111 protein-coding genes, 2 tRNA genes and 2 pseudogenes (2 of these 115 only partly in view) are annotated in these 111,319 nt (G+C 61.9%); 79 read left to right on the top strand and 36 right to left on the bottom strand.

Going from position 1 to position 111,319, the window contains the following annotated elements; all coding sequences use genetic code 11:
- The 3 genes from ACP7B7_RS04070 to ACP7B7_RS04060 form a co-directional block, all read right to left on the bottom strand.
- On the bottom strand, positions 1-144 hold the start of the coding sequence (locus ACP7B7_RS04070; RefSeq protein ID WP_426075811.1) for a VirK/YbjX family protein. It extends 840 nt beyond the left edge of the window; 144 of the gene's 984 nt are visible here — the first part of the coding sequence; it begins with the start codon at positions 142-144; its stop codon lies beyond the left edge, outside the window.
- 41 nt (positions 145-185) lie between these two features.
- Entirely contained in the window at positions 186-713 is a 528-nt protein-coding gene (locus ACP7B7_RS04065) for a hypothetical protein (RefSeq protein WP_426075810.1), read from the bottom strand.
- 102 nt (positions 714-815) lie between these two features.
- Positions 816-1,634: a MipA/OmpV family protein gene (locus ACP7B7_RS04060; protein WP_426075809.1), complete on the bottom strand. Its 819-nt coding sequence runs from the start codon at positions 1,632-1,634 to the stop codon at positions 816-818.
- A gap of 168 nt (positions 1,635-1,802) precedes the next feature.
- On the opposite strand from ACP7B7_RS04060, the gene ACP7B7_RS04055 reads away from it, so the two are divergent.
- The 4 genes from ACP7B7_RS04055 (at position 1,803) to ACP7B7_RS04040 (ending at position 6,162) form a co-directional block, all read left to right on the top strand.
- A complete protein-coding gene (locus ACP7B7_RS04055) occupies positions 1,803-2,468 on the top strand; it encodes a response regulator (RefSeq protein WP_426075808.1) in 666 nt (221 codons plus the stop codon).
- Entirely contained in the window at positions 2,465-3,880 is a 1,416-nt protein-coding gene (locus ACP7B7_RS04050) for an ATP-binding protein (protein ID WP_308924647.1), read from the top strand. The genes ACP7B7_RS04055 and ACP7B7_RS04050 overlap by 4 nt, the downstream gene beginning before the upstream one ends.
- Before the next feature lie 87 nt (positions 3,881-3,967).
- Entirely contained in the window at positions 3,968-5,557 is a 1,590-nt protein-coding gene (locus ACP7B7_RS04045) for an ATP-binding protein (protein WP_308924648.1), read from the top strand.
- Complete coding sequence (locus ACP7B7_RS04040) at positions 5,554-6,162, top strand: response regulator transcription factor (RefSeq protein WP_308924649.1); 609 nt, start codon at positions 5,554-5,556, stop codon at positions 6,160-6,162. The genes ACP7B7_RS04045 and ACP7B7_RS04040 overlap by 4 nt, the downstream gene beginning before the upstream one ends.
- Positions 6,163-6,172: 10 nt before the next feature.
- Here the strand turns inward: ACP7B7_RS04040 and ACP7B7_RS04035 are convergent, their stop codons facing one another.
- From ACP7B7_RS04035 to ACP7B7_RS04025, 3 genes and pseudogenes are all read right to left on the bottom strand, one after another.
- Positions 6,173-7,273, bottom strand: a complete 1,101-nt coding sequence (locus tag ACP7B7_RS04035) for a glycosyltransferase family 9 protein (RefSeq protein ID WP_308924650.1) — start codon at positions 7,271-7,273, stop codon at positions 6,173-6,175.
- 150 nt (positions 7,274-7,423) lie between these two features.
- Entirely contained in the window at positions 7,424-8,635 is a 1,212-nt protein-coding gene (locus ACP7B7_RS04030; protein ID WP_308924651.1) for an O-antigen ligase family protein, read from the bottom strand.
- A gap of 257 nt (positions 8,636-8,892) precedes the next feature.
- Positions 8,893-10,131, bottom strand: a pseudogene (locus ACP7B7_RS04025) (malic enzyme-like NAD(P)-binding protein); the annotation flags it as partial.
- Between the two features lie 205 nt (positions 10,132-10,336).
- Between ACP7B7_RS04025 and ACP7B7_RS04020 the strand changes: the two are divergent.
- A complete protein-coding gene (locus tag ACP7B7_RS04020; RefSeq protein ID WP_426075807.1) occupies positions 10,337-11,362 on the top strand; it encodes a LacI family DNA-binding transcriptional regulator in 1,026 nt (341 codons plus the stop codon).
- Between the two features lie 65 nt (positions 11,363-11,427).
- Positions 11,428-11,967 carry a hypothetical protein gene (locus ACP7B7_RS04015; protein ID WP_426075806.1) on the top strand — a complete coding sequence of 180 codons (540 nt, stop codon included), beginning with the start codon at positions 11,428-11,430 and terminating at the stop codon, positions 11,965-11,967.
- On the opposite strand, the gene ACP7B7_RS04010 is transcribed toward ACP7B7_RS04015, so the two are convergent.
- From ACP7B7_RS04010 to ACP7B7_RS03935, 16 genes are all read right to left on the bottom strand, one after another.
- Positions 11,943-12,566 (bottom strand): LysE family translocator, encoded by a 624-nt coding sequence (locus ACP7B7_RS04010; protein WP_426075805.1) that lies wholly within the window; start codon positions 12,564-12,566, stop codon positions 11,943-11,945. The genes ACP7B7_RS04015 and ACP7B7_RS04010 overlap by 25 nt on opposite strands.
- An 82-nt stretch (positions 12,567-12,648) precedes the next feature.
- Positions 12,649-13,392, bottom strand: coding sequence for an AraC family transcriptional regulator (locus ACP7B7_RS04005; RefSeq protein WP_426075804.1), 744 nt, complete (start codon positions 13,390-13,392; stop codon positions 12,649-12,651).
- Positions 13,393-13,442: 50 nt separating this feature from the next.
- Positions 13,443-14,099: a hypothetical protein gene (locus ACP7B7_RS04000; protein ID WP_426075803.1), complete on the bottom strand. Its 657-nt coding sequence runs from the start codon at positions 14,097-14,099 to the stop codon at positions 13,443-13,445.
- On the bottom strand, positions 14,035-14,292 hold the full coding sequence (locus tag ACP7B7_RS03995) for a hypothetical protein (RefSeq protein WP_426075802.1): 258 nt from the start codon (positions 14,290-14,292) through the stop codon (positions 14,035-14,037). The genes ACP7B7_RS04000 and ACP7B7_RS03995 overlap by 65 nt, the downstream gene beginning before the upstream one ends.
- Positions 14,293-14,302: 10 nt before the next feature.
- Positions 14,303-15,766, bottom strand: a complete 1,464-nt coding sequence (gene rng / locus ACP7B7_RS03990) for a ribonuclease G (protein WP_308924657.1) — start codon at positions 15,764-15,766, stop codon at positions 14,303-14,305.
- A gap of 43 nt (positions 15,767-15,809) precedes the next feature.
- Positions 15,810-16,430 (bottom strand): Maf family protein, encoded by a 621-nt coding sequence (locus ACP7B7_RS03985; protein WP_426075801.1) that lies wholly within the window; start codon positions 16,428-16,430, stop codon positions 15,810-15,812.
- Between the two features lie 13 nt (positions 16,431-16,443).
- Positions 16,444-16,914 (bottom strand): 23S rRNA (pseudouridine(1915)-N(3))-methyltransferase RlmH, encoded by a 471-nt coding sequence (rlmH, locus tag ACP7B7_RS03980; protein ID WP_426075800.1) that lies wholly within the window; start codon positions 16,912-16,914, stop codon positions 16,444-16,446.
- A gap of 6 nt (positions 16,915-16,920) precedes the next feature.
- Complete coding sequence (rsfS, locus tag ACP7B7_RS03975; protein ID WP_426075799.1) at positions 16,921-17,607, bottom strand: ribosome silencing factor; 687 nt, start codon at positions 17,605-17,607, stop codon at positions 16,921-16,923.
- On the bottom strand, positions 17,608-18,279 hold the full coding sequence (locus ACP7B7_RS03970) for a nicotinate-nucleotide adenylyltransferase (protein ID WP_308924661.1): 672 nt from the start codon (positions 18,277-18,279) through the stop codon (positions 17,608-17,610).
- A complete protein-coding gene (hemF, locus tag ACP7B7_RS03965) occupies positions 18,276-19,190 on the bottom strand; it encodes an oxygen-dependent coproporphyrinogen oxidase (RefSeq protein ID WP_426075798.1) in 915 nt (304 codons plus the stop codon). The genes ACP7B7_RS03970 and hemF overlap by 4 nt, the downstream gene beginning before the upstream one ends.
- A 101-nt stretch (positions 19,191-19,291) precedes the next feature.
- A complete protein-coding gene (locus tag ACP7B7_RS03960; RefSeq protein WP_426075797.1) occupies positions 19,292-20,092 on the bottom strand; it encodes a hypothetical protein in 801 nt (266 codons plus the stop codon).
- Positions 20,089-20,724, bottom strand: coding sequence for a hypothetical protein (locus ACP7B7_RS03955; protein WP_426075796.1), 636 nt, complete (start codon positions 20,722-20,724; stop codon positions 20,089-20,091). The genes ACP7B7_RS03960 and ACP7B7_RS03955 overlap by 4 nt, the downstream gene beginning before the upstream one ends.
- Before the next feature lie 16 nt (positions 20,725-20,740).
- Entirely contained in the window at positions 20,741-22,042 is a 1,302-nt protein-coding gene (locus tag ACP7B7_RS03950; RefSeq protein WP_426075795.1) for a hypothetical protein, read from the bottom strand.
- 65 nt (positions 22,043-22,107) lie between these two features.
- The gene (locus ACP7B7_RS03945) at positions 22,108-22,854 is read right to left on the bottom strand and encodes a hypothetical protein (protein WP_308924666.1); all 747 of its coding nucleotides are present in this window, start codon (positions 22,852-22,854) and stop codon (positions 22,108-22,110) included.
- Between the two features lie 87 nt (positions 22,855-22,941).
- A complete protein-coding gene (purD, locus tag ACP7B7_RS03940) occupies positions 22,942-24,210 on the bottom strand; it encodes a phosphoribosylamine--glycine ligase (RefSeq protein ID WP_426075794.1) in 1,269 nt (422 codons plus the stop codon).
- A gap of 71 nt (positions 24,211-24,281) precedes the next feature.
- Positions 24,282-25,007, bottom strand: coding sequence for a YebC/PmpR family DNA-binding transcriptional regulator (locus tag ACP7B7_RS03935; RefSeq protein WP_426075793.1), 726 nt, complete (start codon positions 25,005-25,007; stop codon positions 24,282-24,284).
- Between the two features lie 145 nt (positions 25,008-25,152).
- Between ACP7B7_RS03935 and ACP7B7_RS03930 the strand changes: the two genes are divergently transcribed.
- From ACP7B7_RS03930 to ACP7B7_RS03915, 4 genes are all read left to right on the top strand, one after another.
- Positions 25,153-27,636, top strand: a complete 2,484-nt coding sequence (locus ACP7B7_RS03930; protein ID WP_426075792.1) for an alkaline phosphatase D family protein — start codon at positions 25,153-25,155, stop codon at positions 27,634-27,636.
- Between the two features lie 117 nt (positions 27,637-27,753).
- A complete protein-coding gene (locus ACP7B7_RS03925) occupies positions 27,754-28,671 on the top strand; it encodes a DMT family transporter (protein ID WP_308924670.1) in 918 nt (305 codons plus the stop codon).
- A gap of 28 nt (positions 28,672-28,699) precedes the next feature.
- On the top strand, positions 28,700-29,098 hold the full coding sequence (locus tag ACP7B7_RS03920) for a methylglyoxal synthase (RefSeq protein ID WP_426075791.1): 399 nt from the start codon (positions 28,700-28,702) through the stop codon (positions 29,096-29,098).
- 22 nt (positions 29,099-29,120) lie between these two features.
- The gene (locus tag ACP7B7_RS03915) at positions 29,121-30,110 is read left to right on the top strand and encodes a quinone oxidoreductase family protein (RefSeq protein WP_426075790.1); all 990 of its coding nucleotides are present in this window, start codon (positions 29,121-29,123) and stop codon (positions 30,108-30,110) included.
- A 180-nt stretch (positions 30,111-30,290) separates the two neighbouring features.
- Here ACP7B7_RS03915 and ACP7B7_RS03910 read toward each other — a convergent pair whose 3' ends face one another.
- Positions 30,291-30,896 (bottom strand): DUF4136 domain-containing protein, encoded by a 606-nt coding sequence (locus ACP7B7_RS03910; protein WP_308924673.1) that lies wholly within the window; start codon positions 30,894-30,896, stop codon positions 30,291-30,293.
- A gap of 255 nt (positions 30,897-31,151) precedes the next feature.
- On the opposite strand from ACP7B7_RS03910, the gene pepN reads away from it, so the two are divergent.
- The 3 genes from pepN to ACP7B7_RS03895 all read left to right on the top strand — a co-directional run bounded on the left by pepN (position 31,152) and on the right by ACP7B7_RS03895 (position 35,001).
- Positions 31,152-33,806, top strand: a complete 2,655-nt coding sequence (gene pepN / locus ACP7B7_RS03905; protein ID WP_426075789.1) for an aminopeptidase N — start codon at positions 31,152-31,154, stop codon at positions 33,804-33,806.
- A 33-nt stretch (positions 33,807-33,839) separates the two neighbouring features.
- The gene (locus tag ACP7B7_RS03900; protein WP_308924675.1) at positions 33,840-34,841 is read left to right on the top strand and encodes a class 1 fructose-bisphosphatase; all 1,002 of its coding nucleotides are present in this window, start codon (positions 33,840-33,842) and stop codon (positions 34,839-34,841) included.
- Between the two features lie 84 nt (positions 34,842-34,925).
- Positions 34,926-35,001: transfer RNA gene (locus ACP7B7_RS03895), tRNA-Thr, on the top strand.
- A 423-nt stretch (positions 35,002-35,424) separates the two neighbouring features.
- Here the strand turns inward: ACP7B7_RS03895 and ACP7B7_RS03890 are convergent.
- Together ACP7B7_RS03890 and ACP7B7_RS03885 are read right to left on the bottom strand one after the other, a co-directional pair.
- On the bottom strand, positions 35,425-35,607 hold the full coding sequence (locus ACP7B7_RS03890) for a hypothetical protein (RefSeq protein ID WP_426075788.1): 183 nt from the start codon (positions 35,605-35,607) through the stop codon (positions 35,425-35,427).
- Positions 35,608-35,615: 8 nt separating this feature from the next.
- Complete coding sequence (locus ACP7B7_RS03885; RefSeq protein WP_426075787.1) at positions 35,616-36,275, bottom strand: hypothetical protein; 660 nt, start codon at positions 36,273-36,275, stop codon at positions 35,616-35,618.
- Between the two features lie 809 nt (positions 36,276-37,084).
- Here ACP7B7_RS03885 and ACP7B7_RS03880 point away from each other — a divergent pair.
- Positions 37,085-38,101: a diacylglycerol/lipid kinase family protein gene (locus ACP7B7_RS03880; protein ID WP_426075786.1), complete on the top strand. Its 1,017-nt coding sequence runs from the start codon at positions 37,085-37,087 to the stop codon at positions 38,099-38,101.
- An 18-nt stretch (positions 38,102-38,119) separates the two neighbouring features.
- On the opposite strand, the gene ACP7B7_RS03875 is transcribed toward ACP7B7_RS03880, so the two are convergent.
- The gene (locus ACP7B7_RS03875; protein WP_426075785.1) at positions 38,120-39,382 is read right to left on the bottom strand and encodes a hypothetical protein; all 1,263 of its coding nucleotides are present in this window, start codon (positions 39,380-39,382) and stop codon (positions 38,120-38,122) included.
- A 76-nt stretch (positions 39,383-39,458) separates the two neighbouring features.
- Entirely contained in the window at positions 39,459-39,869 is a 411-nt protein-coding gene (locus ACP7B7_RS03870; protein WP_308924679.1) for a cupin domain-containing protein, read from the bottom strand.
- A 164-nt stretch (positions 39,870-40,033) separates the two neighbouring features.
- On the opposite strand from ACP7B7_RS03870, the gene ACP7B7_RS03865 reads away from it, so the two are divergent.
- Entirely contained in the window at positions 40,034-41,002 is a 969-nt protein-coding gene (locus tag ACP7B7_RS03865; protein WP_426075784.1) for an IS1595 family transposase, read from the top strand.
- A 71-nt stretch (positions 41,003-41,073) separates the two neighbouring features.
- Positions 41,074-41,919, top strand: coding sequence for a DUF817 domain-containing protein (locus ACP7B7_RS03860; RefSeq protein ID WP_426075783.1), 846 nt, complete (start codon positions 41,074-41,076; stop codon positions 41,917-41,919).
- A gap of 11 nt (positions 41,920-41,930) precedes the next feature.
- Here the strand turns inward: ACP7B7_RS03860 and ACP7B7_RS03855 are convergent, their stop codons facing one another.
- On the bottom strand, positions 41,931-42,491 hold the full coding sequence (locus ACP7B7_RS03855) for a tetratricopeptide repeat protein (RefSeq protein WP_426075782.1): 561 nt from the start codon (positions 42,489-42,491) through the stop codon (positions 41,931-41,933).
- Between the two features lie 195 nt (positions 42,492-42,686).
- Between ACP7B7_RS03855 and creB the strand changes: the two genes are divergently transcribed.
- From creB to dsbD, 32 genes are all read left to right on the top strand, one after another.
- A complete protein-coding gene (creB, locus tag ACP7B7_RS03850; protein WP_426075781.1) occupies positions 42,687-43,388 on the top strand; it encodes a two-component system response regulator CreB in 702 nt (233 codons plus the stop codon).
- A 1-nt stretch (position 43,389) separates the two neighbouring features.
- Positions 43,390-44,811: a two-component system sensor histidine kinase CreC gene (gene creC, locus ACP7B7_RS03845; RefSeq protein WP_308923552.1), complete on the top strand. Its 1,422-nt coding sequence runs from the start codon at positions 43,390-43,392 to the stop codon at positions 44,809-44,811.
- An 82-nt stretch (positions 44,812-44,893) separates the two neighbouring features.
- The gene (creD, locus tag ACP7B7_RS03840) at positions 44,894-46,303 is read left to right on the top strand and encodes a cell envelope integrity protein CreD (RefSeq protein WP_308923553.1); all 1,410 of its coding nucleotides are present in this window, start codon (positions 44,894-44,896) and stop codon (positions 46,301-46,303) included.
- Between the two features lie 226 nt (positions 46,304-46,529).
- A complete protein-coding gene (rplC, locus tag ACP7B7_RS03835) occupies positions 46,530-47,186 on the top strand; it encodes a 50S ribosomal protein L3 (protein ID WP_010394393.1) in 657 nt (218 codons plus the stop codon).
- Between the two features lie 3 nt (positions 47,187-47,189).
- Positions 47,190-47,810, top strand: a complete 621-nt coding sequence (gene rplD, locus ACP7B7_RS03830; protein WP_065310151.1) for a 50S ribosomal protein L4 — start codon at positions 47,190-47,192, stop codon at positions 47,808-47,810.
- Positions 47,807-48,124, top strand: a complete 318-nt coding sequence (rplW, locus tag ACP7B7_RS03825; protein ID WP_010394398.1) for a 50S ribosomal protein L23 — start codon at positions 47,807-47,809, stop codon at positions 48,122-48,124. Before rplD ends, rplW begins: the two co-directional genes overlap by 4 nt.
- Positions 48,124-48,951, top strand: coding sequence for a 50S ribosomal protein L2 (gene rplB, locus ACP7B7_RS03820; RefSeq protein WP_065310150.1), 828 nt, complete (start codon positions 48,124-48,126; stop codon positions 48,949-48,951). The genes rplW and rplB overlap by 1 nt, the downstream gene beginning before the upstream one ends.
- 10 nt (positions 48,952-48,961) lie before the next feature.
- Positions 48,962-49,237: a 30S ribosomal protein S19 gene (rpsS, locus tag ACP7B7_RS03815; RefSeq protein ID WP_008444295.1), complete on the top strand. Its 276-nt coding sequence runs from the start codon at positions 48,962-48,964 to the stop codon at positions 49,235-49,237.
- Positions 49,234-49,566 (top strand): 50S ribosomal protein L22, encoded by a 333-nt coding sequence (gene rplV, locus ACP7B7_RS03810; protein WP_170840583.1) that lies wholly within the window; start codon positions 49,234-49,236, stop codon positions 49,564-49,566. Before rpsS ends, rplV begins: the two co-directional genes overlap by 4 nt.
- 9 nt (positions 49,567-49,575) lie before the next feature.
- Complete coding sequence (rpsC, locus tag ACP7B7_RS03805; protein ID WP_092718261.1) at positions 49,576-50,400, top strand: 30S ribosomal protein S3; 825 nt, start codon at positions 49,576-49,578, stop codon at positions 50,398-50,400.
- A 2-nt stretch (positions 50,401-50,402) separates the two neighbouring features.
- Entirely contained in the window at positions 50,403-50,822 is a 420-nt protein-coding gene (rplP, locus tag ACP7B7_RS03800) for a 50S ribosomal protein L16 (RefSeq protein WP_034753201.1), read from the top strand.
- Positions 50,823-50,834: 12 nt separating this feature from the next.
- On the top strand, positions 50,835-51,026 hold the full coding sequence (gene rpmC, locus ACP7B7_RS03795; RefSeq protein WP_071079768.1) for a 50S ribosomal protein L29: 192 nt from the start codon (positions 50,835-50,837) through the stop codon (positions 51,024-51,026).
- Positions 51,023-51,295 (top strand): 30S ribosomal protein S17, encoded by a 273-nt coding sequence (rpsQ, locus tag ACP7B7_RS03790; protein ID WP_065310148.1) that lies wholly within the window; start codon positions 51,023-51,025, stop codon positions 51,293-51,295. The genes rpmC and rpsQ overlap by 4 nt, the downstream gene beginning before the upstream one ends.
- 251 nt (positions 51,296-51,546) lie before the next feature.
- On the top strand, positions 51,547-51,915 hold the full coding sequence (gene rplN, locus ACP7B7_RS03785) for a 50S ribosomal protein L14 (RefSeq protein ID WP_008444317.1): 369 nt from the start codon (positions 51,547-51,549) through the stop codon (positions 51,913-51,915).
- A 9-nt stretch (positions 51,916-51,924) separates the two neighbouring features.
- Complete coding sequence (gene rplX / locus ACP7B7_RS03780; protein WP_065310147.1) at positions 51,925-52,239, top strand: 50S ribosomal protein L24; 315 nt, start codon at positions 51,925-51,927, stop codon at positions 52,237-52,239.
- A gap of 6 nt (positions 52,240-52,245) precedes the next feature.
- Positions 52,246-52,785 carry a 50S ribosomal protein L5 gene (gene rplE, locus ACP7B7_RS03775; protein WP_010394421.1) on the top strand — a complete coding sequence of 180 codons (540 nt, stop codon included), beginning with the start codon at positions 52,246-52,248 and terminating at the stop codon, positions 52,783-52,785.
- A 2-nt stretch (positions 52,786-52,787) separates the two neighbouring features.
- A complete protein-coding gene (gene rpsN / locus ACP7B7_RS03770) occupies positions 52,788-53,093 on the top strand; it encodes a 30S ribosomal protein S14 (RefSeq protein ID WP_010394423.1) in 306 nt (101 codons plus the stop codon).
- Positions 53,094-53,107: 14 nt separating this feature from the next.
- Positions 53,108-53,503, top strand: coding sequence for a 30S ribosomal protein S8 (rpsH, locus tag ACP7B7_RS03765; protein WP_071325662.1), 396 nt, complete (start codon positions 53,108-53,110; stop codon positions 53,501-53,503).
- A 10-nt stretch (positions 53,504-53,513) separates the two neighbouring features.
- Positions 53,514-54,047: a 50S ribosomal protein L6 gene (rplF, locus tag ACP7B7_RS03760; RefSeq protein ID WP_065310145.1), complete on the top strand. Its 534-nt coding sequence runs from the start codon at positions 53,514-53,516 to the stop codon at positions 54,045-54,047.
- A gap of 13 nt (positions 54,048-54,060) precedes the next feature.
- A complete protein-coding gene (gene rplR, locus ACP7B7_RS03755; RefSeq protein WP_010394431.1) occupies positions 54,061-54,423 on the top strand; it encodes a 50S ribosomal protein L18 in 363 nt (120 codons plus the stop codon).
- A gap of 9 nt (positions 54,424-54,432) precedes the next feature.
- Positions 54,433-54,951 carry a 30S ribosomal protein S5 gene (rpsE, locus tag ACP7B7_RS03750; protein WP_010394433.1) on the top strand — a complete coding sequence of 173 codons (519 nt, stop codon included), beginning with the start codon at positions 54,433-54,435 and terminating at the stop codon, positions 54,949-54,951.
- 10 nt (positions 54,952-54,961) lie between these two features.
- Complete coding sequence (gene rpmD, locus ACP7B7_RS03745) at positions 54,962-55,141, top strand: 50S ribosomal protein L30 (protein ID WP_010394435.1); 180 nt, start codon at positions 54,962-54,964, stop codon at positions 55,139-55,141.
- Between the two features lie 30 nt (positions 55,142-55,171).
- Positions 55,172-55,603 (top strand): 50S ribosomal protein L15, encoded by a 432-nt coding sequence (rplO, locus tag ACP7B7_RS03740; RefSeq protein ID WP_034753211.1) that lies wholly within the window; start codon positions 55,172-55,174, stop codon positions 55,601-55,603.
- A 32-nt stretch (positions 55,604-55,635) separates the two neighbouring features.
- Positions 55,636-56,970 carry a preprotein translocase subunit SecY gene (secY, locus tag ACP7B7_RS03735; RefSeq protein ID WP_094442958.1) on the top strand — a complete coding sequence of 445 codons (1,335 nt, stop codon included), beginning with the start codon at positions 55,636-55,638 and terminating at the stop codon, positions 56,968-56,970.
- 18 nt (positions 56,971-56,988) lie between these two features.
- Positions 56,989-57,207: a translation initiation factor IF-1 gene (gene infA / locus ACP7B7_RS03730; protein ID WP_005663428.1), complete on the top strand. Its 219-nt coding sequence runs from the start codon at positions 56,989-56,991 to the stop codon at positions 57,205-57,207.
- A 42-nt stretch (positions 57,208-57,249) separates the two neighbouring features.
- Entirely contained in the window at positions 57,250-57,363 is a 114-nt protein-coding gene (rpmJ, locus tag ACP7B7_RS03725; protein WP_010394471.1) for a 50S ribosomal protein L36, read from the top strand.
- A gap of 14 nt (positions 57,364-57,377) precedes the next feature.
- Positions 57,378-57,743 (top strand): 30S ribosomal protein S13, encoded by a 366-nt coding sequence (gene rpsM / locus ACP7B7_RS03720; RefSeq protein WP_046681666.1) that lies wholly within the window; start codon positions 57,378-57,380, stop codon positions 57,741-57,743.
- Positions 57,744-57,760: 17 nt separating this feature from the next.
- Entirely contained in the window at positions 57,761-58,165 is a 405-nt protein-coding gene (gene rpsK / locus ACP7B7_RS03715) for a 30S ribosomal protein S11 (RefSeq protein WP_010394475.1), read from the top strand.
- Between the two features lie 257 nt (positions 58,166-58,422).
- Positions 58,423-59,046: a 30S ribosomal protein S4 gene (gene rpsD, locus ACP7B7_RS03710; RefSeq protein WP_308923554.1), complete on the top strand. Its 624-nt coding sequence runs from the start codon at positions 58,423-58,425 to the stop codon at positions 59,044-59,046.
- 115 nt (positions 59,047-59,161) lie between these two features.
- Positions 59,162-60,139 carry a DNA-directed RNA polymerase subunit alpha gene (locus ACP7B7_RS03705; protein WP_008444343.1) on the top strand — a complete coding sequence of 326 codons (978 nt, stop codon included), beginning with the start codon at positions 59,162-59,164 and terminating at the stop codon, positions 60,137-60,139.
- Positions 60,140-60,274: 135 nt separating this feature from the next.
- Positions 60,275-60,667 (top strand): 50S ribosomal protein L17, encoded by a 393-nt coding sequence (gene rplQ / locus ACP7B7_RS03700; protein WP_065310142.1) that lies wholly within the window; start codon positions 60,275-60,277, stop codon positions 60,665-60,667.
- A 149-nt stretch (positions 60,668-60,816) separates the two neighbouring features.
- Positions 60,817-62,787: a protein-disulfide reductase DsbD gene (gene dsbD, locus ACP7B7_RS03695; RefSeq protein WP_308923555.1), complete on the top strand. Its 1,971-nt coding sequence runs from the start codon at positions 60,817-60,819 to the stop codon at positions 62,785-62,787.
- Positions 62,788-62,855: 68 nt separating this feature from the next.
- On the opposite strand, the gene ACP7B7_RS03690 is transcribed toward dsbD, so the two are convergent.
- Complete coding sequence (locus ACP7B7_RS03690) at positions 62,856-63,425, bottom strand: Spy/CpxP family protein refolding chaperone (RefSeq protein WP_308923556.1); 570 nt, start codon at positions 63,423-63,425, stop codon at positions 62,856-62,858.
- Positions 63,426-63,612: 187 nt separating this feature from the next.
- Here ACP7B7_RS03690 and ACP7B7_RS03685 point away from each other — a divergent pair, with 187 nt between their 5' ends.
- From ACP7B7_RS03685 to ACP7B7_RS03665, 5 genes are all read left to right on the top strand, one after another.
- Positions 63,613-64,341, top strand: a complete 729-nt coding sequence (locus ACP7B7_RS03685; RefSeq protein WP_065310140.1) for a response regulator — start codon at positions 63,613-63,615, stop codon at positions 64,339-64,341.
- Complete coding sequence (locus ACP7B7_RS03680; RefSeq protein ID WP_308923557.1) at positions 64,338-65,693, top strand: ATP-binding protein; 1,356 nt, start codon at positions 64,338-64,340, stop codon at positions 65,691-65,693. The genes ACP7B7_RS03685 and ACP7B7_RS03680 overlap by 4 nt, the downstream gene beginning before the upstream one ends.
- A 98-nt stretch (positions 65,694-65,791) precedes the next feature.
- Positions 65,792-66,964 (top strand): efflux RND transporter periplasmic adaptor subunit, encoded by a 1,173-nt coding sequence (locus ACP7B7_RS03675; protein ID WP_308923558.1) that lies wholly within the window; start codon positions 65,792-65,794, stop codon positions 66,962-66,964.
- Complete coding sequence (locus ACP7B7_RS03670; RefSeq protein ID WP_426075780.1) at positions 66,961-70,059, top strand: efflux RND transporter permease subunit; 3,099 nt, start codon at positions 66,961-66,963, stop codon at positions 70,057-70,059. The genes ACP7B7_RS03675 and ACP7B7_RS03670 overlap by 4 nt, the downstream gene beginning before the upstream one ends.
- 285 nt (positions 70,060-70,344) lie before the next feature.
- Positions 70,345-71,238: a hypothetical protein gene (locus ACP7B7_RS03665; protein WP_308923560.1), complete on the top strand. Its 894-nt coding sequence runs from the start codon at positions 70,345-70,347 to the stop codon at positions 71,236-71,238.
- A 71-nt stretch (positions 71,239-71,309) separates the two neighbouring features.
- Here ACP7B7_RS03665 and yihA read toward each other — a convergent pair whose 3' ends face one another.
- Positions 71,310-72,047 carry a ribosome biogenesis GTP-binding protein YihA/YsxC gene (gene yihA / locus ACP7B7_RS03660; RefSeq protein ID WP_426075779.1) on the bottom strand — a complete coding sequence of 246 codons (738 nt, stop codon included), beginning with the start codon at positions 72,045-72,047 and terminating at the stop codon, positions 71,310-71,312.
- A gap of 185 nt (positions 72,048-72,232) precedes the next feature.
- Here yihA and ACP7B7_RS03655 point away from each other — a divergent pair, with 185 nt between their 5' ends.
- From ACP7B7_RS03655 to ACP7B7_RS03635, 5 genes are all read left to right on the top strand, one after another.
- Positions 72,233-72,904 (top strand): c-type cytochrome, encoded by a 672-nt coding sequence (locus tag ACP7B7_RS03655; RefSeq protein WP_426075778.1) that lies wholly within the window; start codon positions 72,233-72,235, stop codon positions 72,902-72,904.
- Positions 72,905-73,076: 172 nt separating this feature from the next.
- A complete protein-coding gene (locus ACP7B7_RS03650; RefSeq protein WP_426075777.1) occupies positions 73,077-75,182 on the top strand; it encodes a cytochrome c biogenesis protein ResB in 2,106 nt (701 codons plus the stop codon).
- A gap of 46 nt (positions 75,183-75,228) precedes the next feature.
- On the top strand, positions 75,229-76,380 hold the full coding sequence (gene ccsB, locus ACP7B7_RS03645; protein ID WP_308923564.1) for a c-type cytochrome biogenesis protein CcsB: 1,152 nt from the start codon (positions 75,229-75,231) through the stop codon (positions 76,378-76,380).
- Between the two features lie 85 nt (positions 76,381-76,465).
- Complete coding sequence (gene msrP / locus ACP7B7_RS03640; RefSeq protein ID WP_426075776.1) at positions 76,466-77,443, top strand: protein-methionine-sulfoxide reductase catalytic subunit MsrP; 978 nt, start codon at positions 76,466-76,468, stop codon at positions 77,441-77,443.
- A gap of 12 nt (positions 77,444-77,455) precedes the next feature.
- Entirely contained in the window at positions 77,456-78,085 is a 630-nt protein-coding gene (locus tag ACP7B7_RS03635; protein ID WP_426075775.1) for a sulfite oxidase heme-binding subunit YedZ, read from the top strand.
- Between the two features lie 167 nt (positions 78,086-78,252).
- Here the strand turns inward: ACP7B7_RS03635 and lptM are convergent, their stop codons facing one another.
- A complete protein-coding gene (gene lptM / locus ACP7B7_RS03630; RefSeq protein ID WP_308923567.1) occupies positions 78,253-78,435 on the bottom strand; it encodes an LPS translocon maturation chaperone LptM in 183 nt (60 codons plus the stop codon).
- A 40-nt stretch (positions 78,436-78,475) separates the two neighbouring features.
- On the opposite strand from lptM, the gene cyaY reads away from it, so the two are divergent.
- Positions 78,476-78,805, top strand: coding sequence for an iron donor protein CyaY (gene cyaY / locus ACP7B7_RS03625; RefSeq protein WP_426075774.1), 330 nt, complete (start codon positions 78,476-78,478; stop codon positions 78,803-78,805).
- Between the two features lie 169 nt (positions 78,806-78,974).
- Here the strand turns inward: cyaY and ACP7B7_RS03620 are convergent, their stop codons facing one another.
- Positions 78,975-81,320 (bottom strand): penicillin-binding protein 1A, encoded by a 2,346-nt coding sequence (locus tag ACP7B7_RS03620; protein ID WP_308923569.1) that lies wholly within the window; start codon positions 81,318-81,320, stop codon positions 78,975-78,977.
- 270 nt (positions 81,321-81,590) lie between these two features.
- Here ACP7B7_RS03620 and pilM point away from each other — a divergent pair, with 270 nt between their 5' ends.
- The 7 genes and pseudogenes from pilM (at position 81,591) to ACP7B7_RS03585 (ending at position 90,338) form a co-directional block, all read left to right on the top strand.
- On the top strand, positions 81,591-82,217 hold the full coding sequence (gene pilM / locus ACP7B7_RS03615; protein ID WP_426075773.1) for a pilus assembly protein PilM: 627 nt from the start codon (positions 81,591-81,593) through the stop codon (positions 82,215-82,217).
- Positions 82,214-82,801: a PilN domain-containing protein gene (locus ACP7B7_RS03610; protein ID WP_426075772.1), complete on the top strand. Its 588-nt coding sequence runs from the start codon at positions 82,214-82,216 to the stop codon at positions 82,799-82,801. The genes pilM and ACP7B7_RS03610 overlap by 4 nt, the downstream gene beginning before the upstream one ends.
- A gap of 2 nt (positions 82,802-82,803) precedes the next feature.
- Positions 82,804-83,835 (top strand): pilus assembly protein PilP, encoded by a 1,032-nt coding sequence (locus tag ACP7B7_RS03605; RefSeq protein ID WP_426075771.1) that lies wholly within the window; start codon positions 82,804-82,806, stop codon positions 83,833-83,835.
- Between the two features lie 92 nt (positions 83,836-83,927).
- Positions 83,928-85,250, top strand: a pseudogene (locus ACP7B7_RS03600) (type IV pilus secretin PilQ); the annotation flags it as partial.
- 115 nt (positions 85,251-85,365) lie between these two features.
- The gene (locus ACP7B7_RS03595) at positions 85,366-87,540 is read left to right on the top strand and encodes a beta strand repeat-containing protein (protein WP_426075770.1); all 2,175 of its coding nucleotides are present in this window, start codon (positions 85,366-85,368) and stop codon (positions 87,538-87,540) included.
- A gap of 39 nt (positions 87,541-87,579) precedes the next feature.
- Positions 87,580-89,199 carry a bifunctional shikimate kinase/3-dehydroquinate synthase AroKB gene (gene aroKB / locus ACP7B7_RS03590; protein ID WP_426075769.1) on the top strand — a complete coding sequence of 540 codons (1,620 nt, stop codon included), beginning with the start codon at positions 87,580-87,582 and terminating at the stop codon, positions 89,197-89,199.
- A gap of 2 nt (positions 89,200-89,201) precedes the next feature.
- The gene (locus ACP7B7_RS03585; RefSeq protein WP_426075768.1) at positions 89,202-90,338 is read left to right on the top strand and encodes a deoxyguanosinetriphosphate triphosphohydrolase; all 1,137 of its coding nucleotides are present in this window, start codon (positions 89,202-89,204) and stop codon (positions 90,336-90,338) included.
- A gap of 1 nt (position 90,339) precedes the next feature.
- Here the strand turns inward: ACP7B7_RS03585 and mutY are convergent, their stop codons facing one another.
- From mutY to mutM, 3 genes are read right to left on the bottom strand one after another with little or no spacing between them, the layout of a single operon-like run.
- Positions 90,340-91,503, bottom strand: a complete 1,164-nt coding sequence (mutY, locus tag ACP7B7_RS03580; protein ID WP_308923576.1) for an A/G-specific adenine glycosylase — start codon at positions 91,501-91,503, stop codon at positions 90,340-90,342.
- A gap of 29 nt (positions 91,504-91,532) precedes the next feature.
- Positions 91,533-93,440 carry a dynamin family protein gene (locus tag ACP7B7_RS03575; protein WP_426075767.1) on the bottom strand — a complete coding sequence of 636 codons (1,908 nt, stop codon included), beginning with the start codon at positions 93,438-93,440 and terminating at the stop codon, positions 91,533-91,535.
- Between the two features lie 11 nt (positions 93,441-93,451).
- The gene (gene mutM, locus ACP7B7_RS03570) at positions 93,452-94,285 is read right to left on the bottom strand and encodes a bifunctional DNA-formamidopyrimidine glycosylase/DNA-(apurinic or apyrimidinic site) lyase (protein ID WP_426075766.1); all 834 of its coding nucleotides are present in this window, start codon (positions 94,283-94,285) and stop codon (positions 93,452-93,454) included.
- A gap of 143 nt (positions 94,286-94,428) precedes the next feature.
- On the opposite strand from mutM, the gene ACP7B7_RS03565 reads away from it, so the two are divergent.
- From ACP7B7_RS03565 to ACP7B7_RS03515, 11 genes are all read left to right on the top strand, one after another.
- Positions 94,429-96,177 carry a tetratricopeptide repeat protein gene (locus ACP7B7_RS03565; protein WP_308923579.1) on the top strand — a complete coding sequence of 583 codons (1,749 nt, stop codon included), beginning with the start codon at positions 94,429-94,431 and terminating at the stop codon, positions 96,175-96,177.
- 94 nt (positions 96,178-96,271) lie between these two features.
- A complete protein-coding gene (locus tag ACP7B7_RS03560; protein WP_308923580.1) occupies positions 96,272-96,898 on the top strand; it encodes an outer membrane lipoprotein LolB in 627 nt (208 codons plus the stop codon).
- Positions 96,895-97,779 (top strand): 4-(cytidine 5'-diphospho)-2-C-methyl-D-erythritol kinase, encoded by an 885-nt coding sequence (gene ispE / locus ACP7B7_RS03555; protein WP_308923581.1) that lies wholly within the window; start codon positions 96,895-96,897, stop codon positions 97,777-97,779. Before ACP7B7_RS03560 ends, ispE begins: the two co-directional genes overlap by 4 nt.
- 78 nt (positions 97,780-97,857) lie before the next feature.
- Positions 97,858-97,934, top strand: a tRNA-Gln gene (locus tag ACP7B7_RS03550).
- A gap of 144 nt (positions 97,935-98,078) precedes the next feature.
- Positions 98,079-99,029 (top strand): ribose-phosphate pyrophosphokinase, encoded by a 951-nt coding sequence (locus tag ACP7B7_RS03545; protein WP_065310113.1) that lies wholly within the window; start codon positions 98,079-98,081, stop codon positions 99,027-99,029.
- Between the two features lie 181 nt (positions 99,030-99,210).
- Positions 99,211-99,819 (top strand): 50S ribosomal protein L25/general stress protein Ctc, encoded by a 609-nt coding sequence (locus tag ACP7B7_RS03540; protein WP_426075765.1) that lies wholly within the window; start codon positions 99,211-99,213, stop codon positions 99,817-99,819.
- A 114-nt stretch (positions 99,820-99,933) separates the two neighbouring features.
- Positions 99,934-100,518, top strand: a complete 585-nt coding sequence (gene pth / locus ACP7B7_RS03535) for an aminoacyl-tRNA hydrolase (RefSeq protein ID WP_426075764.1) — start codon at positions 99,934-99,936, stop codon at positions 100,516-100,518.
- 202 nt (positions 100,519-100,720) lie between these two features.
- A complete protein-coding gene (gene ychF, locus ACP7B7_RS03530) occupies positions 100,721-101,812 on the top strand; it encodes a redox-regulated ATPase YchF (protein WP_308923584.1) in 1,092 nt (363 codons plus the stop codon).
- A 225-nt stretch (positions 101,813-102,037) separates the two neighbouring features.
- The gene (locus tag ACP7B7_RS03525) at positions 102,038-102,586 is read left to right on the top strand and encodes a DsbA family protein (protein ID WP_426075763.1); all 549 of its coding nucleotides are present in this window, start codon (positions 102,038-102,040) and stop codon (positions 102,584-102,586) included.
- A gap of 65 nt (positions 102,587-102,651) precedes the next feature.
- Positions 102,652-102,897: a type II toxin-antitoxin system Phd/YefM family antitoxin gene (locus tag ACP7B7_RS03520; RefSeq protein ID WP_426075762.1), complete on the top strand. Its 246-nt coding sequence runs from the start codon at positions 102,652-102,654 to the stop codon at positions 102,895-102,897.
- Positions 102,894-103,280 carry a type II toxin-antitoxin system VapC family toxin gene (locus tag ACP7B7_RS03515; RefSeq protein ID WP_094442989.1) on the top strand — a complete coding sequence of 129 codons (387 nt, stop codon included), beginning with the start codon at positions 102,894-102,896 and terminating at the stop codon, positions 103,278-103,280. Before ACP7B7_RS03520 ends, ACP7B7_RS03515 begins: the two co-directional genes overlap by 4 nt.
- 124 nt (positions 103,281-103,404) lie before the next feature.
- Here ACP7B7_RS03515 and ACP7B7_RS03510 read toward each other — a convergent pair whose 3' ends face one another.
- Positions 103,405-105,096, bottom strand: coding sequence for a PAS domain-containing hybrid sensor histidine kinase/response regulator (locus ACP7B7_RS03510; RefSeq protein WP_426075761.1), 1,692 nt, complete (start codon positions 105,094-105,096; stop codon positions 103,405-103,407).
- Positions 105,097-105,424: 328 nt separating this feature from the next.
- On the opposite strand from ACP7B7_RS03510, the gene ACP7B7_RS03505 reads away from it, so the two are divergent.
- Positions 105,425-107,098 carry a ShlB/FhaC/HecB family hemolysin secretion/activation protein gene (locus ACP7B7_RS03505; RefSeq protein ID WP_426075760.1) on the top strand — a complete coding sequence of 558 codons (1,674 nt, stop codon included), beginning with the start codon at positions 105,425-105,427 and terminating at the stop codon, positions 107,096-107,098.
- A 60-nt stretch (positions 107,099-107,158) separates the two neighbouring features.
- Positions 107,159-111,319, top strand: the 5' portion of a protein-coding gene (locus tag ACP7B7_RS03500) for an MBG domain-containing protein (protein WP_426075759.1). 291 nt of this gene lie beyond the right edge of the window; only the first 4,161 of its 4,452 coding nucleotides appear in the window; its start codon is at positions 107,159-107,161; the stop codon falls past the right edge of the window.

Genomic DNA, 111,319 nt, shown 5'->3' with positions numbered 1-111,319 from the left:
ATGGGAGTTGAGCAGCTGCAGCCAGATGCGTGTCTCGCGCTGTTGCAAACGGGCCCGCAATTGCAGCTTGAGCAGTTCGCGCAGGCGCGCGAAGCCGGGCGGCATATTGGTCAGGCCGGCATGCAGGGTAATGGCTTGTGTCATGGACAGTCCTTGGGTAAGAAAACGAGGGGAAGGCGGGAACGTCAAGTCGAGGGCGGGCCGCCGAAGCCGTCGGCGTCGGCCAGCAGTACCGTGGCGCTGCGCGTGGCGCGCGCCAGCCTGTGCGCCAGGGTGTCGGCAAAGTGGCGCTGCCAGGAGCTGTTTTTCAGAACCGGCAAAACGATTTCATGGCAGCCGAGCAGCTCGGCGGTATCGAGGATGGTGAACAGGCGTTCGCCCGAGAAAATATGGGTGCTGAAGGAAAGATGCGAGCGGCTCAGGTACAGGCCGGCTTCACGCATCAGTTGCGCGGCGGCGTCATTGTCGTCCTGGCCATGGATGGCGGTGCCGTCGGCATGTTGCGCCAGCGGTGGCGTCACATGCAGCAGGCTGACATGGACATGGATGCCCCACTCGCGCAAGCGCCTGGCGTAGCGCGCGCCGTAGACGATGTCGCCGACGCGCTTGACCGGCAGCAGCAATTGCAGCGTTGCCTGGCCGCTGCCGGCCGCACTTGCCGCATGCTCGGTGGCATGCGCATGGCGTGGCGGAACAGGGTGTGCAGCTTGCATGGATGGGTGCCGTTGTCAGGAAAACGGCCCCATCTTAGCCAGCGTCTTTGCCCCTGTAAATTGGCGAAATGGCGTACGGGCTTCCCTTATGACAGGGGATTTTTAATACCGGTAAGTGACATACACGGCGCCCATCGGCGCAGTCTTGCGCTGCACGATGGGACTCTTCGCTGCGTCGCCGAGACGCCGTTCCACGCCCAGCACGGTGTTGACGCCCCAGCTTGCATCGATGCGGTGTTCCCAGCTGACGCTGGCCTGCGCTTCATGAAAACCGCCCTTCGGCGTGTACTGGCGAAATGCCGTCCTGGCCGCCTGCGCCGCCGTCACGCCATACATGGTTTGCAGATATTTCTTTTCGCCCCAGCTCGTTTGCAGGCCCAGGCTGACCGTGTCTTGCGGCACGCCACGGCCGTCCTTGCGGCTGTACACCTGGCCGCTGGCGCCCAGCTGCACCGTGGCGCCGTTCTCGCGGTGGTTGAGCGGAATATCGCCAGCCACGCTCAGCTGCAGGCCGGGCAGGGGCGAGTAGCCCAGGCTCAGCAAGGCGCTGGCATTGCCTTCGACCTTGCCCATGCCTTTCAGGTAGTCGCTGCCGGCCAGGCCGCGCAAGCCCTTGCGCTGGTGGTCGGCCCGTTCGCCGCGGTAACCGAGCGCGGCGCTGTAGCTGAAGGCGCCGGCCTGGCCGCCATAGCCGAGGCCGCGCATGGTGCTGGCAAAAAAGCCGTTGGCCATGCTGTAGTCGAGCACGATGAGGGGCATGACCTTGGTCCGGTCGTCGCCCGCATAGGGGCTGCCGGCGGCCACGCCGGCGCCGACGGTCAGGACGTTGCCGCTGGTGTCGCCGGCACTGTCGCCGGCCGCCAGCGCGGACAGGGGCAGGCACAGCAGGCCGGCCAGGGTCAGCAGGGTGGATGATTGCATGGTGGTTTCCTTCAGATGGAGAACCGAGTCCCGTATGGCTCGATTGACAGTGCGCATTATGAAACGTTGCCTTGAAGTAAAGCTGAACCTTGCCTGAGGAATGCATGAAGATTGCATGAAGAACCGTTCTTTACCTGTTCTTCAGCTTGCAATGGTTTAATACCGTTCATGAAAATATTGTTGATCGAAGACGACATGGACCTGGGCAACGGCGTGCGGATTGCCTTGCGCGACCAGGGCATGCAGGTGGTGTGGGTGCGCACCCTGGACGACGCGGCTCGCAGCATCGAACACGACAGATGCGAGCTGGTGCTGCTCGACCTGGGCCTGCCCGATGGCGACGGCCTGGACTTGCTGGCGCGGCTGCGTGCGGCGCGCTTGCCGGTGCTGATCCTCAGCGCCCGCGATACCCTGGAGCAGCGCCTGCGCGGCCTCGATGGCGGCGCCGACGATTACCTGGTGAAACCGTTCGTGCTGGCCGAACTGCTGTCGCGCGTGCGCGCGCTGGCGCGCCGCAGCTACGGTTTTGACGGCGATACCATCGAGCTGCGCGGCCTGCTGCTGCAGGTGCCGACGCGCCGGGTCAGCGTGCACGGGCGTGCGGTGGAACTGACGGCCAGCGAATATGCCTTGCTGAAAACCCTGCTGATGCGCGCCAACCGCGTCATCACACGCCGCGTGCTGGAAGAACATATCTTGCCGGGCGGCCTGGCCAATGCCAGCAATACGCTCGACGTGCATATGGGGAACTTGCGCCGCAAGATAGGCGAGGGCTATATCCGCACCGTGCGCGGGGTCGGCTATGTGATCGACCAGCAGGGCGACACGGCATGAGGGGCCTGCTGCTGCGCGGCTGGGCCATGTTGCGCCGGCCGACGCTGGTGCGCCGCCTGCTGATGGCGCAGATGCTGATGCTGACCGTGCTGTGGAGCATGGCGGTGGCTTTTGTGCTGGTCGAAGGCTCCGATGAAGACAGCAGCATCAGCCGTGGCGCGCTGCGCGCCGTGATCAGCGTGGCCGACAACCTGGCCGACCAGCCGCAGCGCCAGCACGACAGCCTGCTCGCGATCGATGAGGCGCTGCGCGAAGAATTCGTCGATGGCGAACTGCCGGAACTGGCGCCGCTGACGCTGGTGTGGCGCGATGGCCAGCTGATCTACCGCTCGCCCGGCGCGCCGGACGGCATCCGCAGCGCCGGCCCGGTCGAGACCGAAGTGGTGCGGATCAAGGGCCAGCCCTGGCACACGCGCACGCTGGCCGAGGGCGCCACGCGGGTGACCATACTGGAAGCGGGCGGACCGTGGCAGTTTTTCATCACCATCAATTCACGCGGCTATTATCTGCTGCCCTTGCTGATCAGCCTGCCATTCCTGCTGCTGCCGGCCTGGCTGTCGATCCGCCTGGCCCTGCGGCCTTGGCGCAAGGTGGCGCAGGAAGTGTCGGCCCGCGGCCCGCGCGACCTGCGTCCGCTGGCCTTCAAGCCGCCGCATGGCGAGCTGGCGGCGCTGGTCGACAGCATCAATGCCTTGCTGCAGCGGGTCGACGCCAGCGCCGCGCGCGAACGCAGTTTCATCGCCGACGCCACGCACGAGCTGCGCACGCCGCTGGCGGCGATGCGCATCAATGTGGAGGCCTTGCAGGGCCAGGCACGCGATCCGCGCCAGCAGGAATTGCTCGACGGTATCTTGAACAGCAATAACCGCGCGGCGCGGCTGGTGGGGCAGTTGCTGCAGCTCACGCGCAGCGAGGTGCAGGCCGAAGCCGGTGAGCAGGCCGCGCCGCAGGCGCTCGACGTGTTGCTGCAGGACCGGCTGGCGGCCCTGTCCTGCCTGGCGCAGGCAGGCGGCATCGAGCTGGAATTGCAGGCCGCCGTGCCCCTCTGCGTACCGGGCCAGCGGGAGAGCCTGGTGTCGCTGATCGACAACCTGGTGGAAAACGCCGTCAAGTACAGTCCGCGCGGCGGCAGCGTGACGGTGGCGCTGCATGCGCAGGGCGATCACGCCGTACTGCACGTGGCCGACCAGGGGCCCGGCATTCCGGCCGCCCTGCATGCGCGCGTGTTCGACCGTTTTTTCCGCGCGCCCCAACAAGACCAGCCCGGTAGCGGCCTGGGCCTGTCCATCGTCGCCGCGGTGGTGGCGCAGCATGGCGGCGGCATTGCGCTGCACCAGGCCGATGGTGGCCAAGGGCTGCTGGTGGAAGTGCGCTTGCCGCTGGCGCGCATGCCTGCGCCACGGATTGCATAAGTATTATTATCTGTGCTTGAAATGCAACATGTGATGGCGCTGCGCGCAGCCGCGATGCATAATGCGGAACGTTAAAAAAACACCGTTATGCGCCCATCCCTGTCCCGCCATCTGCAGTACCCCGCCTTTGTCGGCCTGTACCTGCTGTTTGACTGGGCCACTTACATCGATCCGATGTATGGCCTGAACATCACGCCCTGGAATCCCGATCCCGCGCTGGGCCTGGTATTCTGGCTGATCCATGGCCGCAAGGCCGCATTGCCCTGGTTCGTCGCCCTGCTCAGCGCCGAAGTGCTGGTGCGCGGCCTGCCGGCCGGCCTGCCATTGACCTTGCTCTGTTCGGCCTGGCTGGTACTGGGCTACGGCATGATCGGCGAAGCCCTGCGCCGCCGTTTCAGCAGCAGCAATATGTTCGACAACCGGCGCCGTTTGCTGGCCTGGGCCGGCATCGTGATGGCCGGCACCTTGTTCAATGCCGTCGGTTACATGTCGCTGCTGTCGCTGACGGGGCGTATCCCGTCCGGCGAGTGGGCCACCGCGCTGCTGCGCTTCGGCGTCGGCGACACGGTGGGCATGCTGGTGTCGATGCCGCTGATCTGGGTGCTGGTCAGCGAGCGCGGCCGTGAACGCCTGCGCAATGCCATCTGGCGCTGGGAAACCCTGGCCTACCTGGCGCTGGGCGGCTTCGTGCTGTGGAGCGTGTTCGGCTCCATTTTGCGCTGCGAATACAAGCATTTCTATTTCCTGTTTCTGCCGGTGATCTGGGCCGCTTCGCGCCAGGGCCTGTATGGCGCCGTGCTGGCCGTATTCGCCCTGCAGCTGTGCATCATTACCCTGGTGAAATGGTCGCATGCGGTGCATATCCAGTTTTACGAGTTGCAGCTGCTCGACGCCATGCTGGCGCTGGTGGGCTTTTTCATCGGCATCGTGGTCGACGAGGTGCGCCAGGTTTCGCATGAACTCAAGCACACCATGCGCCTGGCCGCCGCCGGCGAAATGGCGGCCGCCCTCGCGCATGAGCTGAACCAGCCGCTGACGGCCCTGTCGACCTACGGCAAGGCCTGCGAATACCTGCTGGAGCGGGGCGAGAGCGGACCGTTGTTGCAAAACGCCATCGGCCACATGATCGTCGAATCGGGGCGGGCGGCCGAGGTGGTGCGCCGCCTGCGCGATTTCTTCCGCACCGGCGCGATGCAGCTCGAAGTGGTCGAGGCGAGCGCCCTGATCGCCGGCATCGCGCGCCAGTTCACGCCGCAGTTCCATGAGCACGGCATCGAGCTGGTGCTGGCGCCACCGCAGCCGCTGGCCATCAACGCCGACCGGCTGCAGCTGGAGCTGGTGCTGCGCAACCTGCTGGCCAACGCCCAGGACGCAGTGCTGGGCCAGCCGCGCAGCCGGCGCCGCATCACCCTCAGTGCCGAGCGGCTCGACGGCGGCCGGCTGCGCCTGTCGGTGGAAGACAGCGGCCCCGGCATTTCCAGCAGCCTGGCGGCGCGCTTGTTCGAGCCGTTTGTATCGAGCAAGGCCAGCGGCCTGGGACTGGGGCTGGTGCTCAGCCGCAGCATCGTCGAGGCGCATGGCGGCCAGTTGTGGGCCGAAGTCGGCAGCCACGGCATTTTTCGCTTTATCCTGCCGCTGGCGCGTGCCACCGCGGCATCGCCCGGAGAGCCCGCATGAGCAGTGATTTGACCGTATTTATCGTTGATGACGACCCCGCCGTGCGCGATGCGCTCGGCTTGCTGCTGGGCGTGCGCGGCTACCGCACCGCCCTGTTTTCCTGCGCCGAGGATTTCTTGCTGGGCTGGCAGCGCGAGTGGGCCGGCTGCGTGCTGATCGATATCCGCATGTCAGGCATGGATGGCCTGTCGCTGCAGCGCCGGCTGCTGGAACTCGGTTGCCTGCTTCCCGTGATTATCGTCACCGGCCATGGCGACGTGACCCTGGCGCGCCAGGCCTTCAAGGCCCAGGCCAGCGACTTCCTGGAAAAACCGTTCGACCACGACAAGCTGCTGGCGGCCATCGCCGAAGCGTTTTCGCGCGAGGCGGCCACGCGCGGCCAGTTGCGGCGCCAGCAGGAAGGGCTGGACTTGCTGCGCAGCCTGACGCCGCGTGAAAGGGAAGTGATGCAGCTGGTGGTGACGGGCCGCCACAACCGCGACATCGCGCCCGTGCTGGGCATTTCCGTGCGCACCGTGGAAGTGCACAAGGCGCGCGTGATGGACAAGCTGGGGGTCGACAATGTGGCCGACCTGGTGCGCATCAGCATGCTGGGGACCGACTAGCCCCCACGTATTATTTGATGGCTTGCAGCACCTGTTCGACCGTAATCGCATCGACCCAGTCGTTGCGCCTGGCCACCGTCAGCACGGTGCTGTTGGCGCTGTCGAACGGCGCCCATTCCGGGTTCTTCTTGCGCATCAGCGCCACCACCGGCACGTGCACGGCATTGGCCAGGTGCATGATCGACGTTTCCACTGAAATGATCAGGTCGCACTGCGCCAGCATGGCCGGCAGCTGGAAGAAGTTGTCGACCGCGCTGAAGGCCTGCGTGCGCGCCAGACCGGCTGCCGCCACGGCGGCGTTCACCTTGGCCAGGTCGTGCGGCATGGCGTTGATCAGGAAGCAGGCGCCGGCCCATTTGGGCTGCTGCTGCATGCGCTGGATCAGCGCGCTGATGCGCTCCAGGGGCCAGCCGCGCTTGTGCGACTTGGCAAACGGATTGAGCAGCACCAGCGGCCCCTGGCGCTGGTCAAAGCCCCAGTTGGCCAGTTGCTGCCGGGCCTGCTGCAGTGCCTCTTCGGGCAGGTGCACATAGGGGTAGCGTTCGGCGACGGGAATCTCCAGTGCCGTCAGCTGGCGGAACCAGTCGGCATAGACGGCACTGATATGGTGTTCGCCCGCATCCTGGCCCGCATACGGCGTCAGCAGGGCGTCGAGCTTGCGGTAGGCAAAATAGTGCATCGGGCGCAGGATGGTCACGCGCTTGCGCATGCCGATCACCAGGCCGTCCGGGCTGATGGCGCGCGCCAGGTGGGCATAGCGCTGCGGGCGGATATGCGCCAGCGACACCACCACCGGATAATGCTCGGCCTGCGCCTCGCGCACGCTTTCCTGGTACAGGGCCGGGCTGTAGGTCTTGCGGTACACCTTGGCGAACAGCCCCGATTGCTCGACCCAGTCATACAGCGAATAGGTGCGCAGGCTTTCCCATTGCGCCGCGTCGTCGGTGCGCCGCACTTCATCGATCCACAGGTGGATCTTCAGGTGCGGATAGGCGGCGGCAAAGGCGCGAAAGCCGTTTTGCATATAGGTGTAGTCTCCCAGCGCCAAATGGGCGACAAAGAGGATCTTGTCCGACTGGGCGAGCAGTGCGGCGGGGATCAGAGGGGTCATGGTGCAATGCGGTGTGGTGGAGTGAGTCGGGCAAGCCAGGCCGCCGGCGTCCTGCGATGGCGGTGACTGGCGGTTTCATTATTTGTCGATGGGACAATACCACGACTCAGTGCACACACTCAATGGGGGATCACCGATGAGCTCTATTAATCATGTGCCGCGCTGGGCATGGCGCAGCAGCGCCCACAGCATGGCCATCGGGAACACCAGCATGATGATGCCGATATTCAAGGTGAGCGAACTGGTGGTCAGGCCGAAGATGCTGTAGCAGGTGCACAGCACCACGCCGCCCAGCGCAAACGGGTGGCCGCTGGCCGCGCCGTGGCGCAGGGCGCGCGCAAACAGGCAGAAGGGTAACAGGAGCAGGCCGAACAGGGCCAGCAGGCCCAGCGTGCCGCGCTTGACCAGCACGTCGAGATAGTCATTGTGCGCATTGGTGATGCTCAGGGAGGCTGCGTTGAGCTTGCCTTGGGCGACCATCGCCTGTTTTTCTGCCATGTAACCGTTGCGTCCCATGCCCAGCACCGGGTTTTCGGATGACAAGTGCCACGCCGTGCGCCACATCACGAAGCGTTGTCCGATCGACGTGCCGGCATTGCTGGCATCGTTGAATTTTTCCACTTGCGTCATGGCAATGGAGGCGCGCTCCTCGATCGGCGAATGGGGCAGATAATAGCCCACCGTCAGCAACACGGCCATGGTGGACAGCGTGATGGCCAGGTAGCGCAAGCCATGGACGCGGGCGTTCTGGATGGAGATGATCAGCACGCAAACAGGCAAGGCCACCCAGCCACCGCGGCTGCCGCTGAGGATGGAGCCGAATACGCCAGCCAGGCAACCGGCCAGCAGCAAGGCGCTCCAGGCCAGGGCACGGCGCCGCGCCCTGGCCCATTCCAGGCCGGCCAGCGACAACATGCCCAGCAGCATGCTGACATTGCCGTAATGGATGGCATTGCTGGTCGAGCCCTGCGGGCGTTCCATGTCCTGCATCGTGAATTGCCACAGCGCCAGCGCGGCGCCGGCGATGGCGCCGACGGCCACGCCGCTCCACCAGGCTGCGGGCCGCGGCGGATACGCCAGCAGCAGCAGCAGCACCGGCACCACCAGCAGGGCGCGCAGCGGCATGTCGAATTCGCGCCCCGGATCGCCGTGGTACAGCATGCTGGCGACAAAGACCAGGCAATACGCCAGCAGCGCCGCGATCAACAGCCAGTCCTGGCGCTGCAGCCCCAGGCGCGGACGCTGCCACAGCAGGCAGGTGCTGCTCAGTAACAACACCACGGCGCCGAGCGAGTAGCCGCTGCCGACCGACAGGGACAAGGCTGAAAAAAGAAAAACGCAGACAGAAGTTAAACGCAGCATTGCAGGTCCCTGGAAATTCCGGTAAAAATGGTTACTGTAACAACATCGAGGCAGGCGCCATTGTAGACGAAAGCCCTGCGTTGAAAGAGCGTTCCAGGCTTGTCAAAGCGCTACGGCTTGATGGTTTTCATAGGGGAGAACGCAAAAAACCATGGTTTGCACCATGGTTCTTTTTTTGTAAGCAATAGTAACTTGCCTCATTGCCGGCATGACCGGCTTGCGGCCGGCCAAGCCCGGAGACTTTATTTTGCCGGCGCGCGGGTGGCTACGCCCGTGTCGATCGCCGCTTGCGACACGGCTGGCGCGACCCAGCTGCGCAGGCGTTCGTCGAATGGCGACGGGATCAGCTGCAATGGCGTCAGGGCGCTGGTTTCGTGGCCCGGCAGCGGCTCCTTGGCCAGTGCGGCGATCGCGCGCACGCAGGCCAGCTTCATCTCTTCATTGATGGTGGTGGCGCCCACGTCGAGCGCGCCACGGAAGATGTACGGGAAGCACAGCACGTTGTTGATCTGGTTCGGGTAATCCGAGCGGCCGGTGGCGACGATGGCGTCGTCGCGCACGGCGTGCACTTTTTCCGGCGCGATTTCCGGATGCGGATTGGCCAGGGCGAAGATCAGCGGCTTGGCGGCCATCGATTCGACCATCTGCGCGCTGACCACGCCGCCTTTCGACACGCCGATAAAGATGTCGGCGCCGACCATGGCGTCGGCCAGGTCGCGGTCGCTGGTGTCATTCGCGTAGCGCGCCTTGTTCTCTTCCATGCTGGCGTCACGGCCCGGGTAGATCACGCCCTGGCTGTCGCATACTTTCAGCAGGGACTTGTTCAGGCCCAGCGAGACCAGCAGGTCCAGGCAGGCGATCGAGGCCGCGCCGGCGCCCGAGACAGCCACTTTCACATTGCCGATGTCCTTGCCGACCAGTTCCAGGCCGTTCAGGATGCCGGCCGCGACGATGATGGCGGTTCCGTGCTGGTCGTCATGGAAGACGGGAATTTTCATGCGCTTGCGCAATTGCTGCTCGATATAAAAGCAGTCCGGCGCCTTGATGTCTTCCAGGTTGATGCCGCCGAAGGTCGGCTCCATGCGCACCACGGTGTCGATGAACAGGTCCGGATCGTTCTCGGCCAGTTCGATGTCGAACACGTCGACGTCGGCGAACTGCTTGAACAGGCAGGCCTTGCCTTCCATTACCGGTTTGCTGGCCAGCGGGCCGATATCGCCCAGGCCCAGCACGGCGGTGCCGTTGGTGATCACTGCCACCAGGTTGCTGCGCGAGGTGTAGATGCCGGCCGAACGCGGATCTTCCACGATCGCTTCGCACGCAAACGCCACGCCCGGCGAATACGCCAGGGTCAGGGCGCGGGCATCGCCCAGCGGTTTGGTCGGGGTGACGGAAATCTTGCCGGCGCGGGGCTCGGCGTGATAGGCGAGGGCGGCTTCTTTCAGGTTGAAGGCTTCGCCGGTTTGCTCGGCGTGCTTGCTTTGGGCAGTAGACATAAGAATTCTTGGTGGGGCGCGATCGCCCGAGTGGTAAGTCCGGACCATGTTATGCAAGCGTTTGCACGCTGTCAAGGCTCTATTTGTGACAATCCCATGAAAAGCGCTTTGAACCAGGGGCAAGCGTCAATGCAAGCGTTTGCTCGGTTTTTGACGGCACACGCCGTTTGTGCGATAAAATCACGCTATTGCATCCGGAAAACCCATGACAAACAAGAACCCCACCTTAAGCGACGTTGCGCGGGCCACCGGCGTGCACTTTTCCACCGTGTCGCGCGTGATGAACCCGGAAACGCGGCAAAAGGTCAGCGCCGAAGTCGCCAAGCGCGTGCTGGCCGAAGCCGCCCGGCTCGGCTATCGCCCGAACCGCGCCGCCTCGACCCTGGTCACGCGCAAGTCGCGCGTGATCGGCGTGGTCTTGCCCGACATTACCAACGCCGTGTTTCCACCGATTCTGCTGGGCATTGAGGAAGGCTTGCGCAAGCACGGCTACCTGTCCATCGTCGCCAATGTCGGCGCCGACGAAGAGGAACAATTGTTCGTCATCAATCGCCTGCTGGGCCAGCAGGTCGACGGCCTGATTTTGGCCACCGCGCGGCGCGACGACCCCGTCATCAAGATGTGCATGGCCCAGAACGTGCCGGTGGTCACCGTCAACCGCAGCGACGAAAATGGCGTGGCTTCCTGCGTGGTCAGCGACGATGTGGTCGGCATGCGCCTGGCCGTCGGCCACCTGCTGGCGCTGGGCCACCGCCATATCGCCCATATCGCCGGCCCGGAAAACCTGTCCACCGGCCATGTGCGCCGCACGGGTTTCCTGGCCGCCATCGAAGCCAGCGAACTGGACGCTTCGCAAGCGTTCGTGTTTGAAAGCAGCGGCTATTCGCGCGAATGCGGCAAGGCGGCCTTGCTGGAACTGCTGCGCCAGTCGCCGCAGACCACGGCCGTCGTCACCGGCAGCGACCTGGTCGCCATCGGCTGCTACGACGCCATCCGCGAGCTGGGCCTGAACTGCCCGGAAGACATTTCCGTGGTCGGCCACAACGACATGCCGTATATGGACATGATCCGCCCACCCCTGACCACCATCCGCATCCGCCACCACGGCATCGGCGCCGAAGCGGCGCGCTTGATCCTGCAAACCATCGACGCGCCCGATTCCTCGGTGGTCGACGTGCGCCTGAAACCGGAACTGGTGGTGCGCGAATCGACGGCGCCGCCCCGCTCTTGATGCAGTCCCGGAGGCCGCAAGGTGGTACACTGGCGGCCCTCCCTGTTTTCCTAGCCCTCATCGCCATGACCAAAACCAACACGCCTTCCCCGAAACGCCGCGAAGAGGGCGTTGCCAAGCTGACCGTCAATCCCTTTCTGGACGCCGAATTCTATGCGCGCATGCGCGACTACACCGAGCGCGACGCGGCCATCATCAAGGAACTGAAGGCGATCGCCGAAATCCGCGCCGGCAACAAGCAGCCCGACCCGCGCCTGGCGCCGTCGCTGCAGGCCCTGCGCGAGACCGTCAAGAAAGGTTTGACCTTTGGCGAGATGCTGGACCGCATTGCGGCCGGCAAGGAAAAAGGCCTGTGGGAACCGTGGATGACCACCTTCGGCATCGAGATCCGCGCCGTCAACTACGGCGCCGGCCCGCGCAACGCCTGCCTGGTGCTGGACCTGGCCGCCAACGCCCCGGCCCATGCCATGTTCGCCAAGGCCGGCATCCAGAACTGGCGCAGCCTGGCCGCCGACGACTGCTCGGTGGTACGTTCCGAAAAAGCCACCGAGACGTCGCCGTTGAAAGTGTATGCCGTGTTTTACCTCGATCCGCTGCCAGCTTGAACCAGTAATATCACCGCCAGCCCGATCAGCATCACGCCCGACAGCCGCTCCAGTAGCGGCAGGGCCCGTGCAAAGCGCTGGCGCAGGGCGGCGCTGCCAATCGCCAGCGCCACCGCCATATCCCACGCCAGCACGGCCAACACCATCCACGCGCCATACCCCACCATCGCACCGTTGCTCGTGTGCCGGCTGGCCAGCACGGCCGCCAGGCTGACATAGAACAGCGCATTTTTCGGGTTCAGGATGGCCGACACAAAGCCCATCATCACACCGCCGCGCCAGTGCGCCTTGCCGGCGGCGGGCGTTGCTTCCAGGCTGCTCTTTCCCGCATTGCGAAGGAATAGCCAGCCCAGATAGAACAGATAGGCGCATCCCGCCAGCTGCACCACCATGAAGGCCACGCTGCCGGCCCGCAGCACCGACAAGCCGCCAAACGCCGCCACGATAAACACGCCATTGGCCAGCGCAATGCCGATGCAGGCGCCGGTGGCGCCGCGCCAGCCATGCGCCAGCGAACTGCGGGCAACAAGAAAGAAATCGGGACCGGGCGACAGCAGCGCCAGAAAGTGGGCGCCGGCGATCAAAAGAAAATCTTGCATGACAACGCGACTCCGTCAATAGTGAGGAAGCGAGTATGCGGATGAGCTGGCGGCGTGTATTGAAGAAAATTGCGCGGGCTATCTAGCTGCGGTAGCGTCCCGGCGTAATCCCCGCATGCGCCTTGAACACGCGCTGGAAATGGCTCTGGTCGGCAAAGCCCAGCTCATGGGCCAGTTGTGCCAAGGCCGTCCCTGACTGCAGGCGGCTGCGCGCGCGGTTGATATGGGCATTGAGCTGGTACGCATGCGGCGTCATGCCGGTGGCGGCACGAAAGGCGCGGATCAATTGATAACGGCTCAGTCCTGCAGCTTGTGCCAGTTGCTGCAGGCTGGCCAGGGGCTGCGCCTGCAGCACAGCAAGCACGGGTTCAAGCTGCCGCGGTACTGGTTTATATGCCGAAGGCAGCGCATCGGCAGCGGTGCCGGTGCAAGCGGCCAGAAACGCCAGCAGCGCCAAATCTTTTTCTTCTGCGCCTGCTGCTGAAAACAACAGCGCATTCATCGCGCAGAACTGCGCATAGAGATCAGGGCAATGCAATACTCGCGCCGTGTCGCCATCGAGCGCCGGCGCATGCTGTTGCAGCCAGTGCGCATCGAGGTGCAGCATCTGGTAGCTCCACGCCATGTCGGGCAGGGGATTGCAGGCATGGACGCAGCCGGCGGGCACCAGCACCAGGCTGCCCGGCGTCAGCCTGACTGCCGCATCGCCACTGCCCGTAAACACGCTGCCGCCCGCATCGACGGCGCCGATGGAAAATGTGGGGTGGCTGTGGGCCTTGTAGCAGGCGCGGCTGTGGCAGGCGCGGCGGGTTACGATGTGGGGCAAGACGGGGTCGCGCCAGAAGGTGGCAGTGCTGTCGCTGGCACGCATCTGTGTCAGCCAGCGGGTGGCCGCAGGTACAACAGTTGATGCTGGAGGTCGAATAACACGGGCATTTGCATGAAGAAGTCCGTGCCCAGTATGCCATCGGCCTGGAACTCATCTGGCAATGGCATCAGCAAGGGCGAGACACTTTTGCCACCCGGCAGCGCCAAGGTGATGCTGCGGCAGGGCAGGTCGGGCCCCAGATCGAAAGCGCATTGTGCAACCTGTGAAAACGCTACGGCAGCCGAGCTCCTGATAATGGAGATGGAGGCGGCCGTGTCGAGCACCAGGCGATAGGTTTTCTTGCCATCGGCAAGGTGCAGCAGCAGTCCTTCGTCCATCCGTTCATAGGGCACTGCCATCCAGCCGGCCGGTGGCGGACCAGCATCGCCTGCGCTGATTTGCAGCGTTCCTGCGGGCAAGTCGAACACCACTTGCTTGCCCTCGAAAAAACGCAATCCCAGCACCGACATATTGGCCGGCAAACCCTTTTGCGTTCCCAGCGACAAGCCCCACGGCGTCAGGATGACGCCTTGCAGGGCGGCGAATGGCAAGCCGTTGACATCCAGTGCGGGGATGAGAAATTCATCCGATAACTGGATTTTACCGGCCAGGTCGATGCTTTTCTGCTGTTTCCCCGTATAGGCCAGTCCCGTCAGCGATTGCAACCTCCGGTGTCAGATGCAGGCTGGTGCCCGCACCCGTATCGAGCACAAAGGGCACCGTCTTGCCGTCCAGGCGCAGCTGCACCATGGGAATGCCCTTGGCGAGCGTGACGGGCAGCACTGTCTGTGTAGCGGCAACGGTGGTTGATGCGCACAGCAGCAACAGGCATAAGGTAACGATTTTTTGCATATGCATGCTGCCTGGCCTACATCAGTATCACATCATACTGTTCCTGATGATAAGCGTTCTCCACCTGCAGCGAAATCTTCTTGCCGATAAAGTCGCCCAGCATGGCCAGGTGCTGCGATTCCTCTTCCAGGAATAAATCAACCACTTCCTGCGACGCCAGGATGCGGAATTCGCGCGGGTTGAACTGTTTCGCTTCCCGCAGCAGTTCGCGCAGGATTTCGTAGCAGATGGTGCGCGAGGTTTTCACTTGTCCCTTGCCGGCGCAGGCGGGGCAGGGTTCGCACAGGATGTGGGCCAGGGACTCGCGCGTGCGCTTGCGCGTCATTTCGACCAGGCCCAGCGGCGAGAAGTTGCTGACCGAGACTTTGGTGCGGTCGCGCGACAGCGTGCGTTTCAGTTCGGCCAGCACGGCGTTGCGGTGCTCGGCGTTGTCCATGTCGATGAAGTCGAGGATGATAATGCCGCCCAGGTTGCGCAGGCGCAGCTGGCGCGCGATGGCGTGGGCCGCTTCCAGGTTGGTCTTGAAGATGGTGTCGGCAAAATTGCGTCCGCCGACAAAGCCGCCCGTGTTGACGTCGATGGTGGTCATTGCTTCGGTCTGGTCGACGATCAGGTAGCCGCCTGATTTCAGGTCGACGCGGCGGCCCAGGGCGCGCAGGATTTCTTCTTCCACGCCGTACAGGTCGAACAGCGGGCGCTCACCCGTGTAGTGCTGCAAGCGCGTCAGTTCGCTGGGGGTGTAGATTTCGGCGAACTCGCGCAGCTTGACGTAGTTCTCGCGCGAGTCGACCTGGATGGTGGCGGTTTCATCGCCGACGAAGTCGCGCAGCACGCGCTGGGCCAGGTTCAAATCCTGGTGCAGCAGGCTGGTGGCGGGGCGGGTGCGGGCGCCGTGGACGATGGTGCTCCAGGTCTTGCGCAGGTAGTCGACGTCCGCTTTCAGGTCGGCGTCGGAGGCGTCTTCGGCCATGGTGCGCACGATGTAGCCGCCTTTTTCGTCCGCCGGCAGCAGGCTTTGCAGGCGTGTGCGCAGCAGTTCGCGTTCGGATTCCTTTTCGATTTTTTGCGAGATGCCGATATGCTTGTCCTGCGGCAGATACACCAGCATGCGCCCGGCAATCGAGATCTGCGTCGACAGGCGCGCGCCCTTGGTGCCGATCGGGTCCTTGATCACTTGTACCGTCAGCACCTGGCCGTCGAACAGGATTTTTTCAATCGGGGCAGGGGTGGTGTTCTGGCCGTCGTGGCCGCGCGCTTCCCAGATGTCGGCCACGTGCAGGAATGCCGCGCGTTCCAGGCCGATGTCGATAAAGGCGGACTGCATGCCCGGCAATACCCTGACCACTTTGCCGGAATACACATTGCCGGCCAGGCCGCGCGTGAGCGTGCGCTCGATGTGCAATTCCTGCACCGCGCCTTGCAGGATGAGGGCGACGCGGGTTTCTTGCGGCGTGATATTGATCAGGATGTCTTCGTTCATGGAGGCGCAAAAGTGGAGGCAACGAATGACATCATACGCCCTATCAGGGCAGGGGCAAACCCGCTTGCCGCAGCAATTGCGCCGTCTCGTACAGGGGCAGGCCCATGATGCCGGAATGGCTGCCTTCGATATGCTCGACGAACAGTGCGGCGCTGCCCTGGATGCCGTAGCCGCCGGCCTTGTCATACGGTTCCGGCGTCGCGCAATAGGCGGCGATCGAGGCGGCGGACAGCACGCCGAAGCGTACCTGCGAGATCTGCGTGCGCTGCTCGGCGATGCCGTTGCCATGCACGGCGATCGAGGTCAGCACCTGGTGCGTGCGGCCGGACAATTGCTCCAGCATGGCGATGGCCTCCGCACGATCCGCCGGTTTGCCGAGGATGACGCCGTCGATGGTGACGGTGGTGTCGGCCGCCAGCACCGGGCGTGGCGGCAGGTGGCGCAGGCGCACCACATTGAGCGCAAAGGCCGCCTTTTCATTGGCGACGCGCGCCACGTAGTCGAGCGCCGATTCGCCGGGCAGCACTTCCTCGGTGACGTCGGCGCCGCGCGGGCCGTCGCTGCGCAGCAGCAGCAGTTCGAAGTCGATGCCGATCTGGCGCAGCAGGTCGCGCCTGCGCGGGCTCTTGGACGCCAGGTAGATCTTGTTGTCAGCCGGTTTCATGGGGGATGAAAGTTCAGACGCGGTGATAGGGATGGTTTTGCGTGATCGACCACGCGCGGTACAGCTGCTCGGCGAGGATCACGCGCACCACGCCATGCGGCAGGGTCATGCTGGAAATGCGGATCATGCCTTCGGCCCGTGCTTTCAAGGCAGGGTCGAGGCCATCGGCGCCGCCGATCAGGAACGCCGTGTCGCGGCCGTCCTGCTGCCACGCCATCAACTGCTGCGACAGGCCGACGCTGGTCAGGTCCTTGCCGCGTTCGTCGAGGGCGATGATGCGCACGCCCTTGGGGAGCGATGCTTCGATGCGTTCGCGTTCCAGCGCCATCGCGGTGGCGGCAGTCTTGCTGCCGGAACGCTCGACGGGCTTGATTTCCTTCAGCACGATGCGCAATTCCGGCGGCATGCGCTTCACGTATTCGGCGAAGCCCGTCTCGATCCAGGCCGGCATTTTATGGCCGACCGCAGCGATGATAAGCTGCATGAAGGCTTACTCTTCGACTTTTTTGATACGCTTGATGACGGTTTTCGCCGGTGCCGCATCGGCTGCCGGTTTGGCCGCGCGCGGTGCGCGGACTTTTTTCTCCGGCAGCGCTTTCAGGGCCTTGACGGCGGCCGTCTCGGTCTTGGTTGGCGCGACTTTCACGGTCTTGCCGACGGCTTTGGAAGCGACGGCTTTCTTGGCCGGTGCTTTCTTGGCGGCGGTGGTGGCGGCAGCTTTTTTGGCCGGCGCTTTTTTCTCGATCACTGGCGTCGCTTCGACATTGGCCTTGCTTGCCGCCAGGTGGCCGCTGACCTTTTTCGGCTCGTCGCCGGCTTTTTTCGGCGCGCGTTTGGCGGCGCCCAGCTTGACCGGCTTGTCGCCCCAGATTTCTTCCAGGCGGTAGTAGGCGCGGATCGGCGCTTGCATGATGTGGACGATCATGTCGCCCAAGTCGACCAGTACCCATTCGCCGGTGTCTTCACCTTCCATGCCGATGATTTCGCCGCCGGCTTCCTTGACCTTGTCGCGTACCGAAGCGGCCAGCGCCTTGGTCTGGCGGTTCGAGGTACCGGAAACGATGGCGATGCGGTCGAACAGGCTGGTCAGGTGGACCGTGTCGAATACGGCGATGTCTTGGCCTTTGACGTCTTCGAGGGCGTCAACGACGAGGGTTTGCAGTTTTTTGATGTCCATTTAGCTTTTGTATAAATTGTGTTGTTCAATATAGTCTAGCACTAGCGGGGAAACAAGCTCGTTTGCCGGAAACCCCCGTTGTAATGCCGCACGTATTTCGGTGGCGGAGATATCCACCGCGAAGTCTTGTGCCAGATAAGTCAGACCGTGCGGCGTGTTGCGGATGCTGCTGAGCGTGCCCAGGCGGCGCGCAAATTCCTGCGCGACTGCCGGCGGCATCGCCGTGCCATTCAACGCGAAGCCGGGGCGGGCCGCGACGCAGATATGGGCGTATTCAAATAATTGCTGCCATGCGCGCCAGGTATCGAGCCGCTGCAGCTGGTCGGCTCCCATCAGGAACACGATGGATGCTTGCGGCCCCAGTTCGGCGCGCACCTGGCGCAGGGTATCGATGGTGTAGCTGGGCTGGCCCTGCTCGCTGCGTTCGATTTCCTGCAGATCGATCATCACCGGCAGCGGCAGGCTTGAGAACGCCAGCCGCGTCATCTCGGCGCGCTGTTCGCAGGTGGCGCCCAGGCGGCCCTTTTGCCACGGCGCGCCGGCCGGTATCACGCGCAGTGTATCGGCCTGCAGCAAACGGGAAAAATACGATCCCAGCGCGACATGGCCCGTATGCACCGGATCGTAACTGCCGCCCAACAGCGCAACGCACGCCGCAGCATTTTTCGTCACGTTTGCAGCCAGTCGCGATGCACGAGAAAATCGGTGTACAGCGCCGCCTCAGGGCTGTTCTCTTCCGGATGCCAGTCGTAGCGCCACTTGACGATGGGCGGCATCGACATCAGGATCGCCTCGGTACGTCCACCCGACTGCAGGCCGAAATGCGTGCCGCGGTCGAACACCAGGTTGAACTCGACATAGCGGCCGCGCCGGTAGGCCTGGAAATCGCGTTCGCGCTCGCCGTATTGGGTGTCCTTGCGGCGCGCCAGAATAGGCACATAGGCGTCGATGAACGCTTCGCCTGCGCTGCGCATCATGGCGAAGCTGTCGTCAAAGCCCAGGGCGTTGAAGTCATCGAAAAAGATGCCGCCCACGCCGCGCGGCTCCTTGCGGTGTTTCAAATAAAAATATTCGTCGCACCAGGCCTTGAACTTCGGATGCAGCCCGTCGCCAAACGGTTCAAGGGCATCGTGGCAGACCTGGTGAAAGTGCCTGACATCGTCCACGTCGCCATAATACGGCGTCAGGTCCATGCCGCCGCCAAACCACCATACCGGTTCATTGTCGGCATTGACCGTGCTGAAAAAACGCACGTTCATGTGCACCGTCGGCGCGTACGGATTGCGCGGATGGAGCACCAGCGACACGCCCATCGCTTCCCACGGTTTGCCACCCAGTTCGGGGCGCGCGGCAGCCGCCGATGGTGGCAGTTGTGCTCCGGTGACGTGCGAGAAATTCACGCCGCCCCGCTCGAACACATTGCCTTCCTCGATCAGGCGCGAAATGCCGCCGCCGCCTTCCGGACGCTGCCAGCTGTCGGTCAGGAAGGGCTTGCCATCCTGCGCTTCGAGCGCCTGCACGATACGGCTTTGCAAATCGAGCAAATAGGCTTTGACAGCCGAAGGGGAGGGAGTGGACGACATCGCGTGGGCCGACGAGGCCGAAATAAAAAAGTGAGGACGGATTGTACCCTGTAACGGATTTTTGTGATAGCAAAACCGGCGATGCTGTTGCCGGCCCTGCTTTAGCGGGGCGGCTCGTCCTTGACTTTTTCCTGCACCACCTGGACGTCATATGGCACGCCGTCGGCACCCGGTTGGCGCGCGCTGTCCACTGCTGTCTGCGCCCTCTGCCGCAGGTCGTTGCGTTCGACCGTTTCCACCGCCGGCGCCGGCGTGGCGACGGGCGCGGGCTTGCTGAACCACGCAGGCGCCGCAAGGGCCAGGAATACCAGCATGATCACCAATATCATCCAGGTGGACGGGCGCCAGCTACGCCAGCCATGCTGTTGCTGCGGCTTGCCGGCGGCATCGACAATGAGGCGGGCCAGTTCCGAGCCGTGTGCGCGCGTGCGCGTTTTCAAAGCCTGGTAGTCCTGTTGCGACAGCGTGCCTTGTGCCAGCAACTCGCGCAAGCCGGCCACCGGAGACGCGATCAAACGATCGGGCGGCAGGCGGTCGAGGGCGGCGTCGCGCTGAAACCGGTTGATCAGGTTTTCGTCGTGCAAGGTGTCGAAGGCCAGGCGATTCGCCTGTCGCAGCGCGGCGCCGGCCAGTTGCCGGCGCTCGTCCTGCGCGGGCAGCGCCTGCAGCATGGTGAAGAAGCGCTGCGTGTCCACCAGTTCTTCGCTCAGCAGCCAGGCCAGTGTTTGCAGCGGGCCGGCGTCCATCGCCAGTTCGGGCACGGCGATGCTTTCGGCGGCATTGTGGGCGCGCTGCAGCTCGACGATTTCCAGCTCGCCCAGCGCATCGTCGTGTTCGTCAAGCGTGATCAGGCCCAGGCGCAGCAATTCGGCCAGCGGTACCAGGCGCGGATCGGCGTTCATGCCGAGACGGCGCCGTAAATGAAGGACATCACCAGGATCATGCCCAATACGATCAGCGCGCCTTTCCATGCCGGCGGCCGTTTATAAGGGATGCGGTCATGGCCTTGGCGCAGCCTGGATGCCTGCATGATCTCGCGTGCCAGTTCGCTGCCGCTTGCACGCACGCGCACCTCCAGCGCCTCGAACTGCTGCGTGGTCAGGACGCCGTTGACCACCAGCCAGCGCATGGCGATCCAGGGGGAATACAGGATGCGGTCGCCCGGCACCGCGGCGTGCGCGGCGTCCCGCTGGAACGGGTTCAGCAAATCGAGCTTGTACAAGGCGTCGACCTCGCGCCGGTTGTAGTGCCGCACGCCGTCGGCCAGCAGCGCCTGCTGCCCGGACGGCAGTGTTGGCATGCGCTGGTCAAGGTCATTTTTCGGCAGCAGGTCGGTCAGCAGCAGCCAGCCCAGGGTGCTCGCCAGATCGGCGTCCTGCGGCAGTTCCGGCATGTCGACCGGGTCCTCGGGCGGATGCAGGCGCTCGTAGGCGGCGACGTCGCGTTCGGCATTGGCGTCCTCCAGTTCCTGCGCGCTGATCAGGCCCAGCTGGTGCAGCTGTTCCAGCGATGGGTGGGGCGGTTCGGTATGCATGAATTTACTCTTTTATTTACTCTTTTATTTTGGCCTGGCGCAGTTCGAAGGCAAACTGCGGCGTTACCGACCAGCCCTTGCCGGCGCTTTCTTCGCTGCTGCGCTGGAACGTGAAATCGCCTTCCTGCATCACCGCCGAACCGCCGTTGAGCATGCCCAGCAGGGCGTCATTGCGTTCGATCAGCAGGCGGCAGGAATAGACGCCGGGCGAGATTTCCTTGCATGGCGCCAGCGGTTCGATTTCGGCGATTTCGCGCGTGCGCTCCATCGACCGCGTCAGCGAAAACGCCTGCCGTGGCTGGGGCAGGATGCGCGCGCCATCCATGCCGGCGCGGAACGCCTTTTCCAGCGCCTCGCGTCCCAGCGGCTTGGCCTGCTGGGCAAAATCGCCATCCTCGATGGTGCCAAAACGGGCTTGCACCAGCATCGGCTGCGCGCCCACATAGCTGATGCGGCGCTTGCTGCCGCTGTCGTCGCGGGCAACCGTATACGCATAGTCCATCTTCTCGCCACCGAGTGCTATCGTGGCCAGGCAGCCACGGATATTGTGCGACGAGGCGTAACCGGCTTCCTTCACGTCCTGCAGGCTGGCCTTGCCCACGCCTTCCGGCGCAGCCTTGTCGAGCATGCGTGTCACGGTGTCGATGGTATTGGTGGCGTCGCACTCGGGCACCGAACTGCCGCCGACCACATACCAGACCATGCCGGCCAGCGCCAGCGGCGCGACGATCAGCCAGGCCAGGCGCGAACCGGGAAACAGGCCATCGAGGATCACGCCGCGCACCGCTTTTTTATGCTCATCCTGGCGTGCTTGCGTGTGCTGGAGCACGCGCTTTGCCTCCTCGTTGCCACCGGCCCCGATGCGCTGGGCCATGGACTTGAAATCCGCGCGCGGCAGCAGTCCCACATGCAGCATCCAGTTCAGCGTTTCGCCCGGCGTGGGCAGCAAAACGTCGCCGGGCAGGTGTTCCAGCGCCTGCCGGTACAGCTCCGGCGTAATGATCGCTTCGTCATGCAGAGTATCGAGTGACTCGCGGTTGAGCACCTCCACCACCTGCTGCAAGATCGACAGGCGCAGTGCCAGTTCGTCGCCGCTGTAGTTGCGCGCCACGCTCAGCGACAGGCTCGTCACATCCTCGGACGCGATGATCTGGCGCCGGTACAGCCACAGCAGGGCATCGGGCAGCGGCGTGCCGATGGCCAGCTGGGGCAACTCGGGATGGGCCAGCGCCTGCTCGCGCTGGCGGCGCGTGAGCAGCTTGAGCACATGCAGCGCTTCGATGGAAGTATGCGGGGAAGCAGGTTGATTGCTGGTCATCGGGAGTGGGTTTATCAAGAATCAAGATGATAAACTTTACAACATAATCTCGTTTCTCCAGCGCACTATTGAAGCTGAGCCTGATCCAGTTCGTCCCTGAACTGCGGCGTGACCGACCAGTGCTTGCCATCCTTGCCGCGCTGGAAGGTGAAGTCGCCTTGCTGCAGCACCGAGAGACCCCACACGATGCTTGGCGCAATGCGCGGCAGATCGTTGCGCTCGACCAGCAGCCGGCAGGACTGGATGCCGGGCGCCACCTCGTGGCAGGGCGCGATGGCTTCGACATCGGCAATTTCGCGGTAGTGCTGCGGCGACAGCAGCGTGCCGAGATCCGGGAACAGCAGCGGTTTGCCGCGGATAGTATCCATCCCTGCCAGCATCGCCTGCAACAGTGCCTCGCGCCCGATCGGCCCTGCCTGCTGCACAAAGTCGCCATGCCAGGCGATCTGGCCGAAGCGCGCCTGTATCAGCGCCGGCTGCGCATAGTCGTGGACGATACGGCTTTTGCGGCGGCCTTCCACGCGCGTCACGGTATACGCGTATGACATGGATTTGCCGCTGGTGGTGACATTGGCCAGGCAGCCACGGGTTTTCTGCGACCACGCGTAGCCGGCCTGTTTGATATCGTGCAGGCGCATATCGCCTGTCGTCATCGTGGCCACGGTTTCCTTGTCGTCGCAGCGCGGTACCGCGTAGCTGCCGAACCAGTACCAGGCCAGGCCGGCAACGAGCAGCAAGGCAAGCGTCAGCCAGGTCAGGGGACTCAGCGGCGCATCGTTGTCTGGTGCGGCAATCCCGGTTGGATCGGTCATGGGGAGGGATGGCAATGACATCAAATTGAAAACGGGCCGGGACGGATGAACTCCGCGCCGGCCCGCCGTGTGATCGTTATGGGACGATCAATGCTTCAAACCGCGCCAGCCGATATCGCGGCGGTATTGCGCGCCGTCGAAATGGATTTTCTCCACGGTTTCATACGCCTGCTTCTGCGCCATCTTGACGCTGTCGCCCAGGCCGACCACGCACAGCACGCGCCCGCCATTGGTGACCAGGCGCTCGCCCTCGATGCGGGTACCCGCATGGAAGGTCACCGCGTCGTGGGTTTCGGCCGGGATATCGCCAATCGGCGTGCCCTTGAGCGGATCGTCCGGGTAGCCGGCGGCGGCCATCACCACGCCCACGGCGGTGCGGCGATCCCATTCCAGTTCCACCGCGTCCAAGGTGCCGTTGACGGCGTGTTCCATCACGGTGACCAGATCCGTTTTCAGGCGCGCCATGATGGGTTGCGTTTCCGGGTCGCCCATGCGGCAGTTGAATTCCAGCGTCTTGGGCGTGCCCTTGTCGTCGATCATCAGGCCGGCGTACAGGAAACCCGTGAACGTGATGCCGTCCTTCGCCATGCCTTGAATTGTCGGCACAATGATTTCGCGCATCACGCGCGCATGCATGGCCGGCGTGACGATGGGCGCCGGCGAATAGGCGCCCATGCCGCCCGTGTTCGGGCCCAGGTCGTGGTCTTTCAGGCGTTTGTGGTCCTGGCTGGTGGCCAGCGGCAGGATGTTCTTGCCGTCGCACATGACGATAAAGCTGGCTTCTTCGCCGGCCAAAAATTCTTCGATGACGATGCGCGCGCCGGCGTCGCCGAACTGGTTATCGGCCAGCATATTGTCGACCGCCTGGTGCGCTTCTTCCAGGCTCATCGCCACCACCACGCCCTTGCCGGCGGCCAGGCCGTCGGCCTTGATGACGATCGGTGCGCCCATGGCATCGATATAGGCGTGGGCCGGTGCGACTTCCGAAAACGTCTGGTAGGCGGCCGTCGGGATGCCGTGGCGCTGCATGAAGGCCTTGGCGAAATCCTTCGACGATTCCAGCTGCGCCGCTTCTTTCGTCGGGCCGAAGATCTTCAGGCCGCGCGAGCGGAACAGGTTGACGATGCCGGCGGCCAGCGGCACTTCCGGGCCGACCACGGTCAGGCCGATATGTTCCTGCTGAACGAAATCGGCCAGCAATTGCGGATCGCTGATGTCGAGATTGACCAGGCGCGCATCGCGCGCGGTGCCGCCGTTGCCCGGAGCGACATACACCATCTGTATGCGTTCGGACTGGGCCAGTTTCCAGGCCAGGGCGTGTTCGCGGCCGCCAGAGCCGACTACCAGAATTTTCATAAGGACCGTTCGTTCAGTGTGGGGTTGCAGGGCGCCGGAAGCGCCCTTGAGGCGTACTGCTTGTTTTTTGCTTAGTTCTCGATCAGGGCGTTGGTAAACACTTCCTGCACATCGTCCAGCAATTCCAGCGCATCGATCAGCTTTTGCATCTTGATCGCGTCGTCGCCCGCGTACACGGTTTCGGTGGCCGGTTTCATGATCACTTCGGCCACTTCGGCCTTGAAACCAGCCGCTTCCAGCGCTTCCTTGACGGCGGCGAAATCGTGCACCGGGGTCACTACTTCGAAGCCGCCTTCTTCATCGGCGATCACGTCGTCGGCGCCCGCTTCCAGCGCCGCTTCCATCAGCTTGTCTTCGTCGGTGCCCGGCGCAAACAGCAGCTGGCCGCAGTGCTGGAACATGAAGGCGACCGAGCCTTCGTTGCCCATGTTGCCGCCGTTCTTGTTGAAGGCGTTGCGTACTTCGGCCACCGTGCGCACTTTATTGTCGGTCATGCATTCGACGATGACGGCCGCGCCGCCCACGCCGTAGCCTTCGTAGCGCACTTCTTCGTAGTTGGCGCCATCGACGCCGCCGCTGCCGCGGTTGATCGCGCGCTGGACGTTGTCTTTCGGCATATTGGCGTCGGCCGCCTTGTCGACCGCCAGGCGCAGGCGCGGATTGGTGATGGCGTCGGGACCGCCCATGCGGGCCGCCACCGTGATCTCCTTGATCAGGCGCGTCCAGATTTTGCCGCGCTTGGCATCCGTGGCAGCCTTTTTATGCTTGATGTTGGCCCATTTGCTATGTCCTGCCATGTCGAATCTTCCTTAGACGGGTGTTCAATTGTGGCCGACATTTTAGCATAGTGGCACCCCCGGCCGCCTGCCGGCCAGGTCATGAAGCCGACATATTGTGTTGCTAAAGTGACGCGCATTCGGATTACTTTATGGAAAGAAAATCATGGCAAGTCAGATCAACAGGCGTCAATTCCTGAAATTGGGTGGCTTCATCACCGTGTCGGTGGCCACCGCCGGACTGACCGCCTGCGGCAGCAGCGACTACAGCGACGCCGGCGTGCCGCTGGCCTCGGGCAGCGACTGGAAGTTCCCGCAAAGCGTGGCCTCCGGCGATCCGCGCCCCGACAGCGCCATGCTGTGGACCCGCGTGGTGCCCGCCAGCCTGGACGCCGTCGCGCCGGCCCCGGCCAGCGCCGCCGAAGTGGCGGTGCGCCTGATCGTCAGCGCCACCGACAATTCGGCTTCGCTGGGCAGCAACAAGGCCTTGAGCGGCGCCAATATCGTCGACGCCAAGCTGCCGCTGAAATCCGACTTCGACAACACCCTGCGCCACAAGGTCACCGGCCTGCAGCCGGGCCAGGTGTATTTCTACCAGTTCATCGCCGGCGACGTGCGCTCGAACGTGGGCCGCTTCAAGACGGCGCCCGCCGCCACCGCCGACGTGGCGCAGCTGCAGTTCGCCTACCTGACCTGCCAGGACTGGAGCATCAACCACTGGGGCGCGCTGGGCCATATCGCCGCCAATGAAAGCCTGGACTTTATCGTCCACCTGGGCGACTACATCTACGAAACGGTCGGTGAAGCGTTCCAGAGCGGCGCCGTGGAAAGCCGCCACGACCAGCTCAAACTGCCGGACGGCACTTATAAAAGCGGCAGCAGCGGCGCCAAATACGCCACCACCACCGCCGACTACCGCTATCTGTACAAGAAATACCGCACCGATAGCCGCCTGCAGGCCGTGCACGAGCGTTTTGCCTTTATCGCCGTCTGGGACGACCACGAATTTACCGACGACGCCTGGCAGGATGCGTCCACCTACGAAGGCATCGTGGCGGCCGACGGCAGCGACCTGCACCAGCCCACGCGCCGGCGCAGCGCCAACCAGGCCTGGTTCGAATACATGCCGGCCGACGTCACGTTCGACTCGGCCGCGACCACCTTCCAGAATATCCAGATCTACCGCGATTTCCAGTTCGGTAAACTGATGCAACTGATCATGACGGACGAGCGCCTGTACCGCGCCGACCATGCGATTCCGGAAGCGTCGATCAATCCCGCCACCGGCAAGGCGCTCGGCAGCATCGGTAGCCGCTACCTGGTGCCGCAGCAGTTGTTCGACAGCGTGGAAGCGCAAAAGATGGCGGCCGCGACGAAAGCCGGCGCCGACGCCCTGGGCGCGGTCGGCATGCTGGGCACCACCCAGCGCGAATGGTGGAAGACCAAAATGAAAGCGGCCACCTCGACCTGGAAACTGTGGGGCAATGAAGTGTCGCTGCTGCGCATGGGTTTGAATGGCGTCGATGCGATCGCCACCCTGATTGCGCTGAGCGCCATGAGCACGGTCGGCGCGGCGATCGCCTCGACCCTGCCGCTGGTCGGCGGCAGCGTGCCGCTGGCGAACGCCATCGTGGCCGCCTCGACGGCCGGCGCCAGCACCAGCGTGGCACAGGCGGCGGCAATGGCGATTGCCGGCGCGGGCAGCAATACGGCAGCGCAGGGCGCGGCGGCGGTCGGCGCGGGCCTGTCCGCGGCGCAGGCCGGCATCACGGTGGCGGCCTTCAACAGCGCCTCGCCAACGGCCGCTGCGCAAGTGATCGCCTTTGGCTGGATCAAGCCCGATGTGCAGGCCAAGCAAGCCGCCTCCACCTTTGTCACCGGTTCCGGCAAGGCGGCCTCGCTGGCGCCGTTCTTTACCCGTTTCCTGCTCAATTGCGACCAGTGGGATGGCTACAACAGCGAGCGCAAGGCGCTGATGGCGCATCTGAAAACCAACGCCATCGGCAACGTGGTGGCGCTGACGGGCGACATCCACTCCTTCTTTGCCGGCACCGTCAGCGACGATTTCGATGCCACCGGCGGCGGCACGCCGGTGATGGTCGACCTGGTGTCGGCCGGCGTCAGCTCCGACTCATTCTTCAGCTATCTGAAGTCCGCTGCGGCGGAACTGGGTGATATCGGCACCCTGGTCAGCTACCCGCTCGCGATTCCCGTCACCGGCATCGGCACCGTCAACCTCGATATCAACCTGCTCGACTACACCATGGGCAAGACGGCGCCGACCGTCGACAGCCTGCTGGAACAGCTGCGCGTGCAACTGCGCGGCGCCCTGGCGGCCAAGGGCGTGCCCGAAGCCCAGCTCGACGCGACCGTGACGGCGGTGCAGGCCGGCCTGAAGGCGAGCACGGACTTCAGCGGCACCTTGCTGGGTCTGGCGCAGCAGTTGTCGGGCCTGGGCAACAACCCGTGGATCAAGCATCTGAACACCGATGCCCAGGGTTATACGGTGGTGACCCTCACGCCAGGCAAGCTGGTGGCCCAGTTCAAGCAGGTCAATAAACTGATCGGCACTGCCGCGCCGGCGACCGTGATTGCGCGGGTGACCACGGCGACCGTCACGGCGGGAGCGGCGGCGGTGGTGGTGGCGTAATTCAATCCACCGCGAGGGCCGGGGGCGGATCCTGAGGAACTAGGCGTTCCCGTCCGCCCCCAGTATTTGCCGTTGGGGTTGTAAGCCGCCTTTAGCTTTTGCCATTACAATCTGGTCATGAGCACCAGTCCCTTGCCCGCGTCATCCTCCATCCCCCGCTCCGTCTACCTCGGTGGCCTGGCCATCGCTGTCGGCGGGGCGGTGCTGTTTTCCACCAAGGCCATCGTCGCCAAGCTGCTGTACCGCTACCAGATCGATGCGGTCACGGTGATCGCCTTCCGCATGATCTTTTCGCTACCGGTGTTTGCGGTGATTGCCTGGTGGCAGATGCGCACCGAGCCGCCGCTGGCGTGGCGCGACCGCTGGCAGCTGGTGGGCCTGGGCCTGGTCGGCTACTACCTGTCCAGCTATTTCGATTTCCTGGGGCTGCAATATATTTCCGTCGGCCTGGAACGGCTGATTTTGTTCCTCACGCCCACCTTCGTGCTGCTGATCAGCACCGTCTATTTCAAGCACGCCATCAGCCGCCTGCAGTGGCTGGCGCTGCTGACCTCGTATTGCGGCATCGTGCTGGTCTTCGTGCATGACCTGCAATCGGGCGCCAGCAATATCGTGCTCGGTTCGACCCTGGTACTGGGTTCGGCCTGTTCGTATGCCGTCTACCTGCTGGGCTCTGGCGAACTGGTGAAACGCATCGGCGCCATGCGGCTGGTGTCGTACGCGATGTGCGTGGCCAGCTTTGCCTGCATCGCCCAGTTCTTTATCCTGCGCCCGGTCGGCATGCTGATACAACCGGCGCCCGTGTATGGCTGGTCGCTGGTGAACGGCATCTTTTGCACCGTGCTGCCGGTGTTCATGACCATGATCGCCGTCGAGCGCATCGGCGCGCCCGTCGCTTCGCAGGCCGGCATGATCGGCCCCGTCTCGACCTTGTTCCTGGGCGCCATGATCCTCGACGAAGCGATCACCGGCTGGCAGCTGGCCGGCACCGGCCTGGTATTGGCCGGCATCTACCTGCTTTCCAAGAAAAAATAATCCTTCCAACCAAAGAGACGGCACCACCATGAAAACACGCATCGCCCTGATTGCCCACGACAAGAAAAAAGATGACATGATCACCCTGGCGGGCGAATACCGGGACTTCCTTGCCAGCTGCGAGCTGACGGCCACCGGCACCACGGGCGGACGCCTGATCAACGAGCTGGGCCTGGCGGTCGAGCGCAAGCATTCGGGCCCCTTCGGCGGCGACCTGCAGATCGGCGCGCTGCTGGTCGAAGGCCTGATCGATTGCGTGATCTTCCTGCGCGACCCGATGACGCCGCAGCCGCACGAACCGGACATCAACGCCCTGGTGCGCGCCTGCGACGTGCACAATGTGGCGTGCGCCACCAATCTGTCGACGGCCCATCTGGTGCTGTCGCAACTGCAAGCGCTGGCCAGGGCCGATGCCCAGGCGGCTTGAACCCTAATCTCAGGAGATGACGATGACAGAAACGATAACCACGAAAGCCATCCGCATGCACCGCACGGGTGGCCCCGAAGTGATGGAGTATGTCGACGTGGAGCTGGCGCCGCCCGGCCCCGGCGAAGCGCGCGTGAAGCATGAGGCGATCGGCCTCAATTTCATCGACGTGTATTTCCGCACCGGCCTGTATCCGCAGCTGCTGCCGGCCGGCCTGGGCGTGGAGGGCGCGGGCATTGTCGAGGCGGTGGGCGAGGGCGTCACCGACATCAAGGTGGGCGACAGGGTGGCGTATGCGGCGCGCATCAATGGCGCGTATGCCGAGCAGCGCAATATCCCGGCGGCCCTGCTGCTGGCGCTGCCCGACCGCATCGGTTTCGACACGGCCGCCGCCATGATGCTGCAAGGCCTGACGGTGCAATACCTGTTTCACCGCACGGTGGCCCTGAAGGCGGGCGACACGATTCTGTTCCACGCGGCGGCCGGCGGCGTTGGCCTGATCGCCTGCCAGTGGGCGAAAGTGCTGGGCGTGAACCTGATCGGCACGGTCGGCTCGGACGACAAGGCGCAGCTGGCGCTGGCCCATGGCGCGGCCCACGTCATCAACTACAACACGGAAAACTTTGTCGAGCGCGTGCGCGAGATCACGGGCGGCAAGGGTGTCTCGGTGGTGTATGACTCGATCGGCAAGGACACCTTCACCGGCTCGCTCGACTGCCTGGCGCCGCTGGGCATGATGGTCAGCTTCGGCAATGCCTCCGGCCCGGTGCCGGCATTTACCTTGAGCGAACTGGCGTCGCGCGGCTCGCTGTTCATCACGCGCCCGGCCCTGTTCAGTTATGCCTCGGACCGCGAAAAGCTTGAAGAGATGTCCGCTTCGCTGTTCGGCGTCGTCAGCAGCGGCGAAGTGCAGGTCGAAGTGCGCCAGCGCTACAAGCTGGCCGATATCGCCCAGGCCCACCGCGACCTGGAAGCGCGCAAGACCTCCGGCTCCACCATCATCGTGCCATGAGCAGCGGCGACGACGGCAACCCGAAATTCGGCCGCCTGCTGATCGTGCTGCTGCTGGCCGTGGCGCTGGTGGGCGCGATCACGTTCGCGACCGAAGCCTATTACATGTAAATCCGTGGACGTAAAAAAAACCGGCCTGGCACTTCACGGTGCCAGCCGGTTTTTTTGATGCATCGGTGATTTACTCGACCTTGACTTCCACCTTGCGCGGCACGCCGCTGCGGCCCGGGAAATCGGCAAAGGCGCTGGCAACCATGGCCGGCATCACTTGCGGCGTGGCGCGCTTGCCGCTGGTCGAATGCACGCTCACGTCGTACAGTTTCTTGCCCGTGTTTTCATTGATCGTCACGCGCAGTTCGCGTTCGAATTTATGGCGCACGGTTTCTTCCACTTCCATCGGACCGCCCCAGAACGGGCTGTAGCCGAAACGGCCGTAGCCGGGCCAGGCGCCGTAGCGATAGCCATAACGGCCAGGCCAGTAGCCGGGACCGTACCAGAACGGATCGGTGGCCTGCAGCACGCGCTCAGGCACATCCATGGTGCCAAAGCGCATGCTGATGCGCAGCTTGGCGCTGTCCGGGCCCGACGCTTCGCCAAAGCCATGCTTGGCCAGTTCGGCGCGCACCAGGTTCTGGTAGCTGCGGTATTCCAGCGTGTCTTCCTCGGCGGGCGGCGCCACGAAGACATACGATTTGTCGTTCTGCTGGGCCGGCCAGTCGTGGAACGCCGTGACATCGCTGCGGATAGTGGTGGCGCAGCCGGTCAGCAGCACCGTCAGCGCAGTCATTAATATGGCCAGGTATCTCATTGCCGAATCTCCTCAATATGTATCCACCACTTGGCAGACGCAATTCATCGCTTTACAGTGTAAGACTACGCCATTCCAGTGCTGATTATTATTACAGATTGTTACCCTGTGTGTTCGCTGGCTCGCAATTGCCGATATTCATTTGCGTAAATGGCGCAAATCAAGGCCAAATCAGGCACGCCGGGGGCTGGTATTGGTAAAATAGGCTTTTGCCTCCGCTCCCATTCCATCCCTATGCGCACAGACAGCCCTCAGACGATTTACCGCCAGGACTACACGCCGCCCAGCTATCTGGTCGACACCGTGGAACTGGGTTTCGATCTCGATCCCGCCCGCACGATAGTGGCGAGCCGGATCCGCATGCATCACAATCCCGACAGCACCAGCCGCAGCATCGAACTGCACGGCGAGCATATCGAACTGGTACAGGTGCGCCTGAATGGCAAAGTACTCAAGCCGTCGCAATACAAGCTGACGGCCAGCATGCTGACCATTCCGAAAGCGCCCGACGATGTCGAACTCGATATCGAAACCATCCTCGCGCCGCAGGACAATACGTCCCTGTCCGGCCTGTATGTATCGAACCATAACTTCTTCACCCAGTGCGAAGCCGAGGGTTTTCGCCGCATCACCTTCTTCCCGGACCGCCCGGACGTGATGGCGAAATACACCGTCATGCTGCGCGCCGACAAGGAGCAATATCCGGTGCTGCTGTCGAACGGTAACCTGATCGAAGAGGGCGACCTCGGTGACGGCCGCCATTACGCCAAGTGGGAAGATCCGTTCAAGAAGCCTTCCTATCTGTTCGCGCTGGTCGCCGCGCGCCTGGTCTGCCAGGAAGAGCGCTACACGCTCAACTCGGGCCGCGAAGTGCTGCTGCAGGTATGGGTCGAAGACGGCAACCTCGATAAAACCGACTACGCCATGCAGTCGCTGAAAAACTCGATCCGCTGGGACGAAGAGCGCTTCGGCCTGGAGCTGGACCTGGACCGCTTCATGATCGTCGCCGTCGGCGACTTCAACATGGGCGCGATGGAAAACAAGGGCCTGAACATCTTCAACACCAAATACGTGCTGGCCAACTCGCGCGTGGCCACCGACGTCGATTACGCCGGCATCGAAGCGGTGGTGGGCCACGAATATTTTCACAACTGGACCGGCAACCGCGTGACGTGCCGCGACTGGTTCCAGTTGTCGCTGAAAGAAGGCCTGACGGTGTTCCGCGACCAGGAATTCTCGGCCGACATGATCGGCACCGACACCGGCCGCGCCGTGACCCGCATCGACCAGGTGCGGACCCTGCGCCAGGCGCAGTTCCCGGAGGACGCCGGCCCGATGGCGCACCCGGTGCGCCCCGACTCCTTCGTCGAGATCAACAATTTTTACACCGTCACGATCTACGAAAAAGGCGCCGAAGTGGTGCGCATGTATCAGACCCTGGTGGGCCGCGAGGGCTTCCGCAAGGGCATGGACCTGTATTTCGAACGCCACGATGGCCAGGCCGTGCAGTGCGACGACTTCCGCGCCGCCATGGCCGATGCCAACGGCCGCGACTTCAATCAGTTCGAACGCTGGTACAGCCAGGCCGGCACACCCATCGTGCAAGCCGAAACGCGCTACGACGCCGCCGGAAAAACCTTCGAGCTGACCCTGCGGCAAAGCTGCCCGGCCACGCCCGGCCAGGCCGAAAAGCTGCCGTTCCATATTCCCGTCACCGTGGGGCTCTTGGGCGCCGATGGCCGCGACCTGCCTTTGCAGCTGGAAGGCGGCGATGTCATCACCGGCACCAGCGCCGTGCTGGAACTGACCGAAGGCTGGCAGACCTTCCGCTTCATCAATGTGGAAGAACTGCCCGTGCCGTCGCTGCTGCGCGACTTTTCCGCGCCGGTGGTGCTGGAATATGCCTACACCGACGCCGAACTGCTGCACCTGTTCCGCCACGACAGCGACCCTGTCAACCGCTGGGAAGCGGGCCAGCGCCTGGCCATGGCGCGCCTGCTGACACTGACGGCGCAAGTGGCCGCCGGCGAAACGCTGGCGCTGGACGACACCTTTATCGAAGCGCAGCGCGCGCTGCTGGCCGACGAGACGCTGGACCCGGCCTTCCGCGAGCTGGCCCTGATCCTGCCGTCGGAGACCATCATCGCCGAGCGCATGGCGCAGGTCGACCCGCAGGCGATCCACACGGCGCGCCAGTTCATGCGCCGCACGATTGCCGCCGCACTGAAACCGGAACTGCTGGCGCAATACCACGCCAACCAGACGCCGGGCGACTACAGCCCCGACGCCCTGTCGGCCGGCAAGCGCGCGCTAAAAAACCTGGCGCTCGCTTACCTCCTGATCGCACCGGAAGCGGACGAACTGGCGCTGGCGCAGCAGCAGTTCGACGGCGCCGGCAACATGACCGACCGCGCGGCCGCGCTGGGCGCCCTGATCCACTCCGGCGCCCAGGAAGCGTCGCAAGCGGCCCTGACCAGTTTCTACAGCGACTTCCAGGGCGAAGCGCTGGTGGTGGACAAATGGTTCGCCATGCAGGCGGCCGCACCGACCACCGACCTGGCGGCCGTGCGCGAGCTGATGACGCATCCGGCCTTCACCTTGAAGAACCCGAACCGCGCGCGCAGCCTGATCTTCAATTTCACCAACGGCAATCCGTCGCAGTTCCACGCGCCGGACGGCAGCGGCTACGCCTACTGGGCCGAGCAGGTGATCGCGCTCGACGCGTTAAATCCGCAAGTGGCGGCGCGCCTGGCGCGCTCGATGGACCGCTGGCGCCGCTACCTGCCGGCCCTGCAAACCCATATGCGCGCCGCGCTGGAACAGGTCGCCGGCCAGGCCAGCCTGTCGAACGACGTGATGGAAGTCGTTTCCAAGGCGTTGGCGAACTAATACTGCAGTCATTATTAAAACAAAAGGGAAGTCATGAAACGCATCAGTCTTACGCAATATCTGGTTGAAGAACAGCGCTCGAACAACAGCATCCCGGCCGAACTGCGCCTGTTGATCGAAGTCGTCGCGCGCGCCTGCAAGACCATCAGCCACGCGGTGGGCAAGGGCGCCCTGGGCGAAGTGCTGGGCACGGCCGATACGGAAAACGTGCAGGGCGAAGTACAGAAAAAACTCGACATCATCTCCAACGAGATCCTGCTCGAAGCGAACGAATGGGGCGGCCACCTGGCGGCGATGGCGTCGGAAGAAATGGAATCGATCCACCCGATCCCGAACCGCTATCCGAAGGGCGAATACATGCTGCTGTTCGACCCACTGGACGGTTCGTCGAACATCGACGTCAACGTCTCGATCGGCACCATTTTCTCGGTACTGAAAGCGCCGGATGGCATGGGCCAGCCGACCGAACAGGACTTCATGCAGGCCGGCACCAAGCAGGTCGCCGCCGGCTACGCCGTGTACGGCCCGCAAACCATGCTGGTGCTGACCTTCGGCAATGGCGTCAACTGCTTCACGCTGGACCGCGAAATGGGTTCGTGGGTGCTCACGCAAAGCAATATCCAGATTCCGGCCACCACCAAGGAATTCGCCATCAACATGTCGAACGCGCGCCACTGGCACCCGCCCGTGCAGCGCTACGTCAACGAACTGCTGGCCGGCGAAACCGGCCCGCGCGGCACCAATTTCAACATGCGCTGGATCGCCTCGATGGTGGCCGACGTGCACCGCATCCTGAACCGCGGCGGCATCTTCATGTACCCGGCCGACCTGCGCGACACCTCGATGCCGGGCAAGCTGCGCCTGATGTACGAAGCGAACCCGATGGCCTTCATCGTCGAACAGGCCGGCGGCGCCGCCACCGACGGCCAGCAGCGCATCATGGACATCGCCCCGCACAAGCTGCACCAGCGCGTGCCGGTCTACCTGGGCTCGAAAGACGAAGTCGCCCGCGTGACCGCCTACCACCAGGAATAAGCACGAGCTTTCCCCCACACTCTGCAAAAAAGTTCGTGTTGACACTAGCAAATTTTGTGCTTTGTTTGTAGAATGTGGGTCTTCGCCGCTTTAGCTCAGTTGGTAGAGCAGTTCATTCGTAATGAAAAGGTCGCCAGTTCGATTCCGGCAAGCGGCACCAAAGATTCATTAAAAAGCCCGTTTATCTGTAAAGGTAAGCGGGTTTTTTGTTGTTTGTTCAAATACGGCAGTCTGGCCTGATGGTGATTTCGGCTGTTTTCAAGGAGCGTGAGATGGGTAGAATTGCGGTCCTGGCAGGTGTTGCCCACGACATCGCGCATCATGCGGCCAGCAGCCTTGCCTATCTGTCGCCGCATCTCGCCCTGGCGCTGCGCGCGGCACACCAGTAAACGACGCATTCAAAGCTGAGAGTGCTAACCAGAGAATGAGTTGCTATCCGCTGGTTCTCAGGTGCTGACCAGGAGAGGGATAGATTGAGGCCAATCTGATAGTGACGTCACGCGGTCTATGAGAAACCATGACTTGATCTACATGCAAAAAATAAGCCCGCTGTGTGCGGGCTTATTTGGTTTGAGCTCAGAGGTTAAGCTGCTATCTTGATCTGTTCTACTTGATACTTCGGTTCTGCCGCACGCATCGCTGCCACGAACACTTCGTCTCCGACCGATCGGACTGCGTTGCTGATAGCTGTTGATATCATCGCATCGAACGAAACTGGATCTTGCATACGGATAGTAGCCAAGGTCATGTAGTGAATGTTTTTCATAAGTACTCCTATTTTGCTGAAATTACTAGCCAACGCCCATTGAATTCAACTTCGAATTTTTCTGCCGCTAAGGTCTCAAGCTGCTCTTTGATCGCCTTGAGTAAGGCTGACAAATTATTGTCGCGTCCATACAACTTCACGACGCGCGCATTGTGGCTATTTGTCAACTGCAGCGTCCCCGTGATAGCTGCTGTGTACATACCCACAACAGCAAGAATTTTTTCAGGCTTGCCATCAATCTCTGCCGGGGAAAACTCAGGACTTAGTTTAATACTGAGCATCTTCAGCCAGCCAACATCTGGTCCAGCTCTCTTTGTGTACACAATTTCTAAGATCGCGAGTGCTGTATCTTCACCATTCATGATGGCATATGCTAGTGAATCGCCTTGCACTGTTTCGTACTCTAAGTGTGATGCAGTCCAGTCAAGCGTAACCTCATAGTCAAGAACTGGCATATCAAGTTCTGTTGCAGATGCAAGCCATGCCTGCCTAGTTACTGCGAGTGATTCTTGCGTGAATTTACAGACTCTCATCGTAATCTTAGGATGTGGCGCTAATTTGTCAATGGTCAGAAGAGATGGAAAAACCGGACTTTTTGCCCGGTTTTGTGTATGCATTTTCAGATGCATCATCTCTGTGTTGACACTGTTTTTCGTGTCAATAAGCATGATCATACATCAAAAAAATACTACCAGCATATTTATCCATTGAATTCAAGCCTTACATGACGATTTCTTTGACGTGTTTTGCATCGTTATGCGGCATGACTTGCTGTCCATGCGATCATCTCACTTGCTGTATGAAGTGATTGGGCCATTTCTAACGTTAGAAGCAGGATATGTTTAGCGAAAGCGGGTAGGTAGACGCTACCTTAGCCCGTTGGATCCATGCAGCGCTTCAGGTAGATGCCGATGTTTACCCCATAAATTGCCTTTGACGGCATTGGTGCGAGTGTGTAATTCGGCAGGCGTTGCAGCATCTTCTCCGACAGTTTTCGGTAGTCATCAGCTCTCCTTAGGTGGTGTATGGCTGGTTCGGTGATCAGTGTGGAGCTGTAACTCATGGGGGAGCAACTGGGAGCTGTGCAGACGTCTGCACTTTTAATGTCCTTGAGGCTCGCAGTCTAGTCGGCTGTTTCTTTGCACTTGAGATACGTGTGTGTACTTCGGCAGACGCTGCAGCATCTTCTTCGACAGTTTTCGGTAGCTATCAGCTCTCCTTATGTGATGTGCGGTCGGTTCGGTGGGTTGGTGCGGAGTTGTACCTCATGGGGGCAGTTGGGATATGTGCAGACGTCTGCACTTTTATGTCCTTGAGGTACTTGTAACGAAAACACACAACAAGCGTGCCATCTCATATGACCGCTTTCTTAGTACAACTTGCTAAGTGAGTACGCTACCGTCCATAGCCCAACCCACTCTTCACGCTACGATACGTGCATGCACCGCCCCGGTGACGATGATCAAGCGACCCCGCCATGCCAACCACTGCTGTTGCACCCGACGCCCCGTTTTTCATCGCGCTCAATGCCGGCTCCGGTCATGACGAGACGGAGGAACGGCGTTCGACCATCGAGTCGGTGCTAGGCGCGGCTGGCCGGCGGTTTTACCTGACCATGATCGACCAGCCGGACACCATCGACGAGGTCGCCGCGAGGCTGGCGCAGCAAGCTGCGGATGCTGGCGGGGTGCTGGTGGCGGCCGGTGGCGATGGCACCATCAATGCCGTGGCGCGCCAGGCGATCGCGCATGGCTGTGCGTTCGGGGTGCTGCCGCAAGGCACGTTCAATTATTTTGGCCGCACCCACGGCATACCCGAGGATTTGAGCGAGGCGGTACATGCGCTGCTCGTGGCGCGGCTGCATCCGGTGCAGGTCGGCATGGTCAATGACCGCGTGTTCCTGGTCAATGCCAGCATCGGCCTGTATCCGAAGATGCTGGAAGAGCGCGAAGTGGACAAGAAGCAGTTTGGCCGCAGCCGCCTGGTAGCGGGGCTGTCGGCCCTGAAAACCATCCTCAGCCCGCATCGCCGCTTGCGCCTGGTATTGAATCTGGACGGCAAATTGCAGCGCATGCGTACCGCTACGTTTTTTGTCGGTAATAACCGACTGCAAATGGAGCAGGTCGGCATTCCACCGCTCAGCGCCGCGCTGGAAGATGGTCACCTGGCTGCCGTGGCGCCACGCACCAAAGGCAAGCTGGGCATGTTGTGGCTGATGCTGCATGGCGTGCTGGGCCAACTGGGGCGCCTGGATCATGCCGAGCAGCTGGCCACCTTCAGTTTCAAGCACATGCAGGTGAAGGTGCGCACCTTGTCGCGGCGCCGCAAGATCAAGGTGGCGACCGATGGCGAGGTCAGCTACATGGGCAATCCGCTGGAGTTTCGCGTGCTCGATGAGCAGTTGTTGCTGTTGAAGCCTCATGCGTCACCGGTGTCCGAATCACCTCCTGGCCGGCCGCCCGCATTCGCCCCCGGACTGGCCGATATCCGTTAGCGGACGCCGCCTTGCAGCTTATTGGCACTGCAGCAGTGGTGCCCAGGTGCAGTGCTCTCGATACCATTCGGGATAAAAGATGATGACATGCTGATTCGGCGGCAAGGCAGGCAGGTTTGCTATCTGCGCTTCCATCGTCTTTCCGGTTTCGAGGTCGATCATGCCGAAATTGAAATCTGGCAAAGCCGGGTCTTGCGGAACGCGATAGTCTTTTTGCCAGAATATGGCAAGTTGGCGGCCATCGGGACTCTGTCCCATCACCGAGTAAGTGAGGTTACGGAACTTGGGCAGCATGAAGACCTCGGCTGTCCTGGTGTCGACGACGACATTCGCATCATGATATAGCCGGTCATCCGAAAGGCGCCGTTGCTCGCCGTGGACCTCGCCGACAAAACGCGATGACCATGCCGAGCTGTCACCGCTGACAACAAACCAGCCAATATTGTTATTGCCCAGGTCCGCAGTGACCAGCCACCCGGCATTATTGCCAAGCAGATCAAGCGCCCTGAATTCCTCAATGGACCGCGTTCTGTCCCCATGCGGGTATTCTTTCTCGAACCGCAAGGCGACATGCTTGTCCTTGTGGATCAGGGTTTGATAGGTCATCGTATCCGTGCCGCCGTGTTCGTAGCGTTTCTGGCTGTAGGTCACGGTATGGTGCCTGAGGCTGTTTGCCATGCCCGGCGCCAGGCGCGGCAGCGCTACCGGCTGCGCGCATGAGAGCATGCTGCGATCCTGGTGGGCGCGGGCCAGGTTCTCGCTGTCAGTGCCTGGACGGATATCGCCGATCAGACTGGCACAGACGAAGTTGTCCGGACGCATGTAAATTTCAATAATGGTGCCATCGGCCTGCTCCACTTTTACCGGCAAGGTCGCGCGGTACCAGGTGGCGCGGCCTTCGCCGGCTATCCATTCGAGCGTGATGGAGCGTTCTTTTTTGAATGATTCCACGCTGCCAAATAGATTGGCGCTTTGATCCGGGATGCGTTCCCTTGACACGGCATGATGTCCGGTGTTGCTCAGCACCACAGGCGAGATGACTGGCTTGCCTGAATAATTATAGATGGCGTACGCACCCTTGTCGTCCGAGCTGCAGGCGCTCAATGCAGCTGCGGCGCACAGCAGCAAGATCGGGTCAGGACGCCGGGCCAGGCGCTTCATGCCAGCAACAAGCCCGCCTGATATTAAGCTCACTAACAATCCTTTCATATGGACGGCCCCGGTGTTGCCACGCAGGGCAGGTATCGTCATCAACCCCGCGACACGGCGTGCCTGGCCCATGCACATTACCCTAACACAACTCCTGTCAATGTTAATGATTGGTCAATTGTGCGGGCAAGGGGGGGTAGCCAATGCTTTAAATCCACTGATCATTCTCCACCGTCCGCTCGTCCGCCGCGCCATCGCCCGTGTTGACCACGCCGCGCGGCTCGATCAGCAGCAGCCGGGTTTCGGCGGCGGCGCCGGGCTTGTGCTCGACGCCCCTTGGTACCACCGCCATCTGGCCGGCGGTCAGCACGATGACGTGATTGTCCGCATAGCCGGGGCCGCGCAGGGCGATGTGCAACTCTCCTTTCAGCACGATAAAGGTCTCGTCAGTATCGGCATGACGGTGCCACTGGAAGTCGCCTTGCACTTTCACCACCTTGAACTGGTAGTCATTCATTTCGGCGACCACGCGCGGCTGCCAGTGGCCGTCGATCAGGTCGATTTTGGCTGACAGGTCGATCGACTGGCCCTGGCCGCGCGTGCTGGTGATAATGGACATGCTGTGCTCCGTTGAAGTGGTGATCCACTCAGAGTACGCAGGCGCCGCCAGCCCGTATTGAACGATCGTGGGTGTTTTTAAAGGGCTATGTCATCGAAAGCAGTGGGAACGCCAAGCAGTTGCTGAGGTCTAACTGATCAGGTATTTCCTTCCAGGAGCCGATCGTGGACACAGCCCAGTGGCAGATTTTCGCCCAACAATTTTCACAACTATCGCATCGCCAGCGTATTGCCAGCAGCAACTTGTTGCGCAGCGGCGCGCCGCAGGAGGCGGCTGTCTCCCTGATTGAGCAGATAGCACAAGCGCAACTGCATTGCCCCGCCTGCCAATCGACCCATTTCCACCGCCACGGCCAGGCCCACGGCCTGCAACGCTATCGCTGTGTTCCTTGTGGCAAAACGTTCAACGCCTTGACGGGCACGCCGCTGGCACATTTGCACCATAAAGAGCGATGGCTGGTTTATGCCGACTGCCTGCTCAACTCGTTTTCGGTGCGCAAGGCCGCCGCGCAAGTAAATGTCCATCGCAATACCAGCTTTCGCTGGCGCCATCGTTTTCTCGTGCTGGCCAAGACCGACCGGCCACGCTGTCTGCACGGCATTGCCGAGGCCGACGAGATGTATGTACTGGAGTCGCAAAAAGGTTCACGGCATCTGACGCGGCCGACACGCAAGCGGGGTGGGACTGCCCGCAAGCGCGGCATTTCGGATGAGCAAGTATGCATCCTGGTGGCGCGTGACCGCACCGGGCAAACCGTCGATTTCGTCACTGGCCTGGGCCAGCTGACCAAGGCCAAGCTGCACGCCTGCCTGCCGCCGGTGATCGACCGCGACATTTTGTTGGTCAGCGATGGCCATCCGGCCTATCCCGTGTTTGCCAGGGAGATCGGCATCCAGCATGAAGCCGTCAACTTGCGGGCCGGCATCCGCGTGCGCGGCACGGTGCACGTGCAGAATGTCAACGCGTATCACAGCCGGCTGCGTGACTGGCTGCGCGCCTTTCATGGCGTCGCGACGCGCTATCTGCCCAACTACCTGGGCTGGCGCTGGATACTGGACGCCAGGAGAATCTTGTCCCCCGAAAGCTTGCTCAGGGCCACCTTGGGTACATTCCCACATTTGACGGTGACATAGCCTTTTTTTTGCGCCGTCGCCGCAGGGCGATAGCGCTTTACAGTGTGGCGGGCGGGCGCTAAAGTTGCCGCATGCTTAATACTCTCGATACCCATCTGTTGAATGCGACGCCGCGTGGCGGCCTGCGCGGCTGGCCGCGTTTTTTGACCGAATTCCTGTATTTCGGCATCAAGGAGGCGAGGGCCTGCCTGTTCGTCGGGCTGTTCTTCGGCGCCGTGTTCCTGGTGCCGCGCACCGGCATCCTGGGCCTGCCGCGCTACGACGTGCTGCTGCTGGCGGCGCTGGCCATCCAGGGCGCGATGGTCTGGGGCAAGCTGGAAACCTGGGATGAATTAAAGGCCGTGTGCCTGTTCCATGCGGTCGGTTTCGCGCTGGAGGTGTTCAAGGTATCGGGCGGCATCCAGTCCTGGAGCTATCCCGATTTCGCCTGGAGCAAGGTGTTCGGCGTGCCGCTGTTCTCGGGCTTCATGTACGCGGCCGTCGGCAGCTACATCATCCAGACCTGGCGCCTGCTCGACATGCGCATCCGCCACCATCCGCCGTACTGGATGGCGGTGACGATCGCGCTGCTGATCTATGCCAATTTCTTCACGCATCACTATATTGGCGACTACCGCTGGTACCTGGCCGCCTGCGCGCTGGGCCTGTACGCCCGCACCACGGTGGTATTCCGTCCGCTCGACCGCGACCGCGGCATGCCCTTGCTGCTCGGTTTCGTGCTGGTCGGCTTTTTCATCTGGCTGGCCGAAAACATCAGCACCTTCTGGGGCGTGTGGCGCTACCCGAACCAGCTGGGCGCCTGGTCGGCGGTGCACGTCAGCAAATGGAGTTCATGGTCGCTGCTGGTGGTGATGACGTTCACCATCATCGCCCACCTCAAGCACATCAAGCACAGCATTCACATCGCGCGTGCTTAAGCCGGTGATCCCTATTTCAGGATGGCGGCCGTTTCCATGAAGCGCTTGCCGAGCGCGGCCTGCGGGCCGCCCTGCAGCTGTTTCGCGTACTGGCGCAAGACCTCGGCCGAGTAGGTGCGCGAGGTGTCGGACAGCTTGTGCAGCAGCGGCAGCGAACGCTCCAGGTAGGCGCTGCCTTCCTGCCATTTGCCTTGCGCCGACAGGGCCGACGCCAGTTCCACCAGGCGCCGGCCGATGCGCGCATCGCTGCGCGGCAGGGCCGCTTCCTCGGTGGCCAGCGCCTGCTTGTACAGCGCTTCGGCTTCCACATGCTTGCCCAGCAAGCGCTTGATGCGGCCCAGGTTGTACTGGTGCTGCGACAGCAGTTCATCTTTCGCGCCGGCCTTGACGGCGCTGTCGAGCGCCTGCTTGCAGGCCAGTTCGGCTTCGGCCAGCTGGCCCTTGAGCTCGGCCGCATTGCAGGCGTCGTGCTGCATGCTGGAGGCGGCGATCGCCGGGGCCGGATCGGGAGTGGTGGCGCAGGCGGCCAGCAGGCTGGCGGCGCATAACAGGCTGATGGTGGATGTCTTCATGATTTCCTCGTACGGGCGGTGGACACAGGTACATCTCTTGGGAAGGTATGATTAAATATACTATAACTAATTTACTGTGAGCATTTTTTTGCGCGCTTATGCGCGCTGCCCCACACGCTTCATCCTGTTCCTGCGATTGACGCTGCTTGCCCGCTTCAGGGATACTCCGTTCTCCTCATCCACTACGGCGCCGCCATGACCCGCACCATCCTGATCGTCGAAGATGAACAGGCGATCGCCGACAGCATCGCCTATGCGTTGCGCACCGATGGTTTCACGCCGCGCCACGTGATGCTCGGCGAGCAGGCGCTTGCCGTCTTGCGCAGTGAGGATGCGCCACAGCTGGTGGTGCTCGATATCGGCCTGCCCGACATGAGCGGGCTGGAGGCATGCCGCCAGCTGCGCCAGTTTTCCGACGTGCCGGTGATCTTCCTGACCGCCCGCAGCGATGAAATCGACCGCATCGTGGGGCTGGAAATCGGCGCCGACGACTATGTGACGAAACCGTTTTCGCCGCGCGAACTGGTGGCGCGCATCCGCGTTATTTTGCGCCGCGCCAGGGTGGCGCAGACGCCGCCGGACGCTGGCAAGCCGATAGTCGCCGGCGCTTCCCGCTTTGAATTGCGGGGCCTGGAAGCGCGCGTGCTGTTCCACGGCCAGCCGCTGGACCTGACCCGCTACGAATACCTGCTGCTGAAAACCCTGCTCGAGCATCCCGGCCACGTGCTGTCGCGCGCGCAGCTGATGGAGCGCGTCTGGAGCGGCGCGCCCGACACGCTCGAGCGCACGGTCGACGCGCATGTCAAATCGCTGCGCGCCAAGCTGCGCGCCGTCGATGCGCGGGAAGAGCCGATCCAGACCCACCGCGGCCTGGGCTACAGCCTGGCCGGCGCCTGACATGAAGATCGGCCTGCGCATCCTGTGCGGCTATTTCCTGGTGGTGGGCCTGGCCGCGTGGTTCCTGCTCAATGTGTTCATGGAGCAGGTCAAGCCCGGCGTGCGCTCGACCCTGGAAGACACCCTGGTCGACACCTCGCAGCTGCTGGCCGCGCTGGTGGCGAACGATATCCGCGATGGCCGCCTCGACGACTCGGTGGTGCTGCAGCGCATGCAGCACTATGCGCAGCGGGCCATCGACGTGAATATCAACGGCGTGCGCAAGCGGACGCTCGACTACCGCATCTATATCACCGACCGGCATGGCGTGGTGCTGTTCGATACCAGCGGGCGCGACGTGGGAAAAGACTATTCGCGCTGGAACGATGTGTATCTCACCTTGCAGGGGAAATACGGCGCGCGCAGCACGCGTTCGATTCCGGACCAGGACATGTCGACCGTGATGCACGTGGCCGCGCCGATCCGCGATGGCGACGCCATCATTGGCGTGCTGACGGTGGCCAAGCCGAACGCCAGCGTGCAGGCCTTTGTGGAGCGCAGCCAGCGCATCATCCTGCAGCGCGGCGCGATCCTGCTGCTGCTTTCCTTGCTGATCGGCCTGGCGTTCGCGTGGTGGTTGCACCATGCGCTGGGCAAGCTGATGGACTATATCGCCGCCGTGGAGGACGGCCGCAAGGTGGCGCTGCCGGCGCTGGGGCGCAGCGAGATCGGCATCCTGGGCCGCGCGCTGGACGCCATGCGCACGCGGCTGGAAGGCAAGGAATATGTCGAGCAGCTGATGCACACCTTGACGCATGAACTGAAAAGCCCGATCGCCGCCATCCAGGCCTCGGCCGAGCTGCTGCAGGAAGACATGCCGGCCGCCGAACGCACGCGTTTCCTGGGCAATATCCTCGAGCAGAACGCGCGCCAGCGGCAGCTGATCGACAAGCTGCTGGCCCTGGTGCGGGTGGAAAAGCAGCAGCGCCTCGACGCTCCCGAACCGATCGCGGTGGCGCCGCTCCTGGAACAGGTGGCGCAGGATGCGGCCGCCTCGCTGGCGGCGCGTGGCGTGCTGCTGGAGGTCAGCCTCATCGACGCCATGGTGGCCGGCGACGCCTTGCTGCTGCGCCAGGCGCTGGGCAACCTGCTCGACAACGCGATCGGTTTTGCGCCGCCGGGCAGCCGCATCGAGCTGCGGGCGCAACGGGCAGGGCAGGGAGTCGAGATCAGCGTGCGCGACCGCGGCGAGGGCATCCCGGCGTATGCGCAGGAGCGCGTGTTCGACCGTTTCTATTCGCTGCCGCGTCCGTCCTCCGGCAAGAGCACGGGCCTGGGCCTGCCCTTCGTGCGCGAGGTGGCCTCCTTGCATGGCGGTACGGTCACCGTGGGCAACCATGCGGACGGCGGCGCCGTGGCGCGCCTGTGCCTGCCGCTGGCCTGAATTTTTTCCCGCTTCACACAGAACGCATCATCAGCGCATACAGGTTTTCTAGACTGGCCGCCTTACCTACAAGGAATGCGCCATGCAAAAAACTTTACTCATCAAAGCGCTGATCGTGTTCGGCCTGATGCTGCTGATCGGCCTGCCCCTCCTGATGATCCAGGAGACCATCAAGGAGCGCATGCAGTTCCGCCAGGAAGCGGTCGACAGCATCGCCGCCGATTCCGTGCGCGAGCAAACCATCATCGGCCCCATCCTCGTGATTCCGTATGTGGAGCAGTATGACGAGCGGGTCGAGATCGCCGCCGACAAGGACCAGAAAAGCAGCGTGCCGGCGCGCACCGAAGTGCAGCGCCGCGTGATGCAGCGCCGCCTGCTGGTGTACCCGAACAACCTGCTGCAGAACGGCACCATCGAGACGGACCGCCGCTACCGCGGCATCCACCAGGTGCTGGTCTACAGCGGCCAGCATGCCTTCAGGGGCGACTTCACGGTGCCGGGCCTGGATCAGTTGCCGCGCAAGACGGCCGACGCGCGCATCGCCGTCGGCCAGCCCTTTATCGCGCTGTCGATCGAGGACGTGCGCGGCATCCGCAATATCCCGAAGATCGACTGGGGCGGGCGCCTGATCGAGTTCGAGCAGGGCACCAAGCTGTTTGCCTTCCGCAGCGGCCTGCACGCGCCGCTGGGCGCCATGCCGCTGGCAGCGGCGCAGCAGGTCAAGTTCAGCTTCGACCTGGGCCTGAGCGGCATCGAACGCCAGCATTTCGTGCCGGTGGCGAAGAACAACCAGGTCAGCATGAAGTCGAACTGGCCCCATCCGCAGTTTGGCGGGCGCTTCCTGCCATCGCCGAAATATCGTCAGATCAATGCCGACGGCTTCCAGGTCGAATGGGACATCTCGTCGCTGGCCTCGAATGCGCAAACCCAGCTGTCAAGCATCGAAGGCGAATTCAAGGCGCCCGACAGCGCGCCGCTGGGCCAGGTCGACCGTTTCAGTGTGGGCTTCATCGAGCCGATCAATGTATATACACAGTCGGACCGCGCCACCAAATACGGCCTGCTGTTCGTGGCGCTGACGTTTGCCGCCTTCTTCATCTTCGAGATATTGAAGAGCCTGCCGATCCACCCGGTGCAGTATCTGCTGGTCGGCCTGGCCCTGGTGATCTTCTTCCTGCTGCTGGTGGGCCTGGCCGAGCATATCGCTTTCTGGATGGCGTATGCAATCGCGAGTGCCGCCTGTATCGCACTGACCAGCTTTTACCTCACCTACGTGCTGCGCAGCGTGGGCCGCGCGCTCGGCTTTGGCGTGGCGCTGACGGCCCTTTATGGCGCCCTGTATGGCCTGCTGAACTCGGAAAACAACGCCCTGATCATGGGCAGCATCCTGCTGTTCGCCGTGCTGGCGGCCGTGATGGTGGTGACGCGCAAGGTCGACTGGTACCAAGTGGGGAAGGGTGCTGCTTTGCCCGCCGGAAAGGCGCATGAATAGCCGCCGCACGGCCGATTTGTGTTACCTTATCGCTCCTTCGCGGCAATGCCGGCAACTTGCCGCGGAGCGCACAACAACACTTTGACATACCTCGTGTTAACTTGTTGCGTCAAGGGTTTTTGTGCTATATACTAGCCGGCTTCGGTATGGATTCGTCCTTTTTTGAGTCCTACGTTATTTGTAGTTAAACAAGCCCCGCCCAATCGCAGGTGGGAATGGAGAAAAAATGAGCCTAGGCCTTCTCGGTCGCAAGGTTGGTATGATGCGCATTTTCACGGACGAAGGGGATTCGATTCCTGTCACCGTGCTGGACGTATCGAACAACCGTGTTGCGCAAATCAAAACCCCTGAAACAGATGGTTACTCCGCTGTTCAGGTCGCATTCGGTCAACGTCGCGCTTCCCGCGTGACCAAAGCTGTTGCTGGTCATCATGCTAAAGCTGGCGTTGAAGCCGGTACTCTGTTGAAAGAGTTCCGTGTTGATGCTGCTAAAGCCGCCGAATTGAAAGCTGGCGATGTCGTCGCTGCTTCCCTGTTCGAAGTCGGTCAAAAGATCGACGTGCAAGGCGTTACCATCGGTAAAGGCTATGCAGGCGTTATCAAACGTTACCACTTCGCTTCTGGCCGTGCAACGCACGGTAACTCGCGTTCGCACAACGTTCCAGGTTCCATCGGTATGGCGCAAGATCCAGGTCGTGTTTTCCCTGGTAAGCGCATGACCGGTCATCTGGGTGACGTTAACCGTACGATCCAGAACCTCGTGATCGCCCGTATCGATGCCGACCGTCAGCTGCTGCTGGTCAAAGGCGCGATTCCAGGCGCGAAAAATGGCCAGGTAGTTGTCTCGCCAGCCATCAAAACCAAAGCCAAGAAGGGAGCTTAAACGATGGAACTCAAGCTTCTGAATGCGCAAGGTCAAGCCGGCTCCAATGTCGTCGCTGCTGATGAAATTTTCGGCCGTGATTACAACGAAGCGCTGATCCACCAAGTCGTGATCGCTTATCAAGCGAATGCACGTAGCGGTAACCGCAAGCAAAAAGACCGTGAAGAAGTTCACCACACGACCAAAAAGCCATGGCGCCAAAAAGGTACCGGCCGCGCTCGTGCTGGTATGTCGTCGTCGCCACTGTGGCGCGGCGGTGGTCGGATTTTCCCGAACTCGCCTGACGAAAACTTCACCCACAAAGTGAACAAAAAAATGTATCGCGCAGGTGTCTGCTCGATCCTGTCGCAGCTGGCTCGCGAAGAGCGCCTGATCGTCATCGACGATCTGACGATCGACGCGCCAAAAACCAAGCTGCTGTCGCAAAAATTGAACGGCCTGGGCTTTGATTCGGTTCTGATCATCACCGACGTTCTGAACGAAAACCTGGAACTGGCATCGCGCAACCTGCCTAACGTACTCGTCGTTGAGCCACGTCACGCTGACCCGATGTCCCTGGTGTTCTACAAGAAGATCCTGGTCACCAAAGCTGCACTGGCCAAGATTGAGGAGATGCTGGCATGAGCGCGATTTTGAAACATAGCGAAGAACGCTTGATGAAGGTGCTGTTGGCGCCCGTGATTTCCGAGAAGGCCACCATGGTCGCGGAAAAGAACGAGCAAATTGTATTCCGCGTTCTGCCGGATGCAACCAAGCCTGAAATCAAGGCAGCAGTCGAACTGCTGTTCAAGGTCGAAGTTCTGTCCGTGCAAACTGCAAACCGCGAAGGCAAGCAGAAACGCACCGGCAAGTTCAACGGTCGTCGTAACCATACCAAGCGTGCTTTCGTGTGCCTGAAACCTGGCCAGGAAATCAACTTCTCCGAGGAGGCTGCATAATGGCACTCGTTAAGATGAAACCAACCTCGCCAGGCCGTCGCGGCATGGTAAAGGTGGTGAACCCGGACCTGTACAAAGGTCGTCCGTTCGCTGCCCTGGTTGAAAAGAAATCCAAGACCGCTGGTCGTAACAACAACGGTCACATCACCACCCGTCATATCGGTGGTGGTCATAAGCAACACTATCGCCTGATCGACTTCAAGCGCACCAAAGATGGTATTCCAGCGAAAGTGGAACGTATCGAATACGATCCAAACCGCACCGCGAATATCGCTCTGCTGTGCTACGCCGACGGCGAGCGTCATTACATCATCGCAACCAAAGGCATGTCCGTTGGCGACAGCGTGATGAACGGTTCGGAAGCACCGATCAAATCGGGTAACTGCTTGCCAATCCGTAACATCCCAGTCGGTACCGTGATGCATTGCGTCGAAATGCTGCCAGGTAAAGGTGCCCAAATGGCCCGTACCGCCGGCGCCGGCGTCGTGCTGATGGCCCGTGAAGGTACCTACGCTCAAGTGCGCCTGCGCTCGGGTGAAGTACGTCGCGTGCACATCGAGTGCCGTGCAACCGTGGGTGAAGTCGGCAATGCCGAACACAGCCTGCGTAAAATCGGTAAAGCTGGCGCGATGCGCTGGCGCGGTGTTCGTCCTACCGTTCGCGGTGTGGTCATGAACCCGGTCGATCACCCGCACGGTGGTGGTGAAGGTAAAACAGCAGCTGGTCGTCATCCAGTTTCGCCTTGGGGCCAACAGACTAAAGGTAAGAAGACACGCAGCAACAAGCGTACTACTTCCATGATCGTCTCGCGCCGCGGCAAGAAATAAGGGGTAGCACATGACACGTTCATTGAAAAAAGGGCCGTTCTGTGACGCCCACCTGGTGAAAAAAGTTGAAGCCGCGCAAGCTGCCAAAGACAAAAAGCCAATCAAAACCTGGTCGCGTCGTTCGACAATCATGCCTGACTTTATCGGCCTGACGATCGCGGTTCATAACGGCAAGCTGCACGTGCCGGTTTATGTTTCCGAAAACATGGTTGGTCACAAGCTCGGCGAATTCGCACTGACCCGTACGTTCAAGGGTCATGCAGCTGACAAAAAGGCTAAGAAATAATGGAAACCAAAGCTATCCTCAAAGGTGTGCGCCTGTCCGACCAAAAAGGTCGCCTGGTTGCTGACCTGATCCGTGGCAAGAAAGTTGACGCAGCACTCAACATCTTGCAATTCAGCCCGAAAAAAGGTGCTGCGATCATCAAGCGTGTTCTGGAATCGGCAATCGCCAATGCGGAACACAATGACGGCGCGGACATCGACGAACTGTTCGTGAAAACGATCTACGTCGAAAAGGGCCCGGTCCTGAAGCGCTTCACCGCGCGTGCAAAAGGCCGTGGCGACCGTATTTCGAAACAATCCTGTCACGTTTACGTGACTGTCGGTAACTAAGGAGCCACGATGGGTCAGAAAATTCATCCAACCGGTTTCCGTCTGGCGGTCACCCGTAACTGGGCTTCGCGCTGGTATGCAGGCAACGGCAATTTCGCTGCCATGCTGAACGAAGACTTGAAAGCACGTGCTTACCTGAAAAAGAAACTGAAGAACGCTTCGGTTGGCCGCATCGTTATCGAGCGTCCTGCCAAGAACGCGCGCTTCACGATCTACAGCTCGCGTCCAGGCGTGGTCATTGGTAAAAAAGGCGAAGACATCGAAGTACTGAAGTCGGCGCTGACCAAGATCATGGGCGTACCTGTTCACGTGAACATCGAAGAAATTCGCAAGCCTGAAATCGACTCGCAACTGATCGCCGATTCGATCTCGCAGCAGCTGGAAAAACGGATCATGTTCCGCCGCGCCATGAAGCGTGCAATGCAAAATGCAATGCGCCTGGGTGCACTCGGTATCAAGATCATGTCGTCCGGCCGTCTGAACGGTATCGAAATCGCCCGTAAAGAATGGTACCGCGAAGGCCGCGTGCCTCTGCATACCCTGCGCGCCGATATCGACTACGGTACCAGCGAAGCATCGACCACCTACGGCATCATCGGTGTCAAGGTGTGGGTATACAAAGGTGACCGCGCGCCTAACGGCGATGCACCAGTCATCGATACCCCAGCTGACGAGAAGAAGAGCCGCGGTCCACGCCGTGACGATGGCAAGCCAGCTGGCCGCCCACGTCCAGCCGGTGCCGGTGCGAAACCATCCACAGCACCAGGTGCACGTGTGCGTACCGCCGCTAAACCGGCCGCCGCAGCAGCACCCGCTGAGAAAGCAGGAGAATAATCATGCTGCAACCAGCACGCAGAAAGTATCGTAAAGAGCAGAAAGGCCGTAACACCGGTATTTCGCACAGCCGCGGCACCGCCGTGTCGTTTGGCGAATTCGGTCTGAAAGCCGTTGCGCGCGGTCGTATCACTGCGCGTCAAATTGAAGCGGCGCGTCGTGCAATGACGCGTCACATCAAGCGCGGTGGCCGTATCTGGATCCGTATTTTCCCGGACAAACCGATTTCGAACAAACCGGCTGAAGTCCGTATGGGTAACGGTAAAGGTAATCCTGAGTACTACGTCGCTGAAATTCAGCCAGGCAAAGTACTGTACGAAATGGATGGCGTTGATGAAGCGCTGGCACGGGAAGCTTTCCGTCTTGCCGCCGCTAAACTGCCACTGGCGACGACGTTTGTCATCCGCCAAGTTGGCCAATAATTGGAGTTGGATATGAAAGCAACTGAACTCCGCGGCAAAGACCAGCCAGCTCTGCAAAAAGAGCTGAATGACTTGTTGAAGGCACAGTTCGGCCTGCGTATGCAAATCGCTACGCAACAGCTGAGCAACACTTCGCAGCTCAAGAAGGTACGCCGCGATATCGCGCGTGTGAAGACGGTAATGAATCTGAAGGAAGCCAAATGAACGAACCAGTGAAACAGTCGCTCAAGCGCACGCTGATCGGTAAAGTGGTATCCGACAAGATGGACAAGACCGTTACCGTTCTGATCGAGCGCCACGTAAAACATCCTTTGTATGGCAAGATCATCATGCGTTCGAACAAGTATCACGCGCATGACGAGACCAACCAGGTCAAAGCCGGTGACACGGTAGAGATCCAGGAAGGTCGTCCGATCTCCAAAACGAAGGCATGGACGGTGACACGTGTGGTTCAAGCCGCACCCATCGTTTAAATAAAAACCACCGTTTCGGCGGTGGCTTTTAATTAGTACTTGCAGGCCCGCAAATTGTATGTAATACTTGCGGGCTTCGTTCATGTAACGCCGCAAAGTGTCTGGCCACAGACATAGCTCCGCGGTCAGTTGATGTATGAAGGTCATGCACCCAAACAGTGAAGCCCAGCAGGGCGGCTCTGGCGGGACCAAGACTGACCGCGGGTCTACATTGTGTGGATTCTTCGGCTTAAGTTGGGAAAGAGAATACTATGATTCAAACTGAAAGCCGGCTCGAAGTGGCTGACAATACCGGTGCCAAGGAAGTAATGTGCATCAAGGTATTGGGTGGCTCCAAGCGCCGTTATGCTGGCATTGGCGATGTGATCAAAGTAACCGTCAAGGTTGCTGCGCCACGTGGCCGTGTCAAAAAAGGTGAAATTTATAACGCCGTGGTTGTGCGCACCGCTAAAGGTGTTCGCCGCCAAGACGGTTCCCTGGTGAAGTTCGACGGCAACGCCGCCGTTCTGTTGAACGCCAAGCTGGAACCGATCGGTACCCGTATTTTTGGACCTGTCACACGCGAACTGCGTACTGAGAAGTTCATGAAAATCGTGTCCCTGGCACCGGAAGTCCTGTAAGGAGTCGTAATGGATAAGATTCGTAAAAACGACGAAGTCATCGTTCTGACCGGGAAAGACAAGGGCAAACGTGGTGTGGTGCAGCAACGTATCGATGCTGAACATATCGTGGTTGATGGCATCAACGTCGCTAAAAAAGCGACCAAGCCAAACCCGATGACTGGCGTAACTGGTGGTATCGTCGATAAGACCATGCCAATTCACGTGTCCAACGTTGCATTGTTCAATGCAGCGACTGGCAAGGCAGATCGCGTGGGTTTCAAAGAAGTGGACGGCAAGAAAGTTCGCATCTTTAAATCCTCCGGCGAAGTAGTGAAGGCTTAAGAAATCATGGCACGTCTCCAAGAATTCTATAAAGAAAAAGTCGTTGCCGACCTGACCAGCAAGTTTGGTTACAAGTCGGTGATGGAAGTTCCACGCCTGACCAAGATCACCCTGAACATGGGTGTTGGTGAGGCTATTGCGGATAAAAAAGTTCTCGAGCACGCAGTTGCTGACTTGACCAAGATCGCCGGCCAGAAGCCAGTGACCACCAAGTCCCGCAAAGCGATCGCAGGCTTCAAAATCCGTGAAGGTTACCCGATCGGTACGATGGTCACCCTGCGCGGCGCTCGCATGTACGAGTTCCTGGATCGCTTCATTACCGTGGCTCTGCCGCGCGTACGCGATTTCCGTGGTGTGAACGGTCGTGCATTCGACGGTCGTGGCAACTACAACATCGGTGTCAAGGAACAGATCATTTTCCCTGAAATCGAATACGACAAGATTGACGCGTTGCGCGGTATGAATATCAGCATCACGACAACTGCTAAGACCGATGACGAAGCCAAAGCTTTGCTCGCCGCCTTTAAATTCCCTTTCAGGAACTGATCATGGCCAAACTGTCACTGATTAATCGTGAGATCAAGCGTGCTGACCTGGTGGCGAAATTCGCCCCTAAGCGCGAAGCTCTCAAGGCCATCGTCGATGACCAATCGAAATCGGAAGAAGAGCGCTACGAAGCTCGCCTGAAATTGCAGGCGCTGCCACGTAACTCGAACCCGACGCGTCAACGTAACCGTTGCGCCATCACTGGTCGTCCGCGCGGCACATTCCGTAAATTCGGTCTGGGTCGTATCAAGCTCCGTGAATTCGCCATGCGTGGTGAAATTCCGGGTATGACTAAAGCAAGCTGGTAATAGGAGAATATGCAATGAGTATGAGCGATCCTATCGCCGATATGCTGACCCGCATTCGTAACGCCCAGGGCGTGCAAAAAACGACAGTGGCCATGCCATCGTCGAAAGTCAAAATTGCGATTGCCAACGTCCTGAAGGACGAGGGTTACATTGAAGATTTCGCTGTTGCCGAAGCTGGTGGCAAGGCGGAACTGAAGATCGGTTTGAAGTATTATGTTGGCCGTCCCGTCATTGAGCGCCTTGAGCGCGTGTCCCGTCCGGGCCTGCGCGTCTACAAGGGCAAAGACGAGATCCCTGTTGTGATGAATGGCTTGGGTGTGGCGATCGTGTCGACTCCGCAAGGCGTCATGACTGACCGCAAAGCACGCGCTACCGGTGTCGGCGGCGAAGTTATTTGCTACGTGGCTTAAGGAGTTACACATGTCTCGAGTAGCTAAAATGCCTATCGTTGTGCCAGCTGGCGCTGAAGTCGCCATCTCCGCACAAGCGATCACCGTAAAAGGCCCGCTGGGCGTGCTTTCCCAGGCCCTCACCGGCCAGGTCAAAGTGGAAAACAATGCAGGAACCCTGAGTTTCGACGTGGCGAACGACAGCCGCGAAGCCAATGCCATGTCCGGCACGCTGCGCGCACTGGTCAACAACATGGTTGTTGGCGTCACCAAGGGTTTCGAGAAAAAGCTGAACCTGGTTGGCGTGGGTTACAAGGCGCAAGCACAAGGCGACAAGTTGAATCTGTCCCTGGGCTTCTCGCACCCTGTAGTGCATGACATGCCAGCCGGCGTTACCTGCGCAACACCAACCCCGACCGAGATCCTGATCAAGGGTATCGACCGTCAACAGGTTGGCCAGGTAGCCGCTGAAGTTCGTGCTTACCGCTCCCCTGAGCCTTATAAAGGCAAGGGCGTTCGCTATGCGGACGAAGTGGTCAAGCTTAAAGAAACCAAGAAGAAGTAATTAGGGGCTGACGATGGATAAGAAAGAATCACGGCTTCGCCGCGGACGCCAAACCCGCATCAAGATTGCGGAATTGAAAGTAAATCGCTTGTCGGTGCACCGCACCAACCTGCACATTTACGCCAACCTGATCAGCCCGGACGCTAAAGTCCTGGTTTCGGCCTCGACGGCTGAAGCGGAAGTTCGCGCTGAACTGGCAGGCCAATCCGGCAAAGGCGGCAATGCCGCTGCTGCAGCCTTGATCGGCAAGCGCGTCGCTGAAAAAGCGTTGAAAGCAGGGATTACCGAAGTTGCGTTTGACCGCTCCGGTTTCCGTTACCACGGCCGTGTGAAAGCGTTGGCAGAAGCCGCACGCGAAGCCGGTCTGAAGTTCTAAGGATCAATCATGGCAAAAATGCAAGCAAAAATGCAAAGCGACAAGCCGGATGATGGCATGCGCGAAAAAATGATCGCGATCAACCGCGTGACCAAAGTGGTCAAGGGTGGTCGTATCATGGGTTTCGCCGCGCTGACCGTAGTTGGTGATGGCGATGGCCGCGTCGGCATGGGCAAGGGCAAATCGAAAGAAGTGCCGGTTGGCGTGCAAAAAGCAATGGAAGAAGCTCGCCGCAACCTGATCAAAGTGCCGCTCAAAAACGGTACCTTGCATCATACGGTAGTGGGTCGTCACGGCGCGTCGAAGGTTCTGATGAACCCAGCCAAGCCTGGTACCGGCGTTATCGCTGGTGGCGCAATGCGCGCGATCTTCGAAGTAATGGGCGTGACGGACGTGGTGGCGAAATCCACCGGTTCGAACAACCCTTACAACCTGGTGCGCGCTACGCTGGACGGCCTGTCGAAAATGAGTACTGCTTCCGATATCGCTGCCAAACGCGGCAAGTCGGTTGAAGACATTCTGGCTTAAGGTGGACAAAATGACAAACACAGTCAAAGTGCAATTGGTCAAGGGCTTGATCGGTACGCGCGAATCGCATCGCGCTACCGTGCGCGGTCTGGGTCTGCGTCGTGTAAATTCGGTTTCCGAACTGCAAGACACCCCATCCGTACGCGGCATGATCAATAAAGTATCGTATCTCGTTAAAGTTGTCGGGTAAGCCTTCGGGCTTACACGAACGGAGCAAATCATGGAATTGAATACTATTGCACCAGCCGAAGGCGCCAAGCACTACAAGCGTCGCGTCGGTCGCGGTATCGGCTCCGGCCTGGGTAAAACCTCGGGTCGTGGTCACAAAGGTCAGAAATCGCGTTCGGGCGGCTTTCATAAAGTCGGTTTCGAAGGCGGTCAGATGCCTCTGCAACGCCGTCTGCCTAAGCGCGGTTTCAAATCGATGCACGCAACCTTCAAAGCTGAAGTGCGCCTGTCCGATCTGAACAACCTGGCTGTTGGCGATGTCGACATTCTGGTCTTGAAGCAAGCTGGCGTTCTGGGCGTGTTGGCCCGTGACGTGCGCGTGATCTTGTCCGGCGAAATCACCAAAGCGGTGAATTTGAAGGGCTTGAAAGTGTCCGCTGGCGCGAAAGCAGCCATCGAAGCAGCCGGCGGCTCGGTAGCCTGAGTTGACCGCTAACAGCTTGATCGGAGCGAAAATTGGCGACTAATCCACAACTTGCTAAAAGTGCAGCGGCCGGTTTCCCTTGGGGACGGCTCTGGTTTTTGCTTGGCGCATTGGTGGTTTATCGTATCGGTGCTCACGTCCCGGTTCCCGGGATTGACCCGACACAATTAGCCTCGCTGTTCAAGGAGCACGAAGGCGGCGTCCTGGGCATGTTCAACATGTTCTCGGGCGGTGCCTTGTCTCGTTTTACAGTGTTTGCGCTGGGTATCATGCCTTATATCTCGGCCTCGATCATCATGCAATTGCTGTCGATCGTGTCACCGCAGATGGAAGCGTTGAAAAAAGAAGGCGAAGCAGGCCGCCGCAAGATCACCCAGTACACCCGGTATTTCACGGTGGCACTGGCACTGTTTCAAGCGTTAGGTATTGCAGTCGCACTGGAGTCGCAAGCTGGTCTGGTGTTGGAACCTGGTCTTGCATTCCGCTTCGTGACGGTCGTCACTTTGTTGACCGGAACAATGTTTTTGATGTGGTTGGGTGAGCAGATTACCGAGCGTGGCTTGGGTAACGGCATCTCGATCATCATTTTTGCCGGTATTGCAGCAGGTCTGCCTTCCGCACTGGGTGGTTTGTTCAGCCTGGTATCGAATGGTTCGATCGGCAGCTTGGGCGCGATCTTCATCGTGCTGCTGGTAGCCCTGGTAACGTTCTTCGTGGTATTTGTCGAACGCGGTCAGCGCAAAATATTGGTCAACTACGCGAAGCGCCAGGTAGGCAACAAGATTTATGGCGGTCAAACCAGCCATTTGCCGTTGAAGCTGAACATGGCCGGCGTGATCCCGCCGATCTTTGCTTCTTCGATCATCTTGTTCCCGGCCACTATCGTGGACTGGTTTTCAAAGGGCGCCGACAACGCTAACCCTGCGGTGCGGTTCTTGAAAGATTTGGCAGCATCGATGGGGCCTGGTGAGCCTATCCATGCGCTGTTGTACGCAGTGGCGATCGTGTTTTTCTGTTTCTTCTATACCGCGCTGGTCTTTAACAGCAAGGAAACAGCGGATAACTTGAAGAAGAGCGGTGCGTTCATTCCCGGGATCCGTCCAGGCGAACAGACAGCCCGTTACATCGACAAGATCCTGACACGCTTGACACTTGCCGGCGCAGTCTACATCACCCTGGTGTGTTTATTGCCGGAATTTATGCAAGCCCAGTGGAAAGTACCATTCTATTTCGGCGGTACTTCTTTATTGATTATTGTAGTTGTCACCATGGATTTCATGGCGCAAGTACAGAACTACGTGATGTCGCAGCAATATGATTCACTGCTGCGCAAAGCAAATTTCAAGGGCGGAATTCCGACGCGTTAAGCGCGGTAAACATACCGAATGGCAAAAGACGACGTCATACAGATGCAGGGCGAGATTCTTGAGAATCTCCCAAATGCAACATTTCGAGTGAAGCTGGAGAACGGACACGTGGTGCTCGGGCATATTTCAGGTAAAATGCGGATGAACTATATTCGCATTCTCCCTGGAGACAAGGTGACGGTGGAGTTGACGCCGTATGACTTGAGCCGAGCCCGCATTGTGTTCCGTACCAAGTAACACACTGAATCAAACCAAAGAAGCGAAAGAAAGAGCCCCAAAATGAAAGTTCTCGCATCAGTCAAGCGGATCTGCCGCAACTGCAAGATCATCAAGCGCAAAGGCGTAGTCCGCGTAATCTGCGTGGAACCACGTCACAAGCAGCGTCAAGGTTAATCGAGGAATAACAAATGGCACGTATTGCAGGGGTTAATATCCCAAATCATCAGCATACCGTTATCGGCCTGACAGCCATCTACGGTGTTGGCCGTCCACGCGCAGAGAAAATCTGTGCATCGACCGGTGTAGCAACCAACAAGAAGATCAAAGATCTGGATGACAGCGAACTGGAAAAACTGCGCGATGAAGTAGGTAAATTCATCGTCGAAGGCGATCTGCGTCGTGAACTGTCCATGAACATCAAGCGTTTGATGGATCTGGGTTGCTACCGCGGCATGCGTCATCGCAAGGGTCTGCCTTGCCGTGGCCAGCGTACGCGTACGAACGCACGTACCCGCAAGGGACCGCGTAAAGCCGCTCAATCGCTGAAAAAATAATCCGCTAGGGAATAATTATGGCCAAGTCGCAAAATAACGCCGCATCAGCACGCGTGCGTAAAAAAGTTAAAAAGAACGTCGCTGAAGGCATCGCACATGTCCACGCTTCGTTCAATAACACCATCATTACCATCACCGATCGTCAAGGCAATGCCTTGTCGTGGGCTACCTCCGGCGGTGCAGGCTTCAAGGGTTCGCGTAAATCGACCCCATTCGCAGCGCAGGTCGCCGCGGAAGCCGCTGGTAAAGTGGCTGTTGAGTGTGGCGTAAAGAACCTGGAAGTACGTATCAAGGGCCCAGGTCCTGGTCGTGAATCCGCCGTTCGCGCGCTGAACAACCTGGGCATCAAGATCACCGAGATCCAGGACGTGACGCCGGTACCGCACAACGGTTGCCGTCCACCGAAACGTCGTCGTATCTAAGACAGTATTGCAGTGGGCGCCTCGGCGCCAGCTGCTCTTCTGTTTGTTGTATTGAGTACAGTTGTGTGAAAACGCTGGAGCAGGGAGCCGGAAACGGTTATACTGCCCGGCTGTTCTTGCCTGTCAAATTGTATTTGACGGGTTTTTCGTTTTCAGCCACCGTCTGATCGCAAGTGAATCAGACTAGCGCCTAACCGCATCAGTGTGTTTGATCATGCATGTGGCTGGGGCGTTATCATTTAAAAAAAGGAAGTATCGTGGCACGTTATATCGGACCTAAAGCAAAACTCTCCCGCCGTGAAGGTACTGACCTGTTCCTGAAGAGCGCACGTCGCTCGCTGGACAGCAAGTGCAAACTGGACGTCAAACCAGGCCAGCACGGTGTCAAATCCGGCGCCCGCACCTCGGACTACGGTAACCAACTGCGCGAAAAGCAAAAAGTCAAGCGCATGTACGGCGTGCTGGAACGTCAATTCCGCCGCTACTTCGCTGAAGCAGACCGTCGTAAAGGCAACACCGGCGAAACGCTGTTGAAGTTGCTGGAAACGCGTCTGGACAACGTTTGCTACCGCATGGGCTTTGGCTCGACCCGCGCTGAAGCGCGTCAACTGGTCAGCCACAAAGCATTCACCGTGAACGGTATCGTTGTCAACATCGCTTCGTACTCGGTCAAAGTCGGCGATATCGTCGCTGTTCGTGAAAAATCGAAAAAGCAAGTGCGTATCGTTGAAGCACTGTCGCTGGCCGAACAAGTTGGTATGCCTAGCTGGGTTTCGGTTGATGCCAAGAAAATGGAAGGTACTTTCAAGTCCCTGCCAGAGCGTAACGAAATCGCCAACGACGTCAACGAATCGCTGATCGTCGAGCTGTACTCGCGTTAATCGTATCAAGTAGCAAGATTCCCGCCCACTTTGCATTTTTTTGCAGAGTGGGCGTTTCACTAATGCCATCAGCCTTATCGGCGTAACGAGCCGAGGGTATTGAAAAGGACATTTCATGCAAAACAGTTTGTTGAAGCCACGTATTATCGATGTTGAAGCTCTCGGTGCAGGTCACGCCAAAGTCGTGATGGAGCCGTTCGAGCGCGGCTATGGCCACACATTGGGTAACGCGTTGCGCCGCGTTCTGCTGTCGTCGATGGTGGGCTACGCGCCGACCGAAGTGACGATCGCCGGCGTCGTCCACGAATATTCTTCCCTCGATGGCGTGCAGGAAGACGTCGTCGATCTGTTGCTGAACTTGAAGGGTGTGGTTTTCAAAGTCCACAACCGCGATTCGGTGACCCTGACCCTGAAAAAAGAAGGCGAAGGCGCGATCCTGGCCTCCGACATCGACCTGCCGCACGACGTCGAACTGATCAACCCTGACCACGTGATCGCCCACCTGACCGCCGGTGGCAAGCTGGACATGCAGATCAAGGTTGAAAAAGGCCGCGGCTACGTTCCTGGCAACGTGCGTCGCCTGTCGGAAGACACCAACAAGACCATCGGCCGCATCATCCTGGACGCGTCGTTCTCGCCAGTGCGCCGCGTGTCGTACTTCGTTGAATCGGCGCGCGTCGAACAGCGTACCGACCTGGACAAGCTGATCATCAACATCGAAACCAACGGCGTGATCTCGCCGGAAGAAGCGATCCGCCAGTCGGCCCGCGTCCTGGTGGACCAGTTGAATGTGTTCGCTGCCCTGGAAGGCACGGAAGCCGCCGCGGAAGCACCATCGCGCGCTCCGCTGGTCGATCCTATCCTGCTGCGTCCAGTCGACGACCTGGAGTTGACCGTGCGTTCGGCCAACTGCCTGAAAGCCGAAAACATCTACTACATCGGCGACCTGATCCAGCGTTCGGAAAACGAGCTGCTGAAAACGCCTAACCTGGGCCGCAAATCGCTGAACGAAATCAAGGAAGTGCTGGCATCGCGCGGCCTGACCTTGGGCATGAAGCTGGAAAACTGGCCGCCTGCCGGCCTGGAAAAGTAATTCGAAGTTTGTAGCAAACTGCCTGGGACAGGTGTCCCAGGCTTTTATTTTTGAAGTACCAAACCGGTCCGCGATGAAGCGCTTGCTTCATTGATCGAAGAACTGGATTTAAACTCACTACCGAAAGGATTTACCATGCGTCACGGTCACGGCCTCCGTAAACTGAATCGTACCTCGTCCCACCGTCTGGCTATGCTGCGCAACATGACAGTATCGCTGCTGCGTCACGAAGCGATCAAAACCACCCTGCCAAAAGCAAAAGAACTGCGCCGCGTTGTCGAGCCAATTCTGACCATCGGCAAAACCGACTCCCTGGCAAACAAGCGTCTGGCCTTCAACCGTCTGCGCGACCGTGAAATGGTCGTCAAACTGTTCGCTGAACTGGGCCCGCGTTATGCCAACCGTAACGGTGGTTATGTGCGTATCCTGAAAATGGGCTTCCGCGTCGGCGACAATGCTCCTATGGCATTCGTTGAACTGATGGATCGTCCAGATACGACCGAAGCAGTTGAAGTCGCTGGCGAGTAATCCCGGTTACTGCTTCAAGGAAAGCCAGGCCTAGCCTGGCTTTTTTGCTTTCTGCTGCAGCCGGCTCTGCCGCGGTGTACTATTCTTCTTTCGCGCCGGCCCTGCATGCTCCGCGCGACTTCTTGTTGAATGGTCGAAAAAGGTAGTTCATGTCCCGTTTCCCTTCCGGCGCCGCCGCGCGCTTGCCCTCGCGTTACTCCTTGCCCCACTGGTTTGCCGCGTTTCTGCTGTTGTTGATGGCCGTATTCGGCGCCGGCCACGCGCGCGCCGATGACGAATTCCTCGATCCCGAACTGGCGTTCAAGTTTTCCGCCCGCATGCAGGACCCGGCCACCATCGCGGTGACCTATGTGATCGCCGATGGCTACTATATGTACCACGAGCGCTTCAAGTTCGAGGCCACCGGCGCCACTCTGGGCACGCCCGTCTTCCCGAAAGGCAAGGTCAAGTTCGACGAAACCTTCCAGAAGAACGTCGAGACCTTCCGCCACACGCTGACCATCACGATTCCCGTGCAGGCGGCCGGCGCGTTTACGCTCAAATCGACCGGCCAGGGCTGCTCGGACAAGGGCCTGTGCTATGCGCCGCAGGATGCGACGATCAAGCTGGTCGGCGCCGGCGGCCAGAGCATGGCGCCAGGCGCGGTCGCCTCGAAATTCGCCTTGCCGGCGGCGCCCGCCGTCGATACGCCCGCCGTCGATACCAAGGCCATCAACGGCCCGCAGGCGCAGGCCTCGCCGGGCGTTTCCGTGATGAGCATCCCGCAAGCCGATATCACCAGCACGCCCGATGCCGTGCCGGTCCCGGCCGCGCCTGTCGTCAGTGCTGCTGCGGCACCGGTGACAAGCGAAATGGGCAGTATCGAATCTGCCTTAAAAGGCGGCAAGCTGCTGGTGATCGTGCCGTTGTTCATGCTGCTGGGCCTGGGCCTGGCCTTCACGCCGTGCGTGCTGCCGATGGTGCCGATCCTGTCGTCGATTATCGTCGGTGACGGCGCCAAGGTCAGCCGCTCGCGCGGCCTGCTGCTGTCGCTGACCTATGCGCTGGGCATGGCGATCGTCTATACGGCGCTGGGCGTGGCGGCGGGCCTGGCCGGCGAAGGGCTGGCGGCCAAGCTGCAGAACCCGTGGGTGCTCGGTTTCTTTGCCTTGCTGATGGCCGGCTTGTCGCTGTCGATGTTCGGCTTTTATGAACTGCAGGTACCGGCCTTCTTGCAGGGCAAGCTGGCCACCGTGTCGAACCAGCAATCCTCCGGCCGCCTGGCGGGCGTGTTCGTGATGGGCGCGATCTCGGCCCTGATCGTGGGGCCGTGCGTGGCCGCGCCGCTGGCCGGCGCCTTGCTGTACATCAGCCAGACGCGCGACGTGGTCATCGGCGGCAGCGCCCTGTTTGCGATGGCGGTCGGCATGAGCGTGCCCCTGATCCTGGTCGGCGTGTCGGCCGGCGCCTTGCTGCCGCGCGCCGGCGCCTGGATGGATGCCGTGAAACGTTTCTTTGGCGTGCTGCTGCTGGGCGTGGCCTGGTGGCTGGTGTCGCCCGTGTTGCCGGGCAGCGTGCAGATGCTGGGCTGGACCGCGCTGTTCATCGGCTACGGCATGTATCTGCTGGTGGGCAAAAGCTCTTCCAAAAACGCCTGGGTGGCCAAGGCCTTCGGCCTGGTGTTCGCCATCCTCGGCGCGGTGCAGCTGGTGGGCGTGGCCAGCGGCGGCCGCGATCCGCTGGCGCCGTTGGCCCACCTGGGCGGTGGCCAGGTCCATCCGCATGCTTTTACGCGCGTAAAAACCGTGGCGCAGCTCGATGCGGCGCTGGCGCAATTGAACGGCAAGACGGCGCTGCTCGATTTTTATGCGGACTGGTGCGTGTCGTGCAAGGAAATGGAAAAGCTGACGTTTGTCGCGCCAGCCGTGCGCGACAAGATGGGCATGTCGGTGCTGCTGCAGGTCGACGTGACGGCCAATGACGCGGACGACAAGGCCATGCTGAAACGTTTTCAACTGTTCGGCCCGCCCGGCATCATCATGTTCAATCCGCAAGGCCAGGAGATACCGCAATCGCGCGTGATCGGCTTCCAGAACGCGGAAACCTTCCTGGCGTCGTTGAACAAGCTCGATGCAAAGTAAGCGTTTACTCGCGTTGTTCATATGAAAAAAGGCCTGCATTGCAGGCCTTTTCTTTGTTTGCAACAGTTTTAGCCGGCTTTATGTTCCGGGCCGCCACGGTGGCCATGGTGTCCGCGCATGCCGCCATGCTTGCCGCCCGGCACGCTGTTATCGAACACTTTCTGTTGTTCCGGCGTCAGCACGCCATAAAACGTTTTCAGCGACGCCAGACGGCTTTCCTGGCCGGCGATGCGCTCCTTCGACAGGGCGATCCACTGCTCCATGCGCTGGGGTGCCGACAGCTTGGCAAACGCTTCGCGCTTGGCCTTCCAGTCGCCGGCCGGCTTTTTCGGCGCGTTGGCGGCCGTAAAGGTGGCCCAGGCCGGTTCCTGGGCGGCGGTGAGTTTTAGCTTGTCGTGCAGGCGGGCCTGGTATTTGGCCATGCGTTCGGCCGGATTGCCGCGTTCGCCACGGTGTTCGCCGCCGCGTTCGCCACGATGAGCGCGCGGGCCGTCCGGTGCGGCTTTCGGGTTGCTGGTGGCGGCCGGGGCGCTGGCGGGAGCTTGCTGGGCGTGGACGGTCAGCGATGCGGCACCCATGCCGAGTACGCTCAGCGCGACGATCAGGTGTTTGCGTACGGTGTGAAATGAGGTGTTCATCTGGATTCCTTTATGAGTGAAGAGAGCATGTACATGTCTGTGCACATGAATCCAGTGTGGCCGCCCCATGTTTCCACGAAGTGTCCGCTGTCCGACAGTTTGTATCCGTATGTTTCGTCACATGGTCTATATACAAGACGATACAAATGCGCTGTGCACGCCCTTCTGAAGTGGGGATAATTCAGGCATGGAAACCACTTCTACAATACTGATCGTCGACGACGACCGCGATATCCGCAGCCTGCTGGCGGATTACCTGGAAACCAATGCCTACCGCACCCTGGGCGCGGCCGATGGCACGGCCATGTGGAAGGTGCTGGACGAAACCCGGCCCGACCTGATCGTGCTCGACCTGAACCTGCCCGGCGACGACGGCCTGACCCTGTGCCGCAAGCTGCGCGCGCAGTCGACCGTGCCCGTCATCATGCTGACGGCCCGCAACGAACCGCTGGACCGCATCCTGGGCCTGGAAATGGGCGCCGACGATTACCTGCCGAAACCATTCGAGCCGCGCGAGCTGCTGGCGCGCATCCGCAGCGTGCTGCGCCGCAGCCATGCGATGCCGTCCAATGCGCCGTCGGACAAGGCGCAGCAGATCCGCTTCTCGGGCTGGACCCTGGACCTGACGGCGCGCCACCTGCTCAACCCGACCGGCGTGGTGATCATGCTGTCGGGCGCGGAATTTCGTTTGTTGCGCGTGTTCCTCGAGCACCCGAACCGTGTGCTGAACCGCGACCAGCTGCTGAACCTGACGCAGGGCCGCGACGCCGACCCGTTCGACCGCTCGATCGATATCCAGATCAGCCGCTTGCGGCAAAAGCTGGGCGAGGATGCACGTTTGCCGCAAATCATCAAGACCGTGCGCAACGGCGGCTATGTGCTGGCCGGCCAGGTCAACGTGGAGCCGCACGCGTGAAGGCCTTTCTCGGTTCGATGACGGGGCGCGTCTTCATGGTGCTGCTGATCGGCGTGGTGGCCTCGGCCGCGCTGACGCAGTGGCTGGCCGTGGGCGAGCGCCAGCGGGCGATCGAACAGTACCGCGACTATCACGCCGTCGAGCGTGCCGAGCAGCTGGTGATGTCGACCGACATGGTGCCGCTGGCGTCGCGCGCGGCCTACCTGAAGGTGGCCAACAAGGGCAGCGTGCGGCTGGAACTGCGGCCGGACGCCGAACACGCGGCCGGCGCGCCGACCGAGTTTTCCAGCGCGCTGCAAGCCAAGCTGGGCGAGGCCTTCAAGGTGACCGCGCTGGCCCAGCTGCCGCTGGTCTGCGTCAAGCCGAAGAAAGCGCCCGGCCTGTTTTCGCCCAAGCCTTGGGGCGGCACCTGCGAAAGCCTGGACGTGCGCATGCAGGACGGCCACATGCTGCGCCTGCTGGTGCTGCCGCCGCGCCAGCCGGCGTTCGCCGAGCACAATGACTGGATGACCCTGCTGCCTTTCCTGATCAGCATCGCCATCCTGGCCTACCTGGTCACGCGCATGACGATGCGGCCGTTGAAACAGCTGGCGCAGGCGGCGAAAGACCTGGGCAACGACATCAACCATCCGCCGCTGGCCCTGACGGGCGCGAGCGAAATCCGCCAGGCCAGCGCGGCCTTCAACGCCATGCAGGCGCGCATCCGCCAGCACATCTTCCAGCGCACGCAGATGCTGGCCGCCATCACGCACGATCTGCAGACGCCGCTCACGCGTTTGCGCCTGCGGCTGGAAAAAGTGGCCGACTCCGACCTGCACGAACGGCTGGTGGGCGATTTGTCGGCCATGCAGAGCATGGTCAAGGAAGGGCTGGACCTGGCGCGCTCGATGGACAGCACGGAAGCGATGCAGGCGCTCGACCTCGATTCGCTGCTCGACAGCGTCTGTTCGGACGCCGCCGATGCGGGCCAGAACGTGACCCTGGAAGGCCATGCCGGCATGGCCCTGATGGGCCGCCCGATCGCCATGCGGCGCTGCCTGGTCAACCTGATCGACAATGCCGTCAAATATGGCCAGCATGCGCAGGTGACGGTCGAGCGCCTGACGGGCGCGGCGCGCATCCGCATCCGCGATGGCGGTCCCGGCATTGCGCCCGACCAGCTGGCCAAGGTGTTCGAACCGTTCTACCGCATCGAGACCTCGCGTTCGCGCGAATCCGGCGGCACCGGCCTGGGCCTGACGATTGCACGCAATATCGCCGAACAGCACGGCGCCACGGTTTTGCTGTCCAATCATGTGGACGGCGGGCTGGAAGTGACCCTGGTGGTGCCACAATATTACGCAGGAAAGTGATGATTTCCCGTGACGCTTTCATGCGACAATATCGCCCTTAATGCCTTTAGGCAATTAATTCAACCTGCAAAATCCGCGCCGAGACAGCGTGACGAATAATGAAAAAAACTAGCCTGGCAATCCTGGTCGGTGGTGCCCTGTGTATCGGTGGCGGCATCTGGTATTTCAATCATCAGTCCGCCGACAAGGCCAGGAGCGGAGCGGCGGCCAAGGGAGGGCAGGCGCCGACCAGCGTCAGCGTGGTCAAGCCCGTGCGCCAGGACGTGCCCATCGTGCTGCAGGCCAATGGCAGCGTGACGCCGATCAGCAGCGTCGACCTGCATCCGCAAACCACCAGCACGATTGCCAAGGTGCATATCAAGGAAGGCCAGTACGTCAAACAGGGCGAGCTGATGTTCACCCTGGACGCACGCACCGAAAGCGCCAACGTGGAAAAAGCCCAGGCGCAAGTGTTGCGCGACCGCGCCTCGGTGCAGGACTTCGAGCGCCAGCTCAAGCGCAGCACCGATTTGCTCAGCAAGAACTTCATCGCCCAGGGCGCCGTCGATACCCTGCAAAGCCAGCTCGACGCGGCGCGCGCCTTGCTGGCCGCCGACCAGGCCGCCTTGCGCGCGGCCCAAGTCGATTCCAGCTACACCATCTTGCGCGCGCCCCTGAGCGGCCGGGTCGGCGCCATCGGCGTGTATCCGGGCAGCCTGGTGCAGCCGACCACCTCGCTCACCAGCATTACCCAGCTCGATCCGATCGATGTTGTGTTCACCTTGCCGGAGAGCAGTTTGTCGGCCCTGCTGTCGGCGCAGAAAGCGGGCGAAGTGCCCGTCACGGCGCTGCTGGCGGACGCCGGCGGCAAGCAGGTCCAGGGCAAGCTGAACTTTATCGACAACGCCGTCGATCCGACGTCGGGCATGATCAAGGTCAAGGCCCGTTTCGGCAATACCCAAACCGATCTGTGGCCGGGCCAGTACATCAATACCCAGATGACGGTGCAAACCCTGAAAGACGCGCTGGTGATCCCGCAAAACGCCATCATCACCACCACCGCCGGCACCCTGGTCTATACCATGCAGGCCGACAACACGGCCATGGCGAACAAGGTCACGCGCGTGCATGCGTTTGGCCTGAATGCCGCGGTGACGGGCTTGACTGGCGATGAGCAGGTGATTGTCGACGGCAAGCAGAACCTGCGTCCGGGCAGCAAGGTGCGCCTGGCGGAAAAACGCCAGGATACCACCCCGGCCGCTGCCGCCACGCCGACGGGCAAGCCAGCATGAACCTGTCCGAACTGAGCATCCGCCGCCCCGTGATGGTTGTGCTGCTGTCCCTCTCCATCATCCTGGCCGGCGTGCTGGCGTATCTGCAGATCCCCGTGGCGGCCTTGCCGAGCTATAACACGCCCGTCATCAACGTCAGCGCCGACCTGGCCGGCGCCAGCCCGGAAACCATGGCGTCATCCGTCGCCTTGCCGCTGGAAAAGCAGTTTTCCACGATTTCCGGCCTGAGCCTGATCACCTCCACCAGTACTTTGGGCAACACCTCATTGACCCTGGAATTCGACTCCAGCATCAATGTCAACGAGGCGGCCGTCGACGTGCAGGCGGCACTGCTGCGCGCCCAGCGCCAGTTGCCGACCGAAATGACGGACTTGCCGTCCTACCGCAAGGTCAACCCGGCCGATGCGCCGGTGCTGTTCATCCAGATGACCTCGCCATCGTTGAACCTGTCGGACCTGAACGATTACGCGGAAAACCTGATCGCCCCCAGCCTGTCGACCTTGCCCGGCGTGGCGCAGGTGGTGGTCAACGGCCAGAAGCGCTTTGCCGTGCGCGTGCGCGCGCGTGCCGATTTGATGAATGCGCGCGACCTGACCATGGACGAGCTGGCCACGGCGCTGCGCACCTCGAACACCAATTCGCCGCTGGGCATCCTGGACGGCCCGAGCCAGACCCTGACCATCCAGGGCAATCCGCAGATGATGAAGGCGGCCGATTTTTCCGAGCTGATCGTCGCCAGCCGCAACGGCCAGCCCGTGCGTTTGAAGGACGTGGCCGAGGTGGAAGACAGTTTTCAATCGATCAAGGCGGTCGGCAGCTTCAATGGCGAGCGCTCGATCAGCCTGATGGTGCAGCGCCAGCCCGACGCCAACACGGTGCAGGTGGTCGACGGCGTGCGCCGCCTGTTGCCCGGTTTCAAGGAACAACTGCCGCAGTCGATCCAGATCAGTCTGGTCAACGACCGTTCGCTGTCGATCCGCGAGGCGATTCACGACGTCAACCTGACCCTGGCGCTCACCGTGGTGCTGGTGGTGCTGGTGATCTTCCTGTTTTTGCACCGCGCGGCCGCCACCTTCATTCCGGCCGTCACCATGCCGATTTCGCTGCTGGGCGCGCTGGCCCTGCTGTACTGGCTAGGTTACAGCCTCGACAATATCTCGCTGCTGGGCATTACGCTGGCCGTCGGCCTGGTGGTCGATGACGCCATCGTGGTGCTGGAAAACATCGTGCGCCATATCGAGATGGGCAAGAAGCCGATCCAGGCGGCACTGGTGGGCGCGAAAGAGATGGGTTTTACCATCATCTCGATTTCCGTCTCGCTGGTGGCGGTGTTTATCCCGATCTTCTTCATGCCGGGCGTGATCGGCCTGCTGTTCCATGAATTTGCCGTGGTGGTCTCGCTGGCGATCCTGGTGTCGGCGATAATCTCGCTGACCCTGGTGCCGATGCTGGCCAGCCGCTTCCTGCCGGCCGGCGCGCAGGGACACGACCACGCCGAGGAAAAAACCTTTATCGGCCGCCACTTCGAAGCCGGTTTTACGCGCGTGCGCAATGGTTATGTCTTCGTGCTCGACAAGGCACTGGCGCACCGCAACGTGGTGCTGCTGATCGCCGTGTGCACGTTTGCCCTGACCGTGATTCTGTACGCGACGATACCGAAAGGCTTCTTCCCCGAGGAAGACCTGGGCCAGATCCAGGTCAATACGGAAGCGTCGGAGGATATCTCGTCGGAAGCCCTGCAAGCCCTGCAGGCACGCATGGCGGCCGTGATCAAGGCCGACCCCAGCGTGCAGGACGTCACTTCGTTTGTCGGTGGCGGCAATACGGGCCGCATGTTCATGGTGCTGAAACCGCGCAGCGAACGGCCGAAAATGCCGGTGGTGCTGGAAAACCTGCGCCGGGCCACCAGCGCCGTGCCCGGCATGGCCGTGTATTTCCGTCCCGTGCAAAACTTGCAGCTGGGCGGGCGCCAGAGCAAGAGCCGCTACCAGTACACCCTGCAAAGCGTCAGCCCCGACGCCCTGAATGACTGGGCCGAGAAATTCCTGGCCGGCATGCGCGCCGACCCGGCCTTCCGCGACGTCACCAGCGATTCGCAGATCAAGGGCTTGCAGGCCTCGCTGAAGATCGACCGCGACAAGGCGAACATGCTGGGCGTGCAGATGTCGGACATTCGCACCGCCCTGTACAGCGCGTTTGGCGAACGGCAGGTGTCGACCATCTATTCCTCGGCCGCCAGCTATTACGTGATCCTGGAAGCGGCCACGCCGGACCGCCAGTACGACGATGCGCTGACGCGCGTGTCGGTGCGCAGCAAGACGGGCGAACTGGTCAAATTGTCGAGCATTGCCCGGGTCGAGCGCACCATCGGCCCCACCTCCGTCAATCACCAGGGCCAGCTGCAGGCCGTCACGATTGCCTTCAACCTGGCGCCGGACGTGCCGCTGGGGATTGCCACCGGCAAGATCGACGTGATGAGCAAGGGCATGAACTTGCCCGCGTCGATCATCACCCGCTACGGCGGCGACGCGGCCGTGTTCCAAGATTCGCAGGCCAGCCAGATCATCCTGATCATCGCCGCGCTGGCCGTCATCTACGTGCTGCTGGGCGTCTTGTACGAAAGCTATATCCACCCGCTGACCATTTTGGCCGGCCTGCCGTCGGCCGCTGTTGGCGCGCTGCTGACCTTGCGTCTGTTCGGCATGGACCTGACCATGATCGCGATTATCGGCATTTTGATGCTGATCGGCATCGTCAAGAAAAACGCCATCATGATGATCGACTTTGCCCTGCATGCGCAGAGGAACGAGGGCCTGGCCCCCGCCGAAGCGATACGCCAGGCCTGCATCCTGCGCTTCCGTCCGATCATGATGACCTCGGCGGCGGCGCTGATGGGCGCCTTGCCGATCGCACTGGGCCTGGGCGCGGGCGCCGAACTGCGCCAGCCGCTGGGCCTGGCCGTGGTCGGCGGCCTGATCTTTTCGCAAGTGATCACCTTGTTCATCACGCCCGTGATCTATCTGTTCCTCGACAAATACAGCGGCACCGGGCCGATGACGGACGAGCAACTGGTGGCGCTCGACAACAAAGCCTGATTGCTCGGATAAAAAACGCTGCGGCGCGCCAGTCCTTCGGGAACGGCGCGCCGTTTGTGTTACCTGGCTGTAAGAAGCGTGATACATACGGTAACAACCATCAAGGGCCGCTTCGGCTACTCTTCATGGCGGTGCAAGGAATGCCGCGATCCTGTACGCTTCGGGTGGCAAGGGCGCGGCAAGTGTTTCCAAACGCCGGCGATTCTGGCACTATGACTGCCCTGTAAGATCAACTTTGTTGCTACAAAGAAAGCACGATTCATTTTGCATGACACGACCCACCCGATGGCTGCCGATACCGGCTATTGCCCTACCTGCGGGCAATTGATCCAGCCGCCACTGGCCTATGGCGAAAAGACCAGCAACCGCCGCAAGGTGATACTGGGCGTGTCTGTCCTGCTGCACGTGCTGATTGCCGCGTATGCCTTGCTGCATACGGACAAGATCGAAAAGATCCCGCCGCCGAAAAAGGAAAGCGCGATGGTGTATATCGCGCCGCTGAAGGACAAGCCGACGCCGAAACCGACGCCCAAGCCCACGCCCAAGCCGACGCCGAAGGAAACCAAGGTTGCCAAGGTGAAACCGCCGCCAGCGCCGAGCAAGCCGGTGGTGACGAAAAACGTGCCGCGCGACAAGCCGAAGCTGGAAACCTTTACGCCGCCGCTGGTATCGAAAGTGCCGTTGCCGCCGCCGCCGGCCGACGACATGGCCACCATGATCGAGCAGCGCCGCCAGCAGCGCCAGGCGCAGCAGCCGGCGCCGCCGGCCGAGGAAAGCGAAAACGACCGCGCCACGCGCGTGGCCAAGGCCAATATCGCGCGCGCCCAGGGCCGCAACTCGGGCAGCGACAACGATGATTCGGGTGGCGTGTTTTCCATCGTCAACCAGACCTCGTTCAGTGCCGAAGTCAAGTTCAAGGGCTGGAACGGTAACTTCAAGCGCAACTGGCTGAAGCAGGAAAAAGTTGAGCTGGGCAATGAGCCCGATATCGAATCGGCCATCATCAAGAAGATGATCCAGCTGATCCGTGCCGAAAAGCCGGGCGACTTCGTGTGGGAATCGCGCCGCCTGGGCCGCAACGTCAATCTCAGCGCTCGCGTCGAGGATACTGCCGAGCTGACCGCGTTCCTGCGCCAGGAATTCTTTTCCGAGAAACGGCCAGGGCCGGGCCGGCGTTAATTTTCAGCCATGAAAAAAAGGCGGCTCACGCAAGTGAGCCGCCTTTTTAACGTGCCGTACTGATACGAGGATCAAGCCGGTTTGTCTGCTTCCGGTTCGACGTCGTCTTCCATCTCGATCAGTTCCACCATTTCGGCGGCGCCGTCTTCGCTGATGCCGGCCAGTTCCATGATCTTGTCATTGGCTTCCTCGATGCCGACCCGTTTCAGGGCCGAGAACAGCTGCACCGTGAACGGGAAGCCGACGCCGTCTTCATCGACATAGCTGTCGAGCTTGGCCTTGGCCTGGCGCAGGGCGTTCACCGATTCATTGCGGTTCAGCTTGTCCACTTTGGTCAGGATGCAGTGGATCGGCTTGCCGGTCGGCGCGAACCATTCCAGCATCTGGATGTCGAGGTCCGTAAACGGGCGGCGCGAATCCATGATCAGGACCAGGCCGGCCAGCTGTTCGCGGCGTTGTACATAGTCGCCCAGCAAACGCTGCCAGTGCAGCTTGGCCGAGCCCGACACTTCCGCATAGCCATAACCGGGCAAGTCGACCAGCAGGCATTCGATCTCTTCGACGATGGTGGCATCCTTGCGGTGCTGGCCCACGTGGGCGCCGCCGATCGAGAAATAGTTGATATGCTGGGTACGGCCCGGCGTCTTGGAGGCGAACGCCAAGCCTTTCTGATTGCACAAAATATTGATGGCGGTCGATTTGCCGGCATTGGAGCGGCCGGCAAAAGCGATTTCCGGCACCGAGGTATCGGGCAGGTCGCGCAGTTGGTTGACGGTCGTAAAGAAACGGGCTTGCCAGAGTTTTGACATGGGAGTAGTAATGCAAGAAAAGGGAGCGATAAGAGAGCAATAACGCCAAGAAGCTATTGTACAATAAGGAGTTGTTAATTGTTGCCGGCGTAGCAGCGATGCGGCTTGCGGCCCTGAAAATAATGCAAAAATCCCAGGGCGCGGCAATGTCCACCACTAATTTTTCACTGTCCCAGGGTGCCTGAATGAATCGTGCATTTTCACCGTTGTTCAAATCCATGTTGCTCGCTTTGCTGGCCATCTCGGCAACTGTTTCGGCCGCTGAAGCACCGAAGCCCGCCGTCAAAGCCGATGCCAACAAGGGCGCCACCCTGTACACCGATGGCGACGCCGCGCGCGGCTTGCCCGCCTGCGTCTCCTGCCATGGCGCGGCCGGCAATTCGACCATCACGGTCAATCCCAAGCTGGCCGGCCAGCACGAAAACTATCTGTACAAGCAGCTGGTCGATTTCACCACGCCGCAGCGCAACCAGCCCGTGATGTCGACCTACGCCAAGATGCTCAGCGATGCCGACAAGAAAAACGTCGCCGCCTACCTGGGCGCGCAGCTGGCCAAGCCGGGCGCCGCCAAGAACAAGGACACCATCGAGCTGGGCAAGAAGATCTACCGTGGCGGAATTGCTTCGAAACAAGTCGCGGCCTGTGCCAGCTGTCATGGCGCGGCGGGCAATGGCATCCCCGTGCAATATCCGCGCATCGCCGGCCAGCACCAGGACTATACGATCGCCCAGCTGACCCAGTTCCGCAGCACCAAGGCCGATGCGCGCAAGAACAGCGTCGACATGCACACCATCGCCGCGCGCATGTCGGACGATGAGATCGCCGCCGTTGCCGATTACATAGCCGGCCTGAAATAACTTTCCATAGCGGCAATCATTGCCGGACACTATGGTGTGGATGAAGAAGGGCGGCCGTGGCAAGGGGCTGCCCTTTTTTTATGACCCCGGCCAAACTGGGTTATGCTGCCGCCTTGCGCAGCCGAAACTTCCCCGCCTTTTTTAGATTGCCATTCAGTATGAGTAACAACGCATGAGTACCAGCACCACCGGAATCGAACTCAAAACGCAGCGCCGCAGCCTGGCCGAATTCGTCGAATTGATCTCGTCGATGCGCTTTGCCATCAGCTTGCTGACCCTGATCGCCGTGTCCTCCGTGATCGGCACCGTGCTCAAGCAGAACGAGCCGATGCCCAATTACATCAACCAGTTCGGCCCGTTCTGGTTTTCCGTGTTCGACAAGCTGAGCCTGTATTCGGTCTATTCGGCCTGGTGGTTTCTGCTGATCATGGGTTTCCTGGTCGCCTCGACCTCGCTGTGCATCGTGCGCAATGCGCCGAAGATGCTCAAGGACATGCGCAGCTGGCGCGAAACCGTGCGTGAGCAGTCCTTGCGCAATTTCCACCACAAGGCCGAATGGCTGGCGGCGCTGCCGCGCGCCGCGCTGGCCCAGCAGATGGTGATGCGTTTGAAGGACGCCGGCTACCAGGCCAAGATCGTGGAAAAGGACAACGCTACGCTGGTGGCGGCCAAGCGCGGCGCGGCCAACAAATGGGGCTATATCTTTGCCCACGGCGCCATCGTCATCATCTGCGTCGGCGGCCTGCTGGACTCGGAAATGCCGATCAGGGTGCAACAATGGTTCTTCGGCAAGACGCCGTTTGCCGGCAGCGGCGTGATCGCCGAGATTCCCGCCCAGCACCGTTTGAGCCTGTCGAACCCCACTTTCCGCGGCAATACCATGATCCCGGAAGGCTCGACCAGCAGCACCGCCATCATTCCGCAAGCCGATGGCGTGCTGATCCAGGATCTGCCGATCACCATCCTGCTGAAGAAATTCCATATCGATTTCTATAGCACCGGCATGCCCAAGCTGTTCGCCAGCGACGTGGTGGTCACCGACCATGAGACGGGCGCGAGTTTTCCGGCCACCATCAAGGTCAACCAGCCGCTGCTGTACAAAGGCCTGGCGCTGTACCAGTCCAGCTTTGAAGATGGCGGCAGCAAGCTCAAGCTCACCGGTTTCCCGATGGCCGGCAAGACGGACAAACGTTTCGATATCGGCGGCGAAGTGGGCGGCAGCACGCCGCTGGAGCGCAGCGACGGCAATTCGTATAGCGTCGAATGGTCGGGTTTCCGTCCGTTCAACGTGGAAAACATGAGTTCCGGCCAGGATGTGCGGGCCGTCAGCAAGGCCGAGAGTTTCAATGAAAAATTCGCCGTCGGCCTCGACAAGCGTCTCGGTTCCGCCGCCAAGAACGCCAATAACAAGGACCTGAAAAACGTCGGCCCCAGCGTGCTGTACAAATTGCGCGACAAGACGGGCCAGGCGCGCGAGTACCAGAACTACATGCAGCCCGTCACGGTCGACGGCGCGCTGGTGTTCCTGGCCGGCATGCGCGTCAACCCGAGCGACGCCTTCAGCTACCTGCGCATTCCCGCCGACGACAATTACACGGTGAAGGAATGGATGCGCCTGCGCGCCGCGCTGCAGGACCCGGAACTGCGCGAGCAGGCCGCCGCCCGCTACGCCCAGCGCGCCATGCCGAACGCCAACGCGGAAGCGCTGCGCGGCCAGCTGCAGGAATCGGCCGCGAAAAGCCTGGCCATCTTTGCCGGCAACGGGCAGGAGGGCGGTTTCCTGGCGATTTCGCGTTTCCTGGAAAAAGTGCCCAAGGCCGAGCAGGAAAAGGCGGCCGATATCTTCATGAAGATCCTCAACGGCAGCCTGTGGGACTTGTGGCAGGCCGCGCGCGCCAAGGCCGGCCTGAGCGCCATCGAGGCCGATGAAAAGCACGGCCGTTTCCTGCAACTGGCGACCAATGCCCTGTCCGACAGCTTCTTCTATGGTGCGCCCGTGTATTTGCAGCTCGATGAGTTTACGGAAATCAAGGCTTCCGTGCTGCAAGTGACGCGCTCGCCGGGCAAGGGCGTGGTCTACCTGGGCTGTTTGTTCCTGGTGATCGGCGTGTTTTCCATGTTCTATATCCGTGAGCGCCGCTTGTGGGTGTGGATCAAGGATGATGCCAACAACCCTGGCGACAGCACCGCCCTGATGGCCATGAGCACCCAGCGCAAGACGCTGGATTTTGAAAAAGAATTTGAGAACCTGAAGGCAAAATTGCCGCAATCGGCGTAAGCTGCGCCTGAGCTGGCGTCACGCCGTGCAGGCAATGGAGAAAAACATGGAATTGGCAAATAAACAGATTTACACGCAGGAACCCGGCTTTTTCAAGCGCCTGGGCCTGGTCGACTGGCTGTACGGCGCGGGCCTGCTGGCCGCTTCGCTGTATGGCTTGGTGCACTTTGGCGCCTTCATGGACATCTATGAAAAAGTCATTTTACTGGCGGCGGCGCCCACCTTTGCCTGGCTGGGCTGGTACTGGAAGCCGGTGCGCTGGCTGATCCCCGTGGCCGCCGTGCTGTCGCTGTTTGCCATCGAACTCTACGGTGGCCAGCTGGACATGGCAAACCAGAAATTTTTCCTGAAGTATATGTTGTCCAGCCAGTCCGCGATTCTGTGGATGGGCACCTTGTTCGTGCTGTCGACCCTGTTCTACTGGATCGGCCTGGTGGCGCGCTCGGACTTCGGTTCCTCGGTCGGTTCCCTGCTGTGCTGGGCCGGCGTGGTGCTGGGCCTGACGGGCATGCTGGTGCGCTGGTATGAGTCCTACTTGATCGGTGCCGACGTGGGCCATATTCCCGTGTCGAACCTGTATGAAGTGTTCATCCTGTTTTCCTTGATCACGGCCATGTTCTACCTGTACTACGAGCAGCACTATGCGACGCGCCAGCTGGGCGCCTTCGTCATGCTGGTGATTTCCGCCGCCGTGGTATTTTTGCTGTGGTACACCGTCACGCGCGACGCGGCCGATATCCAGCCGCTGGTGCCGGCCTTGCAAAGCTGGTGGATGAAGATCCACGTGCCGGCCAACTTCATCGGCTACGGTACCTTTTCGCTGTCGGCCATGGTCGCTTCGGCCTACCTGCTGAAATCGAGCGGCTACCTGGTCGACCGCCTGCCATCGCTGGAAGTGCTGGACGACGTGATGTACAAGGCCATTTCCGTCGGCTTCGCTTTCTTCACGGTAGCGACCATCCTGGGCGCGCTGTGGGCAGCCGAGGCGTGGGGCGGCTACTGGTCGTGGGATCCGAAGGAAACCTGGGCCCTGATCGTCTGGCTCAACTATGCGGCCTGGCTGCACATGCGATTGATGACGGGTTTGCGCGGCAGAGTGGCGGCCTGGTGGGCGCTGGTGGGCCTGATGGTGACGACGTTTGCTTTCCTGGGTGTCAATATGTTTCTGTCCGGCCTGCATTCTTACGGCAAACTGTAAGCAATTTTCTAGATGACGCAAGCGTCATGAACGGCTTCGGAAACTGGTGTAAGGTACAGATAACCACCACTTTTCCGGAGCCGCCATGTTGATCAAGCGCAGTCCCAACGGCATTGAACTGCCGTTCTCATCCGAAATCACGCCGCGCGCGGTCTTCGAAGCGCGCCGCAGCTTTATCAAGCAGGCGGCCATCGGCGCCGTCTCCAGCGCGGCCCTGCTGGAAATGCTCAGCCGTGAAGCCCACGCGCAAGGCACCCATCCCAAGCTGGCCGCCAAACTGAATCCCGCCTATTCGGCGCTGGACAAGCAGACCGCCTACAAAGACGCCACCACCTACAACAATTTCTACGAGTTCGGCACCGACAAGAGCGATCCGGCGCAAAACGCGGGTACCCTGCGCACGCGGCCGTGGACGGTCACCATCGAAGGCGAAGTCAAGAAGCCGATGACCCTGGACCTCGATGCGCTGCTGAAACTGGCGCCGCTGGAAGAGCGTGTCTATCGCCTGCGCTGCGTGGAGGGCTGGTCGATGGTGATTCCGTGGGTCGGTTATTCGTTCTCCGAGATCATCAAGAAGGTCGAGCCGACCGGCAACGCCAAATACGTGGAATTCATTTCGCTGGCCGACAACAAGCAGATGCCGGGCGTGGGCAGCCGCGTGCTGCAGTGGCCGTACACCGAAGGCCTGCGCATCGATGAAGCGAATCACCCGCTGGCGCTGCTGACCCTGGGCATGTATGGCGAAACCCTGCCGAACCAGAATGGCGCGCCGGTGCGCATGGTGCTGCCGTGGAAATATGGTTTCAAGTCGGCCAAGTCCATCGTCAAGATCCGCTTCGTCAAGGAACAGCCGCGCACCTCGTGGAACCTGTCGGCGCCGTCCGAATACGGTTTTTATTCGAACGTGAATCCGAACGTCGACCATCCGCGCTGGTCGCAGGCCAGCGAGCGCCGCATCGGCGAAGACAGCTTTTTGACGCGCAAGCGCAAGACGCTGATGTACAACGGCTATAACGACGTGGCCTCGCTGTACGCGGGCATGGACTTGAAGAAATTCTTTTAAGCAGGGTGACCCATGGCTTTCCATCCCACACCCCGGCAGCTGTCGCTGATCAAGGCCGTCATCTTCGTGCTGGCGCTGCTGCCCTTGGGCCGCATGGTGTGGCTGACGTACACCGGCCAGCTGGTCGAGCCGCTGGAATTCATCACGCGTGGCACCGGCGACTGGACCCTGTATTTCCTGTGCATCGGCCTGGGCGTCACGCCCTTGCGCCGCATCACGCAGTGGAACTGGCTGATCAAGCTGCGCCGCATGCTGGGCCTGTTCGCTTTTTTCTATGCCACCTTGCACTTCACCACCTTTTTATGGTTCGACCATTTCTTCGATCTGGCGGAAATGTGGAAGGATGTGCTGAAGCGCCCGTTCATCACGGTGGGCTTTATCGCGTTTGTATTGCTGATACCGCTGGCCGTGACCAGTACCAACGGCATGGTCAAGCGCCTGGGCGGCAAGCGCTGGCAGTGGTTGCACCGGCTGGTGTACGTGATCGCGCCGCTGGGGATATTGCATTACTGGTGGATGAAGGCGGGCAAGAACAATTTTGCCCAGCCCATCCTGTTTGGCTGCATCGTCGCGCTGCTGTTGTTAATTCGCGTCTATTTCGCCTGGAGCAAGCGGGTGCAAAACGCGAAGCTGGCGCGCTAAGTAATCGTCAGGAAATTATTGTGAAGTTATGACGAACAGAACCGGATGCTATGCAAGGCGCCAACTGCGACGCAGTGCGAGCACTGCTAGCAGTTGGCAACACAGCAGAGCGCCGGTTATGGAAGTCAGAAATCACAAGAATTTATTGGGGGTTACTTAGTACTGACTCAGGTCGCCGGCACGATCACCGGTGGTGGCGGCACCAGGGCCGGTTCGAGCGGGCCCTTGGCGGGCGCTGGCTTGCCCGACGGCGGCTTGGGCAGGTACAGGGCGCCGGGCTGGCCGCAGCCGGCCAGGACGCTAGAGACCACAATGGCAATGCCGATATAAAACGCTGAGGATGACTTCACGATTAGAATCACGGTTTGATTAAGATCTTTGGAGTGTAGCATGAGCGAATCGGAATTCCTGGCCTTGGCCGAAGCCACCCTGACCCGGATCGAGGCGGCGCTGGACCGGCTGAACGATGAAGACGTGCTCGACGTCGAATGCAGCCGCAGCGGCAATGTGCTGGAAATCGAGTTTATCGACAACGGCACCAAAATCATCGTCAACAGCCAGGCGCCGATGCGTGAAATGTGGGTGGCGGCCCGTTCCGGCGGTTTCCACTACAAGCGGGTTGGTGATGAATGGATCAATACGCGTGACGGCTCGGAACTGTTTGCGGCGCTGTCGACCATGGCGAGCGAGCAGGCGGGTGCGGTGGTGGTGTTGAAGTAAGTGCTTGAAGTGATGCATGAAAAATGGGCAGCCTTTGCGGGCTGCCCATTTTTTTGTGGCCGGGTAGGTCGGATTAGCGCGCAAGCGCGTAATCCGACAACACCGCAGACGTCAACAATATTGTCGGGTTACGGCCTGCGGCCTAACCCGACCTACCCGACCCAGGTGTTTAAAACAGCTCGTTCTTCACGGCTTCCTTGGCTTTTTCTTCCTCCGGCGTGCCGCGTGCCGCGCCTTCCAGGCTGCCGACTCCGGTGCCCGGCGGATTTTCCGCATAGTAGTACTCGTCGCCCACGTGGATCAGGCCTTCCGGTACCGCGCGTTCCTCGACCGGGATGCTTTTCAGCGCTTTCGCCATGTAGTTGATCCAGATCGGCAAGGCCAGGCCGCCGCCCGTTTCGCGGTTGCCCAGGTTGCGTGGCTGGTCGTAGCCGATCCAGGCAATGCCCACCAGCTTGGCCTGGTAGCCGGCGAACCAGGCGTCGATGGAATCGTTGGTGGTCCCCGTCTTGCCGGCCAGGTCAGGGCGCTTCAGGGCCATCGCCTTGTTGGCCGTGCCGAAGCGCACCACATCGTTGAGCATGCTGTTCATCATGAAGGCATTGCGCTCGTCGATCACGCGGTTGGCTTCCTCGCCCGCCTTGTCGGGGTTGGCTTCCGACAAGACCTTGCCGTCGCTGTCGGTGACCTTGGCGATCAGGTAGGGGTTGATCTTGTAGCCGCCATTGGCGAACACGGCGTAGGCGCCGGCCATCTGCAGCGGCGTGACGTTGCCCGCGCCCAGCGCCAGGGTCAGGTAGGGCGGGTTCTTGTCGGCGTCGAAGCCGAAGCGGGTGGCGTATTCCTGGCCGTACTTGGCGCCGATCTTGTGCAGGATGCGGATCGAAATCATGTTTTTCGATTTCATCAAACCCTTGCGCATGGTCATCGGGCCGTCGTATTTGCTGTCGTAGTTCTTCGGTTCCCACGCCTGGCCGCCCGTCTGGCCCGCGTCGAACGAGATCGGCGCGTCGTTGATGATGGTGGCCGGCGACAGGCCCCGTTCCAGCGAGGCGGAATAGATGAAGGGCTTGAAGGCCGAACCGGGCTGGCGCCACGCCTGCGTCACGTGGTTGAATTTGTTGCGGTTGTAATCGAAACCGCCCACCATGGCCCGAATCGCCCCGTCGGTCGTGCTGGCCGAAACAAACGCCGACTGCACTTCGGGCATCTGCGTCAGCACCCAGTTGTCGCCTTCGCGCATGACGCGGATCACGGCGCCGCGGCGGATGCGGCGGTTCGGCGCCGCCTTTTCCGACAGCCAGGCCGCGCCGAAGGTCAGGCCGGAACCGGTGATGCTGATTTCCTCGCCGGCGGAGGTCACCGCCTGCAACGATTTGGGCGACGCCTGCAGCACCATGGCGCCGATGATGTCGTCGCTGTCCGGGTGGTCGGCCAGTTCCGTTTCGATCGCATCGTCCGCTTCGGCCTTGGTTTTCGGAATGTCGATATACGCTTCCGGACCACGGTAGCCGTGGCGTTTCTCGTAGTCCATCACGCCCTTGCGCAGCGCGATATAGGCGGCGTCCTGGTCGGCCTTGGTGATCGTCGTGTAGACGTTCAGGCCGCGCGTATAGGTATCTTCCTTGAATTGCTCGTAGACCAGCTGGCGCGCCATTTCCGACACATATTCGGCGTGCACGCCAAAGGCGCTGCTGTCGGTCTTGACCTTCAGCTCTTCATGCTTGGCTTCCTCGAACTGGGCCGGCGTGATGTAGCCCAGCTGCGCCATGCGCTGCAGGATGTATTGCTGGCGCAGGCGGGCGCGTTTCGGATTGACCACCGGATTGTAGGCCGACGGCGCTTTCGGCAGGCCGGCCAGCATGGCCGCTTCGGCCACGGTCAGGTCGCGGATATTCTTGCCGAAATAGATCTGCGCGGCCGAGGCAAAACCATAGGCGCGCTGGCCCAGATAGATCTGGTTCATATAGACTTCCAGGATCTGGTCCTTGCTGAGGTTTTTCTCGATCTTCCACGCCAGCAGCACTTCATACGCCTTGCGCTTCAGGGTCTGTTCGCTGGACAGGAAGAAATTGCGCGCCACCTGCTGCGTGATGGTCGACGCGCCTTGCTTGGCGCCGCCCGTCAGGTTGTGCAGCGCCGCGCGCGTGATGCCCAGGTAGTCCACGCCGCCGTGTTCATAGAAGCGGTCATCCTCGATGGCCAGCACGGCTTTCTTCATGACATCGGGAATATCCTTGATGTGCACCATATTGCGCCGCTCTTCGCCAAACTCGCCGATCAGCACGCCGTCGCTGGTAAAGATACGCAGCGGCATCTTCGGCCGGTAATCGGTCAGGGTATCGAGCGCCGGCAGGTTCGGGTACGCCATCGCCAGGCCGAACACCACCAGCAAGACGCCGACCACGCCCACGCCCACCAGTGATACCAGGGCCATCAGCAGAAAGCGTTTGGGTTTGCCGCCCTTGTTGGGCGGCTTCGGGCCAGCGTTGCCAGCGGAGGTGGAAGATGTCATGCGCGTTATGTCTTTCAGTTAATTATGCGGGCCAATTATAAGCGAGCTTGCCGAGGGGACGGCGCGCCAGGCGGGCTGCGGAACTCTTGTCGCTACTCTATATAAGCGTGTCTGTGCTGGCTGGCAACAAGGATTTGGTAACAATTGTCCTGCGCCAGATCAGCTTCCCGGCAGATAGGCGCACGGTGCCGCAGACACCGGTGGGAAAGCGGTTGTCAGCCGGGCCGGGCCGGGACTAGCATTTTGGTGGGCGCTGGAATGGGAGCCACCATGTTTTCCTTGCATAAACCCGGTTTGCTGGGCATCGATATCGGCGACGACGCCGTGCGCGTGGTCGAACTCGGGCGCCGCCGCGGTGCCTTGCAACACTGGCATAGCGGCATGGCGGCCGTGCCGCCCGGCGTGATGTTTGACGGCAACGTCGATGATATCGAGGCGCTGGCCAGCCTGCTGCGCCAGGCTTGCCAGGCCAGCGGCAGCCGGTGTTCGCGGGTGGCGCTGGCCATGCCCGCCAGCAGCCTGATCACGCAGGCGGTGCGCTTGCCGGCCGGTTTGCCGGACGAGCAGCTGGAAATCCTGGTGGAACTGGAAGCGGCGCAATACATGCCGTTCACGATCGAGGACGCCAACCTCGATTTCTGCATCATGGGTCCGGCGCCGCCCTTGGGGCCGGACCGGCAGAGCGCCGAACTCGACGTGCTGCTGGTGGCGGCGCGGCGCTCCAGCGTGCAGCGCCGGCTCGATGCGGCGACCAGGGCGGGCTTGCAGGTGATGGTGATGGACAGCGAGGCGCTGGCCTTGCGGGCCGGCATGGCGCATGGCGGCTGGCAAGCCATGGCCGATGGCGCGGCCTTCCAGCTGGCCTGGGGCCTGGCCCTGCACGGGTTTGCCCGATGAATGCGAACGCAAGTGCGAGCGCGAGCGCGATGGTGTTTGTCAACCTGTTGCCGCACCGGCCGGCGGCGCGCCGCCAGCGCGAACGCCGGGTGCTGCGCCAGCTGGCCGGCGGCGTGCTGCTGGGCGCGGCGCTGGCCCTGATGGCGGGGGTGGCCCTCGGTATCGCCATCGACAGGCAAACGCGGCAGCAGGCGCAGTGGCAGGCGGCCATGCGCGAGCGCGATGGCGCGATTGCGGCCGCGCAACGGGCGCAGCGCGAAACGGCCGTGCTGACCGCGCGCCGGCAGGCGGTCCATCTGTTGCAGGCGCAGCGCAATGATGCCGTGATCGTGCTCGACGCGCTGGCCCGCGCCGTGCCCGCTGGCGTCACCCTGCACAGCCTGCGCCAGGACGGGGCGCGCCTGGTGCTGGCGGGCAGGGCGCCGTCGCAGCAAGCCGTGTCGGCGCTGTTGCTGGCGCTGGCACAGGCCTTGCCGGGTTCCACGCCGCAATTGCAGGAAGTGCGCGCGCCCGTGCCGGCGGCCGGCGGCGTGGAACTGACCGTGCACTGGACCTTGCCGTCCAGCTTGTCGCCAGGAGACTGACCATGTCCAGCCTGAAACAGATGGCGCTGTGGCCACGCTACCTGCGCCTGGCCTGCGCCGCCCTGCTGGCGGTCTTGCTGCTGGCGCTGGCATGGCTGGCGCAGCTGGGCGAGCTGGTGGCGCGCTGGCAGGCGGCACAGGCGCAAACCCAGGCGCTGCGTGACGCGCATGGCCAGGCGCAGGCCCGGGCCAATCAATTGCCGCGGCTGCGCGCTCACCACAGCGAAGTGGCCGCCACGCTGGCCAGCCTGGAGCAGCAGTTGCCGCGCCAGCAAGAGATGGCCGCCTTGTTGTCCGCTATCAACCAGGCCGGCCTGGCGCGCGGCCTGCGGTTCGAGTTGTTCAAGCCTGGCGTGCCGGCGCCGCAAGCGCATTACGTGGCCATGCCGATCGCCGTCAGGGTGCGCGGCGGCTACCACGCCATCGGCGCTTTCATGGCCGACCTGGCCTACTTGCCGCGCATCGTGACCGTGCACGGCTTGGCCATCAGTAGCGGCAAGGAAGGGCAGCCGACCCTGGACGCCGTGCTGCGCGCCTACCGCCTGCCCGATGCGCAGGAGCAGCAGGCAATGGATAACAGCAAGCCGGCCAAAGGAGCGGCCAGGGCAGCCAAGGCGTCCACGCCGCCACCGCGCCCGCTCGTGCCCTTCGTGCCGCGCGACTACAGCGCCAGCGACCTGCCCGATCCGTTTGGCGCCGCCGGCAGCGAGCGGCCCGCCAGCGCCGGCGTGGCCGCGCCCGACCCGCGCCGCGTGCGCGAACCGCTGGAAAGCGTGGCCCTGGCCGGCATGGCGATGGTCGGCAGCCTGCGCCAGCACGGCCGCCTCGACGCCTTGCTGCAGGCCAACGGGCGCTTGTACCGGATCGCGGCAGGCCAGTACCTGGGGCCGGACCATGGCCTGGTGACGGCGATTTCCGAGCAAGCCATCGCCTACCGGGAAGTGGCGCAGGACGCCGGCGGCGCCTGGCGCGAGCGGCGCGGCAGCCTGGCATTGCAGGTGGCGGGCGCAGCAGTCAAGGAGGCGGACAAATGAAGGCAAACGTCTTGCTGTTGATCATGGCGCTGGCCTTGCCCACCGGTGGCGGCGCACAGGACGCGGTAGTACAAGTGACGGCGCCGCGCCTGTATGCGGGCGAAGTCATTTCCATCGATTTCCAGAACGTGTCGGTGCGCGCGGCGCTGCACATGCTGGCCGACGCCTCGGGACAGAACATCATCGCCAGCGACAGCGTGGCCGGCAATATCACCTTGCGCCTGCGTGAGTTGCCGTGGGACCAGGCGCTCGACGTGGTGCTGCAGGCGAAGGGCCTGGACTTGCGGCGCAATGGCAATGTGCTGTGGATCGCGCCGCGCGAGGAAATCCTGGCGCGCGAAAAGCTGGAACTCGAAACGCGCGCGCAGATCGCCGAACTTGAACCGCTGCAGTCGGCCGTGTTCCAGCTGAACTACCAGAAGGCCGAGTCGTTTCGCACCGTGTTCGGCCTCGACGCGGGGGAAGGGCGCAGCCGCCTGCTGTCGCGCCGTGGCAGCGTGCTGATCGAACCGCGCACCAACCAGCTGTTTGTCAGCGACGTGCCGGCACGCCTGGAACAGATCCGCCTGCTGATCGCGCGCACCGATGTGGCGACGAAACAGGTGCTGATCGAGGCGCGCATCGTCGAGGCCAACGACAGCTTCAGCCGCAACCTGGGTGTGCGCCTGGGCTTTGCCGACCTGCGCCTGGCCCAGGGAGGCCAGCCCGGCTTTGCGATTGGCGGCGGCCGGCGCGCCACCGTTGGCGGCACGTACGAGGGCGTGGGCGAGGCGACCGGCCAGGCGGTGGCGGGTGCCGGCGCCTATGTGCCGAACACGCAATTCGTCAACCTGCCGGCCGCCAGCATCAACGGCCAGGCGCCGGCCAGCTTTGCCCTGAGCCTGTTTTCGGCCGCCGCCAACCGCTTCCTGAACCTGGAACTGTCGGCGCTGGAAGCGGACGGCAAGGGCAAGATCATTTCCAGCCCGCGCGTGGTGACGGCCGACAAGGTGCTGGCGCTGATCGAACAGGGCATCGAATTGCCCTACCAGGTGGCCACCAGCAGCGGCGCCACCTCGATCACGTTTCGCAAGGCCAATTTGCGCCTGGAAGTCACGCCCCAGATCACGCCGGACGGCAACGTGGTGCTGGAAGTGGACGTCAACAAGGACAGCGTGGGCCAGGAAACGCGTTCGGGCTTTGCCATCGACACCAAGCATGTCAAGACGCAGGTGATGGTGGAAGATGGCGGCACGGTGGTGCTGGGCGGCATTTATCAACAGTTGGAACGGGGCACGCAAAACAAGGTGCCGCTGCTGGGCGACATTCCCTTGCTGGGCTTTTTTTTCCGCAGCACGGGCCGCAGTCAAGAAAAAACCGAGCTAATGGTGTTTATTACGCCGAAAATAGTGGCAGACCGGCCCTCAACACGTTAATGTCACATCTTTACGTTTAAGTAACAATGCCAACGAAAGAGGACTGAGGGCAACGATGCGGAATAGATACCAGAGCAACAACTATTGGAGCAAGGCATGTAATTGGCTGATGCTGATGACGTTCGGCATCTTGCTGGCTGCCTGTGGCGGCGGCGGCGGCGATCCGACGATTGATGCTCCTGCCACTCCCGGCGCCGGGGTGGCCAGCGTGGCGCTCGTTGCCAGCGCCGCCACCATCGTCGCCTCGGGCCAAGACGGCACCGAAGTCACGCTGACCGTGATTGTTAAAAACGCCAGCAACAATGCCTTGAGCGGTCAGACCGTCGCCCTGACGGCCAATTCCGGCACCATCAGCAATACGACGCGCGTCACCGATGCCAATGGCGCGGTGACCGAGAAACTGAGCGTAAAGGGCGACGCGACACTGCGCGACATCACCATCACGGCCAGCAGCGGCGGCATCGTCTCCGCGCCGGTGGTGGTCAAGGTGGTGCCAGTCACGTCCAATGTCGCCACCTTGTTGCTGACGTCTTCCGATGGCAACCTGGCCTCGTCGGGCGGCACGGCGGTCAATGTCATCGCGTTTGTCAAGGACGCCAACAATGCCGTTGTGCCCAATGCCAACGTGACTTTTACTGCGGACTCGGGGGCGCTGGGCGCGACGGTGGTCAGCACCAATGCGCAGGGCCAGGCGAGCGTCAGCCTCAATACGGGCGGGGACGCCAGCCTGCGCACGATCAAGGTGCGCGCCAGTGCCGGTGCGCAAACGGCCAGTACCGATATCAGCGTCAGCGGCACCAAGCTGGCCATCAATGCATTTTCGTCGATCAACTTGAATACCAGTACCGATATGGTCGTCAAACTGGTCGACTCCAGCGGCAATGCGCTGGTGGGCAAGCCCGTCACCTTCAGTGCGCAAGTCAATCCGCTGACGGTAAAGGGTGGCGGCGCCAGCCCGGCGTTGACAGACAATAATGGTCAATTGGTACTCAGTTACAGCGCCGGGTCCGGCAGCAGCGACACGATCACCATCAAGGCGCAGGGCGATAGCGTGGTACTGCCGGTAACGATCAATGCGGCCAATTTCACGATCAATGCTGTCACTGGCGGCAATCAGGCGTTAACTAGCCTGGCGACGAATACCTGCTACGCCATTCGCGTGCACAGCGATGTCGCCGGCACGCCACAAGCGGGCAGTGTTCGTTTCAGTACTTCGCGCGGCACGATTTATCAAAATTCCAACTGCGTTACGCCTTTGCTGGCACCGCTGGCGCTGGTTGGTGGTGACGCCATTGCTTATGTGCAGGCTGCCGGTGCGGGCTTGACTTCGCTGTCTGCCAGGAACGAAAGCACGGGTGTGTCAGTGCAGGCGGATGTGGAATTCGTCGCGCCGTTGACGTCGCAGGCAAGCATTTCCTTGCAGGCGGACCCGGCCGTGATTGGTTCCAATACGACCGGCAGCACCACCGCGCGCAGCACGTTGCGCGCCGTGGTACGCGACGGCACGGCACAAAACAACCTGGTGAAAAATGCCCAGGTAAGCTTTACCATCAAGAGCGATGCCAGCAGTGGCTCGTTGAGCTCGCCGTCGGTGGTAACCACCGACGGCGACGGCATGGCCACCGTCAGCTATATCGCAGGCCAGGGCAGTACCGGTGTCGATGGCGTGACGGTCCAGGCCCAGCTGCAAGGCGTTTCGAGCAACAGCACCACGGCCAAACTGACGGTGACGAAGAAATCGCTGTTCATCAGTGCGGGCAGTGGCAATGTGCTCGATGGCACGGACAGCAGCACCTATCGCAAGACTTATACCGTCTTTGTGACCGATGCCACCGGCAATCCGGTGCCGGACGTGATCATCACGGCTGCCGCCTGGCCCCGTTATTACTACAAGGGCACTCTGCAGTTTTCCATTGCGGCGACCAGCTGGATCGTGGCGCAGCACGTGGAATGCAGGAATGAAGACCAGGACCGGGACGGCATGCTCGACCCAGGTGAGGACGTCAATGCCAACGGCCACCTCGATCCTGGCATTCCGCTTAATCTGTCCACCGGCGGCAAGACCGACAGCAGCGGCACCACCACCGTGACGCTGACTTATCCGCGCGACAGGGCCAACTGGCTGGACGTGGAATTGACGATCCGTGGCAACAGTTCCGGGACGGAGGCAACTTATGTCGGTTACACTTTGCTTCCGGGACTGTCCTCGGACTTTAACCGCCAGGATGTGTCTCCACCGGGCGTGAACAGTCCGTATGGGCAGGCGAATGTTTGTAGCAATCCAAAATAACTGTCGCAGCACATGCAAAATCTGTTTTTAGTAGGCCTCATGGGCGCAGGCAAAACCACGATCGGGCGCATCCTGGCCCGCAAGCTGGGCATGCGCTTTGTCGATTCCGACCACGAGATCGAAGCCCGTACCGGGGCTTCGATTCCGTTGATCTTTGAAATCGAGGGAGAGCCGAGCTTTCGCCGGCGCGAAGCCGAGGTGATCCGCGACCTGTGCGCGCAGGAAGGGCTGGTGATGGCCACCGGTGGCGGCGCCGTGATGAATGCGGAAAGCCGCGCCTTTCTGAAAGAACGGGGTACGGTGATTTACCTGCGTGCCAGCGTCAGCAACATCCTGGCGCGCACCAGCCACGACAAGAACCGCCCGCTGCTGCAAACGGCCGATCCGCGCAAGACGCTGGAAAACCTGACGGCGCAGCGCGAGCCGCAATACCTGGAAGTGGCCGACATTGTGATCGATACGGGCCGTCCTAACGTACAATCGATGGTCCAGACTATCCTGATGCAGCTGGCCAGCCTCGAATGCGAGGCCTCGCCCAACTGCGTCATTCACGCAGAGCCTTCGATGAACGAGCAATCCAAAATGTTGTTGAGCGTAGACCTCGACGAACGCAGCTACCCTATCGCCATCGGCCCCGGCCTCCTGGCCGACGCCGACGCGCTGCTGCGCCATATCAGCGGCCACAAGGTGGCCATCGTCACCAATACCACCGTCGCCCCGCTGTACCTGGGCCGCCTGCAGGCGGCGCTGGCCAGCGATGGCCGCGAAGTGATCAGCATCGTGCTGCCGGACGGCGAAGAGTATAAAAACTGGGCCAGCCTGATGCAGATTTTCGATGCGCTGCTGGCCAACAAATGCGACCGCAAGACCACCCTGGTGGCGCTGGGCGGCGGCGTGATCGGCGACCTGACCGGCTATGCGGCCGCCAGCTACATGCGCGGCATCGGCTTCGTGCAGGTGCCGACCACCTTGCTGGCGCAGGTCGATTCCTCGGTCGGCGGCAAGACCGGCATCAACCACCCGCTGGGCAAGAACATGATCGGCGCCTTTTACCAGCCGCGCGCCGTGATCGCCGATACTTCGACCCTGGAAACCCTGCCGGCGCGCGAGCTGTCGGCCGGCCTGGCCGAAGTGATCAAGCATGGCGCCATCATCGATGCGGCCTTCTTCGACTGGATCGAAGCGAACATGGCCAAGCTGATGGCGCGCGACAAGGGCGCGCTGGCGTATGCCATTGCCCGTTCCTGCGAAATCAAGGCCGACGTGGTCCGCCAGGACGAACGCGAAGGCGGCCTGCGCGCCATCCTGAACTTTGGCCATACCTTCGGCCACGCCATCGAGGCGGGCATGGGCTACGGCCACTGGCTGCATGGCGAAGCCGTCGGTTGCGGCATGGTGATGGCGGCCGACCTGTCGTGCCGCATGGGGTATATCGACCAGGCAGCCGTGGAGCGCGTGCGCAAGCTTGTCGCTGCGGCCGGCCTGCCGGTCAAGGCGCCGGACCTGGGCGTGGCGCGCTGGCTCGAACTGATGGAAGTGGACAAGAAGAACGAGGGCGGCGCCATCAAGTTCATCCTGTTGAAACCGCTGGGCAGCCCGTGCATCACGGCCGCCCCCCACGAACTGGTGCTGGCCACCCTGGCCGCCGGAGTCGCCTGACCATGACACCCGAAGACTTCCTCGCTCCTTACGCAGCCCATTCGGCACAGGGGCAGGGACGTCGCTTTGCCGAGGCGGCCCACGCCTCGCGCAGCCAGTTCCAGCGCGACCGCGACCGCATCATCCATTCCTCGGCCTTTCGCCGCCTCGAATACAAGACGCAGGTGTTCCTCAATCACGAGGGCGACCTGTTCCGCACGCGGCTGACGCACAGCCTGGAAGTGGCGCAGATCGGCCGCTCGATCGCGCGCAACCTGCGCCTGAACGAAGACCTGGTCGAAGCCATCGCGCTGGCGCATGACCTGGGCCATACGCCGTTCGGCCATGTGGGCCAGGATGTGCTCAACGAATGCATGGCGGACCATGGCGGCTTCGAGCACAATCTGCAAAGCCTGCGCGTGGTCGACACCCTGGAAGAACATTACGGCGCCTTCGATGGCCTGAACCTGATGTTCGAAACGCGCGAAGGTATTTTGAAACACTGTTCGCTGGCGCATGCGCGCGAGCTGGGGCCTGTGGCCCAGCGCTTTATCGACCGCACCCAGCCGACGCTGGAAGCGCAGCTGACCAACCTGGCCGATGAAATCGCCTACAACAGCCACGATATCGACGACGGCCTGCGCTCGGGCCTGATCACCATCGAGCAACTGGAACAGGTGGAATTTTTTGGCCGTTTGTGGCACGAGGTGCAGGCCGCGTATCCGGGATTGTCGGGCCGGCGCGCCATCTATGAAACCCTGCGCCGCCTGATCACGGCGCTGGCCGATGATCTGATCACCACCTCGACCCGGCTGATCGCCGACGCGGCGCCGCGCGACGTCAATGAAGTGCGCGCCAGCGCGCCGCTGATCCGTTTTTCGGACGCCATGCGCAAGGATGCGACCGAACTGAAACGCTTCCTGCGCGCCAACCTGTACCGCCACTACCAGGTCAACCGCATGCGCGTGAAAGCGAGCCGCATCGTGCGCGAGCTGTATGACAGCTTCATGGCCGAACCGGCCCTGCTGCCGCCCGATTATCAGATCAACGGTGATGACGTGACGAAGCAGGCGCGCAAGATCGCCGACTATATCGCCGGCATGACGGACCGCTATGCGATCCGCGAGCACCGGCGGCTGTATTCGCTCGACGAGCTGTAAGCTAAAACATGCTGCGCTGCGCCGCGCGCGCGTCGCCGAACAGGTCCAGCAGCAGCTTTTTAACCGGCGCCGGCAGCGGCGCGTCCGCCACCTTGTCGCCGTCCAGCCAGACGTGGCCCGCTTCCGCCGCCATCTGATGGCGGTGCGACAAGGTGATGCGACAGGGCACGATATGCAGCTTGTAGTGGGTGAAGACGTGCACGATCGGCAGCAGCAACTCCTGCGTCTCGATCTCGCCGAACGGCGCCACCGCGCGCTGCAAAGCCGGCTGGTCGATCAGGCGTGGCAGCTCGCCATCGCGCAGCACATGGCCATCGAGTTCCGGCAGCGACAATAAACCGCCCCAGATGCCGGCGCCGGGGCGCTGCTGCAGCAGCACCTGGCCGCCGTCGACGATCACCAGCATTACCGCATGCTTTTCCGGGCTGGTCTTTTTCGGCTTGCGCACAGGCAGCTCTTTGGTGCGGCCGGTGGCGTACGCCACGCAGCGCGGCTGCAGCGGGCAGCGGCCGCAATCGGGACTGCTGCGCGTGCACAGGGTGGCGCCCAGGTCCATCAGGCCTTGTGTGTACGATTCGATTCCCGTCTCCGGCAACAAGGCTACGGCGCGCCGCCACATGGCTTCCTCGACCTTTTTTTCACCGGGATAGGCATCGATGCCGAATACGCGCGCGAACACGCGCTTGACGTTGCCGTCCATGATGGCCGCCCGCGTGCCGCTGGAAAAGGCCGAGATGGCGGCCGCCGTCGAGCGGCCGATGCCGGGCAGGTCGGCCAGCAAGGCGGGGTCGCTGGGGAACACGCCGTCGTACTCATTGACCACGCGCTGCGCGCATTTGTGCAGGTTGCGCGCCCGCGTGTAGTAGCCCAGGCCGCTCCACTGCGCCATCACGTCTTCCACCGGTGCTTCGGCCAGCGAGCGCAGGGTAGGGAAGCGCGTCAGAAAGCGCGCGTAATAGGCCAGCACGGCGGCCACTTGCGTTTGCTGCAGCATGATTTCGGACAGCCAGATCAGGTAGGCGTCGCGCGTGTTCTGCCACGGCAGCGCATGGCGGCCATGCTGTTTTTGCCAGGCGATGACGGTGGCGGAAAAGGTGGGGTCGACGTAATCTTCAAAGGTTGCCGCGCCCGTTTCGGGCGACAGCGGATGCAGCAGACGTTTCATGCGGGGTTCCGGTAATGGTTCAGTATGGTTCAGGCGGCGATGGCCGCGCGCAGCGACTCAAGCAGTTGCGCCAGTTGCGCCTTGTCGCGTTCCAGCGCCGCCAGCGACGCTTCGAAGCCGGCGATTTTCTGTTCCAGGCTGTCGGTGGCGTCGTGGATGCGCTGGATCGAGGCCAGGCGCAGTTTCAGGTGTTCCTTGTATTCGACGATCTGCGCTTCGAGCGGCGCCATGATCACTTTCAGCCAGGCGCTGGCGTCGTCATTGGCGGCCGTGAAGCTGCGCCGCACGCGCGAGGCGATGGTGTCGAAGAATTTTTCCATCAGCACCACGCGGCTGGTGGTGAGCAGGGTGGCCGTGCCGAACTGCTTGTGATACACCGCTTCGATATCGTCGATCTCCTGGCGGTAGCGGGCCAGCGAGAACGGCATCGGCAGGGCCAGCGCCAGCCCATGTTCGGTGGCGAAGCGGCGGTACATCACCCCCATCATTTCGGTGATCTCGTTTGTTTTGCGTTCGGAGCGGTCGAGGTTCTGGCCGATGCGTTCAAAATACTGGCGCATGGCGTCGCGCAGGCCCGTGAAAAAGCGGCTGCGCTGCATCGCCAGGCGCACCGCGTCGATATCGTCGCGCACGATTTCCATGCCCAGGCTGGTGTACAGCTCGGTCGACAAGCGGGTAAACACGGCCCTGGTCGCCTGCAGCTTGAACAGGCTGCTGTCGAATTCCTTTTTCTCGATATCGATGCGGCGCATCATGTGGGCGATCACGCTCTGGTTCTTGCCGCGCAGGCTGTGCAGCTCGTGCAGCTGCTCGGCGATGCCGCGTGCGCGCGCGCCATATTGCACCTGCTGCGCGGCGAGGATCGCGTCGATGTCGAAGCCCAGCTGGTGCCGGATGATGTTCTTGCGGGCCGGGATCAGCTCATTGAACAGGGCCGCTTCCAGCGGCAGCAAGCGGCTTTTTTCCAGCAGCGCCGCGTCGTGGTTGATCTTGCCCACCAGCGCCTTTTGCGCCGAGACGGGAAACACCTGGCCGGCATCGAGCGCCAGCAGGTGCGCCACGCTGGCCTGCTGGCGCTCGATGGCCTGCGTCACCTCGACGTCGCCGCGCAGCTCGTCCCACATGCTGTCGATTTTATTGAGCACCACCAGGCGGCCACTGCCCCCATCGGCGCCGATATGGTTGCGCCACACTTCGATATCGCTGCGCGTGACGCCCGTGTCGGCCGCCAGGATGAACAGCACCGCATGCGCGTTCGGAATCAGGTTCAGCGTCAGTTCGGGTTCGGTGCCGATGGCGTTCAGGCCGGGCGTGTCGAGGATCACCAGGCCTTGCTTGAGCAGCGGATGCGGGAAGTTGATGATGGCGTGGCGCCACATCGAAATTTCCACCAGGCCGTCTTCATCGAGCATGGCCTGCGCGTCGGCGTCCTCCGCGTCGTACAGGCCGTAGCGCGCCGCTTCCTCCACGCTGACCTTGCGCGTCAGGCTTACTTGCCGGATGGCGTCCTGCATGTCGCCGCCCGCATCCAGGTTCAGCGGCAGCACCGTCCAGGCGCCGGGCAGCTCGCGGTAGTCGCTGGTCGACAGGTTCTGCGCCCGCGTTTCGATCGGCAGCAGGCGGATCGATGGTCCCCACGCAGGGTCGTACAGCAGCTCGGTCGGGCACATGGTGGTGCGGCCCGCGCCCGAGGGCAGGATGCGCTGGCCGTAGTCGGCAAAGAAAATGGCGTTGATCAGTTCGGATTTGCCGCGCGAGAATTCCGCCACGAAGGCGACCGACAGGCGGTCGTCCGCCAGGCGCGACACGCAACGCGCCAGGCGCAGCGCCGACGCGCCGTCGACCAGGCCGGCCGCTTGCGCCGCCTGCTGGTAGCCGCGCAATGCCGCCAGCACATCCTGGCGCCAGGCGCCGTATTGTTCCAGGTCCCTGACCATGCGCATATCCCTTATTTTTGACAGTGTACGCAATAAAACGTGGAGCGCTGTCCCTGCACGATTTGCCGGATCGGCGCGCCGCACACGCGGCAGGGCTTGCCGGTCCGGTTGTAGGTGAAATACGTCTGCTGGAAGTAGCCCGACTGGCCGTTCACGTTGATAAAGTCGCGCAAGGTGCTGCCGCCCTGGATGATGGCCTCGGCCAGCACGTCGCGGATCGCCTGCGCCAGTTTTTCGTAGCGCGCCAGGCCGATGCGCTTGGCCGGCGTCTTCGGATTGATGCCGGCGCGAAACAGGCTTTCGGAACAGTAGATATTGCCCACGCCGACCACGATATCACCGGCCAGCAGCACCTGCTTGATATTGGTGCCGCGGTTGCGCGTCTTTTCAAACAGCAACTGGCCTGTAAACGCGCCTTCGAGCGGCTCGACGCCGAGGCCGCGCAGCAGCGCGTGGGTGTCGAGCGGGCCGTCGGCCAGGTCATGCCACAGCACGGCGCCGAAGCGGCGCGGATCGGTCAGGCGCAGCACCTGCTCGCCGTCGTCACCGGACACCACCAGGTCGAAATGGTCGTGCTTGAGCGCTTCGGTGCCGGGCGGCAGCACGCGCAGATGGCCCGACATGCCCAGGTGAATGATCAGTGTGCCGTGCTGGAAGTGGATCAGCAGGTATTTGCCGCGCCGGCCCGTCAGGCCGATGGTCTGGCCCGACAGCTGTTCGCCGAGGGCGGCGGGGAAGGGCCAGCGCAGGCCATCGCGGCGCAGCACCACCGCGCGCACGGCGCGTCCTTCGATATGGGGCGCAACACCGCGCCGCGTGACTTCGACTTCTGGCAATTCTGGCATAGGACTCGCTGGTGAAAACGGATGGACTGGCTGGACTATGGCATGCCGGCTGACGGCATGAATATATTTCGTTACATGCGTGAAGTACGCAAAGCACGGGTTGGGCGTAGAATCAAACTTTGCCGTTCAGCCAGGATCAGCCTTTGAAAAACGCTTTCGCCATTGTAACCTTGTCCGCCCTGATGGCTACGCATGCCATGGCGCAAACGCCCGCCGTCCCCGTGGACGCCCCGGCCAGCCCCGCTGCGGCCGACGGCAAGCCGTCCACCTTGCCCAACGTCGACCTGAACAGCGAACTGCTGTACAAGCTGACCAAGGCGGAAATGGAATTCAAGAACGGCCAGTGGCAGGGGCCGTATGTGACCATGATGATGGCGGCCCAGCAGACGCGCGATCCGCGCCTGGCGCGCCGCGCGTCCGAAATGGCGCTGGCCGCCAAGCAGGGTGGCGAAGCGCTGGCGGCGATCCGCCTGTGGCGCGACCTGGCGCCGGAGTCGGACGAAGCGACCCAGTTTTTCCTCGGCTTCGTGGTGCTGACCGACAAAATCGAAGAAGCCGAGCCGATTTTTGCCCAGCGCATCGAAGCGGCGCCACCCGGTTCGCGCGGCGTGGCCCTGTTCCAGACCCAGCAGATCCTGGCCCGCGCCAACGACAAGCTGTATGCCTATTCCATGCTGGTGCGCCTGATGGAACCGTACCAGGACATGTTCGAAACGCATCTGGTGCTGTCGCAAGGCGCGCTGTCGATCGGCGAACGCGAACGCGCGATTGCCGAAGCCAACAAGGCCCTGCAGATGAAGCCGGCCTCCGAGCTGGCCGTGCTGACCCTGGCGCAAGTGAGCGGCGAGCCGCAGGCGGCCAACAAGGTGCTGGCGGATTTCCTCGATAAAAACCCGGACGCGGTGGAAGTGCGCGCCGCCTATGCGCGCCTGCTGGTCGAACAGAAGCAGCTGGAAGCGGCCCGCACGCAGTTCCTGGCCCTGCTCAAGACCCAGCCCGATCACGTGGCCGGCCTGTATGCGCTGGGCATCGTGTCCCTGCAGCTCGAAGACGCCAAGGGCGCCGAGCAGTATTTCAAGCGTTTCCTGGCCGTGCTCGACAAGAACCCCGGCGACGCGCGCGATCCGTTCAAGGCGTTAATGATACTGTCGCAGATCGCCGAGTCGCGCGGTGACGTGCCGGGCGCCATCGCCTGGCTGGACAAGGTCGACAGCCGGGAGTCGGCCGGCTACCTGGACGCCCGCTTGCGCCGCGCGCAGCTGATGGCCCGCGGCGGCAATCTCGACGGCGCGCGCAAGTCGCTGGCCGAAACCCAGGTCGACGACCCCGCCGCCCAGGGCCAGATCCTGCTGGTCGACGCGCAATTGCTGCGCGACGCCGGCTATGTGCAAAGCGCCTACACGGTGCTGGAAAACGCCCTGGTGCGCTTCCCCGACAATCCCGAACTGCTGTACGACTACGCCCTGCTGGCCGAGCGTCTCGACAAGCTCGAGCAGATGGAAGCGAGCCTGCGCCGCGTGATGCAAATCGCGCCCGACAACCAGCACGCCTACAACGCCCTGGGCTACTCGCTGGCCGAACGCAATATCCGCCTGCCCGAAGCGCTGTCGCTGATCGAACGGGCGCTGCAGATGGCGCCGGGCGACCCGTTCATCATGGACAGCATGGGCTGGGTGCAGTTCCGCATGGGTAACCTGGCCGCCGCCGAAGACGCCCTGCGCCGCGCCTACGCCGTGCGCCCCGACCCGGAAATCGCCGTCCACCTGGGCGAGGTGCTGTGGCAGAAGGGCGACAAGGACGCCGCGCAAACACTGTGGCGTGAAGCAAAAGCCAAGGATCCGAAAAACGATGCGCTGAAAAGCACCTTGGCGCGCTTGAATGTCAGTTTGTAATTAACTGGCTATCAGCAAAAATCCGGGGTCAGACCCGCCGGGACTCGGCGTCCCCGTCTGACCCCGGCCCTACGCTGCGATTTCCATATTACCCATGACAAAAAATCTCCTCCCCCTGACCACCCTCTGCCTGGCCCTGTCCGCCTGCACCACGCTGCCATTTTCGTCCGGCCAGCCGCCTTCGTCGCAGGCCGTCGCCCCCTACCGCGAACAGCTCGACCTGGCCGGCCGCCTGAACGTGGTCTACCAGAAAGATGACAAGCCCGAATCGGCCACCGTCAATTTCACCTGGCAGCAACAAGCCGAACGCACCGATGTGACGCTGTTTTCGCCGGTCGGCAGCACCCTGGCGACGATAGCCGTCACGCCGCAGGAAGCGGTGCTTGAGCAAAGCGGCAAGCCGCCGCGCAGCGCGCCGGACGTCGATACCCTGAGCGCGCGCCTGCTGGGCTGGTCGCTGCCCGTATCGGGCCTGCGCGACTGGCTGCAAGGCTATGCGACGGCTGCCGACGGCAAGCGCTTTGCGGCGTCGCCCCAGAACGACAGCGTCACCACCCAAGACGGCTGGCGCCTGCGCTATGTGTCGTGGCAAGATGCGGCTGCCCCTGGCGCCGTGCCGCAGCCACGCCGTATCGATGCCGAGCGCAATGCCAGCGCCCAGGCCGACGCCGTCTCGCTGCGCATCGTGCTCGATCCCGTTTCTCCTGCTGCCACACCATGACACTGACGACTCTCAATAACTGCCCGGCGCCCGCCAAGCTCAATCTTTTCCTGCATGTGAACGGCCGCCGCGACGACGGCTATCACCTGCTGCAAACCGTGTTCCAGCTGGTCGACCATGGCGATACCCTGCATTTCGCGCTGCGCGATGATGAACAGATCTTGCGCGTCACCGACTTGCCGGGCGTGCCGGAAGAACAGGACCTGATCATCCGCGCGGCCAGGCTGCTGCAGGCCGAAGTCGTGCGCCGCACGGGGTCCATGCCGCGTGGCGTCGATATCGCCATCGACAAGGTGCTGCCGATGGGCGGCGGCCTGGGTGGCGGTTCGTCCGACGCGGCCACCGCGCTGATGGCATTGAACCGCCTGTGGCAGGGCGGTTTGACGCGCGAGGAACTGATGGCGCTGGGCCTGCCGCTGGGCGCCGACATCCCGTTTTTTATCTTTGGCGAGAACGCCTTTGCCGAAGGCGTGGGCGAGGACATGCAAGCCGTCAGCACGCCCGATTGCTGGTATGTGGTGATCGAGCCTGGCGTGCAAGTACCGACCGCGGCAATTTTTTGCGCGGAAGGCTTGACGAGGAATACCGAAGCCGTCACAATAGCGGACTTTTCCAGGCACCTCGCAGAAAGCAGCAGCGCGAACGGGTTTGGAAAAAATGACTTACAGCAAGTAGCATGCAGTCTTTTCAAGCCGGTAGCAGATGCGGTAGAATGGCTGGGTGCTTACGGTGAGGCCAGGATGACTGGTTCCGGTGCTTGTGTGTTTGGCGCGTTTTCCACTGAGGAAGAAGCAGATGAAGTGCTCAGCAATGTGCCTTCGGTCTGGTCGGCCTGGAAAGCAAAAGCGTTGAGCCACCATCCGCTGCTCACGATGTTGTAAGCAGCAAAAAAAGATTTTGCTTAGCTTCAAAAAGTCGGTATAATACCGGCCAACATGACAGCAAGCAGTCAGTTGCGTAGGGGAGTCGCCAAGTTGGTTAAGGCACTGGATTTTGATTCCAGCATGCGAAGGTTCGAATCCTTCTTCCCCTGCCACCCGTTTCACCGTAGTCTGTCGATGCGAAGTTGGCGTCCAGTACGGGAAGCAAGCCGTTAAGCGGCACATGCATAACACAGACTGACCGGGCCTATGCCCGGTTAGTTCTTTTCAAGACTTCTATATCACCTCTTGGGACTCCCATGGCTTACGAAAACCTGATGGTTTTTACCGGCAACGCGAATCCAGCGTTGGCAGAGGGGGTCGCAAAAAATCTCGGCATCCCTCTCGGTAAAGCAAACGTTTCGAAATTCTCCGACGGCGAAGTAATGGTCGAGATTAACGAAAACGTTCGCGGCAAGGATGTTTTTGTTTTGCAATCCACCTGCGCCCCGACCAACGACAGCCTGATGGAAATCATCCTGATGGTCGACGCCCTGAAACGCGCATCGGCCGGCCGCATCACCGCAGCGATTCCGTATTTTGGTTATGCCCGCCAGGACCGCCGTCCACGCTCCGCGCGTGTGGCCATTTCCGCCAAGGTGGTCGCCAATATGCTGGAAAAAGCCGGTGTCGAGCGCGTCCTGATCATGGACTTGCACGCCGACCAGATTCAGGGCTTCTTCGATATTCCAGTCGACAATATCTACGCCTCGCCGATCCTGCTGGGCGATCTGCAAAAGAAAAATTACCAGGACCTGCTGGTGGTCTCGCCGGACGTCGGCGGTGTGGTACGTGCGCGCGCCCTGGCCAAACGCCTGGGCTGCGACCTGGCCATCATCGACAAGCGCCGTCCTAAGGCGAACGTGTCCGAAGTGATGAACATTATCGGTGAAGTCGAAGGCCGCAACTGCGTGATCATGGATGACATGGTCGACACCGCAGGCACGCTGACCAAGGCCGCCGAAGTGCTCAAGGAGCGCGGCGCCAAGAAAGTGGTGGCGTATTGCACGCACGCGGTGCTGTCCGGCCCGGCGATCGACCGTATTTCGGCCTCGTCGCTCGATGAGCTGGTCGTTACCGACACGATCCCCCTGTCCGAAGCGGCCCTGGCCTGCGGCAAGATCCGTCAACTGACGTGCGCGCCGCTGCTGGCCGAGACGTTCAAGCGCATCATCAAGGGTGATTCGGTCATCTCGCTGTTTATCGACTGATTCGAGCAACAGCAACAGACGTAAAAAAGAACGTAACATCGGCGGCGCGACCGGTTTTCGAACCGGCCGCGCCGCTGCTTTAGTGGTTTTCGGGGTGCATCCGCACCCATTTCTCGAAGTCTCCTGGTCGCGGGAGTCTTCATCACACAAGACGTGAGTCTTGTTTTATTTGGAGTTTCACATGAAAGTTATCGCATTCAAACGCGAATTGCAAGGTTCCGGAGCGAGCCGCCGCCTGCGCATTTCCGGCCAGACCCCTGGTATCGTCTACGGCGGCACCGAAGCCCCGATCCTGATCTCGCTGGACCACAACGCGCTGTACCACGCGCTGAAAAAAGAAGTGTTCCACTCGTCGATCCTGGAACTGGAAATCGACGGCGTTTCCCAGCAAGTGCTGCTGCGCGACTTCCAAGTCCACGCATACAAACAACTGGTTCTGCACGCTGACTTCCAGCGCGTTGACTCCAAGCAAGCTATCCACGTGAAAGTGGCGCTGCACTTCGAAAACGCCGACGTTTCGCCAGCAGTCAAACTGCACGGCGCGACCATCAGCCACGTTGCCAACGAAATCGAAGTTTCGTGCCTGCCAGGCCAACTGCCAGAATTCATCACCGTTGACCTGTCGAACATCGACGTCGGTCACTCGCTGCACGTGAGCGACCTGGTCCTGCCAGCTGGCGTGACCGTAGTCGGCCACGGCGCTGACCAGACCATCGCTACCGCATCGGTACCGGCTGGCGCGGTTGCCGCTGAAGCCGAAGCTGCTGCTGCTGAAGCCGACAAGAAGTAATTGTGCCGCCGCCGCAAGGCGGTAGTCGCAAGGAAAAACCCGCCTGGCTCGCTCCGGCGGGTTTTTTTCTGCCTGTTTTCAACGATAATCGTTCTTTTTACTGCAGACATCGCCATGCCCATACGCCTGATCGTCGGCCTCGGCAACCCGGGACCCGAATACGAACAAACGCGCCACAATGCCGGCTTCTGGCTGGTCGACAACCTGGCCAACAGCCTGCCCGGCACGCGCTTGCAGCGCGATTCGCGCTATAACGCCATGCTGGCCAAGACCTCGATCAGCGGCCAGGACGTGTGGCTGCTGGAACCGTTGACCTTCATGAACCGCTCCGGCCAGTCGGTCGGCGCGCTGGCGCGCTTTTTCAAGATCGCCGCCGATGAAGTGCTGGTGGTGCACGATGAGCTGGACCTGATGCCCGGCATCGCGCGCCTGAAAAAAGGCGGTTCGGCCGGCGGCCACAATGGCCTGAAAGACATCACGGCCGCGCTGGGCACCCAGGATTACTGGCGTTTGCGCCTCGGCATCGGCCATCCGCGCAGCCTGAGCCTGCAGCAGCAGGTGGCGGACTTCGTGCTGCACCGCCCGCGCCGCGAAGACCAGGAGCTGATCGAGCAGGCGATCGACAAATCCTTGCTGGTGATGCCGCAGATCGTCGACGGCAAGTTCGAGGCGGCCACCATGAAGCTGCATACGGCCTGATGTTGTTGCCACGTGGCAGCTGTGCGGCAAGCCGGAGCGGCAAAGCTGTTGCCGCGCAGCGGGCAGGGGTACAATGACGTCCTGAATGTCGTTGTCCAGAGTACCGGAATCGTCGCACGACCACCATTTTTCCTAACAGCACCGCCAGCACGCCAATCGACGGCTGCTTTGTTCGCTGTGCTTTGATAATTAAAGGTTTTTCATGAGTCTCCAATGCGGTATCGTCGGCTTGCCGAACGTCGGCAAATCCACCCTGTTCAATGCGCTGACGAAAGCCGGCATTCCGGCTGAAAACTATCCTTTCTGCACCATCGAGCCGAACGTCGGCGTGGTCGAAGTACCGGACCCGCGCATGGATGCGCTGGCCGCCATCGTCAAGCCGGAACGCATGGTCAATGCCATCGTCGAGTTCGTCGACATCGCCGGCCTGGTGGCTGGCGCGTCGAAAGGCGAGGGCCTGGGCAACCAGTTCCTGTCGCACATCCGCGAAACGGACGCCATCGTCAACGTCGTGCGCTGCTTCGAAGATGACAACGTGATCCACGTGGCCGGCAAGATCAATCCGCTCGACGATATCGAAGTCATCCAGACCGAACTGGCGCTGGCCGACATGGGCACCGTGGAAAAAGCGATCCACCGCGAAAACAAGAAAGCCCGCTCGGGCGACAAGGACGCGGCCAAGCTGCTGGCCATCATGGAACGCATGATGCCTTACCTGAACGACGCCAAACCGGTGCGCGCGATGGGCCTGGACGCCGACGAAATGCTGCTGATCAAGCCGCTATGCCTGATCACCGCCAAGCCGGCCATGTTTGTCGCCAACGTCTCGGACAGCGGTTTCACCGACAACCCGCTGCTGGACCAGCTGACCGCCTACGCCAAGTCGCAGAACGCCCCGATCGTCGCCATCTGCGCCTCGATGGAAGCGGAAATCGCCGACCTGGACGCCGCCGACAAGGGCGCCTTCCTGGCCGACATGGGCATGGAAGAGCCAGGCCTGGACCGCCTGATCCGCGCCGCCTACAAGCTGCTGGGCCTGCAAACCTACTTCACCGCCGGCGTCAAGGAAGTGCGCGCCTGGACGATTCCGGTCGGCGCCACCGGCCCGCAAGCGGCCGGCGTGATCCACACCGACTTCGAACGCGGCTTCATCCGCGCGCAAACCATCGCCTATGACGACTTCATCACCTACAAGGGTGAAGCCGGCGCCAAGGAAGCAGGCAAGATGCGCGCCGAGGGCAAGGAATATGTGGTCAAGGATGGCGATGTGCTGAACTTCCTGTTCAACGTGTAAGGCTCGTGCCGGGCACTTGCCCGGCGCCGCCAGCTGCTTTTCGATGCCTGCCCGCGCCTTGCGCCGGCAGGCATTGTCATATCTGGATGACACGGTTCCGCGGAATACGGGCTGTTGTACGGAGCGGGCACATGATCGCCGATGGGTTTATAGTCAATCAGCACGCAACTGATACTCGCGCCTTTACCGATCGCTGACACGCCGCCTTGCGCGGCCAGGAGAACCATGATGACGAATGCTGATACCGATACCGACATTGCCGGACTGTCGTCCGCCGAACACGCCACTGGCAACCTTGAAGCCAGAGTGACCCTGGTCGAATATGGCGACTTCGAATGTCCGCGCTGCGCGCAGGCGGAACCCTTGACGCGCCACCTGGTCGAGACCTATGGCGACCGGTTGCGCTTTGTCTTTCGCCATTTTCCCGACAGCGCCGCCCATCCGCATGCGGAACTGGCGGCCGAAGCGTCCGAGGCGGCAGCCGCGCAAGGCAAGTTCTGGCAGATGCATGGTGCGCTGTTTCGCCAGCCCCAGCATCTGAAGGAAGCCGCGCTGACCCGCTACGCCGAGGAAATCGAGCTCGACATGACGCGCTACCATGCCGACATGAACGACCATCTGTACCTGCAGCGCGTGCGCGAGCACCATGCGGCCGCCGTACAGCTGGGCCTGCGTGGCACGCCGAGCTTTTTCCTCAATGACCAGCCGGTCGATGTGTCGTTCGGGCTTGAACATCTGGAGCAGGCGGTGCGCGCCGCACTGGGCGAGCACTGAAAGAAACTTGCATTGATGGCTGAAGATGACTAGACTAACTGAACTTAGTTTGATTGGAGTTCAGTATGTTAACAGTCAATATATACGAGGCCAAAACGCATTTGTCCAGACTCATCGAACAGGCAGCCAATGGCGAGTCTTTCATTATCGCAAAGGCAGGCCGGCCCTTGGTCAAGGTCATGGCACTCGATGCGCCAGCGGCGGGCCAGAAGAAGCGGCTGGGTTTTCTTGCCGGCCAGATCACCGTGCCGGATGATTTCGACACGATGGGAAGCGTGGAAATTGCCGCGCTGTTCGGTGGTGATGCGTGAAGTTGTTGCTCGACACGCACTTGCTGCTATGGGCGGCAGGCGATCCAGGCCGCATGAGTCCCGTTGCGCTGGCCTTGATCGAAGACGCGGGCAATGAGCTGTTTTTCAGCGCCGCCAGTCTGTGGGAAATCTCGATCAAACACGGCCTGGGCCGTGTCGACTTTCAGGCTGATCCGCGGGTATTGCGCCGCGCGCTGCTGGACAATGGCTACAGCGAGTTACCCATCATTAGTGAGCACGCCGTCGCCATCGAGGGCTTGCCGCCTATCCATAAAGACCCGTTCGATCGGATGCTGGTAGCTCAGGCAACGGTCGAAGGCATCACCTTGCTGACGGCTGACGCCTTGCTTGCGCAATATCCAGGACCAGTGCGCAGGGTATGAACCATCCGCATCATTTTGCGCATCAGTTCGCCGGCGATGCCACGCCGATGCATCCAGTGTTTTTCAGGCGCAAAAAAAACCTCGCAGTCGGCGAGGTTTTTTTGTTTCTGGCGTATTGGGCAGGTTATGGCGCCGCCGTCAGGCTGAGCGCCGTGTCGAGCGCTTCCATGAATTCGGGTACGTTGATGGGCTTGGTCAGGTAGCGCAGGAAGCCGGCGTCGAGGCCTTTGCGCACGTCGCGCGGCAGGGCGTTGGCCGACAGGGCGATGACGGGGATGTGCGCCGTCAGCGGATCGACGCGCAGCAAGCCCAGCACTTCGGTGCCGCTGATGCCGGGCAGGTTGATGTCCATCAGGATCAGGTCGGGCTGGTGCTGGCGCGCCAGCGCGATGCCGAGGTGGCCATCGACGGCGCTGAGCATGCCCAGGTCGCTGCGGCGGGCGATCAATTGCTCGACCAGGATCAGGTTGGCCGGATTGTCTTCCACGTACAGCACCTTGCGGCGCGGCGCATCGAGCGGCGCGTCAGCCGATGGCTCCCGGCCCATATTCCCGGCATGCTCGCCGAGCTGCAGTTCGGGCGCCGATGAGGCTGCCAGTTCGATCCAGAACAGCGTGCCGACTCCGACCTCGCTCTCCACCCCCAGCGTGCCGCCCATCAGCTCCACCAGTTGCTTGGTGACCACCAGGCCGATGCCGGTGCCTTCCTCGGTGCCGGCTTCCTGGCCCAGCCGGTTAAACGGCTGGAATAATTGTTGCAGTTGCTCGGCGCTCAGGCCATTGCCCGTGTCGCGCACGCTCAGGCGCACCCGTTCGCCATGCTGTTGGCATTCCACTAGCACGCTGCCGCCGCTGCGGTTGTATTTGATCGCGTTCGACAGCAGGTTGATGACCACCTGTTTGACCCGCGTCAGGTCGGCATGCACGTAGAACGGCTGGGCGAGCGAGGGGAAGGTCAGCGTGATGTGGCGCTTTTGCGCCTGCGGCGTGATCATCGCGCGGCAGTCGCGCAAGACCTCGGTGAGCGCCATCGCTTCGCGCGACATGGCGACCCGGCCCGATTCGATCATCGACAGGTCGAGAATTTCATTGATCAAACGCAGCAGATACCAGCCGCCATTGAGAATCTGGTCCAGCGAGCGTTGCTGTGAGGCGCTGGGCGGCGGCGTGTCCGACGCCATCAGCTGGGCAAAGCCCAACACCGCGTTGAGCGGCGTGCGCAATTCATGGCTCATGCTCGACAGAAACTCCGATTTGGCGCGGTTGGCCTTGTCCGCTTGCGCGCGCGCGTTTTCCAGCTCGACGCTATTGTCGCTCAGCACGCGATTGAGCAGCTCGCGCTCCTGTTCCGCATGCTTGCGCACGGTATTGTCGGTGCCGATCAGCAGATAGCCGATGATGGCGTCGTCCGCATCGCGCAGCGCCGTGACCGAGACGATCGCCGGGAAGCGGCTGCCATCCTTGCGCACATAGGTCAGCTCATAACTGTCTTCGATACCGCGCGACGCCTTGTAGACCAGTGCCTCAAAGCCGGGGGTGATCGGGGTATCGAGTTCCAGCGAGAGGGCCGCGGCGCGGGCGATGACCTCGGCCGGATCGGAAATGCCGGCCGGTGTGATCCGGTCGATCACATCGCTGGCCTGGTAGCCCAGCATGCGCTCAGCGCCGACATTGAATAGCTGGATCACACCCTGCGCATCGGTGGCGATGCAGGAAAAATAAGGACTGCTGAAGATGGCTTCTTGCAATACACCCGTTTTCAGGAGCGCAGGCTGGGCTGCGCGCGCGGCGGCGCCGGCACGGTAGATGTCGTTCATGCTTACTGCCCTTGGTTCGCAACGGCCGTCTCTGATGAGATAGGGCAGGCTGCACATTATTGAGCGACAGGCGCTATGGTCTCTTCAAAAAGACGCTGCTGTCTGTGTTGCTAAACCACACGACAGCAGCCATTTTAACAAACTTCATGCCAGCCGCGCGCCACGCACGGCCGTACAGGGCGCCTGGCGCCGCCTTCGCCGTCTTCTTCCTCGGCACGCTAAAAAACCCTATGTGCGGTAACCGGCAGATATGAATTTTGCTAATGGGCAATATCTGACTAACGAAATTTCCAACATTTCTACAACGTCCAATAAAACCGAGGCCAGCATGTCCAATATCAAATTCCTGCCATTCGCCGTGTTGGCACTCACGCAGAGCATCGCCCTGGCGCAGCAAGTGCCGAGCGCCGGCAGCCAGTTGCGCCAGATTCCGCCGGCACCGGCGCCGCAGCAGGAAGCGCCGCGCCTGCGCGTCGAGCAAAGCGCCGAGCCGGTGGCCGCCGCGCCCGCGTCCAGCGCCAGCATCGAGGTCAGGCGCTTGCGGGTGACGGGGGCCGTGGCCTATCCGGAAGCTGCGTTGCTGGCACTGACGGGATTCCAGCCGGGCAGCACGCTGACGGTGGCCGAACTGAACGCCATGGCCTTGACGATCGAACAGGAGTACCGCCGCAACGGCTATTTTGTGGCCCAGGCCTATTTGCCGGCGCAGGATATCCGCGAGGGCGAGGTGACCATCGCGGTGCTGGAAGGACAATATGGCCAGATCGGCCTGAAGAACCAGACCAATATGTCCGACGGCAGGGTCGGGGCGCTGCTGTCCGGCATTGAAAGCGGCGACACGGTGATGCGCGCGCCGCTGGAAAACCGTTTGCTGCTGCTGTCGGACTTGCCCGGCGTGGTCGTCAAGTCGACCCTGGCGCCCGGCGCCACGCCCGGCACCTCCGACCTGCTGGTCGATGTCCAGCCCGGCCAGCGCGTGACCGGCAGCATCGATGCCGACAATGCCGGCAGCCGCTACACGGGCACAAACCGCATCGGCGCGACCGTCAACCTGAACCAGCCGTTCGGCCTCGGCGACGTGGCGACCTTGCGCGTGCTGACCTCTGGCGACGGCCTGAAATATGCGCGCGCCTCGTACCAGCTGCAGGTGGGCCGTGCCACGGTGGGCGCCGCCTACAGCCGGCTCGATTACAAGCTGGGCAAGGAATTCGACAGCCTCGACGCCAGGGGCACGGCGAAAATCGCCGGCATCTATGGCAGTTATCCGCTGATCCGTTCGCGCGACAGCAATCTGTATGCGCAATTGTCGTATGACGACAAGACTTTCCAGGACAAGGTCCAGGTGGCGTCCATCGTCAACGATAAAAAAGTGCGCGCCGCCACCATCGGCCTGTTTGGCGACCACCGTGACAATCTCGGCGGCGGCGGCATCAGCAACTATGCGCTGGCGCTGACCAGCGGCGACCTCGACATCCGGACGGCCGACGTGCGCGCGTTTGACGCCCTGACGGCGCGCAGCAATGGCGGCTACCACAAGCTGGCTTTCAGCGCGACGCGCCTGCAAAACGTCAGCGACGCGGTGTCGCTGTATGCGGCCGTCAATGGCCAGCTGGCGTCGAAAAACCTGGACGTGTCCGAACGCATGGAACTGGGCGGCGTCAACGGCGTGCGCGCCTATCCGGAAGGCGAGGCATATGCCGACCAGGGCTATGTGCTGAACCTGGAAGCGCGGCTGCGACTGCCGCCGCTGCCGGCCAGCATGCCGGGGCAGATGCAGCTGATCGGTTTTGTCGATACCGGCACCGTATCGCTGAACAAGAACCAATGGGCGGCGGGCGACAACAAGCGCACCCTGAGCGGCGCCGGGATTGGCCTGAGCTGGGCCAACAACAATGATTTCGTGGTGCGTACCTATTACGCGCACAAGCTGGGCGGCGCCGTCGCCACCTCGGCCCCGGACAAGGGCGGACGCTTCTGGATCCAGGCGGTGAAGTATTTCTAAGCCAGCGGCCATCCACGCACAGCCCCATCCACCACGCCCAATACAGAACAGAGAGACACCATGAACCACATTTACCGCTCGATATGGAATGAAAAGACCGGCGCCTATGCCGCCGTTTCCGAAAACACCAGCAGCGCCGGCAAGGCCGCGTCGTCGGTGCGCGGCAGCACGGCCAGCGGCGCCCTGTTCGCCCTGAAGACCTTGTCGGTATCGCTGATGATGGCGCTCGGCGCCAATGTGTATGCACTGCCGCCCGCCGGCACCGTGACCGCCGGCGGTGCCACCATCAACAACAGCAAGCCGGGCAGCATGGTGATCAATCAATCGACGCAGAACGTGGCGATCAACTGGCAGAGTTTCAATATCGGCGCCGGCGAAAGCGTGCAGTTCGTGCAGCCGAACAGCAATTCGGTGGCGCTGAACCGCGTCATCGGCGGCGATCCGTCCAGCATCCTGGGCAACCTCAGCGCCAACGGCAAGGTGTTCCTGATCAACCCGAACGGCATCCTGTTCGGCAAGGGCGCGTCGGTCAACGTGGGCGGCCTGGTCGGCTCGACCCTGGGCCTGAGCGACAGCGATTTCATGGCCGGGCGCTACCAGTTCAGCGGCAACGGCAATGGCGCCATCGTCAACCAGGGCGCGATCAACGCGAACGGCGGCTATGTGGCGCTGGTCGGCGGCAAGGTCGACAACCAGGGCAGCATCGTCGCCAACCGCGGCATGGTGGCGCTGGCCGCCGGTAGCGCCGTCACGCTCGATGTGCTGGGCGGGCAGTTGCTCAATGTTACGGTCGATCGCGGCGTCCTCGGCGCGCTGGCGCAGAACGGCGGCCTGATCCAGGCCGACGGCGGCCAGGTCATGCTCAGTGCCCAAGGCGCCGGCAGCCTGCTGGGCAGCGCCGTCAACAATAGCGGCGTGATACGCGCCCGCACGCTGGAAAACCACAACGGCGTGATCCGCCTGCTGGGCGATACGGCCGGCGGCAGCGTCACGCAGGCCGGCACGCTCGATGCCTCGGGCCGCGGCGCAGGCCAGCGCGGTGGCCAGGTCACCGTGCTGGGCCAGCACATCGCGCTGACCGGCACGTCGGCCATCGACGCTTCCGGCGACGCCGGCGGCGGCACGGTGCTGATTGGCGGCAATTACCAGGGAAAAGGTACTGAGGCGCATGCCATCTCGACCACGATCGAACGTGGCGCGGTGGTGCAGGCCGACGCGGTGACCACCGGCAATGGCGGCCAGATCGTCGCCTGGTCCGACGGTATCACCTCGTTCGACGGCACGCTGACGGCGCGCGGCGGTGCGCTGTCCGGCAATGGCGGCCTGATTGAAACCTCGGGCAAGACCGTGGTGCGCGGCGCCAACTCGTACGTCAACACGCTGGCGCCGAAAGGCAAGACCGGCACCTGGCTGCTCGATCCGGTCAACTACACGATCGCACTGGCGGGCGGCGATGAAACGCCGGCGCAGGTGGCCCTCAGCCTGGCCAGCAGCAACCGCGTGATCACCGCCACAAATGACATCACGGTGGGCAGCGCGCTGACCTGGACCACGCCGCAAACGCTGGAATTGAACGCCGGCCACGATGTGTTGGTCAATGCGGCAATTACCGCCAGCACGGCCGGTTCCGGCCTCAGGCTGATCGCACTGAACGATGTGGTGCTCGATTCGGCGGCGGCCATCACGGCCAGCGGCAGCGGTTCGCTGGTGCGCCTGGACGCCGGGCGCAACATCGTCATCGATGGCGCGCTGACGACCGACGGCGGCGGTTCCACCGCCATGCGCGCGACCAACAATATCGCTATCAATGGCGCGCTCAGCGCGAATGGCGGCGGCTCGCTCAGCATGATCGCCGACAACACCATCACCATCAACAGCGCGGTCAGCGCCGATGGCGGCCAAGTCACCCTGCGCGCCGACAATGACGGCACCGGCCCCGGCGTGTCCGGCGGCACGGTGGTGTTCGCCGGCATCGGCAAGGTCAGCGGCGCCAACACGGTGATCCTGTTCAATCCGAACGGCTATGCCAACACGGCCGCCGAGATCGCCGCCTACGGCACCAAGGTGGTCGGCGCGCTCGACGCGCGCGCCTGGGTCTTCGCCCGCGCCGAGAACAAGGTCTACGACGCCAGCAATGGCGCCAGCCTGGGTTTCATCAGCGATCCGCGCGCCGGCGGCGACGTCACCCTGGTGCCCGGCATCGCCACCTTCAGCGACAAGAATGCGGGTACCGGCAAGGCCGTCACCTACAGCGGCTATGACCTGGGCGGCGCCGACGTGGCGCGCTTCGCGCTGTTCGGCAACGGCAGCGGCAGCAGCTCGGCCAATATCACCGCGCTGGCCATCCTCGGTTCGATCGGCGCGGCCAGCAAGGTCTACGACGGCAACCAGAGTGCCGACATCACCAGCCGCACCCTGAGCGGCGTGCTGGCGGCCGATACGGCGACTGTCAGCTACACCGGCGGCTCGGCCACCTTTGCTGACCCGAATGTCGGCAACAACAAGGCGGTGCTGGGCACCGGCATGGGCCTGACCGGGGCGGACGCCAGCAACTACACGGTCAACAGCAGCGCATCGACCGCCGCCAACATCACGCCGGCGGCACTGACGGTAACGGCCGCCAATGCCAGCAAAGTCTACGGCCAGACGCCGACCCTGTCGGCCTTCACCTATGCCGGCACGCAAAACGGCGAAACGGTCGGCAACGTGACCGAAACGAGCATCGGCGCCGCCGCCACCGCGCCGGTCGCCGGGCCGTACGCCATCGTGCCGAGCGCGGCCGGCGGCGGCACCTTCACGCCGTCGAACTACACGATTACCTATGTCAATGGCGCGCTGGCCGTGACGCCGGCGCCGTTGACGATCACGGCGATGGATGCGAGCAAGGTCTACGGCCAGACGCCGACCTTGTCCGCCTATACCTCGACCGCACTGCAGAATGGCGAAAGCATCGGCAGCGTGACCGAGACCAGTGCCGGCACGCTGGCCACCGCGCCGGTGCCGGGACCTTACGCCATCATTCCGAGCGATGCAAGGGGCGGCACCTTTACGCCATCGAACTATGCGATCACCTATGTCAATGGCGCGCTGGTGGTCACGCCGGCGCCGTTGAGCATCACCGCCAATAACGTCACCAAGGCTTACGGCGAGACGCCGGACCTGAGCGGCTTTACCTCGAGCGCGCTGCAAAACGGCGAAAGCATCGGCAGCGTCAGCGGCACCAGCCTGGGCGCCGCCGCGGACGCCGCCGCGCCCGGACCGTATGCGATTACGCCCGGCAATGCGGCCGGCGGCACCTTTACGCCGTCGAACTATGCGATCACCTATGTGAATGGCGCACTGGCCGTGACCCCTGCGGTGGTGGTGCCGCCGGTGATCGTCGACCCGCCGGTGGTGGTTGATCCGCCAGTGGTTGTCGTGCCGCCGGTGGTCGAACCGCCGGTAGTGGTTGACCCGCCAGTGGTGGTCGTGCCACCGGTGGTCGAGGTGCCGCCCGTGGTTGTGGTGCCGCCGGTGGTCGAGGTACCGCCTGTGGTCGTGGTGCCGCCGGTAGTCGAGGTACCGCCTGTGGTTGTAGTACCGCCGGTGGTCGAGGTGCCACCGGTGATCGTGCCGCCTGTGGTCGAGGTCCCGCCCGTGGTCGTGGTACCACCGGTGGTCGTGCCGCCGGTAGTCGAGGTACCGCCCGTGGTCGTTGTGCCGCCGGTGGTCGTGCCGCCGGTAGTCGAGGTACCGCCCGTAGTCGTGGTGCCGCCGGTGGTCGTGCCGCCGGTGGTCGAGGTCCCGCCCGTGGTCGTGGTGCCGCCGGTGGTTGTGCCACCTGTGGTCGAGGTCCCGCCCGTGGTTGTAGTGCCGCCGGTGGTCGTGCCGCCTGTGGTCGAGGTACCGCCCGTGGTCGTAGTGCCGCCGGTAGTCGAGGTCCCGCCCGTGGTTGTGGTTCCGCCGGTGGTCGTGCCGCCGGTAGTCGAGGTACCGCCCGTAGTGGTGGTTCCGCCGGTTGTAGTTCCGCCCGTGGTCGTGGTGCCACCGGTGGTTGTGCCGCCGGTGGTCGAGGTCCCTCCCGTGGTTGTGGTGCCGCCGGTGGTTGTGCCGCCGGTAGTCGAGGTACCGCCTGTGGTTGTGGTGCCGCCCGTGGTAGTCGTGCCGCCGGTCGTCGTTGTGCCGCCAGTGGTGGTGCCACCTGTCGTTGTACCGCCAGTCGTGGTGGTGCCGCCAGTGGTC

It is taken from the genome of Janthinobacterium sp. PSPC3-1, assembly GCF_049896105.1.
Classification (GTDB): Bacteria; Pseudomonadota; Gammaproteobacteria; order Burkholderiales; family Burkholderiaceae_D; genus Janthinobacterium.
Note: the sequence above shows the minus strand (reverse complement) of the source record. Positions and strands in the feature narration are given on the sequence as shown.

What these genes read in the sequence shown, in the direction of transcription:
- ACP7B7_RS04065 (WP_426075810.1), bottom strand. Translation starts at nt 713, where the DNA reads ATGCAAGCTGCACACCCTGTTCCGCCACGCCATGCGCATGCCACCGAG.
- ACP7B7_RS04060 (WP_426075809.1), bottom strand. Translation starts at nt 1,634, where the DNA reads ATGCAATCATCCACCCTGCTGACCCTGGCCGGCCTGCTGTGCCTGCCC.
- ACP7B7_RS04055 (WP_426075808.1), top strand. Translation starts at nt 1,803, where the DNA reads ATGAAAATATTGTTGATCGAAGACGACATGGACCTGGGCAACGGCGTG.
- ACP7B7_RS04050 (WP_308924647.1), top strand. Translation starts at nt 2,465, where the DNA reads ATGAGGGGCCTGCTGCTGCGCGGCTGGGCCATGTTGCGCCGGCCGACG.
- ACP7B7_RS04045 (WP_308924648.1), top strand. Translation starts at nt 3,968, where the DNA reads ATGCGCCCATCCCTGTCCCGCCATCTGCAGTACCCCGCCTTTGTCGGC.
- ACP7B7_RS04040 (WP_308924649.1), top strand. Translation starts at nt 5,554, where the DNA reads ATGAGCAGTGATTTGACCGTATTTATCGTTGATGACGACCCCGCCGTG.
- ACP7B7_RS04035 (WP_308924650.1), bottom strand. Translation starts at nt 7,273, where the DNA reads ATGACCCCTCTGATCCCCGCCGCACTGCTCGCCCAGTCGGACAAGATC.
- ACP7B7_RS04030 (WP_308924651.1), bottom strand. Translation starts at nt 8,635, where the DNA reads ATGCTGCGTTTAACTTCTGTCTGCGTTTTTCTTTTTTCAGCCTTGTCC.
- ACP7B7_RS04020 (WP_426075807.1), top strand. Translation starts at nt 10,337, where the DNA reads ATGACAAACAAGAACCCCACCTTAAGCGACGTTGCGCGGGCCACCGGC.
- ACP7B7_RS04015 (WP_426075806.1), top strand. Translation starts at nt 11,428, where the DNA reads ATGACCAAAACCAACACGCCTTCCCCGAAACGCCGCGAAGAGGGCGTT.
- ACP7B7_RS04010 (WP_426075805.1), bottom strand. Translation starts at nt 12,566, where the DNA reads ATGCAAGATTTTCTTTTGATCGCCGGCGCCCACTTTCTGGCGCTGCTG.
- ACP7B7_RS03995 (WP_426075802.1), bottom strand. Translation starts at nt 14,292, where the DNA reads ATGCATATGCAAAAAATCGTTACCTTATGCCTGTTGCTGCTGTGCGCA.
- rng (WP_308924657.1), bottom strand. Translation starts at nt 15,766, where the DNA reads ATGAACGAAGACATCCTGATCAATATCACGCCGCAAGAAACCCGCGTC.
- ACP7B7_RS03985 (WP_426075801.1), bottom strand. Translation starts at nt 16,430, where the DNA reads ATGAAACCGGCTGACAACAAGATCTACCTGGCGTCCAAGAGCCCGCGC.
- rlmH (WP_426075800.1), bottom strand. Translation starts at nt 16,914, where the DNA reads ATGCAGCTTATCATCGCTGCGGTCGGCCATAAAATGCCGGCCTGGATC.
- rsfS (WP_426075799.1), bottom strand. Translation starts at nt 17,607, where the DNA reads ATGGACATCAAAAAACTGCAAACCCTCGTCGTTGACGCCCTCGAAGAC.
- hemF (WP_426075798.1), bottom strand. Translation starts at nt 19,190, where the DNA reads ATGTCGTCCACTCCCTCCCCTTCGGCTGTCAAAGCCTATTTGCTCGAT.
- ACP7B7_RS03960 (WP_426075797.1), bottom strand. Translation starts at nt 20,092, where the DNA reads ATGAACGCCGATCCGCGCCTGGTACCGCTGGCCGAATTGCTGCGCCTG.
- ACP7B7_RS03955 (WP_426075796.1), bottom strand. Translation starts at nt 20,724, where the DNA reads ATGCATACCGAACCGCCCCACCCATCGCTGGAACAGCTGCACCAGCTG.
- ACP7B7_RS03950 (WP_426075795.1), bottom strand. Translation starts at nt 22,042, where the DNA reads ATGACCAGCAATCAACCTGCTTCCCCGCATACTTCCATCGAAGCGCTG.
- ACP7B7_RS03945 (WP_308924666.1), bottom strand. Translation starts at nt 22,854, where the DNA reads ATGACCGATCCAACCGGGATTGCCGCACCAGACAACGATGCGCCGCTG.
- purD (WP_426075794.1), bottom strand. Translation starts at nt 24,210, where the DNA reads ATGAAAATTCTGGTAGTCGGCTCTGGCGGCCGCGAACACGCCCTGGCC.
- ACP7B7_RS03935 (WP_426075793.1), bottom strand. Translation starts at nt 25,007, where the DNA reads ATGGCAGGACATAGCAAATGGGCCAACATCAAGCATAAAAAGGCTGCC.
- ACP7B7_RS03930 (WP_426075792.1), top strand. Translation starts at nt 25,153, where the DNA reads ATGGCAAGTCAGATCAACAGGCGTCAATTCCTGAAATTGGGTGGCTTC.
- ACP7B7_RS03925 (WP_308924670.1), top strand. Translation starts at nt 27,754, where the DNA reads ATGAGCACCAGTCCCTTGCCCGCGTCATCCTCCATCCCCCGCTCCGTC.
- ACP7B7_RS03920 (WP_426075791.1), top strand. Translation starts at nt 28,700, where the DNA reads ATGAAAACACGCATCGCCCTGATTGCCCACGACAAGAAAAAAGATGAC.
- ACP7B7_RS03915 (WP_426075790.1), top strand. Translation starts at nt 29,121, where the DNA reads ATGACAGAAACGATAACCACGAAAGCCATCCGCATGCACCGCACGGGT.
- ACP7B7_RS03910 (WP_308924673.1), bottom strand. Translation starts at nt 30,896, where the DNA reads ATGACTGCGCTGACGGTGCTGCTGACCGGCTGCGCCACCACTATCCGC.
- pepN (WP_426075789.1), top strand. Translation starts at nt 31,152, where the DNA reads ATGCGCACAGACAGCCCTCAGACGATTTACCGCCAGGACTACACGCCG.
- ACP7B7_RS03900 (WP_308924675.1), top strand. Translation starts at nt 33,840, where the DNA reads ATGAAACGCATCAGTCTTACGCAATATCTGGTTGAAGAACAGCGCTCG.
- ACP7B7_RS03890 (WP_426075788.1), bottom strand. Translation starts at nt 35,607, where the DNA reads ATGAAAAACATTCACTACATGACCTTGGCTACTATCCGTATGCAAGAT.
- ACP7B7_RS03885 (WP_426075787.1), bottom strand. Translation starts at nt 36,275, where the DNA reads ATGCTTATTGACACGAAAAACAGTGTCAACACAGAGATGATGCATCTG.
- ACP7B7_RS03880 (WP_426075786.1), top strand. Translation starts at nt 37,085, where the DNA reads ATGCCAACCACTGCTGTTGCACCCGACGCCCCGTTTTTCATCGCGCTC.
- ACP7B7_RS03875 (WP_426075785.1), bottom strand. Translation starts at nt 39,382, where the DNA reads ATGGGCCAGGCACGCCGTGTCGCGGGGTTGATGACGATACCTGCCCTG.
- ACP7B7_RS03870 (WP_308924679.1), bottom strand. Translation starts at nt 39,869, where the DNA reads ATGTCCATTATCACCAGCACGCGCGGCCAGGGCCAGTCGATCGACCTG.
- ACP7B7_RS03860 (WP_426075783.1), top strand. Translation starts at nt 41,074, where the DNA reads ATGCTTAATACTCTCGATACCCATCTGTTGAATGCGACGCCGCGTGGC.
- ACP7B7_RS03855 (WP_426075782.1), bottom strand. Translation starts at nt 42,491, where the DNA reads ATGAAGACATCCACCATCAGCCTGTTATGCGCCGCCAGCCTGCTGGCC.
- creB (WP_426075781.1), top strand. Translation starts at nt 42,687, where the DNA reads ATGACCCGCACCATCCTGATCGTCGAAGATGAACAGGCGATCGCCGAC.
- creC (WP_308923552.1), top strand. Translation starts at nt 43,390, where the DNA reads ATGAAGATCGGCCTGCGCATCCTGTGCGGCTATTTCCTGGTGGTGGGC.
- creD (WP_308923553.1), top strand. Translation starts at nt 44,894, where the DNA reads ATGCAAAAAACTTTACTCATCAAAGCGCTGATCGTGTTCGGCCTGATG.
- rplC (WP_010394393.1), top strand. Translation starts at nt 46,530, where the DNA reads ATGAGCCTAGGCCTTCTCGGTCGCAAGGTTGGTATGATGCGCATTTTC.
- rplD (WP_065310151.1), top strand. Translation starts at nt 47,190, where the DNA reads ATGGAACTCAAGCTTCTGAATGCGCAAGGTCAAGCCGGCTCCAATGTC.
- rplW (WP_010394398.1), top strand. Translation starts at nt 47,807, where the DNA reads ATGAGCGCGATTTTGAAACATAGCGAAGAACGCTTGATGAAGGTGCTG.
- rplB (WP_065310150.1), top strand. Translation starts at nt 48,124, where the DNA reads ATGGCACTCGTTAAGATGAAACCAACCTCGCCAGGCCGTCGCGGCATG.
- rpsS (WP_008444295.1), top strand. Translation starts at nt 48,962, where the DNA reads ATGACACGTTCATTGAAAAAAGGGCCGTTCTGTGACGCCCACCTGGTG.
- rpsC (WP_092718261.1), top strand. Translation starts at nt 49,576, where the DNA reads ATGGGTCAGAAAATTCATCCAACCGGTTTCCGTCTGGCGGTCACCCGT.
- rplP (WP_034753201.1), top strand. Translation starts at nt 50,403, where the DNA reads ATGCTGCAACCAGCACGCAGAAAGTATCGTAAAGAGCAGAAAGGCCGT.
- rpmC (WP_071079768.1), top strand. Translation starts at nt 50,835, where the DNA reads ATGAAAGCAACTGAACTCCGCGGCAAAGACCAGCCAGCTCTGCAAAAA.
- rpsQ (WP_065310148.1), top strand. Translation starts at nt 51,023, where the DNA reads ATGAACGAACCAGTGAAACAGTCGCTCAAGCGCACGCTGATCGGTAAA.
- rplN (WP_008444317.1), top strand. Translation starts at nt 51,547, where the DNA reads ATGATTCAAACTGAAAGCCGGCTCGAAGTGGCTGACAATACCGGTGCC.
- rplX (WP_065310147.1), top strand. Translation starts at nt 51,925, where the DNA reads ATGGATAAGATTCGTAAAAACGACGAAGTCATCGTTCTGACCGGGAAA.
- rplE (WP_010394421.1), top strand. Translation starts at nt 52,246, where the DNA reads ATGGCACGTCTCCAAGAATTCTATAAAGAAAAAGTCGTTGCCGACCTG.
- rpsN (WP_010394423.1), top strand. Translation starts at nt 52,788, where the DNA reads ATGGCCAAACTGTCACTGATTAATCGTGAGATCAAGCGTGCTGACCTG.
- rpsH (WP_071325662.1), top strand. Translation starts at nt 53,108, where the DNA reads ATGAGTATGAGCGATCCTATCGCCGATATGCTGACCCGCATTCGTAAC.
- rplF (WP_065310145.1), top strand. Translation starts at nt 53,514, where the DNA reads ATGTCTCGAGTAGCTAAAATGCCTATCGTTGTGCCAGCTGGCGCTGAA.
- rplR (WP_010394431.1), top strand. Translation starts at nt 54,061, where the DNA reads ATGGATAAGAAAGAATCACGGCTTCGCCGCGGACGCCAAACCCGCATC.
- rpsE (WP_010394433.1), top strand. Translation starts at nt 54,433, where the DNA reads ATGGCAAAAATGCAAGCAAAAATGCAAAGCGACAAGCCGGATGATGGC.
- rpmD (WP_010394435.1), top strand. Translation starts at nt 54,962, where the DNA reads ATGACAAACACAGTCAAAGTGCAATTGGTCAAGGGCTTGATCGGTACG.
- rplO (WP_034753211.1), top strand. Translation starts at nt 55,172, where the DNA reads ATGGAATTGAATACTATTGCACCAGCCGAAGGCGCCAAGCACTACAAG.
- infA (WP_005663428.1), top strand. Translation starts at nt 56,989, where the DNA reads ATGGCAAAAGACGACGTCATACAGATGCAGGGCGAGATTCTTGAGAAT.
- rpmJ (WP_010394471.1), top strand. Translation starts at nt 57,250, where the DNA reads ATGAAAGTTCTCGCATCAGTCAAGCGGATCTGCCGCAACTGCAAGATC.
- rpsM (WP_046681666.1), top strand. Translation starts at nt 57,378, where the DNA reads ATGGCACGTATTGCAGGGGTTAATATCCCAAATCATCAGCATACCGTT.
- rpsK (WP_010394475.1), top strand. Translation starts at nt 57,761, where the DNA reads ATGGCCAAGTCGCAAAATAACGCCGCATCAGCACGCGTGCGTAAAAAA.
- ACP7B7_RS03705 (WP_008444343.1), top strand. Translation starts at nt 59,162, where the DNA reads ATGCAAAACAGTTTGTTGAAGCCACGTATTATCGATGTTGAAGCTCTC.
- rplQ (WP_065310142.1), top strand. Translation starts at nt 60,275, where the DNA reads ATGCGTCACGGTCACGGCCTCCGTAAACTGAATCGTACCTCGTCCCAC.
- dsbD (WP_308923555.1), top strand. Translation starts at nt 60,817, where the DNA reads ATGTCCCGTTTCCCTTCCGGCGCCGCCGCGCGCTTGCCCTCGCGTTAC.
- ACP7B7_RS03690 (WP_308923556.1), bottom strand. Translation starts at nt 63,425, where the DNA reads ATGAACACCTCATTTCACACCGTACGCAAACACCTGATCGTCGCGCTG.
- ACP7B7_RS03685 (WP_065310140.1), top strand. Translation starts at nt 63,613, where the DNA reads ATGGAAACCACTTCTACAATACTGATCGTCGACGACGACCGCGATATC.
- ACP7B7_RS03675 (WP_308923558.1), top strand. Translation starts at nt 65,792, where the DNA reads ATGAAAAAAACTAGCCTGGCAATCCTGGTCGGTGGTGCCCTGTGTATC.
- ACP7B7_RS03670 (WP_426075780.1), top strand. Translation starts at nt 66,961, where the DNA reads ATGAACCTGTCCGAACTGAGCATCCGCCGCCCCGTGATGGTTGTGCTG.
- ACP7B7_RS03665 (WP_308923560.1), top strand. Translation starts at nt 70,345, where the DNA reads ATGGCTGCCGATACCGGCTATTGCCCTACCTGCGGGCAATTGATCCAG.
- yihA (WP_426075779.1), bottom strand. Translation starts at nt 72,047, where the DNA reads ATGTCAAAACTCTGGCAAGCCCGTTTCTTTACGACCGTCAACCAACTG.
- ACP7B7_RS03655 (WP_426075778.1), top strand. Translation starts at nt 72,233, where the DNA reads ATGAATCGTGCATTTTCACCGTTGTTCAAATCCATGTTGCTCGCTTTG.
- ACP7B7_RS03650 (WP_426075777.1), top strand. Translation starts at nt 73,077, where the DNA reads ATGAGTACCAGCACCACCGGAATCGAACTCAAAACGCAGCGCCGCAGC.
- ccsB (WP_308923564.1), top strand. Translation starts at nt 75,229, where the DNA reads ATGGAATTGGCAAATAAACAGATTTACACGCAGGAACCCGGCTTTTTC.
- msrP (WP_426075776.1), top strand. Translation starts at nt 76,466, where the DNA reads ATGTTGATCAAGCGCAGTCCCAACGGCATTGAACTGCCGTTCTCATCC.
- ACP7B7_RS03635 (WP_426075775.1), top strand. Translation starts at nt 77,456, where the DNA reads ATGGCTTTCCATCCCACACCCCGGCAGCTGTCGCTGATCAAGGCCGTC.
- cyaY (WP_426075774.1), top strand. Translation starts at nt 78,476, where the DNA reads ATGAGCGAATCGGAATTCCTGGCCTTGGCCGAAGCCACCCTGACCCGG.
- ACP7B7_RS03620 (WP_308923569.1), bottom strand. Translation starts at nt 81,320, where the DNA reads ATGACATCTTCCACCTCCGCTGGCAACGCTGGCCCGAAGCCGCCCAAC.
- pilM (WP_426075773.1), top strand. Translation starts at nt 81,591, where the DNA reads ATGTTTTCCTTGCATAAACCCGGTTTGCTGGGCATCGATATCGGCGAC.
- ACP7B7_RS03610 (WP_426075772.1), top strand. Translation starts at nt 82,214, where the DNA reads ATGAATGCGAACGCAAGTGCGAGCGCGAGCGCGATGGTGTTTGTCAAC.
- ACP7B7_RS03605 (WP_426075771.1), top strand. Translation starts at nt 82,804, where the DNA reads ATGTCCAGCCTGAAACAGATGGCGCTGTGGCCACGCTACCTGCGCCTG.
- ACP7B7_RS03595 (WP_426075770.1), top strand. Translation starts at nt 85,366, where the DNA reads ATGACGTTCGGCATCTTGCTGGCTGCCTGTGGCGGCGGCGGCGGCGAT.
- aroKB (WP_426075769.1), top strand. Translation starts at nt 87,580, where the DNA reads ATGGGCGCAGGCAAAACCACGATCGGGCGCATCCTGGCCCGCAAGCTG.
- ACP7B7_RS03585 (WP_426075768.1), top strand. Translation starts at nt 89,202, where the DNA reads ATGACACCCGAAGACTTCCTCGCTCCTTACGCAGCCCATTCGGCACAG.
- mutY (WP_308923576.1), bottom strand. Translation starts at nt 91,503, where the DNA reads ATGAAACGTCTGCTGCATCCGCTGTCGCCCGAAACGGGCGCGGCAACC.
- ACP7B7_RS03575 (WP_426075767.1), bottom strand. Translation starts at nt 93,440, where the DNA reads ATGGTCAGGGACCTGGAACAATACGGCGCCTGGCGCCAGGATGTGCTG.
- mutM (WP_426075766.1), bottom strand. Translation starts at nt 94,285, where the DNA reads ATGCCAGAATTGCCAGAAGTCGAAGTCACGCGGCGCGGTGTTGCGCCC.
- ACP7B7_RS03560 (WP_308923580.1), top strand. Translation starts at nt 96,272, where the DNA reads ATGACAAAAAATCTCCTCCCCCTGACCACCCTCTGCCTGGCCCTGTCC.
- ispE (WP_308923581.1), top strand. Translation starts at nt 96,895, where the DNA reads ATGACACTGACGACTCTCAATAACTGCCCGGCGCCCGCCAAGCTCAAT.
- ACP7B7_RS03545 (WP_065310113.1), top strand. Translation starts at nt 98,079, where the DNA reads ATGGCTTACGAAAACCTGATGGTTTTTACCGGCAACGCGAATCCAGCG.
- ACP7B7_RS03540 (WP_426075765.1), top strand. Translation starts at nt 99,211, where the DNA reads ATGAAAGTTATCGCATTCAAACGCGAATTGCAAGGTTCCGGAGCGAGC.
- pth (WP_426075764.1), top strand. Translation starts at nt 99,934, where the DNA reads ATGCCCATACGCCTGATCGTCGGCCTCGGCAACCCGGGACCCGAATAC.
- ychF (WP_308923584.1), top strand. Translation starts at nt 100,721, where the DNA reads ATGAGTCTCCAATGCGGTATCGTCGGCTTGCCGAACGTCGGCAAATCC.
- ACP7B7_RS03525 (WP_426075763.1), top strand. Translation starts at nt 102,038, where the DNA reads ATGATGACGAATGCTGATACCGATACCGACATTGCCGGACTGTCGTCC.
- ACP7B7_RS03520 (WP_426075762.1), top strand. Translation starts at nt 102,652, where the DNA reads ATGTTAACAGTCAATATATACGAGGCCAAAACGCATTTGTCCAGACTC.
- ACP7B7_RS03510 (WP_426075761.1), bottom strand. Translation starts at nt 105,096, where the DNA reads ATGAACGACATCTACCGTGCCGGCGCCGCCGCGCGCGCAGCCCAGCCT.
- ACP7B7_RS03505 (WP_426075760.1), top strand. Translation starts at nt 105,425, where the DNA reads ATGTCCAATATCAAATTCCTGCCATTCGCCGTGTTGGCACTCACGCAG.